106 protein-coding genes and 1 riboswitch (2 of these 107 only partly in view) are annotated in these 115,343 nt (G+C 45.9%); of the genes, 57 read left to right on the top strand and 49 right to left on the bottom strand.

The annotated features are described in order from the left end of the window. From TPET_RS04595 to TPET_RS04555, 9 genes are all read right to left on the bottom strand, one after another. Nucleotides 1-1,078, bottom strand: partial view of a carbohydrate binding domain-containing protein gene (locus tag TPET_RS04595; RefSeq protein ID WP_048810868.1) — the 5' portion only. The gene continues 851 nt to the left of window position 1, outside the view; 1,078 of the gene's 1,929 nt are visible here — the first part of the coding sequence; the start codon lies at nt 1,076-1,078; the stop codon falls past the left edge of the window. Between the two features lie 12 nt (nt 1,079-1,090). Then, nucleotides 1,091-3,256 carry a beta-glucosidase family protein gene (locus TPET_RS04590; RefSeq protein WP_048810915.1) on the bottom strand — a complete coding sequence of 722 codons (2,166 nt, stop codon included), beginning with the start codon at nt 3,254-3,256 and terminating at the stop codon, nt 1,091-1,093. Beyond that, nucleotides 3,240-3,446 carry a TM0026 family membrane protein gene (locus TPET_RS04585; protein ID WP_011943474.1) on the bottom strand — a complete coding sequence of 69 codons (207 nt, stop codon included), beginning with the start codon at nt 3,444-3,446 and terminating at the stop codon, nt 3,240-3,242. Before TPET_RS04585 ends, TPET_RS04590 begins: the two co-directional genes overlap by 17 nt. After that, the gene (locus TPET_RS04580) at nt 3,446-4,252 is read right to left on the bottom strand and encodes an ABC transporter ATP-binding protein (RefSeq protein ID WP_004082480.1); all 807 of its coding nucleotides are present in this window, start codon (nt 4,250-4,252) and stop codon (nt 3,446-3,448) included. The genes TPET_RS04585 and TPET_RS04580 overlap by 1 nt, the downstream gene beginning before the upstream one ends. Then, a complete protein-coding gene (locus TPET_RS04575) occupies nt 4,249-5,241 on the bottom strand; it encodes an ABC transporter ATP-binding protein (RefSeq protein WP_011943473.1) in 993 nt (330 codons plus the stop codon). The genes TPET_RS04580 and TPET_RS04575 overlap by 4 nt, the downstream gene beginning before the upstream one ends. Before the next feature lie 3 nt (nt 5,242-5,244). Next, nucleotides 5,245-6,087, bottom strand: a complete 843-nt coding sequence (locus TPET_RS04570; protein WP_011943472.1) for an ABC transporter permease — start codon at nt 6,085-6,087, stop codon at nt 5,245-5,247. Nucleotides 6,088-6,090: 3 nt separating this feature from the next. Next, a complete protein-coding gene (locus tag TPET_RS04565) occupies nt 6,091-7,107 on the bottom strand; it encodes an ABC transporter permease (RefSeq protein ID WP_011943471.1) in 1,017 nt (338 codons plus the stop codon). A 62-nt stretch (nt 7,108-7,169) separates the two neighbouring features. Beyond that, nucleotides 7,170-8,984 carry an ABC transporter substrate-binding protein gene (locus tag TPET_RS04560; RefSeq protein ID WP_011943470.1) on the bottom strand — a complete coding sequence of 605 codons (1,815 nt, stop codon included), beginning with the start codon at nt 8,982-8,984 and terminating at the stop codon, nt 7,170-7,172. Between the two features lie 30 nt (nt 8,985-9,014). After that, nucleotides 9,015-10,160, bottom strand: coding sequence for an ROK family transcriptional regulator (locus tag TPET_RS04555; protein ID WP_048810867.1), 1,146 nt, complete (start codon nt 10,158-10,160; stop codon nt 9,015-9,017). Nucleotides 10,161-10,577: 417 nt separating this feature from the next. Here TPET_RS04555 and TPET_RS04550 point away from each other — a divergent pair, with 417 nt between their 5' ends. The 9 genes from TPET_RS04550 (at nt 10,578) to folK (ending at nt 18,615) form a co-directional block, all read left to right on the top strand. Next, nucleotides 10,578-11,705, top strand: coding sequence for a carboxylesterase family protein (locus TPET_RS04550; RefSeq protein ID WP_238374322.1), 1,128 nt, complete (start codon nt 10,578-10,580; stop codon nt 11,703-11,705). An 86-nt stretch (nt 11,706-11,791) separates the two neighbouring features. Next, on the top strand, nt 11,792-12,865 hold the full coding sequence (locus TPET_RS04545) for a DUF362 domain-containing protein (RefSeq protein ID WP_011943467.1): 1,074 nt from the start codon (nt 11,792-11,794) through the stop codon (nt 12,863-12,865). Between the two features lie 45 nt (nt 12,866-12,910). Then, nucleotides 12,911-14,410 carry a hypothetical protein gene (locus TPET_RS04540; RefSeq protein WP_011943466.1) on the top strand — a complete coding sequence of 500 codons (1,500 nt, stop codon included), beginning with the start codon at nt 12,911-12,913 and terminating at the stop codon, nt 14,408-14,410. Next, complete coding sequence (locus TPET_RS04535) at nt 14,407-14,946, top strand: NTPase (protein WP_011943465.1); 540 nt, start codon at nt 14,407-14,409, stop codon at nt 14,944-14,946. Before TPET_RS04540 ends, TPET_RS04535 begins: the two co-directional genes overlap by 4 nt. Further along, nucleotides 14,927-16,177: an HD-GYP domain-containing protein gene (locus TPET_RS04530; RefSeq protein ID WP_011943464.1), complete on the top strand. Its 1,251-nt coding sequence runs from the start codon at nt 14,927-14,929 to the stop codon at nt 16,175-16,177. The genes TPET_RS04535 and TPET_RS04530 overlap by 20 nt, the downstream gene beginning before the upstream one ends. Nucleotides 16,178-16,187: 10 nt before the next feature. Continuing rightward, nucleotides 16,188-16,550, top strand: coding sequence for a 6-carboxytetrahydropterin synthase QueD (gene queD / locus TPET_RS04525; RefSeq protein WP_011943463.1), 363 nt, complete (start codon nt 16,188-16,190; stop codon nt 16,548-16,550). Then, nucleotides 16,547-17,326 carry a GTP cyclohydrolase FolE2 gene (folE2, locus tag TPET_RS04520; RefSeq protein WP_011943462.1) on the top strand — a complete coding sequence of 260 codons (780 nt, stop codon included), beginning with the start codon at nt 16,547-16,549 and terminating at the stop codon, nt 17,324-17,326. Before queD ends, folE2 begins: the two co-directional genes overlap by 4 nt. Before the next feature lie 3 nt (nt 17,327-17,329). After that, nucleotides 17,330-18,166, top strand: a complete 837-nt coding sequence (gene folP, locus TPET_RS04515; RefSeq protein ID WP_011943461.1) for a dihydropteroate synthase — start codon at nt 17,330-17,332, stop codon at nt 18,164-18,166. After that, entirely contained in the window at nt 18,151-18,615 is a 465-nt protein-coding gene (gene folK, locus TPET_RS04510; protein WP_024103756.1) for a 2-amino-4-hydroxy-6-hydroxymethyldihydropteridine diphosphokinase, read from the top strand. The genes folP and folK overlap by 16 nt, the downstream gene beginning before the upstream one ends. Here the strand turns inward: folK and TPET_RS04505 are convergent. Then, nucleotides 18,599-19,678, bottom strand: coding sequence for a M24 family metallopeptidase (locus TPET_RS04505; RefSeq protein ID WP_011943460.1), 1,080 nt, complete (start codon nt 19,676-19,678; stop codon nt 18,599-18,601). The genes folK and TPET_RS04505 overlap by 17 nt on opposite strands. Before the next feature lie 12 nt (nt 19,679-19,690). After that, nucleotides 19,691-21,430 (bottom strand): ABC transporter ATP-binding protein, encoded by a 1,740-nt coding sequence (locus TPET_RS04500; RefSeq protein ID WP_011943459.1) that lies wholly within the window; start codon nt 21,428-21,430, stop codon nt 19,691-19,693. A gap of 84 nt (nt 21,431-21,514) precedes the next feature. On the opposite strand from TPET_RS04500, the gene TPET_RS04495 reads away from it, so the two are divergent. Both TPET_RS04495 and TPET_RS04490 read left to right on the top strand, forming a co-directional pair. Next, a complete protein-coding gene (locus TPET_RS04495) occupies nt 21,515-22,063 on the top strand; it encodes an outer membrane beta-barrel protein (protein WP_011943458.1) in 549 nt (182 codons plus the stop codon). A gap of 57 nt (nt 22,064-22,120) precedes the next feature. Further along, nucleotides 22,121-22,339: a hypothetical protein gene (locus tag TPET_RS04490; RefSeq protein ID WP_004082515.1), complete on the top strand. Its 219-nt coding sequence runs from the start codon at nt 22,121-22,123 to the stop codon at nt 22,337-22,339. Between the two features lie 137 nt (nt 22,340-22,476). Here TPET_RS04490 and TPET_RS04485 read toward each other — a convergent pair whose 3' ends face one another. Together TPET_RS04485 and tnpA are read right to left on the bottom strand one after the other, a co-directional pair. After that, nucleotides 22,477-23,694 carry an RNA-guided endonuclease InsQ/TnpB family protein gene (locus TPET_RS04485; protein ID WP_011943456.1) on the bottom strand — a complete coding sequence of 406 codons (1,218 nt, stop codon included), beginning with the start codon at nt 23,692-23,694 and terminating at the stop codon, nt 22,477-22,479. Beyond that, nucleotides 23,679-23,888: an IS200/IS605 family transposase gene (tnpA, locus tag TPET_RS04480; RefSeq protein ID WP_233417792.1), complete on the bottom strand. Its 210-nt coding sequence runs from the start codon at nt 23,886-23,888 to the stop codon at nt 23,679-23,681. The genes TPET_RS04485 and tnpA overlap by 16 nt, the downstream gene beginning before the upstream one ends. 94 nt (nt 23,889-23,982) lie before the next feature. Here tnpA and TPET_RS04475 point away from each other — a divergent pair, with 94 nt between their 5' ends. From TPET_RS04475 to TPET_RS04450, 6 genes are all read left to right on the top strand, one after another. Beyond that, a complete protein-coding gene (locus TPET_RS04475) occupies nt 23,983-24,768 on the top strand; it encodes a DUF362 domain-containing protein (RefSeq protein ID WP_010865039.1) in 786 nt (261 codons plus the stop codon). A gap of 100 nt (nt 24,769-24,868) precedes the next feature. Continuing rightward, the gene (locus TPET_RS04470) at nt 24,869-25,333 is read left to right on the top strand and encodes a FeoA family protein (RefSeq protein WP_004082532.1); all 465 of its coding nucleotides are present in this window, start codon (nt 24,869-24,871) and stop codon (nt 25,331-25,333) included. Continuing rightward, a complete protein-coding gene (feoB, locus tag TPET_RS04465; protein WP_004082534.1) occupies nt 25,302-27,311 on the top strand; it encodes a ferrous iron transport protein B in 2,010 nt (669 codons plus the stop codon). The genes TPET_RS04470 and feoB overlap by 32 nt, the downstream gene beginning before the upstream one ends. Beyond that, on the top strand, nt 27,308-27,640 hold the full coding sequence (locus TPET_RS04460; RefSeq protein WP_004082537.1) for a hypothetical protein: 333 nt from the start codon (nt 27,308-27,310) through the stop codon (nt 27,638-27,640). The genes feoB and TPET_RS04460 overlap by 4 nt, the downstream gene beginning before the upstream one ends. Then, a complete protein-coding gene (locus TPET_RS04455; protein WP_011943454.1) occupies nt 27,637-28,731 on the top strand; it encodes a lipase family alpha/beta hydrolase in 1,095 nt (364 codons plus the stop codon). The genes TPET_RS04460 and TPET_RS04455 overlap by 4 nt, the downstream gene beginning before the upstream one ends. Next, nucleotides 28,728-29,318, top strand: a complete 591-nt coding sequence (locus TPET_RS04450; protein ID WP_011943453.1) for a hypothetical protein — start codon at nt 28,728-28,730, stop codon at nt 29,316-29,318. Before TPET_RS04455 ends, TPET_RS04450 begins: the two co-directional genes overlap by 4 nt. On the opposite strand, the gene aguA is transcribed toward TPET_RS04450, so the two are convergent. Genes aguA through TPET_RS04420 form a run of 6 tightly spaced genes read right to left on the bottom strand, consistent with a single transcriptional unit; the run spans nt 29,319 to nt 37,511 of the window. Next, nucleotides 29,319-31,343 (bottom strand): xylan alpha-(1->2)-glucuronosidase, encoded by a 2,025-nt coding sequence (aguA, locus tag TPET_RS04445; protein WP_011943452.1) that lies wholly within the window; start codon nt 31,341-31,343, stop codon nt 29,319-29,321. A 55-nt stretch (nt 31,344-31,398) separates the two neighbouring features. After that, on the bottom strand, nt 31,399-33,372 hold the full coding sequence (locus TPET_RS04440; RefSeq protein WP_011943451.1) for an ABC transporter substrate-binding protein: 1,974 nt from the start codon (nt 33,370-33,372) through the stop codon (nt 31,399-31,401). Nucleotides 33,373-33,385: 13 nt separating this feature from the next. After that, nucleotides 33,386-34,402: an ABC transporter ATP-binding protein gene (locus tag TPET_RS04435; RefSeq protein ID WP_011943450.1), complete on the bottom strand. Its 1,017-nt coding sequence runs from the start codon at nt 34,400-34,402 to the stop codon at nt 33,386-33,388. Further along, nucleotides 34,399-35,394 carry an ABC transporter ATP-binding protein gene (locus TPET_RS04430; RefSeq protein ID WP_011943449.1) on the bottom strand — a complete coding sequence of 332 codons (996 nt, stop codon included), beginning with the start codon at nt 35,392-35,394 and terminating at the stop codon, nt 34,399-34,401. The genes TPET_RS04435 and TPET_RS04430 overlap by 4 nt, the downstream gene beginning before the upstream one ends. A 13-nt stretch (nt 35,395-35,407) precedes the next feature. After that, complete coding sequence (locus tag TPET_RS04425; RefSeq protein ID WP_048810914.1) at nt 35,408-36,496, bottom strand: ABC transporter permease; 1,089 nt, start codon at nt 36,494-36,496, stop codon at nt 35,408-35,410. Nucleotides 36,497-36,524: 28 nt separating this feature from the next. Next, entirely contained in the window at nt 36,525-37,511 is a 987-nt protein-coding gene (locus tag TPET_RS04420) for an ABC transporter permease (RefSeq protein WP_004082548.1), read from the bottom strand. A gap of 319 nt (nt 37,512-37,830) precedes the next feature. Here TPET_RS04420 and xynA point away from each other — a divergent pair, with 319 nt between their 5' ends. Both xynA and TPET_RS04410 read left to right on the top strand, forming a co-directional pair. After that, nucleotides 37,831-41,010, top strand: coding sequence for an endo-1,4-beta-xylanase XynA (gene xynA / locus TPET_RS04415; protein ID WP_011943447.1), 3,180 nt, complete (start codon nt 37,831-37,833; stop codon nt 41,008-41,010). 53 nt (nt 41,011-41,063) lie between these two features. Continuing rightward, nucleotides 41,064-41,597 (top strand): carbohydrate binding domain-containing protein, encoded by a 534-nt coding sequence (locus tag TPET_RS04410; RefSeq protein WP_011943446.1) that lies wholly within the window; start codon nt 41,064-41,066, stop codon nt 41,595-41,597. 49 nt (nt 41,598-41,646) lie between these two features. On the opposite strand, the gene TPET_RS04405 is transcribed toward TPET_RS04410, so the two are convergent. Further along, nucleotides 41,647-42,093, bottom strand: coding sequence for a hypothetical protein (locus TPET_RS04405; RefSeq protein WP_011943445.1), 447 nt, complete (start codon nt 42,091-42,093; stop codon nt 41,647-41,649). An 11-nt stretch (nt 42,094-42,104) separates the two neighbouring features. After that, entirely contained in the window at nt 42,105-43,460 is a 1,356-nt protein-coding gene (gene uxaC / locus TPET_RS04400) for a glucuronate isomerase (protein ID WP_011943444.1), read from the bottom strand. A 101-nt stretch (nt 43,461-43,561) separates the two neighbouring features. Between uxaC and TPET_RS04395 the strand changes: the two genes are divergently transcribed. The 5 genes from TPET_RS04395 to uxuA all read left to right on the top strand — a co-directional run bounded on the left by TPET_RS04395 (nt 43,562) and on the right by uxuA (nt 48,710). Next, nucleotides 43,562-44,302, top strand: coding sequence for an IclR family transcriptional regulator (locus TPET_RS04395; RefSeq protein WP_011943443.1), 741 nt, complete (start codon nt 43,562-43,564; stop codon nt 44,300-44,302). A 69-nt stretch (nt 44,303-44,371) separates the two neighbouring features. Beyond that, the gene (locus tag TPET_RS04390; RefSeq protein ID WP_011943442.1) at nt 44,372-44,983 is read left to right on the top strand and encodes a bifunctional 4-hydroxy-2-oxoglutarate aldolase/2-dehydro-3-deoxy-phosphogluconate aldolase; all 612 of its coding nucleotides are present in this window, start codon (nt 44,372-44,374) and stop codon (nt 44,981-44,983) included. Further along, nucleotides 44,980-45,999: a sugar kinase gene (locus tag TPET_RS04385; RefSeq protein ID WP_011943441.1), complete on the top strand. Its 1,020-nt coding sequence runs from the start codon at nt 44,980-44,982 to the stop codon at nt 45,997-45,999. Before TPET_RS04390 ends, TPET_RS04385 begins: the two co-directional genes overlap by 4 nt. A gap of 12 nt (nt 46,000-46,011) precedes the next feature. Next, the gene (uxuB, locus tag TPET_RS04380; protein ID WP_011943440.1) at nt 46,012-47,631 is read left to right on the top strand and encodes a D-mannonate dehydrogenase UxuB; all 1,620 of its coding nucleotides are present in this window, start codon (nt 46,012-46,014) and stop codon (nt 47,629-47,631) included. Further along, on the top strand, nt 47,628-48,710 hold the full coding sequence (gene uxuA, locus TPET_RS04375) for a mannonate dehydratase (RefSeq protein ID WP_011943439.1): 1,083 nt from the start codon (nt 47,628-47,630) through the stop codon (nt 48,708-48,710). Before uxuB ends, uxuA begins: the two co-directional genes overlap by 4 nt. Nucleotides 48,711-48,731: 21 nt before the next feature. On the opposite strand, the gene xynB is transcribed toward uxuA, so the two are convergent. Then, the gene (xynB, locus tag TPET_RS04370) at nt 48,732-49,775 is read right to left on the bottom strand and encodes a xyanlase XynB (protein ID WP_011943438.1); all 1,044 of its coding nucleotides are present in this window, start codon (nt 49,773-49,775) and stop codon (nt 48,732-48,734) included. A 220-nt stretch (nt 49,776-49,995) separates the two neighbouring features. On the opposite strand from xynB, the gene TPET_RS04365 reads away from it, so the two are divergent. The 7 genes from TPET_RS04365 (at nt 49,996) to axeA (ending at nt 59,145) form a co-directional block, all read left to right on the top strand. Then, entirely contained in the window at nt 49,996-51,873 is a 1,878-nt protein-coding gene (locus TPET_RS04365; protein ID WP_011943437.1) for an ABC transporter substrate-binding protein, read from the top strand. Between the two features lie 73 nt (nt 51,874-51,946). Continuing rightward, nucleotides 51,947-52,954 carry an ABC transporter permease gene (locus TPET_RS04360; protein ID WP_011943436.1) on the top strand — a complete coding sequence of 336 codons (1,008 nt, stop codon included), beginning with the start codon at nt 51,947-51,949 and terminating at the stop codon, nt 52,952-52,954. 16 nt (nt 52,955-52,970) lie between these two features. Continuing rightward, a complete protein-coding gene (locus TPET_RS04355; RefSeq protein ID WP_004082583.1) occupies nt 52,971-53,825 on the top strand; it encodes an ABC transporter permease in 855 nt (284 codons plus the stop codon). A 1-nt stretch (nt 53,826) separates the two neighbouring features. After that, nucleotides 53,827-54,834 (top strand): ABC transporter ATP-binding protein, encoded by a 1,008-nt coding sequence (locus TPET_RS04350; RefSeq protein ID WP_011943126.1) that lies wholly within the window; start codon nt 53,827-53,829, stop codon nt 54,832-54,834. Then, a complete protein-coding gene (locus TPET_RS04345; protein WP_011943435.1) occupies nt 54,821-55,783 on the top strand; it encodes an ABC transporter ATP-binding protein in 963 nt (320 codons plus the stop codon). The genes TPET_RS04350 and TPET_RS04345 overlap by 14 nt, the downstream gene beginning before the upstream one ends. A 41-nt stretch (nt 55,784-55,824) precedes the next feature. After that, the gene (locus tag TPET_RS04340; RefSeq protein WP_011943434.1) at nt 55,825-58,161 is read left to right on the top strand and encodes a glycoside hydrolase family 3 N-terminal domain-containing protein; all 2,337 of its coding nucleotides are present in this window, start codon (nt 55,825-55,827) and stop codon (nt 58,159-58,161) included. Nucleotides 58,162-58,167: 6 nt separating this feature from the next. Continuing rightward, nucleotides 58,168-59,145 (top strand): cephalosporin-C deacetylase, encoded by a 978-nt coding sequence (gene axeA, locus TPET_RS04335; protein ID WP_011943433.1) that lies wholly within the window; start codon nt 58,168-58,170, stop codon nt 59,143-59,145. Here the strand turns inward: axeA and TPET_RS04330 are convergent. The 8 genes from TPET_RS04330 to flgM form a co-directional block, all read right to left on the bottom strand. Then, nucleotides 59,128-59,898 (bottom strand): ABC transporter ATP-binding protein, encoded by a 771-nt coding sequence (locus TPET_RS04330; RefSeq protein WP_011943432.1) that lies wholly within the window; start codon nt 59,896-59,898, stop codon nt 59,128-59,130. The genes axeA and TPET_RS04330 overlap by 18 nt on opposite strands. A 1-nt stretch (nt 59,899) precedes the next feature. Further along, a complete protein-coding gene (locus tag TPET_RS04325; RefSeq protein ID WP_011943431.1) occupies nt 59,900-60,868 on the bottom strand; it encodes a FecCD family ABC transporter permease in 969 nt (322 codons plus the stop codon). Beyond that, nucleotides 60,865-61,758: a cobalamin-binding protein gene (locus TPET_RS04320; protein ID WP_065212821.1), complete on the bottom strand. Its 894-nt coding sequence runs from the start codon at nt 61,756-61,758 to the stop codon at nt 60,865-60,867. Before TPET_RS04320 ends, TPET_RS04325 begins: the two co-directional genes overlap by 4 nt. Before the next feature lie 53 nt (nt 61,759-61,811). Continuing rightward, nucleotides 61,812-61,996, bottom strand: a riboswitch (cobalamin riboswitch). Nucleotides 61,997-62,006: 10 nt separating this feature from the next. Next, entirely contained in the window at nt 62,007-62,456 is a 450-nt protein-coding gene (gene fliW / locus TPET_RS04315) for a flagellar assembly protein FliW (protein ID WP_011943429.1), read from the bottom strand. A gap of 4 nt (nt 62,457-62,460) precedes the next feature. Continuing rightward, complete coding sequence (gene flgL, locus TPET_RS04310; protein WP_011943428.1) at nt 62,461-63,375, bottom strand: flagellar hook-associated protein FlgL; 915 nt, start codon at nt 63,373-63,375, stop codon at nt 62,461-62,463. 5 nt (nt 63,376-63,380) lie between these two features. Continuing rightward, nucleotides 63,381-65,957: a flagellar hook-associated protein FlgK gene (flgK, locus tag TPET_RS04305; protein WP_011943427.1), complete on the bottom strand. Its 2,577-nt coding sequence runs from the start codon at nt 65,955-65,957 to the stop codon at nt 63,381-63,383. 2 nt (nt 65,958-65,959) lie between these two features. Further along, nucleotides 65,960-66,406 carry a flagellar protein FlgN gene (locus tag TPET_RS04300; RefSeq protein WP_011943426.1) on the bottom strand — a complete coding sequence of 149 codons (447 nt, stop codon included), beginning with the start codon at nt 66,404-66,406 and terminating at the stop codon, nt 65,960-65,962. Then, nucleotides 66,403-66,681 carry a flagellar biosynthesis anti-sigma factor FlgM gene (gene flgM / locus TPET_RS04295; protein WP_011943425.1) on the bottom strand — a complete coding sequence of 93 codons (279 nt, stop codon included), beginning with the start codon at nt 66,679-66,681 and terminating at the stop codon, nt 66,403-66,405. Before flgM ends, TPET_RS04300 begins: the two co-directional genes overlap by 4 nt. A 67-nt stretch (nt 66,682-66,748) precedes the next feature. Here flgM and murJ point away from each other — a divergent pair, with 67 nt between their 5' ends. Then, entirely contained in the window at nt 66,749-68,170 is a 1,422-nt protein-coding gene (gene murJ / locus TPET_RS04290) for a murein biosynthesis integral membrane protein MurJ (protein ID WP_011943424.1), read from the top strand. On the opposite strand, the gene amrB is transcribed toward murJ, so the two are convergent. Genes amrB through ligA form a run of 14 tightly spaced genes read right to left on the bottom strand, consistent with a single transcriptional unit; the run spans nt 68,151 to nt 82,881 of the window. Next, entirely contained in the window at nt 68,151-68,984 is an 834-nt protein-coding gene (gene amrB / locus TPET_RS04285) for an AmmeMemoRadiSam system protein B (protein WP_011943423.1), read from the bottom strand. The two genes, murJ and amrB, sit on opposite strands and share 20 nt — an antisense overlap. Next, on the bottom strand, nt 68,981-72,829 hold the full coding sequence (locus TPET_RS04280; RefSeq protein WP_011943422.1) for a type II secretion system protein GspD: 3,849 nt from the start codon (nt 72,827-72,829) through the stop codon (nt 68,981-68,983). Before TPET_RS04280 ends, amrB begins: the two co-directional genes overlap by 4 nt. 15 nt (nt 72,830-72,844) lie before the next feature. Next, nucleotides 72,845-73,306, bottom strand: a complete 462-nt coding sequence (locus TPET_RS04275; protein WP_011943421.1) for a hypothetical protein — start codon at nt 73,304-73,306, stop codon at nt 72,845-72,847. Further along, complete coding sequence (locus TPET_RS04270) at nt 73,303-73,719, bottom strand: hypothetical protein (RefSeq protein WP_011943420.1); 417 nt, start codon at nt 73,717-73,719, stop codon at nt 73,303-73,305. Before TPET_RS04270 ends, TPET_RS04275 begins: the two co-directional genes overlap by 4 nt. Beyond that, nucleotides 73,716-74,264: a hypothetical protein gene (locus tag TPET_RS04265; RefSeq protein ID WP_011943419.1), complete on the bottom strand. Its 549-nt coding sequence runs from the start codon at nt 74,262-74,264 to the stop codon at nt 73,716-73,718. Before TPET_RS04265 ends, TPET_RS04270 begins: the two co-directional genes overlap by 4 nt. Beyond that, entirely contained in the window at nt 74,236-75,216 is a 981-nt protein-coding gene (locus TPET_RS04260; protein WP_011943418.1) for a hypothetical protein, read from the bottom strand. Before TPET_RS04260 ends, TPET_RS04265 begins: the two co-directional genes overlap by 29 nt. 1 nt (nt 75,217) lies before the next feature. Beyond that, entirely contained in the window at nt 75,218-75,601 is a 384-nt protein-coding gene (locus tag TPET_RS04255) for a hypothetical protein (RefSeq protein ID WP_011943417.1), read from the bottom strand. Then, on the bottom strand, nt 75,598-76,797 hold the full coding sequence (locus tag TPET_RS04250; RefSeq protein WP_011943416.1) for a type II secretion system F family protein: 1,200 nt from the start codon (nt 76,795-76,797) through the stop codon (nt 75,598-75,600). The genes TPET_RS04255 and TPET_RS04250 overlap by 4 nt, the downstream gene beginning before the upstream one ends. Nucleotide 76,798: 1 nt before the next feature. Then, a complete protein-coding gene (locus TPET_RS04245; protein ID WP_011943415.1) occupies nt 76,799-77,269 on the bottom strand; it encodes a ferritin-like domain-containing protein in 471 nt (156 codons plus the stop codon). 2 nt (nt 77,270-77,271) lie between these two features. Further along, the gene (dusB, locus tag TPET_RS04240) at nt 77,272-78,192 is read right to left on the bottom strand and encodes a tRNA dihydrouridine synthase DusB (RefSeq protein WP_011943414.1); all 921 of its coding nucleotides are present in this window, start codon (nt 78,190-78,192) and stop codon (nt 77,272-77,274) included. Continuing rightward, entirely contained in the window at nt 78,182-78,799 is a 618-nt protein-coding gene (gene nadD / locus TPET_RS04235) for a nicotinate (nicotinamide) nucleotide adenylyltransferase (RefSeq protein ID WP_048810866.1), read from the bottom strand. The genes dusB and nadD overlap by 11 nt, the downstream gene beginning before the upstream one ends. Beyond that, the gene (obgE, locus tag TPET_RS04230; RefSeq protein ID WP_011943412.1) at nt 78,756-80,063 is read right to left on the bottom strand and encodes a GTPase ObgE; all 1,308 of its coding nucleotides are present in this window, start codon (nt 80,061-80,063) and stop codon (nt 78,756-78,758) included. Before obgE ends, nadD begins: the two co-directional genes overlap by 44 nt. Next, nucleotides 80,060-80,824 (bottom strand): hypothetical protein, encoded by a 765-nt coding sequence (locus TPET_RS04225; RefSeq protein WP_011943411.1) that lies wholly within the window; start codon nt 80,822-80,824, stop codon nt 80,060-80,062. The genes obgE and TPET_RS04225 overlap by 4 nt, the downstream gene beginning before the upstream one ends. Continuing rightward, complete coding sequence (ligA, locus tag TPET_RS04220) at nt 80,815-82,881, bottom strand: NAD-dependent DNA ligase LigA (protein ID WP_011943410.1); 2,067 nt, start codon at nt 82,879-82,881, stop codon at nt 80,815-80,817. Before ligA ends, TPET_RS04225 begins: the two co-directional genes overlap by 10 nt. Before the next feature lie 50 nt (nt 82,882-82,931). Here ligA and TPET_RS04215 point away from each other — a divergent pair, with 50 nt between their 5' ends. The 5 genes from TPET_RS04215 to TPET_RS04195 are packed head-to-tail and all read left to right on the top strand — an operon-like array spanning nt 82,932 to nt 89,422. Then, complete coding sequence (locus TPET_RS04215; protein ID WP_011943409.1) at nt 82,932-84,800, top strand: hypothetical protein; 1,869 nt, start codon at nt 82,932-82,934, stop codon at nt 84,798-84,800. Beyond that, a complete protein-coding gene (locus tag TPET_RS04210) occupies nt 84,797-85,876 on the top strand; it encodes a BMP family lipoprotein (RefSeq protein WP_011943408.1) in 1,080 nt (359 codons plus the stop codon). Before TPET_RS04215 ends, TPET_RS04210 begins: the two co-directional genes overlap by 4 nt. A 35-nt stretch (nt 85,877-85,911) precedes the next feature. After that, nucleotides 85,912-87,435, top strand: a complete 1,524-nt coding sequence (locus TPET_RS04205) for an ABC transporter ATP-binding protein (RefSeq protein ID WP_011943407.1) — start codon at nt 85,912-85,914, stop codon at nt 87,433-87,435. Next, nucleotides 87,432-88,466: an ABC transporter permease gene (locus tag TPET_RS04200; protein ID WP_011943406.1), complete on the top strand. Its 1,035-nt coding sequence runs from the start codon at nt 87,432-87,434 to the stop codon at nt 88,464-88,466. Before TPET_RS04205 ends, TPET_RS04200 begins: the two co-directional genes overlap by 4 nt. Continuing rightward, nucleotides 88,463-89,422, top strand: a complete 960-nt coding sequence (locus tag TPET_RS04195; protein WP_008194051.1) for an ABC transporter permease — start codon at nt 88,463-88,465, stop codon at nt 89,420-89,422. Before TPET_RS04200 ends, TPET_RS04195 begins: the two co-directional genes overlap by 4 nt. Here the strand turns inward: TPET_RS04195 and TPET_RS04190 are convergent. Beyond that, nucleotides 89,404-90,588, bottom strand: a complete 1,185-nt coding sequence (locus tag TPET_RS04190) for a TM0106 family RecB-like putative nuclease (protein ID WP_011943405.1) — start codon at nt 90,586-90,588, stop codon at nt 89,404-89,406. The genes TPET_RS04195 and TPET_RS04190 overlap by 19 nt on opposite strands. A gap of 76 nt (nt 90,589-90,664) precedes the next feature. On the opposite strand from TPET_RS04190, the gene TPET_RS04185 reads away from it, so the two are divergent. The 10 genes from TPET_RS04185 to xylB all read left to right on the top strand — a co-directional run bounded on the left by TPET_RS04185 (nt 90,665) and on the right by xylB (nt 101,622). Further along, entirely contained in the window at nt 90,665-91,237 is a 573-nt protein-coding gene (locus TPET_RS04185) for a diguanylate cyclase domain-containing protein (RefSeq protein WP_011943404.1), read from the top strand. Then, nucleotides 91,238-92,503, top strand: coding sequence for a UDP-N-acetylglucosamine 1-carboxyvinyltransferase (murA, locus tag TPET_RS04180; RefSeq protein WP_011943403.1), 1,266 nt, complete (start codon nt 91,238-91,240; stop codon nt 92,501-92,503). It abuts the gene before it with no gap. Continuing rightward, entirely contained in the window at nt 92,484-93,446 is a 963-nt protein-coding gene (locus tag TPET_RS04175; protein ID WP_011943402.1) for a radical SAM protein, read from the top strand. The genes murA and TPET_RS04175 overlap by 20 nt, the downstream gene beginning before the upstream one ends. A 107-nt stretch (nt 93,447-93,553) precedes the next feature. After that, entirely contained in the window at nt 93,554-94,693 is a 1,140-nt protein-coding gene (locus tag TPET_RS04170) for an ROK family transcriptional regulator (protein ID WP_011943401.1), read from the top strand. A gap of 13 nt (nt 94,694-94,706) precedes the next feature. After that, nucleotides 94,707-95,870 (top strand): iron-containing alcohol dehydrogenase, encoded by a 1,164-nt coding sequence (locus TPET_RS04165; protein ID WP_011943400.1) that lies wholly within the window; start codon nt 94,707-94,709, stop codon nt 95,868-95,870. Nucleotides 95,871-95,882: 12 nt separating this feature from the next. Then, nucleotides 95,883-96,836, top strand: a complete 954-nt coding sequence (locus TPET_RS04160) for an ABC transporter permease (RefSeq protein ID WP_011943399.1) — start codon at nt 95,883-95,885, stop codon at nt 96,834-96,836. A 14-nt stretch (nt 96,837-96,850) separates the two neighbouring features. Then, on the top strand, nt 96,851-97,570 hold the full coding sequence (locus TPET_RS04155; protein WP_011943398.1) for a polysaccharide deacetylase family protein: 720 nt from the start codon (nt 96,851-96,853) through the stop codon (nt 97,568-97,570). Between the two features lie 24 nt (nt 97,571-97,594). Next, a complete protein-coding gene (locus TPET_RS04150) occupies nt 97,595-98,566 on the top strand; it encodes a sugar-binding protein (protein WP_011943397.1) in 972 nt (323 codons plus the stop codon). A 15-nt stretch (nt 98,567-98,581) separates the two neighbouring features. Next, a complete protein-coding gene (locus tag TPET_RS04145) occupies nt 98,582-100,144 on the top strand; it encodes a sugar ABC transporter ATP-binding protein (RefSeq protein ID WP_128080927.1) in 1,563 nt (520 codons plus the stop codon). Continuing rightward, on the top strand, nt 100,144-101,622 hold the full coding sequence (gene xylB / locus TPET_RS04140; RefSeq protein WP_011943395.1) for a xylulokinase: 1,479 nt from the start codon (nt 100,144-100,146) through the stop codon (nt 101,620-101,622). The genes TPET_RS04145 and xylB overlap by 1 nt, the downstream gene beginning before the upstream one ends. Before the next feature lie 21 nt (nt 101,623-101,643). On the opposite strand, the gene TPET_RS04135 is transcribed toward xylB, so the two are convergent. Beyond that, entirely contained in the window at nt 101,644-102,372 is a 729-nt protein-coding gene (locus tag TPET_RS04135) for an SPL family radical SAM protein (RefSeq protein WP_011943394.1), read from the bottom strand. Between the two features lie 158 nt (nt 102,373-102,530). Here TPET_RS04135 and TPET_RS04130 point away from each other — a divergent pair, with 158 nt between their 5' ends. Genes TPET_RS04130 through TPET_RS04120 form a run of 3 tightly spaced genes read left to right on the top strand, consistent with a single transcriptional unit; the run spans nt 102,531 to nt 106,441 of the window. After that, nucleotides 102,531-105,014, top strand: coding sequence for an adenosylcobalamin-dependent ribonucleoside-diphosphate reductase (locus TPET_RS04130; RefSeq protein ID WP_011943393.1), 2,484 nt, complete (start codon nt 102,531-102,533; stop codon nt 105,012-105,014). Between the two features lie 12 nt (nt 105,015-105,026). Further along, the gene (locus TPET_RS04125; protein ID WP_011943392.1) at nt 105,027-105,884 is read left to right on the top strand and encodes an acetamidase/formamidase family protein; all 858 of its coding nucleotides are present in this window, start codon (nt 105,027-105,029) and stop codon (nt 105,882-105,884) included. A 2-nt stretch (nt 105,885-105,886) separates the two neighbouring features. Further along, complete coding sequence (locus TPET_RS04120) at nt 105,887-106,441, top strand: iodotyrosine deiodinase (protein ID WP_011943391.1); 555 nt, start codon at nt 105,887-105,889, stop codon at nt 106,439-106,441. 16 nt (nt 106,442-106,457) lie between these two features. Here the strand turns inward: TPET_RS04120 and TPET_RS04115 are convergent, their stop codons facing one another. Beyond that, the gene (locus TPET_RS04115) at nt 106,458-107,555 is read right to left on the bottom strand and encodes a KamA family radical SAM protein (protein WP_011943390.1); all 1,098 of its coding nucleotides are present in this window, start codon (nt 107,553-107,555) and stop codon (nt 106,458-106,460) included. A 221-nt stretch (nt 107,556-107,776) separates the two neighbouring features. Here TPET_RS04115 and TPET_RS04110 point away from each other — a divergent pair, with 221 nt between their 5' ends. Genes TPET_RS04110 through TPET_RS04085 form a run of 6 tightly spaced genes read left to right on the top strand, consistent with a single transcriptional unit; the run spans nt 107,777 to nt 111,968 of the window. Next, entirely contained in the window at nt 107,777-108,142 is a 366-nt protein-coding gene (locus tag TPET_RS04110; protein ID WP_011943389.1) for a Fur family transcriptional regulator, read from the top strand. Next, nucleotides 108,139-108,942, top strand: coding sequence for a metal ABC transporter substrate-binding protein (locus TPET_RS04105; RefSeq protein ID WP_011943388.1), 804 nt, complete (start codon nt 108,139-108,141; stop codon nt 108,940-108,942). The genes TPET_RS04110 and TPET_RS04105 overlap by 4 nt, the downstream gene beginning before the upstream one ends. Next, nucleotides 108,939-109,661 (top strand): metal ABC transporter ATP-binding protein, encoded by a 723-nt coding sequence (locus TPET_RS04100; protein WP_011943387.1) that lies wholly within the window; start codon nt 108,939-108,941, stop codon nt 109,659-109,661. Before TPET_RS04105 ends, TPET_RS04100 begins: the two co-directional genes overlap by 4 nt. After that, nucleotides 109,658-110,455, top strand: coding sequence for a metal ABC transporter permease (locus tag TPET_RS04095; RefSeq protein ID WP_011943386.1), 798 nt, complete (start codon nt 109,658-109,660; stop codon nt 110,453-110,455). Before TPET_RS04100 ends, TPET_RS04095 begins: the two co-directional genes overlap by 4 nt. Beyond that, the gene (locus TPET_RS04090) at nt 110,452-111,114 is read left to right on the top strand and encodes a response regulator transcription factor (RefSeq protein WP_011943385.1); all 663 of its coding nucleotides are present in this window, start codon (nt 110,452-110,454) and stop codon (nt 111,112-111,114) included. Before TPET_RS04095 ends, TPET_RS04090 begins: the two co-directional genes overlap by 4 nt. After that, nucleotides 111,111-111,968, top strand: a complete 858-nt coding sequence (locus TPET_RS04085; protein WP_011943384.1) for a sensor histidine kinase — start codon at nt 111,111-111,113, stop codon at nt 111,966-111,968. The genes TPET_RS04090 and TPET_RS04085 overlap by 4 nt, the downstream gene beginning before the upstream one ends. On the opposite strand, the gene TPET_RS04080 is transcribed toward TPET_RS04085, so the two are convergent. Together TPET_RS04080 and TPET_RS04075 are read right to left on the bottom strand one after the other, a co-directional pair. Then, entirely contained in the window at nt 111,914-113,302 is a 1,389-nt protein-coding gene (locus tag TPET_RS04080; protein ID WP_011943383.1) for a pyruvate carboxylase subunit B, read from the bottom strand. The two genes, TPET_RS04085 and TPET_RS04080, sit on opposite strands and share 55 nt — an antisense overlap. Further along, the gene (locus TPET_RS04075; RefSeq protein ID WP_011943382.1) at nt 113,292-114,368 is read right to left on the bottom strand and encodes a M20 family metallopeptidase; all 1,077 of its coding nucleotides are present in this window, start codon (nt 114,366-114,368) and stop codon (nt 113,292-113,294) included. The genes TPET_RS04080 and TPET_RS04075 overlap by 11 nt, the downstream gene beginning before the upstream one ends. Before the next feature lie 60 nt (nt 114,369-114,428). Between TPET_RS04075 and TPET_RS04070 the strand changes: the two genes are divergently transcribed. Continuing rightward, nucleotides 114,429-115,343, top strand: partial view of an MFS transporter gene (locus tag TPET_RS04070; RefSeq protein ID WP_011943381.1) — the 5' portion only. Its footprint extends 240 nt past the window's final position; 915 of the gene's 1,155 nt are visible here — the first part of the coding sequence; the start codon lies at nt 114,429-114,431; the stop codon falls past the right edge of the window.

Genomic DNA, 115,343 nt, shown 5'->3' with positions numbered 1-115,343 from the left:
CACCGGAATATCCCGGACCGTGTGCTGTTCCATAAACGGTTCTGGTGTCGTGGCCAAGCATTTCCATGATGTCTATCTCACCACAGGTGGGCCATCCGACCTCTCCTATGTTGTTTCCGAGCATCCAGAGAGCGGGCCAGATACCTTTTCCTTTTGGAAGTTTTGCCCTTATTTCGATTTTTCCGTACTTTATTTCGAATTTTCCTTCTGTGGTCATCCTGGCTGAGGTGTAGTCGTAGGTTCCGTACTCATCGGAAACCTGTTCTTTTCTCGCCTCAATCACAAGACAGCCGTTCTCAACGAACGCGTTTTCGTCTGTATAGTACTCGAGTTCCCCGTTACCCCAGCCTGGAATACCTTTTGCATGACCGTTTCCTATCTCGAAGTTCCAGATGTTCGGATCGATAACACCGTCATCGAACTCCTGACTCCAAACGAGCTGCCAGTCTTCCACTTTGTCTTCATCCTCCTCGGTGTAGATTTCGTTTTCCTCACCGCTTACCTCGAGAACACCGATGTCCTCCATCACTACGTCGTCTATCCAGACCGTGCCGGTATACCTTCCAAGCTGAAACTCGAAACGAGCATTTTCATCGGTCTCCTGTCTCATGACGAATTCGAACTCGTACGTCTGCCAGTCCGTTCCAAGCTCGAAGACCATGCCGCCGGATTCGTCGGTACCGGGATTGTACGCAGCCCAGCTTCTTCCAGCTGTTCCGCCTATCTTCACTCCAACGTTCCTTTGAGAGGAAGCTCTGGCTCGGAAAGAAACTCTGTACTTGTGGAGTTTCTCAACACGTATGGGAGCCTGTATGATCTGAACCGACCAGGTGTGATCTCCTCCGTTTGTTATCTCAACCACGAGAACGCCGTTTTCAACTCGAGCCGTTCCCTCACCGTTTGAATTGGTGAAGAATACCCAGTTTCCTTCTGTGTTTATGGAACCATCCTCTGCGGGTGGGTCTATATCCATACCTGCGATGAGGATTGGTTCATCGAAAGAAGCGTTGCCAAGGATGTTTTGAGCCAGAATGAAAACAGGAAAGAGAAGCAGAGCGAAAACCAGCCTGCTCATCATATTACCCCCTTTTCATGGTTTGAATCTCTTCTCTCCCTCAACCAGAAAAATATCTCTCAACCTTATATCCCTCGAAGATGCACCGACCCTGACCTCGTATTCTCCTGACTCGACAACCCATTCTTTCCCATCGAAACTCGCAAGATCTCTAAGAGGAATTTCCAGAAAGATCTTTTCGGATTCACCCGGGTTCAAAAGTTTTGTTTTGTGGAACGCTTTCAGCTCCTGGAAGGGTTTGTCTATTTTCCCTTTTGGAGCTTTGACATAAACCTGTGAGACTTCCTTTCCAGCTCTGTCCCCGGTGTTTGTGATCGTGTACGACACTCTGAGTATATCTCCGTCGATAGCGATCTTTAAATCTTTGTATTCAAACTTTGTGTAAGAGAGGCCGTAGCCGAACTCGTAGGCAGGTTCCACACCAAAGGTGTCGTAGTACCTGTATCCCACGTAGATGTCTTCCTCGTACACCACTCTTTGCGGATTGTCCTTTGGCTCTCCTGGGAACGTCCAGGATGGAACGTCCGAGTAATCCTTCGGGAAGGTCGTTGGAAGTTTTCCGGAGGGGTTTACCCTTCCCACAAGAACATCGGCCACTATTCTTCCCATCTCCTGTCCTGCTTGCCAGACGAGAAGGATTCCATCCACAAGATCTCTCCAGCTTGCAACTTCAATGGGACTTCCGATGTTGAGAAGAACCACAACCTTCTTACCCTGTTCGTGGAATTCCCTTGAGACTGTTTTTATGAGCTCCAGCTCGTCATCGGAGAGGTAGAAGTCACCTTTCACCGGCTTTCTGTCGTATCCCTCACCGGAGATCCTACTGATTACAACAACTGCAGCATCGTTTTTCTTCGCAGCCTTCTTTATCTCTTTTTCTGAGAGAAAGTTCTCTGGAAGTTTCGGTTTTATAACCGTTCCCCAGGAGTCAGTTCTGGGTTTATATTCCTCTGTTTCTCTCATCTTTTTGATGTAATCCTCATAGATGGAGGTGAGTTCTTCGTCGAACTTCATGTTTCTTTCTTTTATGCCTTCAAGGATAGAGATCGTGTATCTCGGATGGGTGTCTCCACTTCCCGTTCCTCCCTTTATTGTTTCGATTTGACCGGTGCCAAAGACGGCGACATGGATACTTTCATCGAATGGAAGAACACCGTTGTTCTCAAGAAGGACAACACCCTCCACACCTGCTTCGTAGGCAACTTTCGCGTGAGATTCGAGGTCCGGTTTGTTCGAGTACCTGTACCCTTTAAAGGAAGGCGCGTTCACAAGAACTTTGAGGATGTTTCTCACACATTCGTTCAGGACTTCCTCACTGAGTCTTCCCTCCTTCAACGCCTCCATGATTTCTTCTATTTCATCTCTTCTTTCCGTGTTCACCTGATACGCTTTTCCAGGCATGATCATATCGTTTCCGGCCTTGAGCTGTTCTACAGGGTTGTCTCCCGCGTACCAGTCGCTCATCACGAAACCGTCAAATCCCCATTCTTCCCTGAGAACCTTCTTCAAAAGCCATTCGTTCTGTGAACAGTATTTTCCATTCAGTTTGTTGTAAGCGCTCATCACGGTCCAGGGTCTTGCTTTCTTGACGGCAATTTCAAAACCTTTCAGATATATTTCTCTGAGGGCTCGCTCGGACACGATCGTGTCCACTACCATCCTGTTCGTTTCCTGGTTGTTCGCGACAAAGTGTTTTATGCAGGCTCCCACCCCTTGAGATTGAACTCCCTTGACAAAGGCTGAAGCCATTTCACCGGAAAGGACAGGATCTTCTGAATAATACTCGAAATTCCTTCCACAAAGAGGGTTCCTGTGAATGTTCATCGCAGGTGCAAGAAGCACATCGACACCGTATTCCCTGACTTCTTCTCCCATAGCTTTTCCTACTTCTTCCAGAAGATCTTTGTTCCAGGTGGAAGCGAGCATGATTTCAACAGGAAACGCTGTTGTGTAATAGGTGTTTTCGTCGTTCTCTCTTGTGGGATTTATTCTGAGGCCCGCGGGACCGTCGGCCAGAACGAAAGAAGGAATTCCAAGCCTCGGAACAGGATGCGTTTCTCCAGCTGCACCTGCCACTCTGGAATGTGGATTTCCAAAAAGTCCTGGAAGACCAACCCCCACTACAAGTTTCACTTTTTCTTCAATAGTCAGCTGTGAAAGGATTTCATCGATCTTTCCCATCATCTTCTTCCCTCCTCTTTTTCTTTTCTCTGATGACAAGAAACACAAGGAAAGGTACCGTGAGTCCAAGAAGTCCTAAATTGAGGTAGAACTCCACTGGCCTCAAACCACGCCACAGGTAATAAAACAGAACTATCAACTCAAGAACCAGGGCCCAAGAAAAAATAGAGAGAATCGCCTTCGTAAACATCACAGATCCTCCAGTTTCCTGTAAAGCTTCGGGATGCTACCGACGAGAAGTTTAGTGTATTCGTGGGTCGGCTCGAGAACCACTTTGTCTGGGTGTCCCCTTTCCACGATTTCACCGTTCTTCATAACGAAAATGTTGTCGGAAACGTAATAGGCAAGCCCCAGATCGTGTGTGATGAATATGATGGACGTTCCCTGTTCCTCTCTGAGCTCTTCGAGGAGTTTTATGATACCTCCTCTGGAGGAAGCGTCTATCATGGATGTGGGTTCGTCCGCTACGATCAAAAGAGGCCTCAAGATCCAGCATCTTGCTATCATGATTCTTTGTTTCTGTCCACCAGAAATCTGGTGCGGGTACTTTCCAAGTACATCCTTCGGATCTATCCCCACTCTGAAAAGCGACTCCTTTATGAGTTCGAGCGCTTCTTTCTTGTTTGAAGGCTTGTTCTCGAGAAGACTTATGGCCTGCCAGAGAGTTCTCTCGACTGGATAGAAGGGATTGTAACTCGCAAAAGGATCCTGGAAAACCGCGTGGACCTTCCTTCTGAATTCAACCAGAGATTCCCTGTCCTTTATATCTTTCCAGATATCTTTACCTTCAAAGTAGATTTCACCGGAGGTAGGGGGAAGGAGCCTCAGTATCATCTTTGCGGTGGTTGTTTTTCCGGAACCGCTTTCTCCAACGAGTGAAACGATTTCTTTTTCCTTCACCTCAAAAGAAACATTCTTCACCGCCTCTATACGACGCTTGGAGAAGAATCCAAGTGAAAAGATCTTTGTAAGGTTCTTCACGACGAGCCTGCTCATGCTCTCTCCTCCATGTAAAGCCAGCATGCAACTCTTCTTCCCGGTTCTATTTCCGTTAGTGGTGGTTCTTTTTCTTTACAGACATCCATCGCGTGAGGGCATCTGGGATGGAATCTGCAGCCAGATGGAGGATTTATGAGATTGGGTGGAGCACCAGGAATGGAGGTGATTCCTCTCTTTTTCACCTCTGGTTCTGGAGTGAGAACCGAATTGAAAAGCCCCTGGGTGTAAGGATGAAGCGGTTTTTCCAGGAGACTTTCCACAGGTGCGAACTCAACTATCTTTCCAGCGTACATGATAATCATTCTGTCTGCGATCTGCCTTACAGTCGCTATGTCATGGGTGATGAAGATTATGCTCTTCACGATTCCTTGGCGTTTCATCTGCATCAGGACTTTCAAAAGAACCTTTTGATTCACAACATCCAGAGCGGAAGTTGGCTCGTCAGCTATGAGAAGGCTCGGATTCAATATAGTTGCGATCGCTATCACGGCTCTTTGTCTCATTCCACCACTGAGCTCAAAAGGATATCTTTTAATCCAGAGTGGATCGAGTCCTACCTCTTCGAATCTCCTTCTGGCTTTCTCCAAAAGCTCTTCTTCGTCTATTCTGTGTGATTCTGCAAGGTGTCTCACGTATTTTTCCATTCTGATGGTTGGCATCAGTGCATTCATCGCCGCCTGGGGTATTATCGTTATCTCCTTTCCCCAGAATTTTCTTTTCACTTCGTCTCTTGTCATGGACGAGATTTCTACAAACTCTCCGTTAACTCTCAGAAAAATCTTTCCATCAACGAGTGTCAGAGGTTTTACCATGTTCATGAAAATCACGTTCGAGAGAGTTGTCTTTCCACAACCAGATTCACCGACAACCCCTATAACTTCGTCTTCCAGTATTTCAAAAGACAAACCATCCACAGCTTTGACAGAAACCTTTTCCAGTTTATAGTAGGCCCTCACATTTTCTGCTTTCAAAAGTATTTCTTTCATTCTTCACTCCTCCCTCAAGCGTGGATTGAAGACTTCATCCATTGCAGTACTGATGACCAGCAAAGAAGCAGTGACAGCCACAATGGCGAGTCCTGGTGGCACGAACCACCACCACAGACCTCTTCTCACTGCCTCCATGAGAACTGCCCACTGAAGCATGATTCCAAGGGAGATTCCCTGGGTGGGACCGAGCCCTATCAAGCTCAGACCTGCTTCTCCCATGATTCCTCCGTTTATGAAAAGAACAAAGGACATGAAGGCGTAAGTCGCAATCGTTGGGATGAGGTCTTCTATCACCAGTCTGAGATCGGAATAGCCGGCCATAACAGAAAGGTACACGTACTCCCTCGACATCACACTCATGAGTTGTGCTCTTATCGCTCGCGCAAACCAAGGCCACTGGAATAAGCCCAAGATGACCGCAACCATTTCAACACTTCGTACCTTCAAATAACTCGCTATCAAAATTGCTATGAGTATCGAAGGAGTAGTAAGGACGATGTTTGTTATTCCCATCAATACATCATCCACAATACCCCTTTTCACGGCGGAGAAACTTCCTATGATCGTACCTATCACAAGCGAGATGATTGCAGCCAGAAAACCGATGTAAAGCGAAGAACGAATTCCATGAAGCAGTTGTGCAAGGACGTCTCTACCGTACGTGTCCGTTCCGAGAGGATGCGCGCTGGAAGGAGGTTGCTCGTAATCCCAGGTCATTTCCATAGGATCCACTTTGTAGAACACTGGCCCAAAAATTCCCAGGAAGAGAAAGAAGAGAAAAATCGAAAAACCTATTATGAACTTTTTGTTCTTGAAAAGTGGTCTTATCATCGTTCGAAACATATTTTATGCCTCCTGTCCCAGTCTTATTCTTGGATCTATCAAAGCGTAAAGGAAATCCACAATGAAGTTAGCGAGATAGATAGAGGCAATAAGAATCACAAAGATCCCCTGAATCAATGGATAATCGAGTGTAGTCAAAGCCCTGAAGAGTAGATATCCCGTTCCAGGGTAATTGAACACGATCTCAGTGATGAGGGCTCCTCCTAAAACCCCTCCTAAGCTCAAAGCGAGTCCCGTAATCTGTGGGAGGAGGGAGTTTCTGAAGACATACTTGAAAATTCTCTTGTCTTTCATACCAAGGTATTCAGAAAACATCGCATAATCGCTTCCAAGCTCGTATATCACCATGAGCCTCATTCCTATCGCCCATCCACCCATTGCAGAAACGACAATGGATGCAAAGGGCATTATGTAGTGCTTCAAAACATCAACGAAGAACGACCAGCTCAGATTCGGTATCGTCCCCTGAGAATAAGCTCCCTGAACAGGAAGCCAGCCGAGTTTAACTCCAAAAAAGAAGATGAATATCATTCCAAGCCAGTAATATGGAATCTGAGAAACTATCAGGGAAGTTGTAAGAACTCCCTTGTCAATCCATGTGTTTCTTTTGTAAGCTGCCAAAGCACCGAGGCTGTTACCCAAGATCCAGGCGACTATCGTCGCTGGAAGAAGGAGTGCCAGTGTCCACGGAATGACTGGAATGATCAGGTCAATGACTTTCCTGGGGTAGAAAGTAATGGATGTTCCAAGATCTCCTCGAAGTGCCTTGGTGATGAATTCGAAATACTGAACGTACCAGGGTTTCCCGAGACCAAATTCTTCCATCAAAGTTCTTTCTGCAGCTCTTATGGCTTCTGGATTAGCTTGGGCCACCCTTGAAAGGTTGGAAAGGATTTGAGATAAAGGATTCCCAGGAATCGCTCTTGGAAGTATAAACACAATAGTGGTTGCCACTATGTAGGTAACAAGCAGGAAGATGAAACGTCTCAAAAGATACTTGAACATCGATTTCGATCCCATTCAATTCTCACTCCCCACTCTGTTTTTGTGAAACCCGGCCCCGAAGTGGGGCCGGGGAAAGATCACATGGCCGCTTTCTGGAGATCTTCGAAGATCTTCGCGGTGGGTATCTCGATTCCTCCTTCATCAACCGTTCCAAGCCAGGACGGTACGGGCTGTGGATCGCTCTTCTTGGAGATGATGAAGAGAGTCGGCCAGGTGTCCGCGTGCCATGGAGAAGGTCTGAACCAGGCTGGATTGTCCTCGCTCGGCCAGTTGATCCAGTACTTCGTCGAGTATTCGTACCAGTGAGCCGTGTAAAACGCGGGTATGCTCGGTATATCTCTGTAGATGATCTGCTGGATTCTGAAGTACGCCTGTTTTCTCACCTCAGGATCGAGTGTAGAAACTGCTTTGTCGAGGAGTTCGACTACTTCATCATTATCGTACCTTTCCCAGTCTCCGGCCCACGTGACTTCACCTACAGGAGCAGACAGCCTCTTATCGAGCACAAACCTGTATATGTTGAACGGATGATCGAAGCTCGGACCAACACTCCAGGATATGATGAGGTCGAACGTTCCTTTCGTCATTCTGTCTGCCCATACAGAGTAATCTGGAAATTCAGTTCTTACATCGATACCTATGCTTCTCAGATTCTTTGCGATCATCTCACACATCATCATCCAGTCAGTCCAGCCGTACGGAACAGATATCGTGTACGGACCAAGTTTCGTGCCATCGGGGCCAACCCTTACACCATCAGGTCCTTTTTTGTACCCTGCCTCGTCCAAGATCTTGTTTGCCATATCGAGATCGAACGGGATTCTTCCATCTTCAGTTCCAAAGGTTTTCTTTGCAAGGTCGTAATCGATGTACTGTTTGTACGGCTCGAAGAGATCGATCACCATGGACGGGTGAGCCTGGCTTCCATAACCGAAGTAAGCCTTTTTGAGCATTTCGTTGTACGGAATAGCGTAAGCGATCGCTTTTCTCACAGCTGGGTCGCTCAAACCAGGTTTGGTGTTGTTTGCGTACACGAATCCCACACCGTCGGGAATGAAGTAAGGTTCCTTTTTGTACCATGTTCCAACTGGAAGGCCTTTCTTCTCCCACAGTTCCCAGACACTCGGGATGAAGAGTCCATTCCAGTCGATGTCGCCTCTTTCGAACGCGAGACTGGCGCTCGGATTGTCTTTGTAAATGACATGAGCCAGGTACTTGGGCCTTGGAAGTCCAAAGATGTCCTTGCCCCACCAGTCGTCAACTCTCTGGTACACAACGATGTTCGGGTCGTAATAGTAGAGTTTGTAAGGCCCGGAGACAACTTGCTCTTCGGGTTTGTCGTTGATCCAGTCTTTTATGTTCATCTGTGCCCTGATCCTTTCGTAGACGTGCTTGGGCATCGGCTGGGCACCGAGAGAGTAGGAAAGGAATTGGAAGTAGTTAAGATTCTCTTCCTTCGCCTTGAACTCGACCACTTTCGTATCAACAGCTTTCACGGACTCGATGTAGGTATCCCATCCACCCCCAGGACCTATTCCGAGTTCTTTGGTGAGCTCGAGAGCGTAGACAAAATCCTCCGCGGTGATAGGCACACCATCACTCCATCTCGCTTCAGGCCTAATGTAGATCCTCAGAGTTTTGTCATCCACGAACTCGTATCTTTCCGCGATAACAGGAATCCAGGCGTCTCTTCCGAGGTCGTACTGAAACGCCGGAAGGTACATGAACTGATCGGTGCCCCATGTGGACTGCGGTGCATAGAGGTTCCAGGTGGTTGCAGGACCCCAGAGAGCCCCTCCGATGTAGACTGTGTCTTCACGTGGCAGAGACACCTGTGCCATCAAACTGGAAAGAACCAGAAGAGCCAATAACAGTACAAGTGACTTTCTCATACCCACACCTCCTTCATATATGAATACAGGTTAAATTATTTGCCCCAAAAATTCCTCTATTGCCAGAACATTTCCTCCAACAAGAGACGGTGAAATTTCTTTGAAAATGGTATCTCTTATGAGAACGGCGGAAATTTCTTTGTCTGTTATCTTCTCAAGTTCTCTTTTTATAAAAGATCCGAATGTGTCCCAGAGATCGTTAACAACACCACCAAGTACTATCACGCCAGGATTCAGAAAGTAGACGATGTTCTTCAAAACAACTGCCACATGTTGAAGAAATTCTTCCATTGTTTCTTTTACGTTCTTTTCTCCTGAGAACCATAATCTTTTGACGTATCGGAACTTCTCGTTCAGTGATTCTCCCTGAAGTTCTACAAATTTTTCTATCTTTTCTATGAGTCGTGATATAGAGAGAAACTCCTCCACTTCTTTTCCGCTCTTCACATCAAGGACAACATGACCTATTTCTCCGGCAGCGAAATTTTCTCCTCTAACGATTTTTCCATTTACCGAAATCGCTCCACCGATTCCCTCACCAAAATAGAGAAAGAAGGCAACATCGCTTTCCTTCACATCCTGAGAAAAGAATTCTTCAGCTAACAGTGAAAGATTGGAATCGTTCTCCACTAGAACCTCCAAATCCAGATTTCCAAACTCTTTATGAAAATCAACATCTCTCCATCCGAGGTTTGGCGCGTGGATCAAAAACTTATTTTCTGTGTTCACAATACCCGGAAGAGAGAACACCACTTTCGATATGTTTTCGTTCAGAACGTGGTTTTTGAGAATGTTTTCATAAGAAGAAGCAACTCTTTGTTTGAACTCATCGAAATCCTTTGGAGTAGAGAACCTCTCAATTATTCTCCATGCACCATCCAGAAAACCAACTGCAACCAGTGTTTCAAGTACTTCCACGTTATATATTATGGATGTGATGAAGGATCTTGTTGGGCCGTAAGTTACAGCTTTTCTTCGACGACCAGTCGCTGTTCCCTTTTCCTCTACCAATCCCTCATTCACCAGTTCTTCAATGATCCTCCATATTGCGCTCTGAGCGAGTCCTGTTTTTCTGGCGATTTCCACCCTGCTGTGCGGTCCACTCTCTATCAGATATCTCAGAACCATCTTTTTGTTTTCCGTTTTCATGGATTTTGGATTCAGCTTTTTATGCACTTCATATTCCTCCTGCTTTTTATCTATCTTCCTCAGAAAGAAATTATAACGATATGAATCAAAAAGTACAAACACAAGTAATACCCATTTTTCATGATTATGAGTGAATAATGGGAATTATTTCAAATTATAGTTCAAATTCTAATATTTTCTTTGAGTTACAACTGATTTTACTCCCGATGCTCTTTCTAAAGAGTTCAAGGGCATCATTCTCAAAAATGTACGTAGTAAAAGCTCCGTCGAAACCATAAGTTATTGACTCCATGTAATGATCGGTTGCCGTTATTTTTTATGTTAAAATTACAACATACTCGAAGTGAATTCTGCATCAAAGGGGGTGTAATCACGAGAAGAGGAGCGCTGTTTTTTATTTTCATGGGAATTCTTTCTATACTCTTTGCGCAGGAGGATGTTACTGTGAACGGTGTAACTCTTATTACAAAAGTCTTTCCGGAAGGTGAAAAAGCCTGTGCGGTCGTCATCGAATATCCCGTTGAGATCGATGGTCAGAAACTCTCACCGGATCAGTTCTCGGTGAAAGTGAAAACTAGCGATACCTACTCTTCAAGAACGATTACAAAGGTTTACGCAAACGACAATGGAGATCCCTCTTTCAGCATTTTCAACAACCGTGGGAAGTATGTTGTTCTGGAACTCTCCCCCGAAGATTTCCACTCAAATACTATTGTCTTCGGCCCCAGCTTTCTCAACACCCGTATGGAGCTGGACTACATCGTCTCACAGCTCGTTCCCATTTTTGATGTGAACGGAAACAAAGTAGAACCCTTTACATCGAAGCAGACAGATGAGAAACATCTCATCATCGATGATTTCCTTGCATTCACTTTCAAAGATCCGGAAACAGGTGTTGAGATACCCTACAGATTGTTCGTCCCGAAAGATGTGAATCCTGACAGAAAATACCCGTTAGTTGTCTTCCTGCACGGAGCGGGAGAAAGGGGAACAGACAACTATCTACAGGTCGCCGGAAACCGTGGAGCGGTTGTCTGGGCTCAGCCGAGATACCAGGTGGTTCATCCGTGTTTCGTTCTCGCACCGCAGTGCCCACCAAACAGCAGTTGGTCCACTCTCTTCACAGATAGGGAAAATCCTTTCAATCCAGAAAAGCCCCTTCTTGCGGTGATAAAGATCATTAGGAAACTTCTTGACGAATACAACATAGATGAAAAGCGTGTTTATATCACTGGGCTTTCGATGGGAGGCTACGGCACCTGGAGTGCCATCATGAACTTTCCTGAACTCTTCGCAGCCGCAATACCGATATGCGGTGGAGGAGATGTCAGCAAAGTCGAGAGGATAAAGGACATACCCATCTGGGTCTTCCACGCAGAAGACGACCCCGTTGTCCCGGTGGAGAACTCGCGCGTTCTTGTGAAAAAATTGGCGGAGATTGGAGGAAAAGTCAGATACACTGAATACGAAAAAGGATTCATGGAGAAACACGGCTGGGATCCACATGGATCATGGATACCTGCTTACGAAAGTCAGGAAGTCATAGAGTGGCTGTTTGAACAAAGTAGATAGTTGTGGTAGAATTTAATTGAAAAATCATACACCTCAAGAGAGCCCAGCTGGGCTCTCTTTTTAATTCTCAAAAAGGAGGGTTTCGCATGCCAGCGAAGGTTTATTTCACGGACATGACGACCAACCCGAACATGAACATGCTTCAAAAGTTAGAACTTCTTTTGAAAAAAGTGGAGCTGGAGAAGATCATCGAAAAAGACAAGTTCGTGGCTGTAAAACTCCATTTCGGTGAATACGGGAACCTTGCGTTCATAAGACCTCAGTACGTGAAAATCATTGTAGATCAGATCAAGAAACTGGGTGGAAAACCTTTCCTCACCGACGCGAACACGCTCTACACAGGTCACAGATCGAACGCCGTTGATCACCTGGTAAATGCTTACCTGAACGGTTTTACTTACGAAGTGACGGGAGCCCCTGTGATCATTGCAGACGGTCTCAGAGGTTCCGATGAGATAAAGGTGAAAATAGATGGAAACTACGTAAAAGAAGCGAAAATAGGTGCTGCCATAGCCCTGGCAGATGCGATAGTCGCTGTGACTCACTTCAAAGGACACGAAGCGACAGGTTTTGGAGGAACAATAAAGAACGTTGGAATGGGAAGCGCATCCAGAGCGGGAAAAATGGAACAGCACTCCGAATCCAAACCGTACGTGGTTGAAGAAAAGTGTGTCGCCTGCGGTACGTGTGCAAAGTTCTGTCCGGTCGGTGCGATTACTGTCACAAAAGTGGCAAAAATCGATTACGAAAAGTGTATCGGCTGCGGACAGTGTATCGCCATGTGTTCCTACGGTGCCATGTCCCCAAAATGGGACAGTTCGACTGACTCTCTGAGCAAAAAAATGGCCGAATACGCAAAAGCGGTTCTCAAGGGCAAGAAAGCGGTCTTCATCTCATTCATCATGAACATCTCTCCGGACTGCGATTGCTGGAACATGAACAAACCTCCCGTGGCTCCCGACATAGGAATCGCAGTCAGTACAGATCCGGTCGCCCTGGATCAGGCCTGTATCGATCTTGTCCTTCAAAAAACGGGTAAAGACCCATTCCTTGAGGTTCATCCAGATGTAACCTGGAAGACACAGCTCGAATACGCTGAAGAGATCGGTCTTGGAACGAGAAAATACGAACTTGTGAAGGTGGCTTGTGATTTGAAATGAAAAGTGATTTAATAGAGGTGGAAAACTTTATGAGGAGGTCTTATTGTGAGAAAACTTGCTTTGATCAGTTTGGTTCTTTTAGCGGTCCTTGGAATGCCCCAGGAATGGGTTTCACGATCCTTCGGTCCCATCAGCTGGCAGCAACCGTCGGACTGGCAGGAAACACCTCCACTGGCTTTCAATTCGACCGGAGTTTTCAAGGGAATGGGTGATGGCCAGACGCTCAATCAGGGAGTTGGTGTGTTCTTCATCTACGACACAGGTGTCGAAGTAGCACTCGTTTATGGACTATCCCAAGATGCCTCTCTCGTCGATCAGGGTGAGACAGAGTGGAAAGGATTCAAGGGAAGATACTACAAGTTTGAGGGAAACGACCTTTCTTTCAATGTTCAGACCTTTCCACTCGGAATGAGAGATCTCGCTTTCTGGAGTTTTGTAGTTGGAGAACCCGCAGACGAGGATTTAAAAACTCTGGAGAAGATTCTCTCAAGCATCGACTTGAACGATCGATTCAGATTCAGCAGATGGAGCTCGCAGGATGGAACACTGGAGATATACCAGAACGGTAACCACATCGAAGGAACTTTTGGAGAGAAAACCTTGGAAGGAATAGTGATCGAAAACAGTATTTTTGGATGGTGGAAAAAATCAGACTCAACCGGAAACATGGGACCATCTCAGTTCTGGGATGGTGCCTTCAACGGAAAGTTCGTAGAAGGGAAACTGCAACTGCTGTTCTCCAACTTGGAAGATCCGTTTCACTCACTGGAAGGAACCACTGTGACCTTTGAAAACGTTTCTGGAAAATTCGAAAGTTCCGCAGCAGAAGAAGTTTTCGTCACAGAATCTCTTCTTTGCAGAAGTGTCTACGAAAACGCGCCTTTCGCCACAGACACCGCGTTCACACTTTTTGACGAACGAATCGTCATGTGGAGCACGACAAAGCCATTTGAAAACTCCCATATATTCAAATGGGAATGGTACGATCCAGATGGAAATCTTAGAGAAAACGTCTATTACATCGTTGCCACAACGATAGAAACAGGTTACGATTATTACGACAGCGTGTGGGGCTGGATGACAACCGACAGATTCAGAGAAGATGCGTTCGGTGACTGGAAAGTAGTGGTTTACGCGGACGGAAAGAAACTGGATGAAAGCTCCTTTACACTGGTTCGAGAACCCAAAATGAAAACCATCGAGACAGAAACCTTCAAATTGAACGTTCCTGCTTACACATATTATCAGCTTTCTGAAGGAATCCACTACTTCATTTTTGATATCGCTGATTTGATCTTCGCAGAAGCACATTACGAAACAGAACCACTCAACGGTGAGGTTTACAGAACTTCGAACTATGAGGTTAACTTCGTAGAAACATCCATGCCGGATTATCAGACTGGACAGAATTTCACTTACTGGGTCTTTCAATTTCCAGAGAAAAATGGTCAGTACCTCTACATGAGCTTCTACGCTCCAGAAGAAGACTTCAAGAGACTGGAAGGTCTGTTTGAAAAGATTTTAAACAGCGTTGAGTTAAAATGAAAATCCTGATCACCGGAAGGCCGGGTGTTGGGAAAACCACTTTAATCAAGAAACTATCATGCCTCCTGCAGAACGCAGGGGGCTTTTACACTGAAGAGATAAGAGAGAGCGGAAAAAGAATAGGTTTCAAGATCGTCACCCTGGATGGTGAGGAGGGAATCTTGGCAAGAACAGATCTTCCTTTTCCATACAGAGTCGGTAAATACTACGTGAATCTAAAAGACCTGGAAGAGATCGGTGTAAGATCGCTCGAAGGAGCCCTTCGGGAGAAAAACCTGATCATCGTAGACGAGATAGGAAAGATGGAACTCCTATCCAGTAAATTCCGGGAGGTAGTCGAAAAAATCTTCGATAGCGAGAAAGATGTGATCGCCACGATTAAAAAATCCAGTGACCCGTTTGTAGAAAGAATTAAAAGCAGAGATGGTGTTGTTGTCTTTGAACTGAACGAGAAAAACCGTGATTCCTTGTTGAAAGAGATCCTGTATGTTTTAAAATTCAATCGAGGTGAAAACAATGATACAGGTGCTGATTAATTTATTGGGTACGATACCTTCGTTGGGAAGACACTCTTTTCAGGTTGCTTTTCTCTCAGCTCAGATCGCCGAAAAAATGAATCTTGATTCCTCCTACGCATTTCTGGCTGGATTGATCCACGATCTGGGATTGATCCTGCCCTATGAAGGAAAAACGCTCTTGGATGAAATAGACGACACCTTCGTTATTGTACGGGACACCCCGAGCAAACCTCTTCATCTCCACAGCATTCTTGGAAGCTTCATCACCGATTACGTCGAGAAACTGAAGCCCATATCCCCCATCGTTTTGAAACATCATTTCCCCGCCTCGTACCTGGACAAAACAGAAGAGAATCTGATCTCCAACATCGTCTTCATCTCGGACCAGGTTTCAAGATACACAATGGTAAATTTGGATGCTTCACCCAGAGACATTATTATCGCTCTCGAAGATATGAAAAGCTTTTTCTTCCCGGAGATATTTGAAGCTTGCAAAGAGGTCTTGACCACGGAATTCGTCCAGTGGCAGCTTGAGAACATTCTTGAGGGGTCCAGTGCTACAGATCTGCTACAAGATTACATAAGAAACTGTCCAGACTGTGGTAAAAAAGACTTGATTCAAGCTGGAAAAGTCGTGTCGTTCATCGTCGATACCAAAAGTGAATTCACTACCAGCCACACCTGGAGAGTCGCTGTTTTTTCAGAGAAAATGGCAGAAAAGGCTGGTAAAAACAGCGAAGATCTCTTTATCGCTGGACTGTACCACGACATTGGAAAGATCAGTGTGAGTTACAAAATTCTCGAAAAACCAGCAAAACTCAGCGATGAAGAATACGCTATTATGAAAAAACATGTCTATTTCTCATATCTTATTCTTCTTCCCAAAAAAGACGAGGGCTGGTTTTTCCCTGCGGTGAGACACCATGAAAGACTCGACGGTTCCGGCTATCCCTTTAAACTGAAAGAGGAAGAAATGACCCTTGAAGACAAAATAATCCAGGTTGCCGATGTGTTCAGCGCACTTTTAGAAGAAAGGCCCTACAGACCCGCGACCCCCGTGAAAAAAGCTTTGGACATGGTATACGAAGAAGTGAAGAAAAAAAAGTTATCTCAAGAAGCCTTCGAGCTACTTGAATCATCTCTGAAAGATCTTGATCTCAGCAGCATCGAGGTGGGAAGAGAGATTAGAAAAGAAATCAGAGCGTTTGTGGAGAGAGTGGTCGAAAAATTCGGAAACTATGTTCTTTAGAGGTGAGAATATGATCCTGGTGAAGAAATTTTCTTTCGAGGCCGCACACAACCTGACTAAATACCACGGAAAATGTGAAAAGCTCCACGGTCACACCTACAGACTCGTTGTTAAGATAGAAGGTCCTCTGAACGAAGAAGAGATGGTCATGGATTTTGCCGAGCTGAAAAAAATCGTCGAAGAGCTGGTTATTTCTAAACTCGATCACTCGTATCTCAACGACATGTTCGACCAGCCCACCACGGAAAGAGTAGCGATATGGATATGGGATCAGCTCTCAAAAGAGATGGAAAAACGCGGTGTCAGGCTCCACGAGATAGAACTGTGGGAGACAGAAACGAGCGGTGTTGTGTACAGGGGTGAGAAGGTTTGAAGGATGTTCAGAACGAAAAAGACCCAAGGATGGTCCCTCTAAAAAAGGTGGGAATAAAAGATCTGCACTGGCCTCTCAAGGTGATTCTCAAGGAAGATGGATACCAGTCCACCGTTGCTCAGATTAGCTGTTCAGTGGATCTTCACCGTGAAAAAAGAGGAATACACATGAGCAGATTCATAGAAGTTCTAAACAAACTGGAAGTGATAACTCCTCAAATCTTCGAAGAGATTCTGGATGATCTCATAGAAATCATGGAAGCAAAGAGGGCACACCTGGAGATCCACTTTCCTTACTTCACATGGAAAGAGTCTCCTGTTTCCAGAAAGAAATCGCCGTTGAAAGTGGACTGCTTCGTTGAAGCAGAAAAGGAGAAGAATTTTTCTTTCAAAATTGGGGTCAGAACACCTGTCCACACACTCTGCCCGTGTTCAAAAGAGATCAGCGATTACGGTGCTCACAACCAGAGGGCTTTCGTTGAAATAACGGTGAAAACCAGAAAGTTCATCTGGTTCGAAGATCTGGTAGAAATAGCGGAGAAAAACGCAAGCTCTCCTCTTTACACCCTGCTGAAGAGGCCGGACGAAAAGTTCGTCACGGAAAAGGCTTATGAGAATCCCCGATTCGTAGAGGATGTGGCAAGAGACGTGGCACTGAAACTGGAGAAAGATCCAAGGATCACCTGGTACAGAGTCTACGTGGAAAGTATGGAAAGCATACACAACCACAACGCGTTCGCCTGTGTAGAAAAAGGAGATTTCGTTCTGGAGGGATGAAACGTGGTTTACACAACTCCATGGAACAGAAAGATCGAGTTTGGAAGAACGATGGTTATGGGAATAATAAACGTCACACCGGACTCCTTCTTCGCTGATTCCAGAAAACAGAGCGTACTCGAAGCGGTGGAAACCGCAAAGAAGATGATAGAAGAAGGTGTTGACATAATAGACGTGGGGGGAATGTCCACCCGCCCCGGATCAGATCCCGTCGACGAGGAAGAAGAATTGAACAGAGTGATTCCCGTGATAAGAGCGATCAGATCGATAACCGACGTTCCGATTTCCGTAGATACGTACAGGTGGAGAGTGGCTTTGAAAGCTCTCGAAGCCGGAGCGGACGTTGTAAACGATATCAGCGGGTATCAATTCGAACCGGATATCGTCAAAGTAGTTTCTGAAAACAACTCCCCTTACGTTCTCATGCACATAAAGGGAACACCGAAGACGATGCAGGAAAATCCTCATTACGAGGATGTGGTGAAGGAGATAAAAGAGTACTTCTCAGAAAAAATAGAGCATTTAAAAGAAAAAGGTGTGAACCAGATCGTTCTGGACCCGGGTATCGGGTTTGGAAAAAGATACGAAGACAACCTCGAAATTCTTCGAAGGATCGACGAGTTCAAAGAGTTCAAACTGCCCATCCTCATAGGTGCTTCAAGAAAATCTTTCATAGGAATCACCTTGGGAAACGTGCCCCCCGAAGAAAGACTTGAAGGTACTCTTGCGGTCACCGCGTACTGCACGATGAAAGGAGTAGATATAATTCGGGTACACGATGTCCTCCCTAACAAGAGGGTGATAAGAATGATGGAGGCGATACTCTGGCAAAGGTTGTAATAGCGCTTGGAAGCAACCTCGGTGACAGGCAGAGAAACATAGAAAAAGCCCTTGAGGAAATGAACAAGAGAAATATAAAGGTGGAAAAAGTCTCCTCCGTAATAGAAACAGAACCATACGGCTACGAAGATCAACCGAGGTTCCTGAACGCGGTTTGTATCGCACAAACACCGCTTTCTCCTCACGAACTGCTGAATACACTTCTTCAAATAGAGAGAAACATGGGAAGAGTGAGAACGATACGGTGGGGACCCAGGATCATCGATCTCGACATCGTATTCTATGAAGATCTTGTTCTCAGCGAAGAAGACCTCATAATACCCCATCCCGATGCGCACAACAGAACGTTTGTCCTGGAACCACTGTGCGAGATAGCTCCAGATTTAATCCATCCTGTGATGGGAAAGACAGTGAGAGAACTACTGGAAGATCTCAGACGACGAAGATAGATCTCGGCAGAGTAGTGAGTATTTCACAGCCTTGCTCTTTCAAGACCACGTCTTCTTCTATCCTTATACCGAACTTTCCCTCCAGATAAATTCCGGGTTCTACGGTGAAAACAACGTTTTCTGGAAGTGGAGAATCGTTTCTGAAGCTGATGGCTGGTCCTTCGTGTACTTCGAGGCCTATCCCGTGTCCCAAACTGTGTCCGAAGAACTCACCGTAACCTTTCTCCTGTATAAAATCCCTGGCAACCGAATCGAGTAGTTTTCCCGTCACACCTGCCTTTGCAATTTTGAGAGCCCTTTCCTGTGCTTCGAGAACTATACTGTGAACTTCCTTTACTTCGTCGGATGGTTCTCCTATGGAAACAACACGGGTGATATCAGCACAGTAATTCTCATATGTGGCCCCGAAGTCTATCACAATTACGTCCCCTCTCTCAACTACTTTGTCTGAGGCTTTACCGTGTGGAAGTGCGGATCTACAGCCTGAAGCCACTATGGTGTCAAAAGCTACACCCTCCGCTCCTTCTTTTCTCATCGTGTATTCGAGAAGGGCGGCGATCTCTTTTTCTGTCATTCCAGCTCTGATCTGCTGTACCGTTTCGAGGAAGGCTCTTTCAGAGATCTCTATTGCCTGTTTTATCTTCTCGATTTCTCCTTCGTCTTTCACCATCCTCATCTGCTTGACTTCATCATCTATTCCTATGAACTTTCTATCTCCAAAGGCACTCGAAATCCTCCGGAAAAGTGAAAGAGAAACCCTTTCTTCTTCCAAAGCAATCGTTTTTATTTTCAGATCATTCACCGTTTTTTTGAGAACATCAATGAAATCCCCACCTTTTACTTCCCTCACCTCGAAATCCGTTTCCTGCTTGGCTTGAACTGTGTATCTGGAGTCGGTTATGAGAAGCCTTGTGTTTTCGGAGATGAGAATGATAGAAAAAGATCCGGTGAATCCGGAAAAGTAAACTGAAGATGCCCTGGCAGAGTTTTCTATGTTCATTATCAGAAAAGCGTCTGCTTCTTTTTCGGAGATGAGTTGAATCAATCTTTCTGATCTGTCCATTGTTTTCCCTCCCTACGCATTTTCGAACTGTATCTTGTAAAGGTTGTAGTAAAATCCTCTCTTCTCTAACAGTTCATAGTGATTGCCTTTCTCTACAATCCTACCATTGTGGACTACCACTATCTCATCGACGTCTTTCACAGTAGAGAGTCTGTGTGCGATCATTATCACTGTCCTGTCTTTTGAAAGCTCTTCTAAAGCCTCCTGAATCTTCGTCTCTGTTATAACATCCACGTTGCTCGTCGCTTCATCAAGAATGAAGATCTTCGCGTCAAACAAAACGGCTCTTGCGAGCGCTATGAGTTGCCTTTCGCCTGCTGAGAGAGTGGTTCCTCTTTCGACTATTTCGTAGTAAACACCTCCGGGTAACCTCTCTATTATATCCAGAGCATGGACTCTTTTCAGTGCTTCGAGAACTCGTTCTTCTGGTATGCTCTCATCGAAAAGCCTGATGTTATCGAGGATCGTTCCGCTGAACAACAGAACATCCTGCGGGACAGCTGCTATCTGTTTTCTCACGAGTTTTAAATTGTACTCCAGAAGCGGAATCTCATCGATGAATATATTTCCCTTCTGCGGTATATAAAGACCGTTTATCAGGCTCATGAGAGTGGATTTCCCACCACCTGTTTCTCCCACTATCGCGTACAGTTTCCCTGGTTGAAAATCCAAGTTTATGTCCTTCAGCACCCAGTTCTTTCCGTCGTACGAAAACCACACGTTCTCAAAACGAACACGACCTTTTGAAATCTTATTCGGTCCATTTGGATTTCCTATGACCTCTGGTTCTTCTTTTAAGAGGTTCAAAATTTTCTCGGAGGATGCCATGGAGTTCTGGATTATATCGTACTTCTCAGAAAGGTCTCTGAGAGGCCTGAAGAACATATCGAGGTAAGATACAAAAGCGTACAGAGAACCGAATCCAAGGGTTTTATTCGCGATATACCTGGCACCGTACCACAAAACAAGACTCACTCCCAGAAAGTAAAGAAAATCCATGAGAGGACGAAAGACTCCGAAAACGTAGAGTTGTTCCATCAGAGATCTGTAATACTCTGTGGCCACTGTGGAAAACTCCTTTTCTTTGTGTTTTTCCAGATTCAAGATTTTTATCACGTTGATACCTGCTATGTGCTCTGCCAGGAAGGCGTTGAGGCGGGCGAGGTTGGTTCTGACCTTGCGATAAGCCCTCCTGTCGAAGTATCTGAACAGGAGGATCGAAATGACGATCAAAGGCAAAAGGTAATAGACGTGGCCAAAAAGCTCTCGACTGAGCTGAATGAGAGAAACAACGACCGCTCCCAAAAGGAGAACATCCATAATCACACTGGTCACAACAGAAGAGAAGAACTCCTGGATATTCTGTGTGTCGTTAACGATCCTGGTGGTAACTACTCCGGAAGGTATTCCTGTGAAAAAAGAATACGGAAGTGAAATGACATGGGAAAACACGTCTTTTCTCATCAGAAGGACTATCTTTGAGCCTGCATACCCTGTTACATAAGAACTCGCAAACCCCACCAGAAAGGAAAGGACGCGAATTCCTAAAATTATAAAGGCCGTTATTACAATGCCGTTCAAACGCTCAAACGAAGATAAAGTACTTTCCACAAGAAACTTATCTATCGCCGTTTTCATCAAACGGGGTGGGAGGACTTCCAGCACTGTGAGAATCAGAGATAGCACAGTTCCTGCAAGAAAAAGATACCAGTATTTTTTAGCGTACCTTAGCAGAAACTTCTCCGGACTCAAAATCACCACCTCTGCCTTGATATTTTACCACTTCTGTGTGTTATAATTGAACACGGAAAATTTCATTACAGGGAGGGAGTTTTCATGAAAAAGTTTCTTGTGATTCTTCTCGCGGTAGTGGCAGTGGGAGCTTTCGCTTTCTCGCTGGAGGATCTGAAGGTCAGCGTTTTTGGGAATTATAATTTTGTTGTTTCTGCGACATCTACAACTTCCGATGCTACGGCAGCTAATTACTTGGATTTTGGTCTCGATCTCACATATCCGGTAGCAGAAAATATGGAGCTGGGTCTTGGGCTTGGTTTTGCTTATCTTCTTGGTACTGATGCTACTCCTCTTTTCTCTGTTGATGCTACTCCGAGTCAGAACGCACTCGATCTGTTTGCTGTTTTCAAATACTCCATTGAACTCGACAGAGAATCCAGAGTTGTCATAAGGGGATTCGGTGGACCCAGCTGGCCTATGGCCAAGTTCGATTTTGGTAAATTCGGTTGGGTCTTTGGTGTTGGTGCCAGCTACACAAGAGACTTTGAAGGACTCGTAGTTGGACTCGGTGCAGGTGTTGAAATGAGAATCTACGAGAAAAACAACGTGATCGCAATCCCCGTTGGAGGAAACTTTGAGATCAACTTCTGATGAAATCCATAGAAACGAAGGGGGCATATGCCCCCTTTTTGTTTTGAGGTGATGTGGATGGACAAGGAAAAATACGTGAAAGGAATAGAAAAAGCACTTCAGAAAATAGCGGTCCGTGAGTTAAAAATCGTCGATATCTCCGAAATATGGATCGAAACGGCTCTCCCAAAAGATCTCATAATCGAAATACTCAAAGAAGGAAAGCTCAATATCCCATCCGGTATCGAGACCATAAAAGACGGGAGGGATGTCATCTGGAAAAGGTCTGGTTCCTGAACGTCTCCAACTACGAGGAAGCCAGCACAAGGCTCAGAGAACTCCTTGACAAGTACTTTTCTCACCTGTTTTCACCATCCGATAAGGTTCTTTTGACACTCCCAATCCCCTGAAGGGGATGGGATTCTTGGCAGCTCTTAGGCTGCCTTCCATGGAGCGCTAATCGCTCCATGGCCACAGAGGTGCGGGTTAAACCTCACACCTCTGGCGGGTGCCAAGCCCGCTACTACTTGGGACTTCGTCCCAAGATACCTTTTCCAAATGTTGATTGCTCCCACTCCGTCCCTGTGATACTCAAAACCGCAGCCGGCGCACTTGTAATTTCGTCCAGACGGCCTGTTTTGAGTGCCGCATACAGGACACGTTTTGCTTGTATGCGCTTCAGAAATGCGCACAACCTCGATGCCGAATATTTGCGCTTTGTATTCTATCTGGCTCATGAGCTTTCTGAAGGCCCATTGGTGCAGTTTTTGATTGAAATTATCGTTGCCGTTTGTGCGTTCTCTTATGTTCGTAATGTCTCCGACGACAATGGTGCCTATGTTCTTTTGCACGCATAAACCGATGAAGTAGCTCGTGATTTTGTGGAGCACGTCGTTGATTTGGTTTCTCGTCTTGTACAGCACCCTTCTTTTGGCTCTCGACAGTTTTTTATACCTTCGTGAGCCCTTTTGGCATCGACTCAAAGCCCGCTGAATATCTGCTAGTCTTTTGTTTCGGTATCTGAGTATGCTGTTGAGAACACCACCGTGATATGAAATCACCTCAGAACCATCGAAACAGGTTATCGGGCGGAGTATTCCGACGTCTACGGACATAACTTTCTGGCTTTGGCCTCTCTTGTGCTCACTCTTCACCTCTATCGCAAGGTGAAGATAATACCGGCCGGCTTCGTAAACCAACTTGGCTTGCCTGATTGTTGTACCGGCTGGCAACGTTGTGGGGATTACAAATGGCTCTCGATTGCGTCCCATCGAGAGCTTGACCTTCCCATCTGGCAAAAGCTTGATGGCTTGATTTTTCCAAATGAACGGCAGAAAATTTTTCCTCTTGTATGGCGGTTTTGCATGTGGATTTGTTTTGACTGCAACAAAGTAGCTATTGAGTGCCTGAAAGTACAGCTGGACCATGGCTTGTTTGGAGTGAGTGTGGATATCGATAGCGCTCGACCAGCGAAGGATGTATTTTTGCGCTGTGTTCGGTGAGAGCCAAAAACCTTTCTTGTTTTTGATCTTTTTGACCAGCGACATGGTTTTGTTGTAGATCCGAGCGGCGATCCTGTTCAGCTCGGAACACAAAGGATACAATTCCACCGGCACAGGGACTTTGTAGGTTCTGATCACATATCTTGACACTCTTCAATGTACCTCCTGATGGTTTCTTCTGAAACGGTGCCCACTGAGCCCACATAGTATGTTCTGCTCCACAATCCTTCTCTTGTTCTCAGGTGCGGGAATTTTTCGAGAAGCTTTTTTGAAGACACCCCTTTGAACAGGTTGACTATTTGTGCCGGAGCTAACCGAGGAGGCGCAGAAACAAAAAGATGCACATGATCCGGTTGGATCGATAGCGACAACACCCAATCATAACACGAACATGACCAACAAGCAAGCCTCTTACCCGTTCCCCTGAAGCGGAAGGGCTTGCGAGGCTGTTTTTCTGTCACAGGTGTTGAGGATGTTTGTGAAAGACTGGGCGTTCCATGTGTTCCTTTGGATGATCCTGTGGAAGTCAGCGGAGAAGTGTTTCAGAAGATAAAAATTTCCAGGAAGGTTCTTGAAGCAGACAAGGTGGTTAATCTTCCAAAATTGAAGACCCACTCCCAAATGGTTATGACACTCGGAGTGAAAAACACCTTCGGATGTGTGGTGGGTCTCGAAAAATCTTCCTGGCACATGAGGGCAAAGAATTACGACGATTTCGCGAATCTGTTGATAGACATTCATCGAATCGTGTCTCCAGTTCTCACGATTCTCGACGGTGTGGAGGGTATGGAAGGAAACGGACCCACAAACGGTAAAAAGAAACATTTTGGCCTTGTGGCTGTTTCGAAAAATGCTTTTGCTCTCGACGACGCTGTCTGCAAAGCTTTAGGAATAGATCATGTTGTTTACACGGTTCAGCATGCTCGAAAAAGAAGAGTAGTTCCTGATTATGAAATTGTGGGAACGTTCCACGCTTCTATACAACTTCCTTCCACCGTCTCCACCCTCGATAGACTATCCAGAACCTTTTCAAGGTTCTTTGTGAAGTATCCAAAGATCGACACCAGAAAGTGCGTGAAGTGTCGGCTCTGCGAGGAACGATGCCCCGCCTCGGCCATAGATATCTCCTCTCAGAGAATCGACTACCAGAAGTGCATAAGATGCTACGTCTGCCATGAAGTCTGCCCTCAGGATGCCATAAAGCTTGTCAGAAGACTCGTATAGACAATATATTAGAAATGTATATATTGAAAGCATCCATGTGATGATGATACAATTAATCTGAATTTTTTGAGAATCATTCTCAAAAAAAGGGGGCAGAGCCGTGAAACTTTCAAGACTCGTACCAGGAGTTCCCGCAAGAATAAAAAGACTCGAAGTTTCCGGAGAACTGCATGAAAAACTCGTGGGAATGGGATTCGTTCCAGGTGAAGAAATAGAAATCGTTCAAGTCGCTCCCCTGGGAGATCCCATCGTTTGCAAGATTGGGAATAGGAACATCACATTGAGAAAAAGAGAAGCGGATCTCATAGAAGTGGAAGTCGTGGGAGGAGAATTGCCTTTGATCCTTGCAGACGATGGAACTTACGAGATAACCAAACTAAATGGTGGAAGGAGATTTCTTTTTAGAATGAAGAACCTTGGAATCGAATCAGGTAAGAAAATACAGGTTTCAGGAAGGAGATACTACATAGAAGGAAGGGAAATAGATTTAGGATACGGCGAAGCAACCAAGATATGGGTGAGGAGGGTCAGCGATGCCGGTGAAGAGTCTCACCCGCAGAAGTGAGATTTCTCAAAAAATCGTGAAAGTCGCTCTTGCGGGATGCCCAAACGTTGGAAAGACCAGTCTTTTCAATGCCCTGACCGGCACGAAACAGTACGTCGCCAACTGGCCCGGCGTGACGGTTGAGAAAAAGGAAGGTGTCTTCACATACAAAGGGTACACCATCAATCTGATAGACCTTCCTGGAACTTACTCGCTCGGATATTCCTCGATAGACGAAAAGATAGCCCGTGACTATTTACTGAAAGGTGACGCTGATCTTGTGATACTCGTCGCGGACTCTGTCAATCCAGAGCAGAGTCTGTATCTACTTCTTGAAATACTAGAAATGGAAAAAAAAGTTATCCTTGCCATGACAGCCATAGACGAAGCGAAAAAGACGGGAATGAAAATCGATCGTTATGAACTTCAGAAACATCTGGGAATCCCCGTGGTTTTCACCTCTTCTGTTACTGGAGAGGGTCTGGAGGAACTCAAAGAAAAGATTGTGGAGTACGCACAAAAAAACACGATTCTTCACAGAATGATTCTGGATTACGGAGAAAAAGTAGAATCTGAGATAAAGAAGGTAGAAAATTTTCTCAGAGATAAAAAGTTGAGAATCAACCCGCGGTATTTCGCTTTGAAATACCTCTCGGGGGACCCGGAATTTTACTCAGAGGGCGTGAAGCTTGGTCTTCCAGAGCTGAGCGAAGAAGAAAGGATCGGTTATCGCCTTCTCATAGCGAAAAGAAAGAGAGAATACGTTGAAAACGTTGTTAAAGAAGCCTTTGCAGATGCAGGGTCGAAATCTCTCTCTCTATCCGAAGCCATAGATCATGTCCTGACCCACAAGTTTCTTTCGTTTCCGCTGTTCTTTGCCCTCATGTATCTCGTTTTCAAGTTCACATTCGACATCGCGCAGGTCTTTTCGGACTTGCTGGATCTGCTCTTTTCCCAGTTGGGATCCGCTGTTGTCAACACTTTCGGAGAGAACGCTTTCACATCGCTGATATCCGATGGAATCATTGGTGGAGTGGGAAGTGTTCTGGTGTTCACACCAAACATCTTCGCCATGTTCCTCGCACTCGGTTTTCTGGAAGAAAGCGGTTATCTCCCCAGAGCCGCGTTCGTGATGGACAGAATCATGGAAAAATTCAAACTGAGCGGTAGAGCGTTCATGTCCCTCATACTCGGATTCGGATGTAATGTACCTTCTATCATGGCCACCCGTGCCATAGATGATCCAAGAGAAAGGCTCGTGACCATCCTCATCACTCCCTTTATCAGCTGCAGCGCAAGACTTCCAGTGTACCTTCTCATTCTGAGAATCTTCTTCCCTGAGTCCTCCGCTGCCATGCTCTTTATAATCTACTCTCTGAGTATTCTGATAACCCTCCTTTCATCGGTTGTCATAAACTGGCTGTTCTACAGGGGAAGGACTTCACCACTCATTCTGGAACTGCCGAGGTACAGAATGCCCACACTCAAGAATCTGTACATCTACACCTGGAACAGAGGAAAGCACTTTCTGAAAAAAGCCGGAACGATCATATTCGTTTCTGCCATTCTTATCTGGGTTTTGAGTTATTTCCCAGCAGCCGGGGACATTGAGAACAGCTTCTCCGCGATGATAGGAAAATCCTTGGAGTGGATCTTCAAGCCTTTTGGATACTCCTGGAAGATAGTGACATCGCTCTTCTACGGGGCCGTAGCGAAGGAAGTTGTTGTCTCGACTATGTCGATGCTCTATGGATTCGAGGAAGAAACATTCCTGGGAGCAAAGGAAGCTCTGTCTGCGGAAATGGACCCTGTGTCTGCCATAGCGTTTCTCATTTTCGTCATGGCGTACATACCGTGTTTCGCAACTATCGCAACCATATATTCTGAAACGGGAAGTTTGAAGTGGACCCTTTTCTCAATTGGATATTCCCTTTCAATTGCGTATGTGCTATCCCTGATCGTATTCTATGTTGGAAAACTGGTGGTGATGCTAATATGAACATTTTGATGTTCATATTAACCCTGATTTCTGGTATCCTTTACATGAAGATCGATCTTCTGTTCGGCATCTTCCTGGGAGTCGTCTCGCTTGTTTTTCTTGCTGGACAATTCGAGATCTCTAAAGAAAAGTACCATGCACACATGTTCGTTGGAAGTATCATTGTTTTGTTTTTCGCTGGAATGAGTCTTCTTGAGTACCTGACAGGGTTTTTGAGACCCATTCTTGGAGAAGAAAGAATCACCCTGTCAGCGGGACACTACACCCTCTTTCTAACGGGATTGGTGGCACTTTTCATGATATTCAAGAAAAGGATGAGATCAGAATGAGGTTCTTTCTGGTTGCGATCGTCCTTCTTGGTGTATCAATGTTTGGCTTCAACATCATTCTGGAATCTACACCCACACTCTACGATGTGGTGGAGTACTACGCTGGGGACTGGTGTATATTCAGGATGGTGTACGATGGAACCGTTGATCCGTACAATCCTCCTCTCCTTGAAACCAACGCCACCGTCATTGGAAAAGTGATAAAATGGCAAAAACCAGAGGAAAAACTCGCTGAAATACACAAAGAAGGTTCTTCTCTCAATCTCGTAGTGATACACGGAATGGATCCGAGGGAATACACAGGCGAGATGACCGAGTACAAGAAAGAGATTGAGAAGGTGTTCGAGGAAATAGGAGAAAGACTGAGAATAAACGTCTATCTGTTTATCTACCCAACTCTTCTTGCAGATCCGGAAAAGTCAGCCGAAAGATTCATCGATCTCACAAAAGATATGGAGAACATCATCATATTCGCACACAGCATGGGAGGAATAATAGCAGAGCATATCGCTGCTAAGCACCCTGGAAACGTGAAAGGGATAATCTTCGCGGGAACGCCTCACTTAGGAAGTCCACTTGCCAACGTTCTGTTCACCGATCCAGATCGATACGAAGAGGAGTTTCTCATAGACAAAAAGACCGCAGAAAATCTCAGAGCGGCTCTTCTGATATCCTACGCGGGTTTCAGCGCAACGTACGCTCCAGGATACAGATATCTTCTCTGGCAAAGAAAACCACTGGATTTTTCAAATGTTCCGTTTGTGAACTTGGTCGGAACTATTTCCCTCGATAGTGTAGAAAGTATTCCAGGAATTCTGCTGAACATCATGACAACATCTGCGTGGGACACCCTGGGATTAATTGGTTTGAAACTTCTTGTAAGCAGTGTTTCCACAATGAAAGACGATTTTGAAGAAACGGATGGAATGGTACCATGCAAAAGTGCCTCATACGGAGGAAATGTGCTCGTTTTCGACGCCGATCACGAAGATCTTTACAAAAGAAGAGATATAATTCTCGAAGGGCTTTCATATATTCTTTTCAGAATACTGGAAAACGAGGTGATTTTAAAGAAGGGGGGATCGCAATGAAAGTTCTTTTGATTTCTGCTATTCTGTTCAGTTTTATTCTCGCGGGATGCATGTTGACCACGACTTTCCAAACCCCACCAGGTACTGGAGAGTTTTCAGAGGAGACATTGTTTGAGAACGTTGTCGAAGAAGAATCTCCAGAATCAACAATTACTACTGTTGTGGACAACAGTTTGCCCGAATCCGATCAACACGGAACGGTTCTCTACGTTTCTCCTTCTTCAACAGATGTCACCGGTTTCATCAGCGTGTGGTTCGATCTAAAGAAGCTCCTTGAAGGAAAAGCTTTCAAAGGAGACATCGTTAAGTTTTATATCGACATACTTCAAACCAGAGAAGACCAGGCGACTGTCACTATGAACATCTATGAAGAAACCGGCGGCAGCACCTCACTCACAAAGATAGCCACGGCTCTTTTGGAGAAAAACGAATGGACGACCGTGGAAGGTACCACGACCGTCCCTGATCTTGACAATGTCGAAAGATATCTACTCGGTGTTTGTGCTTCGGAACCCGCCACACTCGACTTCTACATAGACAATTTCGAATGGGAGGTCATATATCAAGAAGAAGGAGGAGCAATCTGATCACGGATATATCTTTCTTCCCTTCTCATCAGGGATACCCGTTCTCCTGTAAAAGTATGTGTTGATTACATCACGCCACTCCTTCGCGTGTTCGAGTTGCATATGAAGACGCTCTTTCACTCTCTCAAAAATGTCTGGTGGTACCCTGTCTTTCAGTTCCTCCCATTTCTTTATGAATTCTTCTACTTCCTCCACCCCTTCAAAGTGGAGATCGTATATCGTCTGGAGGAGTGTCTTTCCGGATTTCAAACGATGATCGTATCGTACCCTGTGGAAGAAAAGAAGAAGATCCTCGGGACACGTGTTGATATCATCGTATATCTCTTTCCACGGTGAATGGTATTGAAGGGTGTAACCAGTGCCTCTGGAAGTTCTATCGACACCGATCGCTTCCCAGTTGGCTCTATGGTAAGTGCCCCATTTCGAATATTCGTATCCCTCCGGATTTGGACCGTAGTGGTGACCAGGATTCACCATCCATCCCAACCCGAACGGAGTGGTGTATTTCTCATACGTCCTGTGGGATTTCATCAACATGTATGAAACATTTTCCAGAACCTTCTCGTCATCGCCGAAAGTGAGTTTTATCCATTCTTCAACTATCCTTTCGATTTCTTCATCGGGATTCCACGCAAGTCTTCCGAACGCGTATAAATTCGCCTGAGCGAGATCGTGGCCCGTCCAGTTCACACTGTCACCAACGTTTGATACTCCGGCAAAACCATTGTTTTTGCGATCAAAGAGAGTTCCATCCACGATTCTCTTCACGTAAGAACCCTCACCCTTCGCAAATGTATCGAATTCCAGTATCTCCTTCCAGAGGTTTCCTAAAAAACACAGATGAATCTGCTGACCCGTGTATTCCTGCGTGATTTGAAGCTCAAGAATTTGATTTGTCCTCTCCATTCCTCCGAAAAGCGGATTGACGGGTTCTCTCACCTGAAAATCCATAGGACCATACTTTATTTGAATGATCACGTTGTCGTCGAACTGCCCATCAAGAGGCTTGAAATTGTCATAAGCCGCCTTTGCTCTGTCCGTTTTGTAATCTCTCCAGTCCTGGAGGCAGTTGTAAACGAAAGCCCTCCATATTACTACCCCACCGAACGGTGCCAGCGCCCTTGCAAGCATGTTTGCGCCTTCTGCGTGTGTTCTGCCAAACATGTGCGGTCCAGGATTGAACTCAGAATCGGCTTTGACAAGAAACCCTCCAAAATCTGGAATATGATCGTATATTTCCCTTGCTTTTTCTCTCCACCAGTGCGCCACTCTTTCGTCGAGGGGATCGGCCGTATCCAGCCCTCTCAGATAAACAGGGGAAGCGAAGTTTATACTTAGATAGATCTTAATTCCATACTCTCTGAAGATATCAGCCAACTTTTTCAATCTTTTAAGGTAGATAGAGTCTATCAAGTAAACTTCTCGCTTTTTGACGTTCACGTTGTTTATAACAACACCGTTTATACCTATTGAGGCTAAGAGTCTGGCGTAGTCTTTCGTTCTCTGATTTATGATAATTCTGTTGTCTTTGAAAAAAATGGAGTTCCCTGCGTATCCTCTCTCGATCGTTCCATCGAGGTTGTCACAGTGGTTAAGCATACGAAATTTCGCTTTCGGCTTCTCCAGGACGTTCATCTTCTCGATATCTTCACCAAGTCTTATTATCTTCATCAAATCAAAAATCCCGTAAACAAGCGCCTTCTTTGTTTCGCCAGTTACAAGCAGGATTTTCGAACCGTTCCACTCGAGCGTTCTCAGCATGAAACCTTCCTCACCAAGATTCTCATCGAACTTGATGGGAAGGGATTCCAAACGCCCCACCATGATGTATTTTTCTTTCTTCAGAGGTCTGGAATAAAATCCGGGAGTGATACCAATCGATCTTTCAGAAAACCTTCTGATCTCATCTTTCAAAACTGAGGAACCGGGTTCCAGAATGGAAACACTTGAAAACCAGTCTTTGAGTTTTTTGGCAACGTCAGCTGGTAGACCTCTGTACTCCAGCCAGCACATCCTGTAGTCCACAGCATCTCCCTCCTTGAAAGTTTTGAAACCCCCGGCGTTTGCCGGGGGCTCTGATTCATTTCTGTTCGATGAAGAACTGCATCGGCATGGCATTCAGAGGCGTTCTCAACACATCGTCCGTTACGAGGAATTCCGGTACGTTTCTGAAGTTGTTCTTCGCTATGGCAGGCGAAAGGTCCTCTCCGACGGTTCCTATCATCCAGAGATTTTCTCTATGGATCTTCGTCGCTTCTGCCATGAGCTCTTTGATTTTATCGGGATTCGGCGTGGAGGCTATCTGGTAGTACAGATCGACAAGTCTGTAGACTACTTCTGGTGGTTCAGATCCTTCGGGTACTTCTTCGGGTTCCACGCCTCTTATGTTCTTGTCGATATAGTATGAGATCCAGTCACTCCATCCTATGTACCAGAAGTCTGCTATGTCCTCGGAACCCGGGAAGATAACCATCGGTGAAGAGAGTGGTTGAGCAGCCCTGTCCATGTTCCACACCATCGCATCGAAGTCACCAGCATCGGCTCTTTCGTAGAAGAGAGACCTTTCAACGTTCTCGATTTCTACCCAGACACCTATTTGCTTCCAGTATTCTTTTACCATCGTCCAGACGTCAACATGGAACTGTCCGGTCACGGTGATTGTGAATCGGAGCGGTCTACCATCCGGTAAGAGTCTGTACTCGTGCTTGTTATCCCACTTCAATCCCATCTCATCGAGAAGTTTGTTCGCCCTGTCTGGATTGTACTCTGCGTACGCTTTTTCCCATTCGGAATCGAAGTACGGGGATCCACTCACGAGAGATGCCTGCCTCGGCTCAGCGAGACCGTTGAAGAGGATCTCGTTGATTTCTTCCCTGTTGATAGCAAGTGAAAGAGCCTGTCTGAACCTCACATCGTTGAAGACTTTCCTCATCACCTCGTCGGAGTGAGCGTAGTTCAGTGAGATTCTGCTGGCAGAACCGTTCGCAGCGATCCATTTCAGCACCCTGTATCCTCCACTCTGGGCGTTCTCCATGAGCAGTGTGAAGTTTCCTGCTCCCGCTCCCAGTCCCCCGATGTGTCTCCATTGCATATCGATTTCACCGGAGATCGCCTTCAGGAGTATGACTTCGTCGTTCTTGACGTATTCGTGCCGCACATAATCGATGTACGGAAGCTGGTTACCTTCGATATCAACCGCCCAGAAGTACGGGTTCCTCTCGAGTATGTAGAACTGCTCCGTTGGATCGGTGATAGGCTTCCACGGTGAGAGTGTTGGAAGCTCGGTGTTTTCAAGGAAGTCGTTTTTATCGTTGAAGAGGTCCACCCAGGTGTTGTGCACGCCCTTTACCATCTTCTTCTCTATTTCTTCCATCGGTGTGTACTTTGGATGGAACTGTTTCAGATAGTGTGCTGGTGCTCCGGTAAATCCACCGTATGGAACTTTCAGAAGGAACAATCCGTAAGGCTTGCTGAATTCAAACTTCACCGTGTAGTCGTCGAGCGCCTCGACTTTCACGCCAATGTTGTACCAGTCGGGTTTCGAAGGTGTGATATCGTCGTTTCCTACGATGTCGTTAACCCAGAACACAATATCGTGGGCCGTGTACGGTGCTCCATCAGACCACTTCACACCCTTTCTCAAATGGAAGATATAAATCCTTCCGTTTTCCAGAACTTCCCAGCTCTTTGCGAGCCCCGGAACGAGCTCTCCACCCTCTTTGTCCCAGAACGCGAGTTTCACTTCGATGAGCTTGGAAATGCCCCACCTGTCAGAAGGCCCTTTCCAGACCCTTCTCCAGGTACCACCGAACTGTCCAACTTTTTCAACAGGCTGAACCACGAGCGGTTCCTCCGGGAGCCTCTGCTCAACGGGTGGAAGTTTTCCTTCTTTGACGAGTTTGGCAAGCATCGGTGATTCGTGGTACTCAGTAATCTTTTTTCCTGTAACCTTGTAGTACTCCTCCGGTGTTGCGTAAAAGACCCATGTGTCGTTGGCAGCAAGAGCAAAAACAACCAAGAGCACAAGCGACAACAAGACAAACAACCTTCTCACAACTAACACCCCCTCACAAAGTGATTTTCACGCCTCTCAATTTCAAACTTTCGGCGAAATGACAGGCCACGTAATGTGGTTTGTCTTCCGTTCCAAGATTTCTGAACTCGGGATACTCTTCCTTACAGATACTTTTTGTATAAGGGCATCTTGGATGGAAGTAACATCCTGATGGAGGATTCGCCGGATTTGGAACCTCCCCTTCTATTGGAACGAGTTCTTCCCTCAAATCCGGATCAGGCTTTGGAACGGACCTCAAAAGCGTCTCCGTGTATGGATGCTTTGGATTTTCGAATATCTCTTCGGTGCTGGCAAGCTCCACGATCTTTCCTAAGTACATCACCGCAACTCTATCAGATATGTGTTCCACAACGCTCAGGTCGTGTGTGATAAAGAGATAGGTGAGAGAAAACTCTTCCTGAAGATCCATCAGAAGGTTCAGTATCTGTGCCCTTATAGAAACATCCAGCGCAGATGTCGGTTCATCACACACCACCAGTTTTGGCCTCAGAGCGATTGCTCTTGCTATAACGATTCTCTGTCTCTGTCCGCCAGAGAAAGCGTGCGGATACCTTATCATATACTCCGGTCTCAATCCAACCGCCTTCAAAAGCTCTGCCACTCGATCTTCCAGTTCTTTTCCTTTCGCTATACCATTCACCAAAAGCGGTTCACCAACGATCTCCTTGACCTTCATTCTTGGATTGAGAGAGGTATAAGGATTCTGAAAGATCATCTGCATATACCTTCTGTAGGGTTTCAGCTCATCTCTGGGGAGCTTCGCTATGTTCACGTCTTTTCCATCCAGATGAAGAATAACATCTCCATCTGTGGGATCTATCGCTCTGAGTATGCTTTTGGCGGTGGTTGTTTTTCCACAGCCACTCTCTCCCACCAGTGCAAGAGTTTCACCCTGTTTTATATCGAAACTGACATCGTCCACTGCTCTGACGTAACCTACCACTTTCTTGAAAAAACCCTTTGTCAGCGGGAAGTACTTCTTCAGTCCTTTCACTTCTAATAATTTCATTTCTTTTCCCCTCCATAAAGGAAACACTTTACTTTGTGACTGGGTGTTACCTCAATCTCGGGAGGTTCTTTCACATCACACAATCCTTTCATGAACTTCTCACATCTGTTGTGGAACCTGCAACCCTTTGGAAGATTGTACGGATCTGGAACCATGCCCTTTATGGTATCGAGTCTTGTCTTCCTTATTCCAATCTTCGGTATGGACCTGAGCAAAGCCTGTGTGTAAGGATGGAGTGGATTCTTGAAAAGTTCAAAGACCTCCGCTGTCTCCACAATGTTTCCGAGGTACATCACAGCCACTCTGTCTGCCATCTGGGCCACAACCCCCATATCGTGCGTGATCAGAAGGATCGAAGAATGGTACTCCTTTTGAAGTTCCTTCATTAGATAAAGAATTTGTGCCTGTATAGTCACATCCAGAGCAGTCGTGGGTTCATCCGCTAAAAGCAACGTGGGATTCAGAGACATAGCCATTGCGATCATACATCTTTGAAGCATTCCACCGGAGAGTTCAAAAGGATACATATCCACTACCTTCTCGGCGTTCGGAATCTTCACCTTTTTGAGCATCTCTACAACACGCTTCCGTGCTTCTTCCTTGGAAACTTTCTCGTGAAGTAATATCGCTTCTATCATCTGCGCACCAACTGTGTACACAGGAGAAAAAGAGGCCATCGGTTCCTGAAAAATCATCGATATATCCTTCCCTCTTATATCTCTCATTTCTTCACCTTCGGGATCGAGTTTTGCGAGATCCAAAGTCTTTCCGTTCCTGTAAAACACGATCTCCCCGCTAACTATACGGGCACTTCCTGGAAGAATTCTCAGGATAGACTGTGCCGTTACACTCTTACCACAACCACTTTCACCGACAAGACCCAGTATTTCTCCCCTTCGAATATCAAACGAAACACCATCAACCGCTTTTACTGTTCCTTCAGTGAGATCGAAATAAACTCTTAAATCTCTTATTTCAAGAACCTTTTCCATGACTCTCCTCCCTTCATGTCTTGTATGGGTCAGCGGCGTCTCTCAGACCATCACCGACGAAGTTGAAGCAGAGGACAGTGACGATCACAAAGAGACCAGGTATCAGAAGCCATGGATAGAGAGCGACAGTTCTTATGTTCTGTGCTTCCTGTAGAAGAACACCCCAGCTGATCGCAGGTGGTCTGAGTCCCAGTCCCAGAAAGCTGAGGCCAGTCTCACCGAGTATCATCCCGGGAATAGCAAGTGTAGCGGACGCTATGAGATGACTCGTCAGAGATGGAAGCATGTGTTTGAAAATGATCCTCCATTCCGAAGCTCCAGCAAGCCTTGCAGCTACAACGAAGTCTTCGTCTTTGAGCGAGAGAAATTTACTTCTCACGACTCTCGCAAGCCCTGTCCAGCCTATCAATGAGAGGATCACGGTGATGGCAAAGTACACCTTTATCTGTGACCAGTACCTTGGAAGCGCCGCAGACAGTGCCATCCAGAGAGGAATGGTTGGAATACTGATCAGAAACTCTATAGTTCTCTGGATGAAGTTATCGATCTTTCCTCCGTAGTATCCAGATATGCCCCCTATGATGATCCCAAGAACCATGCTGAGAAAAACACCTACCAGTCCTATTGTGGTGGAGATCCTGGCACCGTAAAGGATTCTGGAAAAGACATCCCTTCCGAGTCTGTCAGTTCCAAAAAGGAAGATAGTACCTTCTTCTACTCCAAAAAAATGAACGTCGGATTCCCATGTGTTCCAGAGTTTGTATTTGTCACCGTGAACAAAGAGCTTTATTTTATATATCTTCGTCTTATCTTCCTTATAGATTCTTCTGAACGTCTCCGGATCTCTTTCCATCTTGTATCCATAAACAAAGGGACCTATGAATTTTCCTTCGTGGAAGAAGTGAATCTTCTGTGGAGGAGCGTATACGTACCTTGCAAAGATCCTGTTTGGATCGTACGGTGAGAAAAATTCGCAGAAAATACCAAGAACGTAGAGTATTCCGAGGATCACCATTCCAACAACTGCGAGTTTGTTTTTCTTGAACCTCCACCACATCAACTTCCATTCTGAAGCAAGATACAGTTCTTCTGTTTTGTCCATCTTCTTCCTCTTCCACACACCTATCACCTCATTCGAATCTTATTCTGGGATCGAGCCAGGCAAGTAAGATGTCGGATATGAGAGTTCCTATGATCGTGAAGACACTCAGTATCAAAACGAGACTCCCTGCAAGGTACATATCCTGGGAAGTGAGTGCGTCAAGAAGAAGCGTACCAACCGTGGGAAGGTTCAAAACGATACCCGTCACAACTGCACCTGAGACTATCTGAGGAAGTGCCCACCCAGCAGTGGAAGCAAAAGGAATGACGGCAACTCTCAACGGGTACTTCCAGACGAGTTCTCTCTCAGGTACTCCTCTTGCTCTCGCTGCAACCACATAAGGCTTGTTTATTTCATCGAGGAGATTCGCTCTCAAAACCCTTATGAGACCGGCCATGCTTCCCGTTCCCAGGACAACTACTGGAATCCAGATGTGCTTCAAGAGATCAACAAATTTGGCCCACGACCAGGGAGCACCGGCATATTCCGGAGAAAATAGTCCACCTAAACTAACACCGGTCGTTACAAACATGAACCACAAAAGAATCAGAGCGAGGAGGAAGTTAGGTGTAGCGAGTCCTATATAACCAAGCACGGTAAAAACATAATCACCGATAGAATACTGATGCGTTCCAGAATAAACACCTATTAAAAATCCGAAAACCCACGCGAAAGCCGTTGAAAGAACGGATATCAGTATTGTCCACCAGACCCTCTGATTCAACAAATCACTGACAGGTTTTTCCCACATGAAAGAGTATCCGAAGTCACCTTTCGTAATGATGTTGCCGATCCAGTAAAAGTATCGGACTATCACTGGTTTGTCCAGACCATACCTTTTCTTCAGAACTTCCAGAGCCGCCTGATCGATGGTCTCTCCACTCTGCCTGAGCGTCATAACATATGTGGTGAGATAGTCTCCTGGAGGAAGTTCGATGATGATGAAAGAGACAATAGAGATAACGAACAACAAAGGAATGGCGTAGAGAACTCGTTTTGCTATATAAGCGAGCACACAGTACACCTCCTCGAAAATTGTTTTCAAAATCAGAAGTTACAATAACAAGTTGCATCGTTTCTTCTTGGAATGAATTCTACACTATCACATCAAAAGAAATCAAGTGCCATTAACGGTGATTACACCACATTAACTGCGAATAGCAGAAATTATTGCAGAATATTTTCGTTTTTCTAATTTGAAAGTTCCTTTCACAATATATAGTATAATTTCTTATCGAAGAAGGTCAATTTTTTCTTTACAAAAAATAACTTTAGGATGATATAATTTCCCAAAAGAAGGTTGGTTAATTTTATGCAGGGAGGTGTGTGGATCTATGCGAGTCAGGAAGAGACGGGGTCTTCTGGATGTTTCAACCGCCGTACTGGTGGGGATTTTAGCGGGTTTTCTCGGTGTCGTACTGGCAGCATCGGGTGTTCTGAGTTTCGGGAAAGAAACCTCTTCTAAGGGAGATTCTTCTCTCGAAACAGTTCTTGCTTTGAGTTTTGAAGAAACAACAGAAGGTGTGGTCCCATTTGGAAAAGGCGTTGTTCTCACAGCTTCGAAGGATGTAGCAGCAGATGGCGCGTACTCTCTAAAGGTCGAGAACAGAACCTCCCCATGGGATGGGGTAGAAATCGACCTGACCGGAAAGGTGAAATCCGGAGCAGATTACCTTCTTTCCTTCCAGGTCTATCAGTCTTCCGGTGCTCCACAATTGTTCAACGTAGTCGCGAGAACAGAAGATGAGAAGGGAGAGAGGTACGACGTCATACTCGACAAGGTTGTCGTATCAGATCACTGGAAAGAGATCTTAGTACCGTTCTCACCCACGTTCGAAGGCACACCCGCAAAATACTCTCTCATCATCGTAGCGTCTAAAAACACGAATTTCAATTTCTACCTTGACAAGGTTCAGGTACTCGTTCCAAAAGAATCGGGCCCAAAGGCCATCTATGAAACATCCTTTGAAAGCGGTGTTGGAGACTGGCAACCCAGAGGAGACGTGAACATCGAAGTCTCATCTGAAGTAGCACATTCAGGTAAGAGTTCACTCTTTATCTCCAACAGACAGAAGGGCTGGCAGGGTGCCCAGATCAACCTGAAAGGAATTCTGAAAACAGGAAAAACTTACGCCTTTGAAGCCTGGGTCTATCAGAACTCCGGTCAAGATCAAACGATCATCATGACGATGCAGAGAAAGTACTCATCCGACGCGAACACACAGTATGAGTGGATAAAATCAGCTACTGTACCATCTGGTCAGTGGGTACAGCTCTCTGGAACGTACACGATCCCGGCCGGAGTTACCGTGGAAGATCTCACGCTTTACTTCGAATCTCAAAATCCAACCCTTGAGTTCTACGTGGATGACGTGAAGATAGTGGATACAACTTCCGCAGAGATAAAGATTGAAATGGAACCTGAAAAAGAGATACCCGCTCTGAAAGAAGTACTGAAAGATTACTTCAGAGTCGGAGTTGCACTGCCGTCCAAGGTCTTCCTCAACCCGAAGGACATAGAACTCATCACGAAACACTTCAACAGCATCACCGCAGAAAACGAGATGAAACCAGAGAGCCTGCTCGCAGGCATCGAAAACGGTAAGTTGAAGTTCAGGTTTGAAACGGCAGACAAATACGTTCAGTTCGTTGAAGAAAACGGCATGGTCATAAGAGGTCACACTCTTGTGTGGCACAGCCAGACACCCGACTGGTTCTTCAAAGATGAAAACGGGAACCTCCTCTCCAAAGAAGCGATGACGGAAAGACTCAAAGAGTACATCTACACCGTTGTCGGACACTTCAAAGGAAAAGTCTACGCATGGGACGTGGTGAACGAAGCAGTTGATCCGAACCAGCCGGATGGACTGAGAAGATCCACCTGGTACCAGATCATGGGGCCTGACTACATAGAACTCGCCTTCAAGTTCGCAAGAGAAGCAGATCCAGATGCAAAACTCTTCTACAACGACTACAACACATTCGAGCCCAGAAAGAGAGACATCATCTACAACCTCGTGAAAGATCTCAAAGAGAAGGGACTCATCGATGGGATAGGGATGCAGTGTCACATCAGTCTTGCAACAGACATCAAACAGATCGAAGAGGCCATCAAAAAGTTCAGCACCATACCCGGTATAGAAATTCACATCACAGAACTCGATATGAGTGTCTACAGAGATTCCAGTTCCAACTACCCAGAGGCACCGAGGACGGCACTCATCGAACAGGCTCACAAAATGATGCAGCTCTTTGAGATCTTCAAGAAGTACAGCAACGTGATCACGAACGTCACATTCTGGGGTCTCAAGGACGATTACTCCTGGAGAGCAACAAGAAGAAACGACTGGCCGCTCATCTTCGACAAAGATCACCAGGCGAAACTCGCTTACTGGGCGATAGTGGCACCTGAGGTCCTTCCACCACTTCCAAAAGAAAGCAGGATCTCCGAAGGCGAAGCAGTGGTAGTGGGGATGATGGACGACTCGTACCTGATGTCGAAGCCGATAGAGATCCTTGACGAAGAAGGGAACGTGAAGGCAACGATCAGGGCAGTGTGGAAAGACAGCACGATCTACATCTACGGAGAGGTACAGGACAAGACAAAGAAACCAGCAGAAGACGGAGTGGCCATATTCATCAACCCGAACAACGAAAGAACACCCTATCTGCAGCCTGATGATACCTACGTTGTGCTGTGGACGAACTGGAAGACGGAGGTCAACAGAGAAGACGTACAGGTGAAGAAATTCGTTGGGCCTGGCTTTAGAAGATACAGCTTCGAGATGTCGATCACGATACCGGGTGTGGAGTTCAAGAAAGACAGCTACATAGGATTTGACGTTGCGGTGATAGACGACGGGAAGTGGTACAGCTGGAGCGACACGACGAACAGCCAGAAGACGAACACGATGAACTACGGAACGCTGAAGCTCGAAGGAATAATGGTAGCGACAGCAAAATACGGAACACCGGTCATCGATGGAGAGATCGATGAGATCTGGAACACGACAGAGGAGATAGAGACGAAAGCGGTGGCTATGGGATCGCTTGACAAGAATGCGACAGCGAAAGTGAGGGTGCTGTGGGACGAGAACTACCTGTACGTACTTGCGATCGTGAAAGATCCCGTTCTGAACAAAGACAACAGCAACCCGTGGGAGCAGGATTCCGTGGAGATCTTCGTGGATGAGAACAACCACAAGACAGGATACTACGAAGACGACGACGCGCAGTTCAGGGTGAACTACATGAACGAGCAGACCTTTGGAACGGGAGGAAGTCCAGCGAGGTTCAAGACAGCGGTGAAGCTGATCGAAGGAGGATACATAGTTGAGGCAGCGATCAAGTGGAAGACGATCAAGCCAACACCGAACACAGTGATAGGATTCAACATCCAGGTGAACGATGCGAACGAGAAAGGGCAGAGGGTCGGTATCATCTCCTGGAGCGATCCCACAAACAACAGCTGGCAAGATCCTTCAAAGTTCGGTAACCTCAGACTCATCAAGTGAGGGGGTGCTCCCCCTCCTTTTTGATCATCATCTCGAAGGGGGGTAGATAGATCATGAAAAAGTGGTTTTTGTTGAGTGTGCTGGGAGTCTTCGCTTTTCTGATCATCCTTTCAGGATGTGTCTCTGCACCTGGTACGGAAGGAGCATTGAACAAGGTTCTAAAGGTAGAAACGGGTGATCAAGGCTGGAAAACGGCGTGGTTCTACGATATTGAGAACTACATCAACGCAGATGCAACCTACACCTACAGCGTCAGGATCTACCACGAAGAAGCCACATCTGTGAAGTTCAATCTCACGTTGAAGACAACAAAAGATCAATACGAATCCATATTCTATGGAAGTGAAGTTCCACCCGCAACATGGGTGACGATTGAAGCAACCTACACGTTGAACTCCTCTAATGGAAATCCCTCGGACATCTACATCGAACCTCAGACCTCCGGTATTGTCTTCTACTTCGACGACTTTGTGATCAAGGATGAGAGTGGCAAAGTTGTTTTGAAAACTGATTTCGAAGACGGTACAGAACAGGGCTGGTTGGGTAACGGCGCCACCATTTCTGTTGTGTATGACCCTGCCCAGTGAGCCGGAATCCTGTGAAATTAAAACCCCCGCTCGTGCGGGGGTTTATTCTTCATACACTGTGTAGATACTCATTTTTCAAATATCTGGAGGAAACGAAAATAAGAAGAGATCCACCGATGAGCTTCAGGAGGTAGATGATGATTTCCGGTAATCCCAACTTATAACCGACCGAGAAGAAAAATGGAGCCTGAAACCCTGCCCAAACAAACATGAGGATTCCTGAAACTGTGAGAACCGCCCTTAGAAGATCCTTCATACTACTTTCCACTTTTTTCCTGAAGTAACTCTCACTGAATATGAAAAATCCAAGGAACGCGATGCCCAAAACTATCACAACGAATTTGTCCACAGCATTTATGGTCTGAACTCGAGCGTTCGTGAGTCCAAGAACTGTGAAGAAGAACCTTCTTCCCTCAAAGAAGATTACGTAGAATCCAAGAACACTCGTCACCACAAGGAAGAGATAGGCCAAAACGTAATTGAAAAATTTTTTCATAATTTCCCTCCTCATCCAAAGAAGAGAGCCTTCGGACCATCGTAACTAACGTGCTTCACGAGTTCTCTTGCTTCCTTGATAGGAATCTGTCCCCTTTCAACCATCTCTCCCACTACACTCGAAAGAACCCTCCTGAACATCTCCGTTCTGGAGCCGAACGAGAGGAGTTTTCTGGAATCAGTAACCATTCCAGCGAGGTTGTACAGCAGATCGACCGAGGCCAGGTATTTCAGATGCATCTCCATGCCGAACGGGCTGTCGTTGAACCACCAGGGAGCACCAACATAAACATTCGGGAAGGCGCGCGCAATGGTTGCGACCGTTGGCAGGTGTGTGGGGTCGAGTACATAAAGAACGATCTTGAGTTTTCCGTCGAACTCGTTCAGAAAGTACCTCAGTCCTTCTGCGATTCTCAGAAAGTTCGTTGAAATATCTCCTCCCGAATCTGGTCCGAGTGTTTTGAAAAGACTGTCCCTGTAGTCCCTCAGGGCGCCTATGTGGAGCTGGGTCACCCAGTTCGTCTCCTGGTTCATTCTTCCAAACTGCATCATCATGAAGGCCTTGTAATCGTTTATTTCATCCTGAGTGAGTTTCTCTCCACTGAAGGCTTTTTCATGAATTGCCCTCGCTCTGTTTTCGTCTACATAGTATATCGATGGCTCCAGGAGGGCATGGTCACTCGCCACACAACCATGCTCTTTGAAATGTTCGTGGGATTTCCAGAGCGCACTCAGGAAACCCTCCAGCGTGGAGGTATCTTCACCGTAACGCTCCCCCATCTTCTCCACGTACTCTTTCCATCCCTCTTTGTCCACGTTCATTGCTCTGTCCGGCCTCCAGGTGGGAAGGATGGTAACACCTTCCACCACTTCTTTTGCCTTCCTGTGATGTTCCAGAGTGGAAACAGGATCATCTGTCGTGCAAAGGATCTCCACCTTCATGTCTCTGAGAAGTTTCTGAGGTGTCATCTCAGGAAGCTTCTTTTTCGTTTCTTCCCATATCTCTTCTGCCGTCTCTTCTGAAATTACCTTCTTTATGTTGAACCTTCTCCAGAGATCAAGGTGTATCCACTCATAGGTTGGATTCCCCACAAATCTTGGAAACACCTTTGCGAGTGCAAGCCACTTCTCTTTGTTACTTCTCGACCCGGTTATGTACTCTTCTGAAATACCACAGCGTCTCATGAGTTCCCACACATAATGATCTGTTGCACCCTCTACCTCCCAGATATCGCTCCAGGGTTTGTTCTCAACGATGTCTTTCGCATCCAGATGGTTGTGTGGATCCACAATGGGAAGATCCTTGACCTCATTGAACAATCGCACAGCTGCTCTGTTTGTCAGAAGGTAATCCTCTCCAAGAAACATACATCCACCTCCATTTGAAAATGGTTTTCTCAAAAAGAAAATCTTCATGGTATTATTATAATTGATTGTAGACAAAGAAGAAAATCAGGGAGGCAGATAATTTGAATACCCTCAAAAAAGCCTTTGAAATACTGGATTTCATCGTAAAGAATCCTGGCGATGTAAGTGTTTCTGAAATAGCCGAAAAGTTCAATATGAGCGTTTCAAACGCATACAAATACATGATCGTTCTCGAAGAGAAAGGGTTTGTTCTCAGAAAAAAAGACAAGAGATACGTACCGGGGTACAAATTGATAGAGTACGGTTCATTCGTTCTGAGGCGCTTCAACATTAGGGATATAGCTCACGACCATCTCGTGGATATCATGAAAAGAACGGGGGAAACAGTACACCTGATTTTGAAAGATGGCTTCGAGGGAGTTTACATAGACAAGGTGGAGGGTGAGCAGAGCATTCCTATGGTCTCAAGACTTGGTATGAAAGTCGACCTTTACTCCACAGCCTCTGGTAAATCCATTCTCGCCTTCGTTCCCGAAAAAGAATTGAAGGAATACCTGAAAATTGTGGAACTAAAACCAAAAACCCCAAACACCATCACGAATCCCAGAGTACTGAAGAGAGAGCTTGAAAAAATTAGAAAGCGAGGATACGCCGTAGACAACGAAGAAAACGAAATAGGTATCATGTGTGTGGGAGTTCCTATATTTGATCACAACGGATATCCGGTGGCTGGAGTGAGTATTTCCGGGGTTGCACGAAAGTTCACAGAGGAAAAAATAGAAGAATACTCCGATGTACTCAAAGAAAAGGCAGAAGAAATATCCAGAAAACTTGGATATTGAAATCCGTAGATCTATGATTTTTGGTTTTTTCGAAACATTATTAAACATCACATATCAGGAGGGATGAAGATGGAAGAGCTCTTCAAAAAACACAAGATTGTAGCCGTGCTGAGGGCAAACAGTGTGGAAGAAGCGAAAGAAAAGGCGTTGGCTGTTTTTGAAGGAGGAGTTCACCTCATCGAAATCACCTTCACTGTTCCAGACGCTGACACAGTCATCAAAGAACTCTCGTTCCTCAAGGAAAAAGGTGCCATAATAGGTGCAGGTACAGTGACGAGTGTCGAACAGTGCAGAAAAGCTGTAGAAAGTGGAGCAGAGTTCATCGTCAGTCCACACCTTGACGAAGAAATCTCTCAATTCTGCAAAGAAAAAGGTGTCTTCTACATGCCCGGTGTGATGACACCCACCGAACTTGTAAAAGCCATGAAACTCGGTCACACGATTTTGAAACTCTTCCCTGGAGAAGTGGTGGGACCTCAGTTTGTAAAAGCGATGAAAGGACCGTTCCCCAATGTGAAATTCGTGCCCACTGGAGGCGTGAATCTGGACAACGTGTGTGAGTGGTTCAAAGCCGGAGTCCTCGCTGTTGGTGTTGGAAGTGCTCTTGTGAAAGGAACACCAGACGAGGTGAGAGAAAAAGCAAAAGCGCTCGTAGAAAAGATCAGGGGGTGCACAGAATGAAGGTGGTAACTTTTGGAGAGATCATGTTGAGACTCTCACCACCAGATCATAAGAGGATCTTCCAGACAGACAGCTTCGACGTCACCTACGGCGGAGCAGAAGCGAACGTAGCGGCTTTTCTTGCTCAGATGGGACTCGATGCGTACTTTGTGACAAAACTACCAAACAACCCGCTGGGGGACGCTGCAGCAGGACATCTCAGAAAGTTCGGTGTGAAGACAGACTACATAGCAAGAGGTGGAAATCGAATAGGTATTTACTTCCTCGAAATAGGGGCTTCTCAGAGACCGAGTAAAGTTGTCTACGACAGAGCACACTCTGCCATTTCTGAGGCAAAAAGGGAAGACTTCGACTGGGAGAAAATTTTGGATGGTGCCAGATGGTTCCACTTCTCAGGAATTACTCCTCCCCTTGGAAAAGAACTCCCTTTCATCCTTGAAGACGCCTTGAAAGTCGCCAGAGAAAAAGGTGTGACGGTGAGCTGTGATCTCAACTACAGAGCAAGACTCTGGACAAAAGAAGAGGCACAGAAGGTGATGATTCCATTCATGGAATACGTGGATGTTCTGATTGCAAACGAAGAAGACATAGAAAAAGTCCTTGGTATCTCGGTTGAAGGTCTCGATCTTAAGACAGGAAAACTGAACAGAGAATCGTACGCGAAGATAGCAGAAGAAGTCAATAAGAAGTACAACTTCAAGACGGTTGGTATCACTCTCAGAGAAAGCATATCCGCAACTGTGAATTACTGGTCTGTCATGGTTTTTGAAAATGGTCAGCCCCATTTCTCGAACAGATATGAAATACATATCGTGGACAGAGTGGGAGCCGGAGACAGCTTTGCAGGGGCTCTCATCTACGGAAGTTTGATGGAATTTGACCCGCAGAAGAAAGCCGAATTCGCAGCAGCCGCTTCCTGTCTCAAGCACACGATACCTGGGGATTTCGCGGTACTTAGCGTAGAAGAGATAGAGAAACTCGCATCTGGTGCTACCTCCGGTCGAGTGGAAAGATAAGGAGGTGAAAACGTGCGTCTCAACAGGGAAACGATAAAAGATAGAGCAGCTTGGGAAAAGATAGGTGTCAGGCCTCCGTATTTCGATCTCGACGAAGTAGAGAAAAATACAAAAGAACAACCGAAATGGGTTCATTTCGGTGGTGGAAACATATTCAGGGGATTCGTTGCGGCAGTGCTTCAGAATCTCCTCGAAGAGGGAAAGGAAGACACCGGAATCAATGTGATAGAACTCTTCGACTACGAAGTCATAGACAAAGTTTACAAACCGTACGACAATTTATCGATAGCGGTCACAATAAAACCCGACGGAGATTTTGAAAAGAGAATCATAGCGAGCGTGATGGAAGCTCTCAAGGGAGATCCTTCGCATCCAGACTGGGAAAGAGCAAAAGAAATCTTCAGAAATCCTTCTCTTCAGCTCGCTTCTCTCACCATCACAGAAAAAGGCTACAACATAGAAGATCAGGCCGGGAACCTCTTTCCTCAGGTGATGGAGGACATGAAAAACGGTCCTGTCTCACCCCAAACATCGATGGGAAAAGTGGCTGCACTTCTTTACGAAAGATTCAAAGCAGGAAGACTTCCTATCGCTCTTCTCAGCCTCGATAATTTCTCAAGAAATGGCGAAAAACTCTACAGCTCTGTGAAAAGAATTTCCGAGGAGTGGGTTAAAAACGGTCTGGTGGAAAAAGATTTCATTGATTATCTGGAAAAAGACGTTGCTTTCCCATGGAGTATGATAGACAAGATTGTACCGGGTCCTTCAGAATTCATAAAAGAGCACTTAGAAAAACTTGGAATAGGGGGAATGGAAATCTTTGTGACATCCAAGAGGACCCACATCGCTCCTTTCGTAAACATGGAATGGGCTCAGTATCTGGTGATAGAAGACAGCTTTCCGAACGGCCGGCCAAAACTCGAAGGAGCAGATAGGAACGTTTTTCTGACAGACAGAGAAACTGTTGAGAAGGCAGAAAGAATGAAGGTGACAACCTGTCTCAATCCTCTTCACACAGCGCTGGCCATCTTCGGTTGCCTTCTGGGATACAAAAAGATCGCAGACGAAATGAAAGACCCCCTCCTGAAAAAACTTGTAGAAGGTGTGGGAGAAGAGGGAATAAAAGTTGCGGTAGATCCTGGTATCATAAATCCAAGAGAATTCTTGAACGAAGTGATAAACATCAGACTTCCCAATCCGTATCTGCCAGACACACCGCAGAGAATAGCAACGGATACCTCTCAAAAGATGCCTATCAGGTTCGGCGAAACTATAAAGGCATACCACGAAAGACCAGATCTGGATCCAAGGAATCTGAAATACATACCACTTGTGATAGCGGGATGGTGCAGATACCTCATGGGAATAGACGATGAAGGAAAAGAAATGCAGCTCAGTCCAGATCCCCTTCTTGAGAACCTGAGGTCTTACGTTTCAAAGATAAAATTCGGCGATCCCGAATCCACGGATGATCATCTGAAACCGATCCTTTCCAGCCAGCAGCTTTTCAGAGTGAACCTGTACGAAGTAGGACTTGGAGAAAAAATAGAAGAACTGTTCAAGAAAATGATCACAGGGCCGGGAGCTGTGAGGAAAACACTCGAAGAAGTCGTTGGGAGGGAAAATGAATGAAGCTTGTCTTCAGATGGTATGGTGAAAAACACGATACCGTGACACTGGAACAAATACGTCAGATCCCAGGAGTAGAAGGAGTCGTAGGAGCTCTGTTTGACATACCTGTGGGAGAAGTCTGGCCACTTGAGGAAATAATGAAGCTGAAAGAAACCGTTGAAAAAGCGGGATTGAAACTCGAAGTTATCGAGAGTGTGAACGTCCACGAAGACATAAAACTGGGTCTTCCCACAAGGGACAGGTATATAGAGAACTACAAGGAAACGATCAGAAACCTGGCAAAGGCCGGTGTGAAGGTAGTCTGCTACAACTTCATGCCCGTATTCGACTGGATGAGAACGGATCTACACAAAAAACTCCCGGATGGTTCTGAAACGATGGAGTACGATCACCGTCTCATCGAAGGGGTAACACCAGACGAACTCATAAAACGAGTGAAAGAGGGCTCTCAGGGTTTCGTCCTCCCAGGATGGGAATGGGACAGACTGGAGAAACTGAGAGAAACCTTCGAACTCTACAAGAACGTAGATGAAGAAAAACTCTTCGAAAACCTGGTTTATTTTCTCGAAAGAGTTATCCCCGTTTGTGAAGAATGCGATGTGAAACTCGCAATACACCCGGATGATCCACCATGGAGTATTTTTGGCCTGCCAAGGATTATAACAAACAAGGAAAACATAGAGAGAATGTTGAAAGCTGTTGACAGCCCCTACAACGGAATAACGTTCTGCATGGGATCACTCGGAGCAAATCCTGAGAACAACATACCTGAGATGATAAGATACTTCGGAAAGATGGGCAGGATCCACTTTGCACACGTGAGAAACCTGAAGTTCACCGGTGAGAAGAGTTTCTACGAAACTGCACATCCTTCCTTCTGCGGTTCTCACGATCTCTTTGAAGTGATGAAAGCGTTTCATGACATAGGCTACGAAGGGTACATACGTCCTGATCATGGAAGACTGATCTGGGGTGAAAAGGCACGTCCCGGCTATGGACTCTACGACAGGGCACTCGGAGCAACCTACATTCTCGGTCTCTGGGAAGCTATCGACAAAATGAAAAAGAGATACTGCTGAAAATAAGGGGGCATCGCCCCCTCATTTTCTTTCTTCTATCTTTTTCTCCAGCACCTCTTTTATCGCGTAATAACAAGGCTTGGGATTGTAATTCTCGTCGAATAGCAACGCTTTTCCGTACCCTTTGAAAAAGCCGGGAACCCAGGAGTATTTGTCTGTGAATCCCCAGAACTGGATCGCTTTAACCGCAGGGTTGTCCAAGCATATATCGAAGATCTTCGCACAAATTTCGGCCTGTTTTTTCAAGTAATAATCTTCCGAACCACTGAGAGGAATTCTCACATCCATCTCTGTGATGTATATTTGAAGACCGAGTTTCGCAAATCTCTCCAAATTCCTTCTGAAACTGTCATAATTGAGCCCTCTGTAGTCTATGTGCATCTGAAATCCTATTCCATCTACAGGTACTCCCTTTTCTTTCAGCTCTTTTATCATGTTGTAGACGAAGTTCGATTTTGCGTTGATTTCTTCTATGCTGTAGTCGTTGTAGATGAGAATCGCATCTGGATCGGCTTCTTTTGTCCATCTGAACGCTTTTTCAATGTATTCAGGACCGATCGTCTTGTACCACACGCTTTCCCTGTAGGTTCCAGAATCGCTCACCGCTTCGTTCACCACATCCCAGATCTTCACTCTACCTTTGAAATGAGACACCACCGTTTTTATGTGGTCTTCAAGAACGTTCAAAAGTTCTTCCTTTGTCCATTCTCTACCAGTGATCCATCCAGGAAGCTGGTTGTGCCAGACAAGAGTGTGCCCATGCACGATCATGTTGTTTTCTTCTGCAAACTCAACGTGTTTTTCAGCGGGAGTGAAATTGTATCTGTCTCTTTCTGGATGGATCGTATCCCACTTCATCTGGTTCTCGGGAGTCAGGATGTTGAATTCTCTTCTTGCAACTTCCATGTACTTTTCTTCGTCGGAAAGAGACCAAAAGTTGTTGATTGCAGCAAAACCAATATAGATGTTCAGCTTTTCTGCGAGCTCTCTCAGAGATACATTTTGAGAGCTGAAAACCGGAACACATCCCAACAAAAGGATCAGCACAGAAGGTAATATTTTCATAACATGAAACCTCCTTCCCTATGATTTAACGAAAATATGATACCAGAAAGGAAAAAAGAGAAAAAAGAAGAAAAACGACAATATTTTGAAATAATCTTTTACAAACGCAGATAACCTCCATTATTCTAGAAAAACGCACCTTGATTTTCTCGGAGATTTACATTAAAATATTTCCCGAAAGGAAAAAAATATAACATACAATCAAGGGAGGTGAGTTTTCATGAAGAAGTTTCTTGTAGTTTTGTTCGTCGTTTCCATGTTCAGTCTGTTCTTTGCACAGCTTCCACCCAATATTCCGAGGAATGAGACTTTCATTGCGCAGGTTTTGACCGGAAGAGCAGCCAACCCCACCAACTTCAACGTGTGGACAGGATGGGTTTGGCAGGACAGGGGTGTTCAGAACTTGCTTCTGGAACCGCTCTGGTACGTGGATTTCGCAACTGGAGAGATCATAAACGCACTTGCCGAATCTCTCCCGACCTACAATTCTGACTTCACAGAACTCACCATCAAACTCAGAAAAGGTGTATATTGGAGCGATGGAGAACCATTCACAGCGGATGACGTTGTGTTCACAATCGAAACAATCATGAGCACTCCAGCGTTTGGATACCATCAGGAACTGGTCAACGAGGTTGAAAACGTCGAGAAATTGGACGACTACACCGTGAAAATAAAACTCAAGAGACCAAACGCCAGGTTCCACACTTATTTCCTCGACAGATGGGGCGGAATAAGACCTATGCCAAAACACGTTTTTGAAAAGGTTGAAGATCCTGTTAACTTTGAATTCAATCCACCCGTTGGAACCGGCCCATACGTGCTCCATTCTGTCGATCCAGGAGGATACTGGACACTCTGGCAGAGAAGAGAAGACTGGGACAGAACACCGACTGGTATGCTCTTTGGAATGCCACAACCCAAGTACGTACTCTTCATAGATTACGGTTCCCCGGAAAAACAGGTCCTTGCCATGGCACAGCATCAGCTTGACGAAGCAATCCTCACGATAGAAGCGCTCAAAGCGGTTCTCAACAGAGTCAAAACAGCCAGAGCCTGGAGGAAAAACTTCCCGTGGACTGTAAACAACGATCCATGTGTGACAGGATTTGTCTTCAACACAGCGAAAGAGCCATTCAACAACATCGAAGTTAGATGGGCACTCACACTCGCAATTGATATTGTTGAATACGCTGCCAACGCTTTCGATGGTGCCGTAACGCTTTCGCCTATCCACATACCACTTTCAACCGCATACTACAACTGGTATTTCGCAAGGCTTGAAGACTGGCTCAAAAATTACGAAATCGATCTTGGAAACGGAGAGAAATTCAAGCCATACGATCCAGAAGCAGGCCTTAGGTTAGCAGAATATGCAAAGAAGAGAGGCTATTCTGTACCTGATAATCCTGAAATAATTAAGAGAACTTTCGGACCTGGTTGGTGGAAGTATGCCCCCGATGTTGCAGCAAAACTTCTGGAAAAGAACGGATTCTACAGAGATAAGAATGGAAAATGGCATCTGCCGAATGGAGATCTGTGGCAGATAACAATAATTGCCCCCACCAATCCATCTGATCCTGCTTACAGAAACGCATTTGCTCTCTCCCAGGCGTGGAAGAAATTCGGAATAGATGCGGTCGTTCAGACTTCCGAAAATGCAAACTCGTTTGGTTCGGAGGGTAACTTCGATGTTCACACCGCATGGCCAGCCGCAGAACCTTGGGGTGGTCATCCAGACCTTTACAGGACACTCTATCCATTCCATTCTGAGTACGTTGTTCCAATAGGTGAAAATGCAACATGGGGTAATTACTGCAGGTGGTCCGACCCAAGGCTTGACAAAATAATCGAAGAACTCAAGAATACACCATGGGGTAACACTCAAAAACTCATAGAACTCGGTACCGAAGCTCTTAAGATAATCGTTGAAGGACTTCCAAGTGTTCCGACATTCAACTATCCTGGTGTTATCGCATGGGATGAATACTACTGGACGAATTATCCTGGAGCAGAAAATCCATACTCGCAGCCCTACCAGCACTGGCCGAACTTCAAGTACATGCTCCCGAAGCTGAAACCAACCGGTAGAAAATGATGTAAAATACTTTCAAACAGGGGGCCGGGGGGACAACCCCCGGTCCTTTAAAGAGAAGAGGAGGGCAGATACCTTGAGCTTTGTAAGGAGATACCTGCTTCCAAGATTGATAACTTACTTTCTCGTGGTTTTTGTGGGTTTAACGATTGTGTTTTTCTTGCCGAGATTCCTTCCGAGTGATCCTATACAGGCTTACATCGATCGACTCATAACACAGGGAGGAAATTTGAATCCAGAGTACTTCGACAAACTTGTGGAAACGATCAAGGAACTTTATGGTTTGCAGGGAAGCCTGTGGGATCAGTACGTCAACTTCTGGAAAAGACTTTTAAAAGGCGATTTTGGTCCTTCATACTTTCAGTTTCCAACTCCTGTGATGAAATTAATAAGACAATCATTGCCCTGGACTGCCTGGCTCTTGTTTGTAACGACTGTCATTTCCTGGATCATAGGAAACATTCTTGGAGGACTCGCAGGATACTTCTCTGACAGAAAATGGGTGAAGATTCTCGATGGTATTGCGATGGTGATAAGACCGATGCCGTACTACATCCTCGCACTCGGACTTTTGATCCTCCTTGCGTATATACTTCCCATCTTTCCAATCGGCGGAGGTTTTGCAATAGGAATGCAGTTCACCTTCAGCTGGGAAAACCTGCTGATACTCCTAAAACACGCTTTCCTTCCAGCTCTTTCTTTAGTTCTAATAGGTGTGTTTTCCTGGTTTCAAGCCATGAAGCTTGTGGTTCAAAGTGTGAAAACAGAAGACTACGTGAAATACGCAAAGATGGGAGGAATAGAAGAAAGAAGAATCGTTCGAAGATATGTCATAAGAAACGCTATGTTACCACAGATAACGGGTCTTGCTCTCTCTCTGGGACAGATCTTTGGAGGTGCTTTGATCACAGAGATCGTGTTCTCCTATCCCGGTATTGGATCTCTTCTTTACAACGCCATTTTCACGGGTGATTACAATCTCTTAATGGGTATAAGTACCCTCTCCATACTTCTCGTTACAACCAGTATACTTGTGATCGATCTGCTTTATCCACTGTTTGATCCGAGAGTGAGATACAGATGAAAAAGGAGTGGAAAGAATGCAGGTGTTGAAGGATCTGTTGAGAGATACACGTTTCAGATTCGGTTTCATAGTTCTTCTGGTACTTTTGACACTCTCTATCCTGTCTTTCTTTTCACCGTACAACCCGTACCTGTGGAATCAGGTCCCGAGGGATCTTCCACCCCATTGGCCTCACATACTTGGAACCAACTCGATGGGACAGGACATTTTCTGGAAACTCACTTTCGCTGTGAGAAACTCACTTGTCATGTCACTGATCGCGGGACTTGTATCGAGAATCATAGCCATGATCGTTGGTATGATAGCCGGATACAAAGGAGGAGCCGCAGATAGGGTCCTGACATTTCTCAGCGATTCTTTCCTTGTGATACCACTTTTCATAATAATAGTTCTGGTTGCTTCTATTGTAAAGGGACGTTTGAGTCTTCCCATGCTTGGGCTTCTCCTTGGAGTCTTTGGTTGGGCATGGGATGCGAGAGTGATCAGGTCTCAGGTTTTGAGTTTGAGGGAAAGAGATTTCACCTACACTGCTCTTCTCTCTGGATCAAAAGCTCTTTCGATCGTTTTCAAAGAGTATCTACCGTTTCTGATACCGCTCATATTCGCCACTCTCATAGGTAACATGTCCTGGGCTATTGGAATGGAAATCACACTCGCGATACTGGGTGTGTCGAACCTGGACATACCCACACTCGGTACCATGCTTCAATGGTCGATAAACTACCAGGCCCTTCTACTGGGATACTGGTGGTGGGTGCTGACTCCTGTTTTAACGTCTATCTTTTTGTTCATAGCGCTGTACTTGATTTCCATCAGCATCAGTGAGTATCTGGATCCGAGGATGAGGATACAGAGAATAGGACAGGCATGAGGTGATAGCGGTGGAAGTGTTGAGAACAGAAAATCTCAAGTCTTATTACATTCTGGACATATTCGGAAAAAAGAGAGTAGTGAAAGCAGTGGACGAGGTGAACATTTCGATCATGGAGAACGAGATATACGGTATCGCAGGAGAGAGCGGATGTGGAAAGAGCACTCTTTTGAGAGCTCTCTTTGCTGCAATAGAACCACCACAGAGAATAGTGGGAGGAAAGGTCTTGTACAGAGAAAACGGAAAAGAAGTGGATGTTTATTCTCTGAGCGATGAAGAGAGAAGAAAACTCAGATGGAATTTCATTTCCTACGTTCCTCAAGGATCTATGAGTGTTCTCAATCCCGTGGTGAAGATAAAAGAGACCTTCAAGGATTTCATAGAAAGCCACACGACTGGAAAGACGAAAGAAGAAGCGTACGAGATGGCAAAAGAACACATAAGAGAGCTGGGGCTTCCAATAGAAATTCTCAACGCCTATCCACACCAGCTATCTGGTGGAATGAGGCAGAGGGTAACGATCGCCCTTGCAACCGTTCTGTCACCGAAGGTGATCATAGCGGACGAGCCGACGACGGCTCTCGACGTTGTGACTCAGAGAGGTGTGATCCAGCTTCTCAAGGAGATACAATCTTCAAGACAGAACACCATCATCCTTGTCACACACGATATGGGGGTTCATGCGAACGTGACAGACAGGATAGCAATCATGTACGCAGGAAAGATCATAGAAGAAGGGAAAACAGAAGAGATCTTTGAAAACCCCTTGCATCCCTACACGAAGTATCTGATCTACTCGCTTCCAAAGTTTGGAGACAAAGGAAGGAGAGAAAGCGCTCCTGGAAGTCCTCCGTCACTCGCCGATCTTCCACCAGGATGCAGTTTCCATCCAAGATGTCCACATGCGTTCGATAGGTGCAAAAAAGAAGTACCCCCTCTCAAGGAATACCTGCCGGGCCACAGAGTTGCATGCTGGTTAGTAGAGGAGGGAAAGAATGCCGCTTCTTGAGATAAAAAATCTGACGAAGATCTTCACCATAGGGAGCATCTTCTCCAGAACGAGAATAGTGGCTGTGGATAACGTGAACTTCGATATAAAAGAAGCAGAGATCTTCACCCTCGCTGGAGAGAGCGGCTGTGGAAAGACCACGACCGCCAAGATCATCCTCGGCTTTGAAGAACCCACCTCCGGTGAGATCATCTACAAAGGAAGAAAGATCGATCGTGTGCATCAGAACGAAAAGGAAAGAAGAGAGCTTCTAAAAGAAATACAGGCAGTCTTCCAGAATCCGTTCTCCACGTTCAACCCCCTCAGGAAGGTGGACAGGTACTTCTATGAGACACTCTTCAACCTTGGCATAGCGGATACAAAAAAGAAGGCAGAAGAGATCATCAAAGAGAAACTCTCCGCAGTCGGTATCTCCTTTGAAGAATTCTCCGAGAAGTACCCAAGTGAGTTCTCGGGAGGTCAGCTTCAAAGAATTTCCATCGCAAGGGCACTTCTCACGAATCCTTCTCTTCTCGTTGCAGACGAACCTGTCTCGATGGTCGACGCTTCTTTGAGAATGTCGATCGTGAACCTCTTCAAGGATCTCAAAGAACAGTACGGTGTGAGCGTGCTCTACATCACCCACGATCTCACAACGGCCTACTACGTCTCTGACAGAATCGCCGTCATGTTCAGAGGAAACATAGTGGAACTGGGACCCGCAGAGAAAGTTCTCATGGAACCAAAGCATCCATACACCCAGCTTTTGAGGGAATCCGTTCCAGAACCGGATCCGAAGAAAAAGTGGGACATCAGGATAAAACTGTCCGAGACAGAGCAGGCAGAGTATCTGAGACAGGGCTGCAAGTTCGCAGGAAGATGTCCAAAGGTCATGGATATATGCAGAAAGGAGCCTCCTCCGTATTTTGAAGTAGATGGTGTGCAGGTGAAATGCTGGTTGTACAGATGATCCACCTTCATGGTTTCAATAACAGATGAGGAGGGAAAAATATGGAACTGTACAGGGATCCTTCGCAACCCATTGAAGTGAGAGTGAGAGATCTTCTTTCCAGAATGACGCTGGAAGAGAAAGCAGCCCAGCTTGGGTCTGTCTGGGGTTACGAACTGATAGACGAGAGAGGAAAGTTCAGTAGAGAAAAAGCAAAAGAACTCCTCAAAAATGGTATTGGTCAGGTCACGAGGCCCGGTGGATCGACGAACCTTGAACCTCAAGAAGCCGCGGAACTTGTGAACGAAATACAGAGATTTCTCGTGGAAGAAACACGCCTTGGAATTCCTGCGATGATACACGAGGAATGTCTCACCGGTTACATGGGACTTGGAGGAACCAACTTCCCTCAGGCAATAGCAATGGCGAGTACATGGGATCCGGATCTCATAGAAAAAATGACCACCGCCATCAGAGAGGATATGAGAAAGATAGGAGCACATCAGGGTCTCGCACCCGTTCTGGATGTCGCAAGAGACCCGAGGTGGGGAAGAACGGAAGAAACGTTCGGAGAATCTCCCTACCTGGTGGCGAGGATGGGAGTCTCTTACGTAAAAGGCCTCCAAGGTGAGGATATCAAAAAAGGTGTCGTTGCCACAGTGAAACACTTCGCCGGATACAGCGCTTCTGAAGGCGGAAAGAACTGGGCCCCAACGAACATTCCGGAGAGGGAATTCAAAGAGGTCTTTCTCTTTCCGTTCGAAGCGGCTGTTAAAGAAGCGAATGTGCTTTCTGTGATGAACTCCTACAGCGAGATAGACGGTGTCCCATGTGCAGCGAACAGGAAACTCCTCACAGACATTCTCAGAAAAGACTGGGGGTTCAAAGGAATCGTCGTTTCTGACTATTTCGCTGTGAAAGTTCTGGAAGATTATCACAGAATAGCAAGGGATAAGTCAGAAGCCGCAAGACTCGCGCTCGAAGCGGGGATAGATGTTGAACTTCCGAAGACAGAATGTTATCAATATTTGAAAGACCTTGTTGAAAAAGGCATCATCTCCGAAGCTTTGATCGACGAGGCAGTCGCCAGGGTGCTGAGGCTGAAGTTCATGCTCGGACTCTTCGAGAATCCCTACGTTGAGGTGGAAAAAGCGAAAATAGAAAGCCACAAAGACATCGCACTCGATATAGCAAGGAAATCCATTATCCTTCTCAAGAATGATGGAATTTTGCCTCTTCAGAAAAACAAAAAAGTTGCCCTGATCGGACCGAACGCGGGTGAGGTGAGAAATCTCCTCGGAGATTACATGTATCTTGCACACATAAGGGCTCTCCTCGACAACATAGACGATGTCTTTGGAAATCCTCAGATCCCGAGAGAAAACTACGAAAGACTGAAGAAGAGCATAGAAGAACATATGAAGAGTATTCCGAGTGTTCTCGACGCCTTCAAAGAAGAAGGGATCGAATTCGAATACGCAAAGGGCTGTGAAGTGACAGGGGAAGACAGAAGCGGCTTCGAAGAGGCGATAGAAATTGCAAAGAAATCCGACGTTGCCATCGTTGTCGTAGGAGACAAATCTGGACTCACCCTTGATTGCACAACCGGTGAGTCCAGAGACATGGCAAACCTCAAGCTTCCAGGAGTCCAGGAAGAACTCGTCCTCGAAGTCGCAAAGACAGGAAAACCCGTCGTTCTTGTCCTCATCACGGGAAGACCCTACTCACTCAAAAACGTCGTCGACAAGGTGAACGCCATCCTTCAGGTGTGGCTTCCGGGGGAGGCGGGAGGAAGAGCGATCGTTGACATCATCTACGGAAAGGTGAATCCCTCTGGAAAACTCCCGATCAGTTTCCCAAGAAGCGCTGGTCAGATTCCTGTCTTCCACTACGTCAAACCCTCCGGAGGAAGGTCTCACTGGCACGGAGACTACGTAGACGAGAGCACAAAGCCTCTTTTCCCGTTTGGGCACGGTTTGTCTTACACGAAGTTCGAGTACAGCAACCTCCGGATCGAGCCGAAGGAAGTGCCACCGGCCGGTGAGGTGGTGATAAAGGTGGACGTGGAAAACACTGGAGACAGAGACGGAGACGAGGTGGTTCAGCTTTACATCGGTCGTGAGTTTGCGAGCGTCACAAGGCCTGTGAAAGAGCTGAAGGGCTTCAAGAGGGTTTCTTTGAAGGCGAAAGAGAAGAAGACTGTCGTGTTCAGGCTTCACATGGACGTGCTCGCCTACTACGACAGAGACATGAAACTCGTGGTCGAACCGGGTGAATTCAAAGTGATGGTAGGAAGCTCTTCTGAAGACATCAGACTCACTGGTTCCTTCACTGTGGTCGGTGAAAAAAGAGAAGTGGTGGGAATGAGGAAATTCTTCACGGAAGCCTGCGAGGAGTGATAAAAGATGGCCTTTTTCGATTTACCACTCGAAGAACTGAAGAAATATCGTCCAGAGCGGTACGAAGAGAAAGACTTCGATGAGTTCTGGGAAGGGACACTCGCAGAGAACGAAAAGTTCCCCTTAGACCCCGTCTTCGAGAGGATGGAGTCTCACCTCAAAACAGTCGAAGCGTACGATGTAACTTTCTCCGGATACATGGGACAGAGGATCAAGGGGTGGCTCCTTGTTCCAAAACTGGAAGAAGAAAAACTTCCCTGCGTTGTGCAGTACATAGGATACAACGGTGGAAGAGGATTCCCTCACGACTGGCTGTTCTGGCCTTCTATGGGTTACATATGTTTCGTCATGGATACTCGAGGACAGGGAAGCGGCTGGATGAAAGGAGATACACCGGATTACCCTGAGGATCCCGTTGACCCTCAGTATCCAGGATTCATGACAAGAGGAATACTGGATCCCAGAACTTACTACTACAGACGAGTCTTCACGGACGCTGTCAGAGCCGTTGAAGCCGCTGCTTCTTTTCCTCGGGTAGATCACGAAAGAATCGTGATAGCTGGAGGCAGTCAGGGTGGCGGAATAGCCCTTGCGGTGAGCGCTCTCTCAAAGAAAGCAAAGGCTCTTCTGTGCGATGTGCCGTTTCTGTGTCACTTCAGAAGGGCAGTGCAGCTTGTGGATACGCATCCATACGCGGAGATCACGAACTTTCTAAAGACCCACAGGGACAAGGAAGAAATCGTGTTCAGGACTCTTTCCTATTTCGATGGAGTGAACTTCGCAGTCAGAGCGAAGATCCCTGCGCTGTTTTCTGTGGGTCTCATGGACAACATTTGTCCTCCTTCAACGGTTTTTGCTGCCTACAATCACTACGCTGGGCCGAAGGAAATCAGAATCTATCCGTACAACAACCACGAGGGAGGAGGCTCTTTCCAGGCAATTGAACAGGTGAAATTCTTGAAGAGACTATTTGAGAAAGGCTAGCGGTCTTCCTGTGACAGGATGTTCGAGTACCACGAATTCCGTTTCGAACGTATTCCGGAGCACCTCTTCGGTCACCACCTCTGGGGGTGCTCCGGTTTTTATCATCTCACCGTTTTTCATAACGCCTATTCGATCACACAGAGCAGATGCCACGTTTATGTCGTGGAAAACGGAGATGATGGTTTTTCCCGATTCTTTCAACCTTTTCAACACGTTTCCCACAAGACTCACGTTGTTGTAATCCAGATGGGCTGTGAGTTCATCGATGAGCAGGATTTCCGTGTCCTGCGCAATCGCTTTCGATAGCACAACCTTTCTACGCTCTCCAGAGCTCAATGTCCAGAAGTTTCTGTCGACAAATTTCAGTGTTCCGGTTAGCTTCAGACTTTTCAGGACTATCTCCTCATCCTTTCTGGACGTTCCACTCAGAAGACTCAAGTGTGGAAGCCGTCCCATTTCGACTATCTCTTTTACAGTGAAGTCGTAGGAGGGAAAGAAATCCTGAGAAACGAGGGTTACTATCTTCGCCATCTCTTTTCTCGAAGTCTCCCACGGTATCCTACCGAGGAGCTGAACCGTTCCTTTCTGAGGACGAAAAATCCCCACAAGGATCTTTAAAAGAGTAGTCTTTCCGGAGCCGTTCGGTCCGACGATGCCGAAAAACTCCCCTTTTTTCACAGAAAGGTTTATGTTTTTCAGAGAGAATCCGCCTCTGTATTGGAAGAACAAATTTTCAATCCTTACAATCTCCACTTCACACACCTCTTTTCATGAGGAAAGCAAGGAAAGGTGCTCCAATCAACGCCGTTACAACGCCGACTGGAAGCTCCGTGGGAGAAAAGAAGGTTCTGGCTGCCGTGTCGCATAGTGTAAGGAGAACTCCTCCCACAATCAAACTTGAAAGGACGGACTTCAGAAAATTTGGGCCAACAAGGTAGCGAGAGATGTGAGGAACTATGAGACCGACGAAACCGATAACACCGCTTCTGGAGACGAGAAATGCCGTGATGAGATTCCCAAAAAGAAAAGTGACAACTTTCAATCTCTCAACGTTGACTCCGAGAACGAAGGCCTCTTCTTCTCCAAGCGCCATGGCGTTCAGATGTTTGGAGAAGATCAAAGAGTAAAGTAGAAACGGGATGACTACCACCAGGTAGAAGAGAACATCCTCCCACGTGCTCCCTGAAAAGCTTCCAAAGAGCCACATAGAAATGGTGGTCACATTCCTTTTCAAAAGAACGATCGTCATGTAAGTGAGAGAGCTGAACAACGTGCTTACCACCACTCCAGAAAGCACGATGGTTGTTACCGGAAAGCGGCCCTCTTTCCTTGCAATGAGAAGGGTCAAGAGTGACGCTATCATAGAGAAACCAAAGCTGAGAAGTGGAATTCTGTATATCCAGGAGATTCCGAAGATTTCAGCGAGGTAAAACGACACAACGGTACCGAAAGATGCACCCGAGGAGATTCCAAGGAGATACGGATCAACAAGAGGATTCTTCAAAAGATTCTGAAACGAATTTCCCACGATCGAAAGACCGGCTCCAACCAGAAAACTTGCCAGAACCCTTGGAATTCTGAGAGAAAGAATCCTTTCGACCCCGGGGTTTTCTTTCAAACCAAAGAGGACCCCCAGCACTTCAAGGGGGTCCAGAGGCACACTTCCAAAGAAGATTCCAAGAAGAAAACTGAGTATCAGTATCGGAAAAACGAGTTTTCTCACTCACCTTTTCCTCCGTAGAAAAATTCATAGAACAAATCGAGGAGTTCAAACACATCGGGAGAAGGTTGAGAGGCCACGTTTCCATCCACTGCAAAGACCCTTTTGTTCTTCACTGCGTTTATTTCTTTGAAAGGTTCAAAATTGAGTATTTTCTTTATCTCTTCGTTCTCCGTTCCAGAGATGTAAACTCCAACTATTATCACATCAGGATTTTGAGACACAACATACTCAAGAGAAAGCTGTGGCCAGCCGTTCGGCCCTGCGATTCCGGAAGCAATGTTCACCCCGCCCGCCAGAGAGATGATCTCGTTGAGATAGGATCCCATTCCACACGTCCAGATATCCTTCACATCAGGACCGGGAGATGAGATCAGGTAGAGTACCTTGGGACGCTTCGATGGAGGAACGTTGTAGGTCTTCTTTCCTATCTCAAGCATTTTCTCTCTCAGCTTTTCCGATTTCTCCAGGGCAAGGTCTCGACGATCAAAGATCGTTCCAAGAAGGACCACGTCTCTGATGATGTCGTTGAGAGAATTCGGATTCACAACAAGGACCTTTAAACCTGCTTCCTCAAGTTTTGGAACTTCGGGAAGCTGAAATCCGCCGAACATCAGAACGAGATCGGGATTCAGACTCACCACCTTTTCGATGTTCGCAGGAACCATCGCACCGACTCTTTCGGCTTCGTAGCTGTCGTAATCGGTGACTCCAACGATTTTGTCTTCCAGGCCGAGGAACACAAGAAACCTCGTTGCGGCGGGAGACAGACTGACCACCCTTTCGGGTGCGGATGTGATCTCCACCACTCTTCCAGAATCGTCCACAACCGTTACGGCGAGCGCAACAGCGGTGACAAAAAGAAGAATCAAAGAAACCAGTTTTCTGAACACTTCCATCCCTCCCTGAAAAAGAATATTCCCACCTTCCTGGTGCCGAGGAAGGTGGTTTCCCTTCACCGCGGGCGGGTTTCCCGGCTTCCGGATCATCCTACTCCCCGCACCTTCCCAGGGTGATCGCCCCAGTGGCGTTCTGCGGGTTTCGTCCCCGGTCACGGTGGCGGCCCCGCGCCGGATTTCCACCGGCTTCCCCTTTGAACCCCGAAGGGTACCGCACGGTGAGGGAGGCTTCTATTTGAAGATCATACCACAGTCTTTGAACGCTCCATCTCTTCGGAAAGAAGGTGTCTCAACTGGTAATCTTCGTTCTCCAGTATCGTTTGAATTCCCTTCTTTTTCTTTTGATTCAAAATTATCGGTGCCCTGAGATTTATCGTGGTCTTTTCCGGTTTCCCTGGGGGAATCGTTAACACACAGAAGAAAAGGAGCGCTTCCTGATTTTCGGCTTCGATCTCCTCGAGATCCTCACTTAGCACTACAGGGTCGTAATCGGCTCTCACGAGCTTTGGATCCACAACGGGAAGTCCCACTTCCGGATCCTCGAGTGAAAGCAGCCATCCTATGGGAAAGGTTTCCTGAGGAAAAACGAGCGCGAACTTTCGCAGATGTTCGAATCCGGGAATTCCTTTTTCGAACGTGAAGATACTTTCATCCGAAATTTCCATCTCTCCGAGTTTGGTTTTGTAAACCACGTTATCACCTCACGAAGTCTACCAGGGTCGCCTGAAGCACTCGACTGGCCGATTTCAAAGCAGCTTCAAGAACCAACTGCTGCATAGCAAGATCCGTCACGAGTTCTGTGATGTCTGCATCTCTCTCTTTTGAAAGGTACTCGGTGAAGAAGAAATCGAGATCCTGCACCCTCGAGTTCACCATATCGATGAACCTGCTCACACCACCGACCTCTCCTATTGTTCTGGTTATACGCTCTTCGAAGTAGGATAATTCCTTCAAGAAAACGTTCGACACACGCTCCGATATCTGAGTTTCGTTGAGATTGGAACGAAGAGTGGCAGAAACCTCCTCAAGCATCTGGAACACATTCTTTCCGCTGTCCAGTTCAAAAACCTCACTGGCTGTGACACCGTAATCAATGGAATGTCCCAGCACCAGAATAGAGCGACTCTTATCTGAGGCCGGAAGTGTCGAGATCTTCCAGGTGCCGTTTTCGTTTTCGACCGGCTGACTGAAAACATCGTATCCAGAAAAGATGTACTCGTTCCCTATTCTTGTGTTCGCCACTTCCACCAGATTCTCTTTGATTTTATCGATCTCCTCTGCTATAGCCTCTCTCTCTGCTTTCGAAAGAGTCCCATTCGCTGCTCTAACCAGCAGTTCTCTGAGTCTTTGAGTAATGGAGGAAACGGTTTGAAGGGCACTGTCGTACGCGTTCACGTAAGTTTGAACATGATCCACGCTTCTTTGAAACTGCTCGAGTTCCCTCTTTCTCGTCAGAATGTCACTGGCCCTCTTCGCAACGACGGCATCGTCACTCGGATACCTCACCTTGTATCCCGAAGAGAGTTGATCGTGGAGCTTCGCTATTCTTTTCAAACTCGTCTGTATGTTGAACAGCACCCTATCACTGATCATTTTGTTTGTAACCCTCATTCAGATCACCCCACCATGTTGATCACGGTCTGTATCATCTGATCGACAGCGGTGATGACTTTGGCAGCAGCGCTGAACGCGTGCTGATACTTTATCATGTTTGCCATCTCCTCGTCGAGAGAGACTCCCTTCACTTCTTCACGGGCATTGTCGATCTCCTGTCTGAGGATTTCCGTGTTGTTCTTGAGATTGCTGGCAGTCTCCGCCTCCACACCGAGCTCCGAGACCACACCGCCGAAGAACTCGTAGAAACTCTCCTTGCCGTTCGATAATATCTTTCTGGTGTAAAGATTCTGTATGGTTTCAAGAAGCTCTGGATTGGCTCCACCCGAAGGTTTGATACTCGTCGCGTTCCAGTCGGAATTTTCCAGAGCGTATCCCACATCGACCGCGAGGTTTGCCGGGTTCGCAGCGAGAGAAGAACTCACCTCGAACTGATTGACGATGTTCAAGGGTTCATCGTACGGTGCCCTGTCGAAAGTCAGAATGTCCGCAACCTTGAAACGTTCGCTCAACGTTGTGAAATCGTCAGATTTTGAAACCAGGGTGAAGGAAGAGCTCCAGTCAAAAGTATTGGGATCACCGTCTGGATCAACAAATCCGACGGCTTCGAAAAAACCCTGCGGACCTTTTATTTCCATCATTCTGAGATCGAAATCGTAGAGTGACGACGCCCTGAAGACGAGCGAATGATGGGGCGTCAAATCCGCGAGAACTCCCGTGTTCTTTTCGTTGATCTTTTCAACGAGTGTTTCCAGAGTGTCCACAGCTGGATCTATTTCTATATCCGTGGAGTTAATAGTGATCGTGAAAGGCCTTGTTGGGTCAAAACCGGTTTGACCGTAGAAAATGTTTTCCAGAGTGTCTTTGTATTTCAGCACCTCGTAATTTCTCACGAACGCGTTAGACTCCGTGAAGAAGTCATCGTCACTCAACACCTTGACAGCTGAAGGATCGAAATTGAGCTGCTCATCTGGAACGATCACAAGCATGTTTTCTCCAGTGGATGGATCCGCGTAAATCTGCGCCCTCAGATGCGAAGAAGAATTTATGGAAGCTTCTATATTCGAAAGGTTCACCCCGGAAGAAAGATCCACGCTGATTGTTTCTGTCTGCCTTGTGCCATCTTCAAGAGTGTACTCCACGTTTATGTTGTAAACACCGGAAGACAACCCGGAAAGGTCGGATTCTTTTATGGTTATATACCCTTTTGTCTCGGTGTCGAATCCCATCTGCGATAGAGAATCCCCCAGTGAGAGGAAAAGCTTGTTCCTCAAAGAACCGGTGCTGTCCTCCAGGTAAAGTCTGTATCCTCCCGCATGTGAACCCACCCTAAGAGAGGTACCGAGCAGGTTCCACGAACCAACGAGGTCACCAATGGTCGTTCCAGCCGAGACGTTCAAAACGTTCGATGAGCCACCACCGAAAGAGAGAACGATGTCATCAGAGTTGAAGCGTCTTCCTTCTATTTCAACTTGGCTGCTTGCGGAATGAATTCCTGTTACAGTGTGGTAAGGTCCCATCTCGAGCTTTCTACTTCCTTTGATTCTGAAGATGGAAGGATCATCGCTGAAGGCCTCAATTTTCTTGAAGAAGTTGAGGTTCGTTGTCACTCCGTTCGACTCAAAACCATCCCTGTGAACAAGATTCAATGAGTCCGTTATAAAAAGCACGAATTCATCGAGTTTTCTCATGTACTTCACTATGCTGGAATCCCTCAGATCCATCAACGCTTTCAGCTTCCCATCCGAGAGAATCAACTGAGAGTTTCCAACGAAGAGCTCATGGTATCCTTTTCCGTAAGGTCTCTCCAGTGCCCTGAGTTCTCTATAAGTAGAACCGTTCAAAACGATCTGATTTCCTATCCTCAGGGTAATCTGTCCGTCCTCCGCTTCGGTGTAGTTGATATTCGCAAGATTGGAGAGCTCGTCAAGGATCCTGTCTCTTTCATCGAGAAGGTCGTTCGGTGGAGAGTTGAGCATCATGCTGGTTCTGATCTTGTTGTTGAGATCTGCCAGTCTTTTTATCATCTGGTTTATCTCGGACACTCTCTGAACGATCTCATCGTCTATATCTTCTCTGAGCTGCTCCAGTCTTCCGTAGAGATCTTTTATCTGAGAAACCATCTGTTGTGCTCTGGAAACAACCTCCGCCTTCGAGGCTGTGCTACTGGGGTCGGACATGACTTCTTTGAAAGCGTTCCAGAAGTTGTCCACAAGGCTTCTTACACCATCTTCACCTGGCTCTGCCAGAAGCTGCTCTATGAAGTGAAGGTTAGAAAGGACAGTGTCCCAGTAGTTGTATCTGTTGTTCACCTGTCTGTACTGCACGTCGAGGAAGGCATCTCTCAACCTCACAATCGTTTTAACCTTTGCACCGGTTCCCATCTGCAAGGGAAAAGAAGGCTGTGTCAGGGTAGTGAGGGGAATGGGGGGATTCGCCTCTATGACTGGTCTCTGTCTCGAGTAACCGGGTGTGCTGGCATTCGCGATGTTGTGCCCCACAACGTTCATCGCCAGCTTGTGCGCGTGTATTCCTGTGAGCGCCGTGTTGAGTATTCCAAACATGGACATATCAGGCATAATCAGGACCTCCCGGTGAACATAGAAGGACCATCTCTATCGAAGGATCCATTTCGATTGTAGGTGAGTTCATTCCTTTGAAGATTGAACACAAAATCTATGTAATTCAAATGAAAACCTATTGCCTGTTTTAACTTTTCTATCTCGAAGACCAACTTGTTCAGCGTTTCAAAGAAACTCCTTAGCTCTGAAAGCATTTCTTCATCGTCCTTGTAGATTTCCAGAAGATCGATGAGCTTTGTGCCATTTCCGTGTGATTCCAGTGAAGATTTCAATATTTCGTTGCAGGTTTCCATCGAAACGGAAAGCTCCTCAATGTGCGGCAGGATGCTTTCAAGACGTTCGAAGTCCTTATTTACAATCGCTTCCAGTTCTTCTTCCAGAAGATTTCTCATATTCTCCATGAGTCTTATCTTCTCTGTGAGAACCCTCTTCAATTCCTCTCTCATTCGGACAGCTCCTCCAGAATTTTTCGGGCAAGCCTTTCAGTATCGACGAAGTAATTTCCACTCTCTATGGCCTTTTTCAGCTCTTCTACCAGCTGCTCGCGGACAGTTGATATGTTTTTCGCCTCTTCAGCGAATTTTCTGACATCTTCGACGTGCCGAAGCTCAACATTATCGGTGCTTTCCTTTTTCCTCTTCTCCTTTGATTTTTCTACAGAAGGCTTCTTTATTCCTTCGATAGGATTTATATCTCCCGGTCCGTTTATTCTGTCTATCATTCCCTCACCTCCTTCCGTATAATATTATCGGGTGCTTTTCCGCAAACTTAAATCAGGAGGAAGAAGAGTGTCCAGCATAAAGAAAACGCTCGCTTTCTCTCTGGGAACGCTTTTCTCCCGTATCACGGGCCTCGTTCGTGATGTGATTCTCGCAAAAACTTTTGGTGCCTCTTCTACACTCGATGCTTACTACATTTCTATAGTCTTTCCATTCTTCCTTAGAAGGACCTTTGCAGAGGGTGCCATGAGCTCAGCTTTTCTGGCAATCTACAAAAAGTTGGAGAACGAGGAAGAGAAAACACAATTCACTTCGGCCGTACTCACCTCTCTCGGACTCGTCACTCTCGTTATTGTTTTTATTTCCGAAGTTTTTCCTTATTTCATGGCATCTATCTTCGCCACAGGTGCCGATGAAAAAGTGAAATCGCTGGCAGCCAATCTTATACGCCTGACAGCTCCGTTCATAACCATCGTTTTTGTGTGGGCAGTTTTTTATTCGGTACACAACGCCTCACACAGATATTTCCTTCCCGCATTGACTCCGATGTTTTCGAACGTAGGTGTGATGGTGGGATGTCTGTTTGGTGACATAAAATGGGCAGCCGCCGGATTCACGATTGGAGGCCTGGCTGCACTACTGGTTTTACTTCCCTTCGGAAAATTTCGATACAGACCAACATTCAAAGGCCTTGGAGAATTCTACAGACTCTTCTTTGGAACGTTCATGACAATGGCAGTCTCCCAGATAACCACACTGATCGACGTGAACGTTGCATCCTTTTTAGACCCGGGTTCTCTCTCTTTGATCCAACTTTCCAGCCGGCTCTACCAACTTCCACTCGGTATCTTTGGTGTCGCGGTATCCACTGTTGCACTGTCCACCCTCAGCGAAAGTGAAGGGGATTTCCACGAGAATCTGAAAGACTTCATAAGCAAAAGCCTTTTTCTGACACTTCCTTCCTCGATTGGATTGATGGTTCTTTCCGAAAGAATCATTTCCCTACTCTTCGGATATGGAGCGTTCACCTATGAAGACGTGAAAAAATCGGCTCAGATACTCTTCATGTACGCAATTGGATTGTGTTTTGTGTCTCTGTTTAACCTTTTATCCCGCGCCTACCACGCTTCGAAAGAAGTGAAAACCCCCTTCTTTGCCACTCTGCTCGTCTCTGCTGTGAACATAGCACTCGATATGATACTCGGTTTTACCATGGGAGCTTCGGGCATTGCACTTGCGACGAGTGTTTCATACATCACCGGATTCGCTTTTCTCGTTTTAAGGATGAAACCTTCCTTCGATAAAAAGATTTTCAAAATCGGCTTGTCCTCTGCTGTTATGGGAACGATGATCTTTCTACTGAACGATTCGTTCAAAGGAAATCTCGGAACGATCTTTCTGATACTGATCGGTGTGTTCGTTTATGTGTTGCTTTCGAAACTTCTGAAAATAGAAGAACTCGAAGAGATTCTCAGAAGAGGATCGCACTGAGATATCCAACGACTTCCAGTTTATCACCGGATACATCTCCGCTGGTCGCGTGTTTCAAAATCCTGGCGTTTTTGAAATTCATGTTCAAAAGGGTGGCCACTCCACCGTATCCACACATACTTATATCTTCCTTCACAAGATACTCATATAGAAGACGAGGATCTTTATTTCTTATTGCTTCCATGATATAGGAATCTTTCCTCAGGGTTGTTCTTTGATCCTCGTAGTGGTTCAGATCTGTTGAAGCTATTATCAGAACACTTGGGAACTCGGCTACGAGTTTTGTCAAAGCGTTCGCGAGATCTTCAGCAACCGCAGGGCTTTGATCCATCAGACATATGGGGACTATGGAAACGTCCCCAAACACGAACTGAAGAAACGGAATTTGAACCTCAATAGAATGCTCTCTGATATGAGACATGAAGTCTTCCTCAGCGTATCTGGAGCTGTTCAAGATGATCTCTGCTGCACGCTGATTCACCGGAACGGTTCCAAGTGGAGTTTCCCATTCACCCTCTGGCCACACACCCACAGGCCTTCCCAGGCCTGTGTGATTTGGTCCGATAATAACCACGACAGAAGGTTCGCCGAACTTAGCCACCTCGAGGAACCCCCACGCGGCAACAGGCCCACTGTAGATGTAACCAGCATGGGGAGAAACGAAGCCAATGGGACTTTGAAGCTTTGTTTCGGAAGGATCCGGCAACTCACCCGGTCCAATTCTTTTGTCGAGAAAGCAAATTCTGATTTGTTCAACGAGTTCATCTCTCCTGGAGGGATAAAAAAGGCCGGCCACGGCCGGTTTTCTTTTCATGGTTCCACCACCCTTACGGTGAGGAATATGATGAGATCTCGTTTTTCCTTATTTTCGGACTTTGTTCTGAAGAACTGTCCTATCACCGGTAAATCTCCGAGGAAAGGTAGTTTGCTCTCTGTTACATTCGTTACTTCCCTGATCAGACCTCCTATCGTTATGGTACTTCCGTTCTTCACGATGAGGTGTGTCTGAGTCTCTCGTGTTCTCTCTCCAGGCACTTCATTTATGTAGTTTCCAGGTTCGCTAGCCTTCACAAAGAGATCGAGCTCTATAGTGTCGTCACTTCGTACAAACGGTGTGATGTTGAGTTCTATACCGGTCTCGAGGAATTGCACTTCCGGAGTCCCGTCTCCATTGGTGTCCGTAACGTACGGTATTCTGTCACCTATCAGTATTCTCGCCTCTTTTCCACTGGTGGTGACGATTCTGGGACTCGCAAGAATGTCATCGAGGGTGTTTGTCTTTTGATCTGAGAACTGGAGAGAAAGATTGCTGTTCAAAATTCCTCCAAAGATCTTTTCGAAATCAAGGTAGTCGGTCACAGAGAAAGATATCCCTGCACCAGAGGACCCCACATTCACATTCCCTCCCGTCAATTCGAGACCGGCTTCTTTGCTTAGTCTGTCAATCAAAGATCTATCCACTATCTTCGCGGATATCTCTATCTGTTTCGTCGGCTTTTTCAATTTTTCTATGATATTGTCCAGTTCTTTCTTTATCGTCTCAGAAATTCCCGTTACCACCATGAAGTTGTTCAGAGAATCCACATAAACCGTTCCTCCGTAGAATTCGATCAAAGCCTTTATTTGATCGAAATTGTGCGGCACGTCGTAAACGTAACGCCTTGCAAGATCCTGTTTGGGTTTTGAGAGAACGTAAACACCGCTTTTGTTGTCAAACAAATAACCATAGTTCTGAGAGATCAGATCCACGAACTTTTCCCAAGTGATATCATCTGCCTTCATCGTGATCTTTTCCGAAGGAATGGAAACAAACATCACCGAAATTCCAAGTTCACTGGCGATTTCTGCGAGAAGATCGTAAAGCGAAACATCCTCTGCGTTTATAGTCAGCTTACCATCAGAAACCTTTACGTAATCTTTCTTTTCCTTCAAAACGATCTTTTCTTTTTCCGCTTCTACGAGTTCTACAGCTTTTTCCACCTCGTTTTCTGGTCCCTCTACGATCATCTGGCCCATGTTCGGAAAGACCGTGATCTCGACATTTCTGAGGAGTTTCTTCAAGTAAGAAGAAAGTTCGTCAGGGTTCACACCGGAAGGTATGGTGACGCTTTTCACCGCTTTCTTTTCCGATACAGCTTCTTCTTTTTTCAAGAACGTATCGAGTAGACTACTCACTCTTTCCGATTGTGAAACAGGAACTTCCACCAAGAGCAAGTTCAATTTGTCAAGATAGACAACCTGTTTGACTTCTGGAACGAGAACTTCCAGGAAGGTCTTGAATTCCTCGAAGGAAAAACCGCTCGGAACCTCTAGCATGAGTCGATCGAACACGTTTTCTTTCACTATCTTTTGGTATCTCTCGAAGAAAGAACGATACATGTTCGAAAGATCTTCGACCGCTTCTGAAGATCCCTTGAGAACCAGAAGACCCAATTGATCGAGACTGAAACAGGTAGCATCCGGATACAGTTTGCTAGAGAGATTTATAAATTCGTCAACAGGGAAGGAAGAATCCACTTCGAGGAATTCCACTTTCTCTTCTTTGCGTACTTCTCCGAGTTTTTCCACTATGTCTGAGAAGAGTTCCTTTGCCTTTTCGACATTCTCCTTTGTCCCTTCAAAGTAAACTACTCCGTCCAGTATTTCGTAAGTGATCCCGGCGCTGTTTTTCACAACTTCGAGGAGTTTCTCTTGTTCATCAATCCAGCTGGGCAACTTCACAAAGTCACGCGAGATCTCTACTTCGGAAGAGAAAATTTTCTGAAGAAGATCAGCAGCTTTTTCGACTTCTTCTCTTTCACCGATGACGACAAGCTCATTCCCTAACTCTTCTATGGATACACTGTAGAGTTGTGAAACAACGCTTTTCGCTTTATCGATCGGTACATTCTCGGATTTTTTCACGAACCTTATGATCCTTTCCTCCGAAGAAATTAACTGCAATTCTTCAGCAGCTTTCTGAACGCTTTCTTCTTCCTTTCCACTCAGCATTGCCACTTTCAGAGAAGAAAAGTACTCGAATTCAACACCGTACTTTTCCTTCATGAATCTCTTCAAATCTTCCACATTTTCAGCTTTTAAGGTAATTTTCAGAAATTGTGTGTGTTCACTCTGGAGTTTCTCCAGTTGTTCTTCAGCGTTTTCAACGGAACCATTGGCTCCCTCTATGAAGAGGAAGTTTCCTATTTTTTCTATAGAAACCCCGTACATTCTCGTTATCGCGTCTAACATTTCCTGCTGAATCTCCTTTTTCAATTCCACACTTTTCACGATGAAATTCTTTCTCCTGAGTGACAACATTTTTTTCAGAATGGGAGATATTTTCTCATAGACCGCTTTTGGAACTGAGATACCGACTTTTACATTCTCACCGTCGATGTTGAGAAACCTCAGCCTCGAATCTGGTACTCCAAGAAACTGTATCGTTTCTTTGAGAAAGTTTTCCTCACCTTTTTTGATATCCAGATAGAACATCTCACCGAGCTCCAGGTTGTTTTCCGCGATGAAATCAACCAATTCCTGCTCTCTGTCTATCGGCACCTGACATACCACCAGATTCATGTCCTTGAAAGACTGAGCATCTATTCCGAGGAGTAAAGTGATAAGCGAAGCAGCGGATTCTGGATCGTAAGCATAAAAGACGAATTTTTTAGCTGGAATCTGGACCTGTTCTTCTACAGACACCTGCTCGCGAGTTTCCAAAATCTTGATATATCTTTCCACTTTCGAAATCGTCTCAGAATCTCCCACAAGAATCACCCTGGATACCGGCTTTAAGAGGTGATACTCGAACTGATACACACTTTTGAGAGCGGTCAGGAGTTCTTCCACTCTCGCTGAATCTACCGAGAAGGAAACTTCTTTTTGCTGAAGGGGTGGAGAAACAGAAAGAAGGCTCGCCACGAGGTCATGTTCTTCCGAAGTTCCATAGACGAAGAGAACAGATTTTGACGGAAGGTAGTCTATCATGGCTTCCTGAGAAATGAGACTCTTTATCCTGTCGGCAACTGTTTGATTCTCTACTCTGTATATACCCCAGAATCTCTGAAACCTTCCGGATACTTCTTCGTATTTTCCTATGAACATAGTCCCATCCGGAAAATAAGCGTAGGCAACTTCTCCGAATGTAACGAGAAGGTCTCTCAGCGCATCTTCGGGTGTGACATCGTTCAGTTTCAAACTCGTTGTTGCACTTTTGACACTATCTGAAACGATTACGTTGAGATTCAATCTCTCAGAGAGGTACTTTACCATATCTTCAAAAGGCATGTTTTCAAAGGACACATCGATTCTTTCCTTACTTCTTGGAAATTCCATCACTATCGTCTTGTCTTCTAAACGGTAGCTTCCTGGGAATGGAACCAGCAGACTCGCGGACACCATAACTCCATTGCCAACGTTCACCACTCGTACACCTTCAACAGGACCAACACCAACGGGAACCATGAATCTGCTGATCTTCATTTGAACCCCTTTCATGAAAATGGAGAACACAGTCTTTGAAGAATTCATTTCTGCCGAAACATCTTCAACCGGTGAAGAAACCTGAATCTTTATGATCACTCGATCATTCTCTATCTTAGGAAGTACCCCTACGAGCTCTGCAGAGAACAACACACTGAACATCAACATGACAAGAATAAGAAGTATTCTCCTCACAGATACCACCCCTCCTCATCTTATTGAAAAAAATCTACCATTTTCCACGTCGAGAACCAGAACACCGAGACTCGAAACGTAGGTGACCACATAATTTCCAAAAGATGGGCTCTCGCCCGACACCTCAAAGAGTTTTTCCCCATCGGAGAGGAATATTTTTAACCCGTCAACCGTTCTTATGAAACCCAGGAATCGATACTTCAGAGGAGGAAGCGTCACGATCAGAGTGTCGGCTGCCTCTTTCCCAAAGCTGAGCGTCACGGGATTGAAAACCCTGTACGAGAATTCTGGAGGATTTTCCTGAGCCGTTTTCTTGAGCAAGGGGTTGATCTGTATTTTGTTCACCAGCGCCGTAAAATCCGTTGGCCTTTCCACCTGAAGAGTTCCGGACTCCCTGTTGCCAGCGAACAAATAGAAAAGAACAAATGACCACACAACCCCCATAATTACGAGAAGAATCACCGTTCTTCGGTTCATTGTTTCACCCTTTCTAATTCAAGGGTGATCTTCACACTGGGTTGAGATATTGGGGTACCGAAGAAATTGATCGGTATAACTCTTTTCGCATCAATGGTCAAGGTCTTCACTGTCACCCTTCGTGTCTCAGCAAGTTCCTTTAAGAGATCTTCAACTTCTTCAACACTGATTTCTTTTTCGGTGAAATTGTATTGAAACTCAGGTGTACTCATGATCGTCTTTATTATTTCCTCGTATTCCCTTTGCTTCAAGGTGAAAACCTTGAAAGCAGGTGCCAGGTTTTGAAGTTTCTGTTCCAGTTTTTTGGTGTTGGACATGAAGATCACAAAATCTGGCACCACAAGTCCAAAGACCAGCACGAGGAGAGTCAAAACAGCGAACCAGATAGCGAACTTTCTGTTTATTCCCCTCACTTTCCCACCGCCTTGTACTCAAGCCTGTACTTTCTCAGATAAAAACCTTCCGGTAGTTTTTCTTCAAACAGGAGACTTGTACTCACATTCGAGTTTTGAAAAGTACTACTTACAACGTTTTTGGAAACTTCGTAAAACTCAACAATGGCTTTTTCTTGAGAGAAATCAAGATAGCACAGAGTTCGATTTTGATCTTCAAAAATGTTCAGCAAAACCTTCAAAAAATCTTCCCATTTCTTCCTTTTGTCAAGGAAAGCATTCAGTTGATTGACTCTCACTTCCAATGATTTTATTTGGTTCATAAAAACGCTTTCCACACGGGAGATTTCCTCCAGATTTTTGGAAGAATCTTTCGAAAGCTTCACAGAATACGCTCTCAAAACCTCGGAGTAATCACTTTGCAGTCTTTCTATCATTTGCTCTTTCGCATAACTAAAGTAGATATTAAAGGAAACAGGAGGAAGCAACATGACGACCAACAGTACCAGAAAAGTAGATAACTTTACCTTTCGTTTCTTAAACGGATAGATGTTTAACTTTTCCAATTTCCCTGCCCCCCCTTATCATCAAACCAAGGGTTCCTAAGGATACACCAGGTTTAAAAGAAGGAACGATTCCTTGCTTCAACGCTACTCCCTCGAACTTTTCCAGCGTCTGAGAAAGAACTGGTGAAAGGATTGGGGGATCAACGATGTAGAAGAACTGATCGACCCTGCTCAGATTAACTTCATCCAAAGACACTTTGACTTCTCTGTCGAGTTCAATCAGGAAATCACCAAAATATGGTTGTAAAAAGTCAAGATCTACATTCACTGTTCCTTCCATCAATTCCTTGGGCTGAACTCCCGTGTTCTCCACCACAATGTCCATATAGTCCCAGAACATCGAAAAAAGCAACCTGAGAGAACGATAGTGGTTGTTCTCGAGAACAACTATGGAATAATAGTCACTCAAGAAAGAAATCACCGTAAGAACACTGGTTCCTTTCAAACGCTTCCCAAAATAGAATTCGAACACTTCAAGATATTTAACGATATCGGGAATAACCACATCCGTTTCTGGGAACTCTTTTTTCATGAGGTCTGTTACAAAACTCTTCACCTGGTCAACCTTTGAAACAAAAAACAATCCCTCACCACCGTGAATATCCAGAGGAGCAACAACAAGCTGTTCAGGGAGTATACCAAGATTTCTTGATATTTCCATCGTGGCATACTCTACAGCATTTTGCCTGTTCAACGTAGGAGGAACTTTTATATTCATCACCAGCACGTTCTCCATGGACACGTTCGCAACGACTATATCTTCAAGATCTTTTTTCACGTTTCTTGAAAGATTCAGTATAATTTCATCTGATTTCTCCTCATCTGTTATTTCCAGAAGAGATAATTTGTGATCTAACAGCTTCAATTTGGACCCTCTCATTCTCGCACGGGATATCTCCACACAATGTGAACACCAATTCAGGGAAAGGATATCATTGTAGAAAAGCTGCAAGCTATCTCCCCCCGTACAATCTCATTCTGCCAGTGACTGGTTCCACGGTGATCCACCACCCATCTCCATAGACAGTACCTGCTGTGGAGACAAACCCATTTTTGAAAGTGATGTCTTCTCCATCTACAGCCGTTTTGGAGAGAAAAGTGAATGGAAATTCATAGATTTTCTTTTCATTCTTATGAGGATCGTAAGTTACTATTTTCCCATTATCTTCTATTATCAAAAGTCCGTTTCTGGATGTTCTTTCAATCATTCTAATCGCCATGATCTTAAAAGCAACAGCCTGATGATCTTTTCCCAGCTTGAACATCAGAGTCGGTATGAAAAATCCCATTATCATCAATGAAATAGCGATGACTATGAGAACTTCGATAATGTTCATCCACCTATACTCCTCTGAAGCTGAAATACCGTGGTGTATATCGAATACGCGAGGAAAGCCACAAATCCACCAACACCTGCTATCAATAGAGGCTCTACCAGAGAAACAAGCTGCTTCACACTGTTTTTCACTATGTCCTCGTAGAAGTCGGCCACTCTTTCCATCACTTCGTCGACTTTTCCAGTCTCTTCTCCTGTTCCGATCATCTCATAAATCAACTGTGGAAAAACTCCACTTTCTGCAAAAGTATCTCGAAGGGTTTTCCCTTCGGATATCTTCCGAACCATTTCTTCGGTTTTTCTGATAATGGAAGGTGAACTGGAAGCCTGAGCGGCCATCTTTATGGCATCGGTTATTCTGACACCGCTTCCCACAAGAATTCCCAGTGTTCTGGCGAATCGTTCGAGCCCCATGTTCTGTCTGAGCTTCCTGACAGGTGGAAAAATAAAGGATAGATATTCCTTTATGTAAACACCGTATCTTGATTTCATCAAAACGAAAATACCGGCTATGATACCCACCACAAGCACCGAGAACCACGGCCAGTTTTCACTCAAAAATTCGTTGGCTTTTAGAAGAGATTGAATCGTGGGTGAGAGTGGAATAGAAGTTCCAAAAGCCCTGACGAGGTTGGGGAGTATGTAAAAACTGATCACAAGTACGATTACCACTGCAAAGAAGAGAACAAAGAGAGGATAAGCCATGGCGGATTTTACCTCATCCTGAAGCCTTTTCATACTTTCGTAAAAGTCCGCAGCCCTCTTCAGGGTTCTGTCAAGGACTCCACCTTCTTCTCCTGCTTCTAACATACTGATCAAAACACTGTCGAAAACACCTGTTTTTCTGAAAGCTTCTGCTAAAGAATCCCCTGTTTCAACGCTGAGAGCGATTTCCAGTATAACTTTTCTGAAACGCTTTGAAAAAACCGTCTGACGAGCCAGAATGTTCAACGCTTCTTTTATCCTTATACCGGCCGAAATCATTATGGAAAGCTGTCGGCAGAACGTGGCTATTTCGCTGATTGAAATCTGAAAGAACGGCGAACTTTTCTTTGGATTTTTTTTCTCCTCCACACGAACAACCATCAATCCTCTCTCAGAAAGGATCGATATCGCCTTCAACTTGTTCTCTGCCTCTATGACCCCCGTTATCTTCTTACCGCTCCCCTCCACGGCCACGTATTTGTAAAAAGGCATATCAGGCGATCATCCCCTTTATCCTGAGAAGTTTTACCACGTGCTGTTTCTCCTGCTCTATAATACCTTTAACAAGGGATCTTGCTTTTTCATTCTTCAAGAGCTCTAAAATTTCGTAATAAAAGATGATGGTTTCCTTTTCAACCGATATGGAAAAATCTACTGCTTCCTCGACAGACTTCTCTTTCAGATATTTTTCCATAACTTCAGGAGATGGAAAGAATCTTCCCTCCACAAAGCTTTTGAGATACTCTTCGGCATCTTCCATGTCGAGGTAAGTCTCCTCTTCGGCTCCCACTTCTTCTCCGATCTTTTCAAAGGTTCTGGCATGTTCGGCTTCCTGCCTGGACATGTAAGAGAAAAATTCCTTTATGTCCGGCTGAGTGAAACGCTCGGCAATTTTTCTGTAAAACTCTTCTCCCTCTTTCTCTACTCTTACTGCTATGTTCAGCAATTCCTTTGCAGAAAACATGCTCACACCTCCTTGATGAAATTATAAAACATCTCTTTTAAAATTTGAACTTTTTCTATTTTCATAACTTTCTCTCTGAATCTCCTTGCGCCTTTCAAATCTTTTGTATAACCTGCCAGAAACTTTCTCATTTCCACAACTGCTTTTCTTTCACCCTTCGTCTTTATCAACAATTCGAGATGTCTTTCGAACGTTCTAAGAATTTCTTCCCGGGACGGTTCAGAGTACCTTCCGCTTCGGAGGAAATCCTTTATCTGTTTGAAAATCCAAGGCCTTCCTATCGCGCCTCTCGCTACCAGAAGGCCATCACATCCGCTTTCTTCCAGAGCCCTTTTGGCGTCTTCTGGGGTGAAAACATCACCACTCACAAAGGTAGGAACTCTCTTTTCCAGAACACTCAACGCCTTCCATTCAGCCTTCCCAGTGAAACCCTGAACCACCGTTCTCGTGTGAATGAATACCTCATCCACTCCTTCCTCAACGAGTATTCGATATATCTCCTCGACTTCATTTTTCTCCCATCCAAGGCGAGTTTTCACAGAAAATTTGCCAGAAACACTCTTTCTGAGCTCCCTCACAATGTATCGAAAATGTCTCAAATCTTTCAACAAAGCTCCGCCTGCTCCTTTTTTTACAACTTTTCTCACAGGACAACCAGCGTTCAAATCTATCCACTTGTACTTTTCAGAGAGAATCCTCGCTGCCTCAGAAAGTTCGCTCGGTTCGCTTCCAAAGATCTGGACCGCCACGTTTCTTTCATGTGGTTGTGGTAAGAGTTCTTCTGTCTTCTGAGAATTCATGAGAAAACCCTTTGCACTCACCATTTCAGAGAACGCAAAATCCGCACCCCATTCGAAAGCCAGAGTGCGGAATGCCGAATCAGTGTATCCTGCCATCGGCGCAAGACCGACTTTAAGCTCCATAGAAAACCTCCACTTCCTCCCTGATCTCCTCTGGTACGAACCCTTTCAAAGTCTTCCCAATTCTGGCCCTTTCACGAATCTCCGTAGAAGAAATTTGAACGATAGGCATATCCAGAAACACAATCTCGCTCAGATCTCCTAATACTCTCCTGGCGTGCTCATGATAAGGTTTCCCGCAGTACCTCGGATAAACAACCAGGGTGGATTTTTCCAGGATATCGCGGTATCTGTACCATTTCTCAAAGTAAGAAAGCGCATCTTCGCCAACGATAAAGAACGGTTTTGTCTTGTAGATCTCTGAAAAATACTCTATTGTGAAGATAGAGTAAGAAACGCCTCCTCTCCCTTTCTCATAATCACTCACTTCCACCTTTTCCATTCCTTCGAAAACTTTTTTCAACCACTCGAATCTCTTTTCAAAGGGGGCGACCGTTTTCTTGTGCGGCGGATTGAAAACGGGTACAACGATCAACCGATCCAGATCGAGAATTTCAAGCGTATAGACACTCACAAGTACATGACCGGTATGAATGGGATCGAACGAACCTCCAAATATACCTATTCTATTCCCTGTATTCAAACTCGAAGTCTCCGATCCTGACAACATCCCCTTCCTTCACCCCGGCTTCCTTCAACTTATTGTTTAGACCGTTTTTCTCCAGAACCTGTAAAAGCATCAATCTCGCATCCCTCTGATTCAGGTCGAATCTCTCTATCCAGACTCTAAGGTTCTCTCCTTCAACCACCCAGTATCCCTCATCTTCTTTGACAACTTCTAAATGGAACTTCTCAGGAAGCCTCCTCCAGACAGGTGAAGGCTTCACGAATCTTTCTTCTTTTCTCTCTGGTTTCTCCACCTTCATTTCCCTGACGATGGAGGCCAGCTTCGAAACGAGCAGATCTATTCCCTCACCTGTCACAGCAGAGACAGGGATCACCTCTCGGTCGGTAGCATCTCTCAGTCTCTTCAGAATCTTCTCCAATTCTTCTTTACCAATAAGGTCTATCTTGTTTGCAACCACTATCTCGGGTTTCTCCAAAAGGAATGGAGAATACTTCTTCATTTCTTCTCTTATGACGAAGTAATCTCTCACCGGATCTTCCCTCTCATAGCCACTCACATCGATCACATGGGCTATCAAGTAGCACCTTTCAACGTGCCTCAAAAATACGTTTCCGAGACCTACACCCTCACTTGCACCTTCGATGAGACCGGGAATGTCCGCTACCACAAAGCTGAAGTCATCGTATTTCACCACTCCCAGATTAGGTATGAGTGTTGTGAACGGATAATTCGCTATTTTGGGTCTTGCGTTGCTGATGCGCGATATGAGGGAAGACTTTCCCACGTTCGGGTATCCAACGAGTCCAACATCTGCCAGTATCTTCAGTTCAAGTTCGAGCCATCTGGACTCACCTTTCTCGCCGCGTTCTGCTATCAAAGGAGCCTGCTTTGTGGATGTTGCAAAATGGGCGTTCCCTCTTCCGCCCTTTCCACCGCGCGCCACACACACGATTTTTCCCGGTTCGTTCAGATCAGCGATGATCTCTCCGGTAACGGCGTCTTTGACCACAGTTCCTACCGGCACGTCTATGAAAAGATCCTTACCGTTTCTTCCTTTCATTTTCTTTCCCATGCCGTGTTTTCCGTTTTCCGCCACGAATTTTCTTTTGTTCACAAATTCTATCAGTGTGGAAACAGAAGGATTGGCCCTGAGGAAGACGAACCCTCCATCGCCGCCGTCTCCACCATCAGGACCGCCCTTTGGAACGTATTTCTCTCTTCTGAAGCTCACACAACCGTTTCCTCCGTCACCGGCTTTCACGAAGATTTTCACTCTGTCAACAAAATCCGCTCTCTCTATGTTCAACTCGAGACCCTCCTGAACATCTTTTCAATCGCGTCTATCTTTTTCAAAAGATCCAGATTTTCCAGTTCCTCCAATGCATCTCTTATCGAGACCTTTTCCTTTTTGAAAATGTTCAGATTTATAAGGAGATCAACCGTTCCTTCTGTTGTCTCCAGTTGTTTAGCCAGTGAAGCCTTGAATCTGTCCTTGTATTTAGAGATTTCATGGAATGGAGGAAGACGGAAATTCTTTCCATAGTGTATCCTATCCCCGATCGGCGAAAGCTCCAGGAAGACCTCTCCCGCTGTTTCTTTTAGGAAACTATAAAGGAAAATCGTTTCCAACCTGCTCAGGTTAAACGTCTTGAAGAAATTTCTCGGTTTGATATGAACCTTTGGAGCTTTTGAAGGCTTGGGAAATTTCATTCTTTCCAGTTCATTCAACACTTCCGATTTCATAGCACCGGCTGCCACCGAAAAGATCAATCCACCACCAATTTCCAGGAAGATCTGTGGGGGAAGCGCCAGCACTTTATGAACTGCCTCCAGAAGGATTTCCGCTTTGTCAGAGGTTCCCCAGATCTTGAGTTTAGAGAATTCTGCATCAATGTGCTTTGAAACATCGAAGTATTCGGGAAGTTCTTTCTTCAGAATTCCCACAAGGTCATCGAAGGTTCTCAACAGAGAACCTCGTAATTCAGGTGGTTCGTGTCTCCAGCCAATGTTGAAAACCATCGAAAAACAAAAGCTCTTCAGTGGTTTTCCTTCGAATATCAACTCCATTCCTTCCAACTCCTCATTATCTCATCGAAGTTGTACCCTTTCAATTCTGCTCTTTTTCTGACAAACTCGAGGAATTCTTCCTCACTCATCGTTTTTACTTTCAACATCTTCGCTTTTTCGTACTTGGAACCGGGATTTTCACCCACTATGAGATAGTCCGTGTTCCTGCTCACAGAGTTGACGACTTTCGCTCCCAGCTTCTCGAAAAACTCTACTATTTCTTCTCTCGTAAAGTTCTTCAAGGTACCTGTCACGGCGAAAGTCAATCCCTTCAGAATATCGAGTTTCATAACTCTCTCTTCGAGTTTCACTCCAGCTTTTTTGAGTTTTTCAATGATTTCCCTTGTTTTTGGATTTCGGAAGTACTCAACGATGCTCTTTGCGATTTCTGGACCGATTCCCGGTATGTCCTTCAGTGTTTCATAAGAAGCATCTGCGATTGCTTCCAGGGATTTGAAATGTTCCGCGAGGATTTTCGCCGTCTTCTGACCTACCATGGGAATTCCAAGACCCGTTATCAGTTTATGGAGCGGCCTCTTCTTCGCCTCTTCTATCTCTTGGAGAATCTTAGCTATCGTTCGCTGACCGATCCCCGGTCCAAGCTGAGCGAGATCGAAAGGAGTGAGGTAGAAGATATCCGCTATATCCTTTACAAGGCCAGCATCGACCAATCTGTCTATCAACTTCTCCCCGAGTCCTTCAATATCGAGAGCCTCTCTGGAAACCAGAGTCCTCAAAGCCCTCTTCAGTTTGGCAGGACAATGCGGGTTTAGACACCTGAGAGCAACCTCTTCGGGATCCAACTTTCCTACTTTCCCGCCGCAGACAGGACACTTATCGGGTGGTTTTATTTCCTTTTCGCTTCCGGTTCTCAATTCCGGTATCGATTTGACTATTTGAGGAATGATTCCACCGGCTTTTTCCACAAAGACATAGTCTCCTATCCTGATATCTTTTTCTCTTATGTACTCGAAATTGTGCAGCGAAGCTCTCTTCACAATCGTTCCAGCGAGCTGAACGGGTTCGAGCTCGGCAACGGGTGTGAGAACACCTGTTCGTCCAACCTGGATGGTGACATCCAGCACCCTGGTTCTTGCCTGCTCAGCGGGAAATTTGAATGCGATAGCCCATCGCGGTGCTTTCGATGTTTCGCCGAGAATTCTCTGGAAATCGAATCTGTTCACCTTCACCACAACGCCATCAACCCAATAATCCAGCTCCTTCTTTCTTTCTTCCCACTCCCTCCAGTAATCGATCACTTCCTGAATGTTTTTACACAGTTTAGAGTGTGGATTCACCTTGAAACCGAGTTCTTTCAGAAACTGGAGAGCTTCCCATTGTGTCTTCAAACCGTAGTTTTCGGGATGAACCACATAGTAGATGAACGAATCCAGACGCCTTGCCGCAACGAGTGCCGTGTTCAACTGCCGAAGCGTTCCTGCAGCGGCATTCCTCGGATTGGCAAAAGGAGGTAGTCCTTCTTCTTCTCTTTCATCGTTCAACCTTTTGAATTCATCCACAGGCATGTATATTTCCCCTCTCACTTCTACGGTGACGGGCTTTCTCAGACGAAGTGGAATACTGCGTACGGTCTTCACATTCTCAGAGACATCCTCTCCTTCTATCCCATCTCCCCGTGTCGCTCCCAAGACGAACTTTCCGTTCTCATATCTGAGAGCTATGGAAACGCCGTCTATCTTCAGCTCGGCAACGTACTCGACTTCTGCCTCCTGAAGAGTTTTTTTAACACGCCGATCGAATTCGAGAATCTCTTCTTCGTTGTACGTGTTATCCAGACTCAACATAGGAACGGAATGCTTTACCGTTTTAAAACCTTCGAGTACCTTTCCCCCTACCCTCTGAGTTGGCGAATCCGGTGTAACCAGTTCTGGATACATCCTTTCCAGTTCAATGAGCCTTCTCATGAGTTTGTCATATTCCTCGTCCGTAATAACTGGATCGTTCAAAACGTAGTATCTGTAGTTGTGATACTCGATCTCCTCTCTGAGCCTTTCCACTTCTTCAATTACTTCCTTTGGGATCTTTCTCTCACTCATTCTTGATCACCCCTTGTCTATAGTATAATCCCGAATGGGGAGTTGAGACGATGAAAAAATGGATTTTTCTGTTCTTGTTATTTCTGGTTGTACCCGTTCTTTCCCTTGCCATCGATTTAGAAAATGTCACCGCACAGTTTCAAAAGCTGGTGGAAGATTACGAAAGTGGATCCCCGCAGGATCCATTCGTGAGTTATGTAAAAGAAAACATCCCTCAACTTCAAAAGTACAGAATCTTTCGAAGATTTCTTGCAGGAAGTGTGGAAAAAACTGAATTTGCAAAAACACCGGGTGACTACCTTTTCGTGCTCTATCAAAGCTGGAAAGAAACCAACTGGGAAAGAAAACTCTCCAACGTTCTTTTCCTCTCTTACTTTCAGTCCACGATGTCCGGCTCAAAGCCTTCAGAGAGTGTCCTGAAAAATTCTCCTGCCTTCAATTCCTTCTTTGCCGAATACAGAATGTTCGTTCGCTCCAACGCGTTGAACTTGATTAGATGGATCTTAGCCTACTACACAGGAGGAACAAACACTCCCCCACCTGTTGAATTCAACCTTGGCATCAGAAAATTAGGGTTCTCTTTCAATGTGAATCATGATGTTCATCCAGATATTTTGAAACTCCTACCTGAAGATCTGGAAACAAAATTAAAAGAAGCGATCGAGGAAATCGCCTCTTCGAAAAACCAGGCCGAGTACACTCGAAACATAAACAGGCAGGCAAGTCTTCTATGGAAAGAATTCGAAAGTAATATCTCTGCGCTTCAGAACGAAGTAGCGGACGTTTTTGAAAACACCTCACCATCGATCTCCAACTTCTGGTGGATCCGGTTTGTCGTCTACGGAATTCTTCTGGTGATTTTCCTGAGAAAGTATCGAACGATACTGCAGTTCATCATCGCCGCAGAGATTCTGTTCATCTGGGCGACAAAATCGTTGTATCTCAACACCGTTGAAAATATGATCTTTTCAACAGTTGTCGTTTTCATGTTCATCTTTTTCAATTTTATCCTCCTTGTCAGAAGAAGGTATCTTTATCCACTGCTCTCACTGATATTTGTTTTCCTCCTTTTCATTCCGTCGTACATCTCAATCAGGGAGATGGGTATGGATAGTGCTTTTGAGAACTCACCGTATTACGATCAACTGAAAGTTGAGATATTTGAAGATCCTGACTCACACGTAAAAACGGCTATCAGAAGAATGAACACGATCGCTCTTTCAAGCAAAGAACACACAAAGCAAATAGTGGAAACCCTTGGATCTTTACCGGAAGAACTGCTAAAAATCGAAGCTCTAAAATCGATAGAATCCACTAAAAACGGCATTTTCCTTCAGCTGAATGATCGCTCAAAATTCTTCACCACAGCCGGGTTCGAAGACAGATTGAATTTAACCGGTAAAATCGAAGGCGATCTGAGTGATTACCTCTCACAGGAAAAATCCAGGTATAGAAAGTACAAAAGAGAAATCAAATCACTGGACCAATTTGTAGAAAGGATCACCTCGTACACTTCCGAAAAATTCTCACAGGATTTCGAAAGAGAACTGACAAACACCATTGAAAGGTACCCACTCATTGAAGGTGTTTCTTTCTCCTATTCAACGGAGAAAAGGTATCTCTCGCTGAAACCTTATCGCACCGTGAATGGATTGATCGGCATCTTCACTTTCTTTTTGCTTTTCTTCTCCGCTGTTCTTGGAGGAAGATATCTGATCTTTCCCGCAGCAGCGACTCTGTTCACCTCCATCCTTTCGATGATCAAATGGAAACACCTCGAAGTTTTCGTTGAAAGCGGAATTTTCCCTCTGATCATCGAAACTTCGTCCACTCACACCTTCCACATCGAAGTGTTTTTGATATTCGTTTCTCTGTTTCTTCTCTATAAAAACTTCATGAAAAGGAGGGTGAAAGCATGAAAAAGTTTCTCGTGATTTCTTTGATGATTTTCGCGGTTGCTCTGTTTGGTTTCAAAGTCATCATGGTGACGGACGTCGGGGGACTCGGTGACAAATCCTTCAACGATGGAACGTGGGCAGGAGTAAAGCAAGCTGCAGAAGAACTCGGAATAGAAGCGAAAGTGATACAATCTTACGAGCAGTCCGACTACATACCGAACCTCAGCAAAGCAGCGGAAGAAGCTGATCTCGTGTTCGCTGTTGGTTTCATGATGACGGATGCCCTCTTTAAAGTGGCAAAGCAATATCCGGACACGTACTTTGTGGGAATAGACATCACGCCTCCCGAGGGCCAGATTCTCCCGAACGTACTCACATTCACCTTCAAAGAACAGGAAGCCGCCTTCCTGGTAGGTTACGTGGCGGCCGCCATGACGAAGACCGGAACGGTTGGATTCGTCGGAGGAATTCCGATACCTCCTGTGGAAAGGTTCAGATACGGTTACGAGGCCGGTATAAAGACTTACTCGGTTCTCCACAAAAAGAACGTGAAGATCTTGAGAGGCTACACACAGGACTTCGAAGATCCGAAGAAGGGTAAGGACCTCGCCATGTCCCAGTTTGCGGAAGGAGCCGATATTGTGTTCCACGCCTCCGGCGCCTGTGGAAACGGCGTTATAGAAGCTGCCAGGGAGAAATTCTCAGCACTGGCCGGTTCTGACAAACTCGTTGACCTTATAGATTACTACACGACGAACGGAAAAGGATTCTTCGCCATAGGAGTGGACATGGATCAGGATTACATGGCTCCCGGTGCAGTTCTGACGAGTGCCATGAAGAGAGTGGACGTTGCGTCTTATTACGGAGTTGTCTGGGCTTACGAGGGAACGTTCGAAGGTGGACACAGGGTTCTTGGAATCTCCGAAGATGCAGTTGGAATAAGTCCTATGAAGTACACGAAAGGACTCGTTCCCAACAGAGTCATAGCCGAACTCCTTTACCTTGAAAAATTGATGAAAGAAGGCACTCTGAAAGTCCCAGAGACTCAGGAAGAACTCGATGCTTTTGAAGTGCCACAAATCGAATTCCCATTCTGAGGGGGAGTCCTCCCCCTCTTTTCAGGGGTGATCCGGTGGAGTACGCAGTTGTGATGAAGGGAATCGTTAAAAGGTTTCCAGGAGTTCTGGCAAATGATCACGTGGATCTCTTCGTCGAAAAGGGTGAAATCCACGCTATCGTTGGTGAAAACGGCGCTGGAAAAACCACTCTCATGAAACAACTCTACGGCCTCTTAAAGCCCGATGAGGGGGAAATCTACATAAACGGAAAAAGAGTAGAATTTTCCGGTCCCGCTGACGCGATAAAAAATGGTATAGGTATGGTTCACCAGCATTTCATGCTCGTTGACAACCTGACGGCTTACGAGAACGTGATCATCGGGATGGAACCAAGGAAAGGAATTCTTCTGGATAGGAAAAAGGCGAGAAAAGAAGTTAAAAAACTCTCGGAAGAGTACGGATTAACAATAGACGTCGATATGAAAATAGAGGACATGCCCGTGGGGTTGCAGCAGAGAGTAGAGATCATCAAGACACTCTACAGAGGAGCAGAGATTCTCATATTAGATGAACCTACTGCCGTCCTCACTCCACAGGAAACAGAGGAACTCTTCGAAGTCTTGAGACGATTGAAAAAGAGCGGGAAGACGATCATATTCATTTCGCATAAATTGAACGAAGTGATGGAGATCTCCGATAGAATCACCGTTATGAGACAGGGAAGGGTCACAGGAAACCTCATTACTTCACAAACCACACCACAGGAAATAGCGAGATTGATGGTGGGAAGGGAAGTCGTTCTCACGGTTGAGAAAAAGCCAAAAGAAGCCGGTGAAACACTCCTCAAAATAGAAGATCTCTGGGTCAAGGACAACAGGAAACTGGACGTTGTAAAGGGAGTTTCTTTCGAGGTAAAGAGGGGAGAGATAGTAGGGATAGCCGGTGTTGCTGGAAACGGTCAGTCCGAACTGGTAGAAGCGATCACAGGACTTCGCAGAGCGGAACGCGGAAGAGTCCTCTTCAGAGGTGAAGATATAACGGGATACGACCCAAAAAGATTGCGAGATCTCGGAATGTTCCACGTTCCAGAAGATCGACTCAAAAGAGGTTTGATAGTGGATTTTCCGGCATATTTCAACACCATTTTGGGAAGGCACATGATAGAGCCTTTCGTGAAGAGCGGTTTTCTCAACATGAAGGAAATAAAAAGATTTTCAAAACAACTTTTTGAAAAGTTCGATATCAGGCCGAGAAATATAGAACTCCTCGCGGGAAGTTTCTCCGGTGGGAATCAGCAGAAGATCATCGTTGCGCGTGAAATGAGTTTCTCCCCCGAACTTCTCGTTGTGGCTCAACCGACACGTGGTCTGGACGTGGGTGCGATAGAATTCATCCACAAAACACTCGTATCGATGAGAGACGCAGGTGTTGGTATTCTTCTCATATCCATGGAACTGGACGAAATCTTCTCGCTCAGCGACAGAATACTGGTTATGTACGAAGGACAGATAATGGGAGAAGTCAGACCGGAAAAAACCACTCCAGAGGAAGTAGGGCTCATGATGGCAGGTAAAAGACTGGAGGAGATCAGAAGATGAACAACAGGGTGTGGTCATTTCTTGTCCCGTTCTTTTCGGTCATCATAGCACTTCTTATAGCAGCCGTGGTGATCATTCTGATCGGGCAGAACCCCGTGATAGCGTACAAAGCCATGATCGAAGGGGCTTTCGGAAATATCCAGGCTCTGGCCGATACGGTGATAAAAACCACGCCGCTCATCCTAACAGGACTCGCCGTTGGATTTGGTTTCAGAGCAGGGCTATTCAACATAGGAGCGGAAGGACAGATGATCATGGGAGGGATTCTGGCAACTGTCGTTGGAATGCACATGAGAGGAATACCGCCATTACTCGCTATCCCTCTTACGATGATTGCCGGCATGCTGGGAGGTGCCGTCTGGGCCTCTATAGCCGGTTATCTGAAGGCAAAAACGGGAGCACACGAAGTTGTGTCAACCATAATGCTGAACTGGATTGCAACCTACATATCCTCCTACCTCATCACGGGACCACTGGCAGTGGGATCGGGTACCCCAAAAAGCCCAGAAATTGCTCCTTCTGCCAAACTTCCTCCTATTGTTACAGTTGGCGCCTTAGAAATGACCTCCGGTATTCTGATTTCAATCCTTTCAGCGGTGGTTATATACATCGTTCTGGAGAAGACGAAAACTGGCTATGAGGTGAAAGCAGTTGGATTCAATCCGTACGCGGCAGAATATGGAGGAATAAACATCTCAAAGAACATCGTCATGTGTATGGCAATAAGCGGAGCGCTGGCGGGTCTTGCTGGAGCCCTGGAAGTGATGGGGTTACATCACAGGTTCCTAGGAACACTCTCCGGCGGAAAGGGCTTCGATGGAATCTCGATCGCGCTGATCGGACAAAACCATCCCATAGGCATCATCTTCGCCTCATTTCTCATAGCTGCTCTGCGAACTGGATCGAGCAACATGCAGTTCGTTGGGGTACCAAAACACATCGTCACAATCATACAGGGTATCGTCATATTCCTCGTCGCAGCCGACAGGATTGTTAAAACCCTTCTCAGGTTCAGGAAGGTGAAAAGATGAAAATACTGGAAGTGCTCTGGAACATTTTCTCGAATCCCCTCTTTTACAAGCTCACTCTCACAGCTTCCACTCCTCTTCTTTTCGCATCCCTTGGAGGTGTTTTCAGTGAAGTTACAGGGGTTGTGAACATCGCCCTTGAAGGAATAATGCTCCTTGGAGCGTTTTCTTCGGTGGTGATCACATACTACACCGGAAACGTGTGGCTCGGTTTCTTGCTTTCCATCCCCATAGGGATCGGATTTTCCTGGTTCCACGCCTGGGCGAGTATCAAATGGAGAGGTAACCAGATAGTGAGCGCGACGGCGTTGATACTGGTCGCGCAGGGTCTGACAGGTTTTCTCATGGAACCGATATTCGGTCAGCCGGGGCAGACACCTTATGTGGGTCGAATCGAAGAGATCACACTACCTGGAATTTCCTCCATTCCTTTCATCGGAGAAGCCATCGGAACCATCAGTCCAATAGTTCTCATAGCCTTCGCAATGGTCTTTTTTGCGTGGTTTTTGATCTACAAGACCCCACTGGGTCTCAGAATGAGGGCAGTAGGTGAAAATCCCGAGGCCGCCGATACTCTCGGTGTTGACGTCTTCAAAATAAGGTACTTCGGAGTTCTCATGAGCGGTGCTCTGGCGTCCATGGGAGGAGCGTTCCTTTCCATAGGAGAGGTCGGTAACTTCAGGGAACTCATGACGGGAGGAAGGGGCTTCATTGCCCTTGCGGCCATGATCCTTGGAAATTGGAATCCCATAGGTGCCATGTGGGCCTGCCTCATGTTTGGTATGTCAGAAGCTCTGGCCAATCAACTTCAGAGCAGTCCCATTCTCAACGTACCCGCTACGGCAAAACCGTTGTTCAATCTCTTTCCGTTCGTTGTTACCCTCGTTGTCGTGGCTGGCCTGATAGGAAGAACTAGACCACCAGCAGCCGATGGTGTTCCCTATGAAAAAGAAGAGTAAGACCTCATGAAATCCAGGACCAACTTCGTTGCCCTCACATCATCTTCGTTGTACAGGAGCATCTGCTTTAGAAGCTCCTCGTTTCTCGTTTTTTTCCATTTCTCATAAAGCCGCAGTATTTCATAACCATTCAGAGACGTTCTCCAATCGTACCCCAGATACTTAGCGATTCTTTTGAGTGAGTAGGACATAACCGGAAAAACGAAGTGATTCCTCAGAATTGAGAACACATCGAGAAAATTCATCCTTTTGTTTCTGCCGATCAATGAAATCAGCTTTCTCTTCTCTGGTCCATGATAATGGTAGAGAACACTTCCATCATCCAGAGAGTTCAAAAATGCGATCAGATCTTCTTGATCTTCTTCCAGAAAATATCTGTACTCATCACCTATTAAAAACCCATAGAGAAAATCACTCTCTTCCGCTGGATGATACTCTATGTCAACTATTGTTCCTTCTGGAAGATCTTCCGGAGGAGTTATCATTATCACTCTATTCTCGAGAAACGCCCTCGCCGCCATGATGAACCTTTTTCCCTTCTCTTTTCCAAATACCTTTTCCAGGATTCTCTGGTCCGCCCCTGCGAGATCTTCCAGCGTTTCTATACCCATTCCATAGAGAACCCTGTACGTTTCTTCTCCTATCCCGTTCACCAGAAGCAAACTCTTCTCTTCAAGAAGCTTCCCTTCGCAATCTTCGAGAAAATCACAGTATCTACAGTGTTTTCCCACTCTGGGATGAGGATCATCATCTAATGTCAACATTTCTCTCAAAACATCTTCGACGATGGGTATCAGATTTTTCCAGTTTTCCATCTTTCTTGAGAAGCTGTCGGATACGATCTCCACTCCAGAAACCTTCAGACCAGCTTTTGAGAAAACCAGGGCATGATAAGCGCTCTCAAGGATGTATTTGTCTTTAAACCTTTTTGCGTTCTTTCTTAGAATAATTCTCCATCCATCCCTTTCTTTCACAACCAGATCGGGATTTGAAACCAATCCATGACCCTCAAACTCACACACGATCACAGGATTTTCGAGAGGGAATCCAGCCTCCATTAACTCCTCCGAAAAATTCGGAGAAACCTCTTTTGAAATTTTTTTTGAAAGGTAATATCGCCTTGGACACACCAAGAAATTTTCCATATCTTCGTAGCTTATTGTCATCGAATAATCCCTCCACAATTTCGACGTGGTAGAATATTTCTGAAGTTTATTATACTGACAATCGGAGGTGCTCAACATGGATGAACGCACGGAACTTTTGAAAAGAATAGAAGAGCTGGAAGAGAAGCTGCGGCAATGCCAGCAGAGAGAGCAGGAGCTCGAGGCTCTGATAGAAGAATACAACGAAGTCATGAAGAAACAATTCCAGGTGTTCGACGATTTCTTTGAAAAGCTGGGAACTACAAAAATGATCGATCCACTGACAAGAGTGTACGCGAAAGACCATTTCCTGAGACTCCTATCTTATCAACATCAGAGGGCCTTCGAAGAGAACACACCTTACACGATATTCTTTGTGAAAACAAAGGTATCTGAGAATGAAAGAGAAAAAGCGCTGATGAAGATAGGAAAAGTTCTCAAAGAATGCGTGAGGGTACCCTTAGATAGTGTGGGCAGATACTCCGATGATACTTTTGCACTCTTCGTAATCGGTGTTGGAAAAGAAACGGCTCCGAATATAGAAGAGAGAATAAAAAATCACATCGAAAGTATAGGAGACATCGAATACTCGATTGCATACAAAAGCTATCCTGAAGATTTCATGGATCTGGAAAAGGCGATCCTCGATCTTGAAAAGGCGGTGGCTTGATTGGGCAAACTGGTCGTTCAGGGTGGTACCGTTCTCGAAGGAGAAGTGGAGATATCGGGTTCAAAAAACGCTGCTCTTCCAATAATGGCAGCGGCGATTCTATGCGATGAAGAGATAATTCTCAAAAACGTACCGAGACTCCAAGATGTCTTCGTCATGATAGACATCCTGAGATCCATTGGATTCAGAGTGGAATTCGACGAGAACGAACTGAAGATCAAAAGAGAAAACGATATCTCACAGGAAGTACCTTACGAACTTGTCAGGAAGATGAGGGCGTCCTTCAACGTGCTCGGTCCGATCGCTGTGAGAACTGGAAGGGCGAAAGTTGCTCTTCCAGGCGGGTGTTCCATAGGTGTCAGACCTGTGGACTTTCATCTTGAAGGTCTCAAAAAAATGGGATTCTCGATAAAAGTGGAACACGGCTTTGTTGAAGCCACCTTTGAAAGAAGAACCGACCAGGTGACGATTACCCTTCCTTTTCCAAGCGTTGGTGCCACGGAACACCTGATGACCACAGCGGCTCTCCTGGAAGGCACTCGTGTGGTGATAGAAAACGCCGCCATGGAACCTGAAATCGTGGACCTTCAAAATTTCATAAACAGAATGGGTGGACGTATTGAAGGAGCCGGAACCAGCCGAATAGTGATTGAAGGCGTGGAGAAAATGCAGGGAGTTGAATACAGCATCATTCCCGATCGAATAGAAGCTGGAACGTACCTGGTAGCCATCGCAGCAAGTCGAGGAAAAGGTCTGGTGAAGAACGTGAACCCGGATCATCTCACGAACTTTTTTGAGAAACTAGAAGAAACAGGGGTAAAACTTAAAGTTTTTGGAAACGAAGTAGAGATCGAAATGAGAGAAAGACCAGAAGCGGTGGATGTTACAACGAATCCGTACCCTGGTTTTCCCACGGATCTCCAACCTCAGATGATGGCGTATCTATCGATAGCGTCGGGAGTCTCGGTTATAACCGAAAACGTCTTCAAAACGAGGTTCTTACACGTGGACGAGTTGAAAAGAATGGGAGCGGACATAGAAGTTTCTGGAAACGTTGCCATAGTGAAAGGAGTTGAAAAGCTCAGCGGTGCCCCTGTTGAGGGAACGGATCTCAGAGCAACCGCTGCCCTTCTCATAGCGGGAATCATAGCGGATGGTGTTACAGAGATAAGCAACGTTGAACACATATTCAGAGGTTACGAAGATGTCATAGACAAATTCAGCAAACTGGGAGCAAAAATCGAGTATGTCGAAAAAGAAAATTGAGAGAATAAAAGAGATCGAAACCACACTTTGGGACAACCTTGAAAAGTGCGAACTCTGTCCTCGAAAGTGTGGTGTTGATAGATACAGAACCACCGGAATCTGTGGACTGCCCGCCAGAGCGAAGATATCCAACGCGGTTCTTCACTTCGGTGAAGAACCTCCCATCTCTGGAAAAACGGGTGCGGGTACGGTGTTCTTCAGCGGTTGTAACATGAAATGTGTATACTGTCAAAACATGGGATTCAGTCAGAAAGGAATAGGAACAGAGGTTGAAGTGGAAGACCTTGCGGAGATATTCTTGATCCTGCAAAAACACGGTGCGAAGACCCTGAATCTTGTCACCCCCACACCACACCTTCCGTTCATAATCTCAGCCCTGAGAATCGCCATTGAAAATGGATTGAACCTTCCCATCGTCTACAACACCAGCGGATACGAAGACCTCGAGATTCTCAGACTTTTAGAAGGTGCCGTTGATATCTATCTTTCCGATGTGAGATATTCGGACAACGAAGCTTCTAAAAAGTACTCAAAAACCCCGGATTACTGGACAGTTGTTCAGAAGGCCATCATCGAGATGTTCAGACAGGTGGGTGTCTTCGACGAAGAAAAAATGAAAGGCCTCATTGTGAGAATTCTTGTTCTTCCTGGAAACGTGGTGGATTATTCTGAAATTTTTTCTTTCCTTTCAAGCCTGTCCACACGAATTCCTCTCTCCATAATGAATCAGTACATCCCTCACTTTGACGCCCAGAAATTTCCCGAAATAAGCAGAAAACTGAACCAGGACGAGTACGAAAAAATTTTAGAACTGGCTGAAAGATACGGTTTTACCGAAGGATGGTATCAATCTGAAGAAAAAGAGAGAGTGACCGCCAGAGGCCTGAAGGAAATCTCCGAAAAATTACAATTTTTAAGGTTAAAAACCCATAATTCCTATTAAGCAGTCGAAAATGGAGAAAACAACAGATATCCGACCTTGATTTTAAATTATTTCCCGCATATAATTAATGAGAAGATAATATTACGATCCAAAAGGAGGAATCGAAGTTGAAATACAACTCTCCGAGAATAAAAATCCTCAACAAAAAGAGCATCCTCAAGGTGATTCACGAAAACCATCCCATCTCCAGATCAGACATATCGGAGGTCACAGGGCTCACGCCGAGCAGTGTAACAAGACTCACGAAAGAACTCATAGATGAAGGTTATATAAGAGAGATCGGTACGATGGGGAAAAATTCTCCCGGAAGAAGAAGAAGAATTCTCCTCGATCTAAGAAAGAACGCCTTTTTGAGTTTAGTCTTCGATATAGGAGTGAATATAACGACCTACGGTGTTGGATTTTTCGACGGAGAAGTAGAACCGAGGGGAACTTTCAACACACCGAGGGAACCAGTGGAATTCTTCAACATAGTCAAAGAAATCTACGAACGCATCTCAGGTGAATATAGAATTTCAAGAATCTCTCTTTCCGTTCCAGGAATGGTTGATATGGAAGAAAAGAAAATACTTCTCGCCCCAAACCTTGAGTGGGAGAATGTGAGTATAAAAGAACTCCTCAAAGTCGATGTTCCCGTTCTTGCGGACAACGAGGCGAATCTTTCCATGCTCGCCGAAAAGTACCACTCAGAAGATCTGAGAAACGTGAAAGAAGCCGTTTTTATCATCATAAGAGAGGGTGTTGGAGCGGGATTGATGATCGATGGAAAGATCTTCAGAGGTCCTTCTTTTACAGCGGGTGAAGCAGGGCACATGACAGTGAACATGTACTCCGACAGGCAGTGCCACTGTTCCAACTGGGGTTGCTGGGAACTCGTCTCTTCGATCAACTGGGCGATCGAGCAGTACGGGAAAGAACTCCCTGGAAAAAACGCAATAGAGAAATTCCAGGCGCTGAAGCAGAGAAACGATGCAAAAAGAATACTGATGAAATTTGCGGAAAACATAGCGGTCGGCATCGTGAACCTGGTGAACATATTGAATCCTGAACTCGTGATCCTTGGTGGGGAAGTCGTCGATCTTGGTGATAGTTTTCTCGATATTGTAAAAGACTTTGTCCATCAAAGAGCTTTGAAGGCCGCTGTGAAGGATCTGAAAATCAGAACCACAGAATTCAGAAACATCAGTTCCAACCTCGTGGGCGCGGCCGTACTGGCTGTCGAGGACATAATAGAAGAAGTCAAATAAAGGAGGTGACAGTATGTTCAAAATTTCATCCTATCTTCCAACGGAGATCATTTTCAGGGTGGGAGCGGTGGACGAACTGGAAGAAAGGGCAAAAAAGCTCGGAAAAAAAGCATTGATTGTGACAGGGCGCTCCAGCACTAAGAAGACCGGCCTTTTGCAGAGAGTGGTAGATCTTCTCAAGAAAGCAGGAGTGGAAAGTTTCGTCTTCGACAAAATAATTCCCAACCCGATATCGGATCACGTCGATGAGGCTGCAGAAATCGTGAGAAAAGAGAAAATAGATTTCATCATAGGACTTGGTGGAGGAAGTCCAATAGACAGCGCAAAAGCGATTTCTATTACCGCTCCGAATGAAGGAAAATTCTGGGATTACGTTCCCGTAGGTGGTGGAAAGATTCCAGAAAAATCCATCCCCGTTGTTGCTATACCCACCACACACGGAACGGGAACCGAGGCAGATCCATTTGCGGTGATCACAAATCCCCAAACGAAAGAAAAAGTGGGAATAGGCTATAGAAACACCTTTCCCGTTCTCTCCCTTGTGGATCCTGAAGTGATGAAGACATTACCGAAAGACCAGACCGCGTACACCTCTATGGATGCGTTCTATCACGCTATAGAATCCTTCCTCAACGTGAATGCGAATCCTTACTCGGATGTCCTCGCCCTGGACGCCATGAAAAGGATTGTGACATATCTCCCAGTTGCTTACGAGAACGGAGAAGATATGGAAGCCAGAACGAACCTCGCCTGGGCCAGTACTGAAGCAGGAATCACAGAGACTCTGACCGGTGTGATCGCAAACCACGCGCTGGAGCATGGTCTCAGTGGTTTCTATCCAGAAATCACCCATGGTCTTGGTCTGTGCATCACAGGTCCGTACCTGTTCGAATACATCTTCGATCACGCCTACGAGAGACTCGCCATCGTTGGAAGGGAAGTGTTCGGCGTTTACGAAACAGACGATAGAAAAGCTGGAAGGATCGCTATCAAGAAACTGAGAGACTTCCAGGAAATGTTCGGTCTCAACAAGAGACTCAGTGAACTGGGTGTGAAAAAAGAGGATATTCCAAAGATGGCAGAAACCGGCTACAGGATACTGAATGGAGTGGTTGTTGTAACTCCCGGTAACTTAACCGCGAAGGACATGGAAGAAATATTCAACAGGTGTTACTGAGGAGGAGATAGCTTGGCTTCGAAATTTAAGAAGAGAACTTTCAGAGAACTCGGCCCTTTAGTTGCTCTCGTCAGTCTGGCTGTCTTCACGGCTATCCTGAATCCCCGCTTTCTGACGGCATTCAATCTTCAGGCTCTCGGAAGGCAGATAGCGATCTTTGGCCTGTTAGCTATCGGTGAAACCTTTGTCATCATCTCCGGGGGAGGAGCCATCGACCTCTCCCCCGGTTCTATGGTGGCGCTCACAGGGGTAATGGTCGCCTGGCTCATGACTCACAGTGTTCCCGTGTGGATCTCTGTGATTCTCATTCTATTGTTTTCTATAGGAGCAGGTGCGTGGCACGGCTTGTTCGTCACAAAACTCAGGGTTCCCGCCTTTATCATCACCCTTGGAACACTGACAATCGCCCGAGGCATGGCAGCCGTGATCACAAAGGGATGGCCTATAATCGGACTCCCGTCTTCTTTTTTGAAAATCGGGCAGGGTGAATTTTTGAAGATACCGATCCCGGTGTGGATTCTCCTTGCAGTGGCTCTTGTGGCAGATTTCTTCCTCAGAAAGACCGTTTACGGAAAACACCTGAGGGCTTCCGGCGGTAACGAAGTCGCCGCAAGATTTTCCGGGGTGAACGTGGACAGGGTGAGAATGATAGCGTTCATGGTATCAGGGTTCCTTGCCGGTGTGGTGGGGATAATCATTGCGGCAAGGCTTTCTCAAGGGCAACCAGGTGTTGGTAATATGTACGAACTCTATGCCATAGCCTCTACCGTGATCGGTGGAACGAGTCTCACGGGAGGAGAAGGAAGTGTTTTAGGAGCAATCGTAGGCGCGAGTATCATTAGTCTTCTCTGGAACGCTCTCGTTCTTCTCAACGTTTCGACGTACTGGCACAATGTAGTCATCGGAATCGTCATAGTTGTGGCAGTAACTCTCGACATATTGAGAAGGAGACTTGCAAGCAAATAACAGGTGGGTGGGTCATGAAAAGACTTCTGGTTTTTCTTTCGATCTTTTTGACAACAGTTTTGCTTTTTTCAATTGATTCAAAAGTGAACTCCAAGGAGGAAAACGGAGTGAAACTGGTGGCGCTCACTTTCGATGACGGTCCTGATGTAAAACTCACCTCCGCAGTACTGGACACTCTTGAAAAACACGGTGTTGTAGCTACCTTTTTCGTTGTGGGACAGAGGTTGAACGAAAGTACTCGAGCTATCCTCGAAAGAATGATATCCATGGGATGTGAAATAGGAAATCACTCGTGGAATTATGAACCACTTGACAAAAAAGATCCTGAGACGATAAAAGATCACATCGAACGCACGAACGAGCTTATCAAGAAATACGCAGGAAAAGAACCTCGATTCTTCAGGCCACCAAACTTGGCAGTGAGCGGTACCATGTTCGATGTGATAAACATGCCGTTTGTGAGTGGCGTTCTCGGTTACGACTGGGCAGGATGCGATAGAGATCCCCAAAAGATAGTAAACAACGTACTGAAAGGCGTAAGAGATGGTGCAATAATTCTTCTTCACGACGTACAGCCGGAGCCGCATCCGATCGTCGAAGTCCTGGAGATACTGATCCCAGAATTGAAAAAACGTGGATACGAATTCGTCACTCTGAGCGAGCTTTTCAAAAGAAAAGGAGTGAACCCTGAAGATCCGGTGTACAGAAAAAAGATGTGGGTGTATGTGGAATAAACCATCTTTCAAGGGGGTGTTATCATGAGGAAACTTCTGGTTTTTCTTTCGGTTCTCCTGGTTGCTGGTCTGTCGCTGGCTCTCACCATAGGTGTTATCGGAAAATCCGTCCATCCTTACTGGTCACAGGTGGAACAGGGTGTTAAAGCGGCGGGGAAGGCCCTCGGAGTGGATACGAAGTTCTTCGTCCCACAAAAGGAAGATATCAACGCCCAGCTTCAGATGCTCGAATCTTTCATAGCCGAGGGCGTGGACGGTATTGCGATCGCACCGTCCGATCCAACTGCAGTCATCCCCACCATCAAGAAAGCCCTTGAGATGGGTATTCCTGTTGTCACTCTCGATACAGACTCTCCAGACAGCGGAAGGTACGTCTACATCGGAACGGACAACTACCAGGCGGGTTACACAGCCGGTCTCATCATGAAGGAGCTCCTTGGAGGAAAGGGTAAGGTCGTCATAGGAACGGGTTCACTGACGGCTATGAATTCCCTTCAGAGAATCCAGGGGTTCAAAGACGCCATCAAGGATTCAGAGATAGAAATAGTCGACATTCTCAACGATGAAGAAGACGGTGCAAGGGCTGTGTCTCTGGCGGAAGCTGCCCTCAATGCCCATCCAGATCTCGATGCATTTTTCGGTGTGTACGCCTACAACGGACCTTCTCAGGCACTCGTGGTGAAAAATGCTGGAAAAGTTGGGAAAGTGAAGATCGTCTGTTTCGATACAACACCCGATATTCTTCAGTACGTGAAAGAGGGAGTTATTCAGGCAACAATGGGGCAGAGACCTTACATGATGGGATACCTGTCAGTCACAGTTCTTTATCTGATGAACAAGATAGGTGTTCAGAACACTCTGATGATGCTTCCGAAAGTCAAGGTTGATGGAAAGGTTGACTACGTGATCGACACAGGTGTTGACGTGGTCACACCAGAGAACCTCGATGAATATTTGAAGAAGATGGAAGAACTCGGAATTCCAATAAAATTCTGAAAAACACGAGGAGGGGTGTTTCCCCTCCTCGTTTTCAGGGGTGATCGAATGGAGATACTGAAAGCAAAGGGCATAGTGAAAAGATTCCCTGGAGTTGTGGCTGTGGACAACGTCGATTTTGAGGTTTACGAAAACGAGATTGTCTCTCTGATAGGTGAAAATGGTGCTGGTAAATCCACCCTCATAAAAATTCTGACGGGTGTCCTCAAACCTGATGCGGGAGAAATTCTGGTCAACGGCGAAAGGGTAGAATTTCACTCTCCGGTCGACGCGTTCAAAAAGGGTATAAGTGTTATCCATCAGGAACTGAACCTGTGTGACAACATGACTGTGGCGGAAAACATCTTTCTCGCCTATGAAGCTGTCAGAGGACAGAAAAGAACCCTTTCCAGTAGAGTTGATGAGAACTATATGTACACAAGATCTAAAGAACTGCTCGATCTCATCGGCGCCAAATTCTCTCCAGACGCTCTGGTGAGAAATCTCACCACCGCCCAGAGACAGATGGTGGAGATATGTAAGGCACTGGTTAAAGAACCCAGGATCATCTTCATGGATGAACCCACATCATCTCTCACTGTCGAAGAGACAGAAAGACTCTTCGAAATCATAGAAATGTTGAAAAGTAGAGGTATTTCTGTCGTTTTCGTTTCACATAGACTGGACGAAGTTATGAGGATAAGTGACAGGATCGTTGTGATGAGAGACGGAAAAAGAGTCGGCGAGTTGAAAAAAGGAGAATTCGATGTGGACACGATCATAAAAATGATGGTAGGACGTGAAGTGGAGTTTTTCCCACACGGAATTGAGACCAGACCCGGAGAAATTGCACTCGAAGTCAAAAACCTGAGATGGAAGGATAAAGTGAAGAATGTTTCTTTTGAAGTGAGAAAGGGAGAAGTTCTGGGATTCGCGGGACTTGTGGGGGCTGGAAGAACTGAAACGATGCTCTTGGTGTTCGGAGTGAATCAAAAGGAATCTGGAGACATATACGTTAACGGAAGGAAAGTTGAAATAAAAAATCCGGAAGATGCCATAAAGATGGGGATAGGACTCATTCCTGAAGACAGAAAACTTCAGGGACTCGTTTTGAGAATGACTGTGAAGGACAACATCGTGCTCCCATCACTGAAAAAAATCAGCAAATGGAGGCTCGTGCTCGATGAAAGAAAAGAAGAAGAGATCTCAGAAGACTATGTAAAAAGACTCTCCATAAAAACGCCTTCCATTTATCAAATAACAGAAAATCTATCGGGCGGAAACCAGCAGAAAGTGGTCCTTGCCAAATGGCTCGCCACGAATGTGGATATTCTGATCTTCGACGAACCAACACGCGGAATAGACGTTGGTGCAAAGGCAGAAATACACAGAATGATCAGAGAACTCGCCGCACAGGGAAAAGCTGTGATCATGATCTCTTCGGAACTCCCAGAAATACTGAATCTCAGCGATAGAATAATCGTCATGTGGGAAGGTGAAATCACAGCCGTTCTGGACAACAGAGAGAAAAAAGTCACCCAGGAGGAAATAATGTACTACGCATCTGGACAGAAAAAACAGAACGGGAGGGTCGCATAATGAACCTGTACGTGGGACTCGATGTGGGAACGACCGGCGTCAAGGGAATTCTTGTGAACGAGAAGGGAGAGATTCTCGCTACTGCGAACGAAAGACTAATGATGCTCACTCCTCAGCCCGCCTGGGCAGAGCAGGATCCCTTCTCCTGGTGGGAGGCGGTGAGAAAAATACTGAAAAACCTCTCCGACAGATCGAAAGAAATGGGCGGCAAAATAAGAGCGATCTCCACCAGCGGGCAGATGCACAGTCTTGTAGCAATAGATGACAACGGTAAAGTCCTGAGAAATGCCATCCTCTGGTGCGATCAGAGAACATACAAAGAGTGTGAAGAAGCCACCCAGATCCTCGGCGGAGAGGAAAACGTTCTCAAGCTCGTCGGAAATCCTATTTTGCCCGGTTTCACACTCCCAAAAATACTCTGGATCCGAAAGCATGAACCTGAGATCTACGAAAAAATCTCAAAAATCATGCTTCCGAAAGATTTCATAAACTACATGCTCACCGGTGAGGTGAAAACGGAGCATTCCGACGCCTCCGGAACGGTGATGTACAGTGTGTCAAAGATGGAATGGAACAAGGACGTATTGAAAGAACTCAACATACCGGAAAGTGTTCTTCCAGAGATAATACCGTCGAACGGCGTGGTTGGAAATGTGAAACCCGAAGTAGCGTCGGATCTCGGTCTCTCCGAAGACACGCTTGTGATAGGCGGAGGAGCCGACAACGCCTGTGCAGCTCTTGGAATAGCCGTCGTAGAACCGGGTGACGTGATGGTGAGTCTCGGTACTTCAGGAACCGTTCTGGCACCCACAAAAGGGAATCAGCCCGATCCAAAGGGTAGAGTACATTTCTTTGCACACACCGTTCCAGAAACAAGATACCACATGGGTGTGATGCTCTCCGCTACCTATTCACTGGAGTGGTTCAAGGAAAAATTCCTGAGCGAAGATTACGAAACAATCAACGAAGAGGTGGATAAAATTCCTGCAGGATCAAACGGGATAATCTTCCTGCCGTATCTCAACGGTGAAAGGACACCACACAGAGATCCATTCGCGAGGGGTGTTTTCTTCGGTATATCCTCGTACAACACCAAGTGGGATATGGTGAGAGCCATATTCGAAGGCGTTGCCTTCGGTATCAAAGATTCGTTCGATATACTGAGAGAACTCAAGGTGGTTCTCAACAGTGTGAGAATTACAGGAGGAGGTTCAAAGAGCAGGGTATGGAACAAAATGCTCGCAGATATGACAGGATTGAGAATACAAAAACCAGCCGTGGATGAAGGGGCGTCTTACGGTGCAGCGATCCTCGCAGTGTCTGGCTCAATGGGAGAAAATCCCGCGAAAATTTCGAAAGAGTGGTTCCGCGTGAAGAGTTACACTGACCCTGCTGTTGAAAACACAGAAACCTACGAAAAACTACACGAGAAATTCAAAAAACTCTACACATCTCTCAAAGAGATGTTCAGATCTTGAAAAGAGGGCGCTCTGCCCTCTTTATTGAAAGAGTTCAAGTAGTTCTTTTCGAGTTCTTTCGAAGTACTCATTCTCAAGTGCCCAGGAAAACCCTAGTTTTTCGTAAAAATCCTTCACACGCCATCGATAGTGCATGTCGTCGATAAACACGCAATCCACGTGAGGTTTCAACACGCTCGCCAGCTTTTTCGGGTTCATGGGAAGCATGGGACTGATGAAAACACAGGTCCTTATTCCATTTTCTTTCAGCACCTTCAAAACCTCCACTCTCTCCTCTATGGAACTCGCGTTGGGCTCGAACATCTTCCGGATTTCGTCGTCATCAGTTGTGACGCTGAGTCCAACCGAGATTCTTCTCATCTTCTTAAACAGGTCCAGGTCCCTTAAAACGAGTGTGGATTTTGTGAGAATCATCACCTCGATTTCCAGAAGCGGGAACTCCAGAAAGACTTCGAGACATCTTCGAGTGAGCTTGTACTCTTTCTCGATAGGTTGATACGGATCACACATGGTGCTCATGAAAACGTGGTGTGGTTTCTTCTTGATGATATCTTTTCTGAGAACTTCGGCTATGTTTCGTTTCACGATGATTTCTGACTTCCAGTTCATCTCTCTGTATCGCCGTGCGTAATCACTGGCGTAACAGTACACACAGGCATTGGTACAGCCCACGTAAGGGCTGAGAGTGTACCTTCTTTTCGATTCGGAATAAGTCAGTGCGCTCTTAACATTTATCTCTTTTACTCTCATCTTCAAAAGGATACCATGGGAAATTCTTTAGAAATTTTCCGATACTGTTTCAGAATATCCACCGGGATGGTGATGTATAATTTCTCGGGAAACCCTACCAAATGTTGAATCGCTGTGAAAAAATACACAATATGTTGTTAAAAAATAGGAGGGAGAGCATGAAGTTGTCCGATTTGATCTCAAAGTGGATCGATGTTGAACCTTCAAAAAATGCTCAGATAATCCTCAGAGACAGGTATTTCATGAAGGATCTGGATGGGAATTATCTGGAAACGAAATGGGAAGACGTGGCAAGAAGGGTGGCAAGAGTTGTAGCAACGGCAGAGCTTCTGAACCCATCGTACAAGAAGAACGAAAAACTCGACAGAATAAAAGAATGGGAGGATACCTTCTTCAGAGTTTTGAAAGCGAGGATCTTCATTCCAAACAGTCCCACCCTCTTCAACGCAGGACTCGGGGTGAAGCACGATCTCCTGTGGAAGCCCATCGATCAGATGACACTGGAAGATTACGAAGAAATTTACAGATCGAGAAACCATCTTCATATGCTCTCCGCGTGCTTCGTAGTACCCGTTGGCGACAGCATCGAAGAGATCTTTGAAGCGGTGAAAGAGTACGCACTCATAACGAAAGTGGGAGGAGGAGTGGGGAGTAACTTTTCTGAGTTGAGGCCGAAGGGCAGTTTTGTGGCAGGCACACACGGAAAAGCGTCCGGTCCCGTTTCTTTCATGCACGTTTTCAACTCCGCCATCTCCGTTGTGAAACAGGGTTACAGAAGACGCGGGGCACTGATGGGCATCTTGAACATAAACCATCCCGACATAGAAGAATTCATAGACGCAAAGAAAGAAAACACGGGAGAAGCGGTGCTGAACTTCTTCAACCTCTCTGTTGGATTTCCAATGGACAAGAAAGAGATTCTGAAACTCTACGAAGAAGACGGTGAACTCGAGCTTTCTCATCCAAGAAGCACGATCAGGAAGAAGGTTAAGATCAGAGAACTCTTCAGAAAGATCGCTACAAATGCCTGGAAGAGTGGAGACCCGGGACTTGCCTTCCTCGGAGAGATGAACAAATACTATCCACTCTACCCGCACAGAAAGATCAACTCGACCAATCCGTGCGGTGAGATCGGGCTTTCAGATTACGAAGCCTGCAACCTCGGTTCCATCGACGTTGCAAAGTTCTATAACAATGGTTTTGTGGATTTAGAAGCGCTTCAGGAACTCGTCCAGATAGCCGTTCGTTTCCTCGACAACGTCATCGATGTGAACGTGTTTCCAATAGACAAGATCACAAAAGCAGTCAAAGAGAGCAGAAGGCTCGGTCTTGGAATAATGGGATTTGCCGATCTCCTCTACAAGCTCGAAATTCCTTACAATTCTCAGGAAGCTCGTGATTTCGCGGCCAATCTCATGGCTTTCATAGCGCTCCAAGCACACAGAACTTCCTATGAACTCGGAAAAGAAAAAGGGAACTTCCCGCTCCTTGAGATCTCGAGGTACAGAACGGAAGACAACTTCGTGCCTTTCGCTATGGGTATGAGCAACTACGACGATGAAATAAGAGAAGTCATGAAGATGACAAAAGAGTTCAGAAGAAACGTCGCTCTTCTGACGATCGCACCCACCGGTTCGATCTCGAACATAGCAGACACTTCGTCAGGATTGGAACCAAACTTCCTCCTCGCATACACCAGATTCGTGACGAAGGAAGACGGGACGAAAGAGCCTCTTCTCTACGTGAACCAGGTGCTCAGAGAGAAATTGAATCCGGAGATCCTCAAGAAGATAGAGAAAGAACTCATAGAGAAGGGAAGCTTGAAGGATATCCCGGATGTTCCGGAGAAAATAAAGAAAGTCTTTGTGGTCGCACTCGATATAGATCCAATGGATCACCTCCTCATGCAGGATGCCTTCCAGAGGTACGTTGATAACAACATCTCCAAAACGATCAACATGCCTCAGAGCGCAACCGTGGATGATGTTCTCAACGTGTACCTTGAAGCCCTCAGAACAAACGTTAGGGGCATCACCGTGTACAGAGATGGCTCTCTGCAAACGCAAGTGCTGACGAAAGCCTTGAAGACACCGGAGGCTCCAAAGGTCCAGTTCTTCGTCGTCGATGAGAAGCTGAAGCTCCACCCAAGACCAAGAAAAGACACTCTCAGAAGCGTCACGAGAAAGTACAAAAGACCGGACGGGACCACCTACATAACGATATCCTTCGACGACACTGGTGAAGCCGTGGAGATATTCATCTCAAATGGCACCGAAATGGCCGAAGCGATTGGAAGACTCTCCTCCATAGCCCTCAGAGCGGGTGTTTCCATGGACGAAATCATAGAACAGCTCTCGAAGGTGAAGGGAGAATACTGCAAGGGTCTCGCCGAAGAAATCAAGAAAGCGCTTGAAGACTTCGCAAAACTGTGGCTCAGAACGGGTAAAGAGGCACCAGAGAGCGAGGAAGAGCCGATCGAAAGAGAAAAGTTCATAGTGGCACACAACCTCAGATGGCAAAGCGGTTACTACGTGGACGACGAAGGAAACGTGTACTGTCCCGTTTGTCTCTCGAAGAACTCTCTGATAAAGCAAGAAGGATGTGTGAGCTGTAAGAACTGCGGCTGGTCAAAGTGTGAGTGAGGAGATGAGAACATGAAGATTGTACCAGCCCAGAGGTGTGTATACTCGTTTTCTGCGAGCATGGTACCCGTGGAAGAGGTATACCCTGGTGAACAGGTCGTGTTCGAAACACTCGATGCACTTGGTGGTAATTACGATAAAATCGATTTTTCGAAGGTGAATCCAGCGGCGGGACCTGTATTTGTCAACGGTGCAAAGCCCGGAGACACACTGAAGGTTCGGATAAAGAGGATAGAACTTCCTCGAAGAGGAGTGATCGTAACTGGCAAGGGGTTCGGAGTTCTCGGTGACGAAGTGGAGGGTTTTCACACAAAAGAACTGGAAATAGAGAAATGGGCCGTTCTGTTCGATGGTATGAGGATTCCAATTCACCCGATGGTAGGAGTGATCGGTGTCGCACCTCAGGAAGGAGAGTACCCAACAGGAACAGCCCACAGACATGGGGGAAACATGGACACGAAAGAGATAACAGAGAACGTCACGGTGCACCTTCCAGTGTTCCAGGAAGGTGCACTTCTTGCTCTGGGAGACGTCCACGCAACGATGGGAGACGGAGAAGTGTGCGTCTCCGCGTGCGAAGTCCCTGCAAAAGTGGTTGTGGAGATCGATGTATCCAAGGAAGAAATCAAATGGCCCGTGATTGAAACGAACGATGCCTACTACATCATCGTTTCTCTTCCAGATATCGAAGAGGCTCTGAAAGAAGTCACACGCGAAGCGGTGTGGTTCATCCAGAGGAGGAAAACCGTTCCCTTCACAGATGCCTACATGCTTGCCAGTCTCTCCGTCGATGTGGGTATCTCTCATCTCGTGAATCCCGCTAAGACTGTGAAGGCTCGCATTCCAAAATACATCTTCACGGGGGTATGAGGATGCTCTACGACCTTGCAAAACAGCGAAAGACCGTGAGAAAATTCAGAGAAGAAAAGCCTTCCATTGAGAAGTTGATGTACTGTCTGAAGATGGCGAACGAGGCTCCCTCGGGAATGAATGCTCAACCCTGGAGATTTCTCGTCGTAGAAGATGAAGAAATGAAAAGACAAATCAGGGAAACCTGTGAAAAGGCCGAGAAAGACTTCTACGAAAACGTGAGAGGAAAACTTAAAGAATGGCTCAACGAAAACAGTTTCAACTGGAAAAAACCCTTTCTCGAAGAAGCACCATATCTTCTGCTCGTGTTCTCAAAAAAAGACGCACCCTATTCGAGAGAATCTGTCTGGCTCGCGATCGGATATCTTCTCCTCGCATTGGAAGAACAGGGACTTGGAACCGTCCCGTACACACCGCCGAATCCAAATGAAATAGCAAAAATCGTGAACACACCATCAGATTTGAGATTTGAGGTAATACTCCCGGTTGGATACCCGGACGATCCGAAACCCAAGTATCCAAGAGAAGAAGTGAAAGTGAGTTTCAACCACTTTTAATCTCCGGCAGGGGGATTCACACGGTGTATTCTTCCAAAAGTTCACTGTAGTCGTCGAACCAGAGCGCCTGGGAATTCCTCTTGTACACCATGACTTTTCTTCTATTCTTCTCATCGTGTGCTCTATGGTATTTGAAAACGATGAAATTTTTCGTGAGGGCTGCGATTTCTATCTTCCCTGTTCTGTGAGACATAACGTATCTGACCCGCTTGGCGACACCAGATATGTTCGAAATCGCCTTCGTGAAGATCTCGTAACCCTCTTCAATCGGAACGGCGAATTTCCTGTTTCCAGAGACCGGCCTGTTTTGAAACACGTAGTAAGGTGTCACTCCAACAAAGGATAACCTGTCAAGAAGCTCTCCCAGGGTTTCCGGCGAGTCGTTTATCCCTCTCAGAAGAGGTGTCTGATTGCAGAGAACTGCTCCCGCATCCTTCAAAAGATTCACCGCTTCTATTGCCTCTTCTGTCAACTCCTTTGGATGGTTGAACTGCGTCATCACATATATTTTCTTCTCCTTCGTGCTGTACTTTCTGATCATTCTCAAAAGTTCGGGATCATCGATTATCCTGTAGGGATTGAACGCCGGGATCTTGCTTCCAATTCTTATTATCTGAACATGATCAATTTCTCTCAGGGAGCCAATGATCTTCTCCAGTTTCTCCGTGGACAGAAGCAGAGGATCACCACCCGTGAGCAAAACGTTCGTTATCTCTTTATGTGAGCGGATGTAATCGAGTTGAGGTGTGATGTCTCGTATGACTTCGGCTCCAACGTTTATGAAGAGTCTCTTCCTGAAACAAAATCTGCAAAATCCACCACAAACATCGTTCACAAGAAAGAGGGCCGTGTCCGGGTATTTGTGCTGAAGCCCCTTCGCAACGGTGTAAGATTTTTCGTTAGAAGCATCCAGCGTTCCCCACTCCTCAAGTTCATCCTCCTCGGGTACTACGATCTTCCTGATAGGGTCATCAGGGTCTGACCAGTCTATGAGACTCAAGTAATAAGAGTTGGCTCTGAATCGGTACTTTTCCTCTATCCTCTTCAACCTCTCTCTTTCTTCAGGAGACAATTGTTCCACCTGTGTTATGCTGGTGTAGTATTTCACCTTCAATCGAATCACCTCCTGATTTTTGTTTTAACATCGAAGAACTCAGCTTCGACGAATACGACATCTGCCATCCATTTTCATTATACCATAATACGGTATAATCGGAGAGCACGATGAATACTGAGAAATATATCATCAGTACAATGTTTGAATGATATCTTGAAATCAGCGACTGTGTGTAGTACAATATAACTTGCAAATGCTTTGCATTTGCAGGTGAGAGTATGAGGATGACAAAAAACAGGGAAGCCGTTTTCGAAATAATCGAATCTTCCAGAGTTCCTCTCACTGCCGAGGAGATACATCGAAAACTGGATGTGAACCTCTCCACGGTCTACAGGGCTTTGAAGTTTTTAGAGGAAAGAAATCTCGTGGGTTCTTTCAGTGTGGGTGGCCCGAGATACTTCTTCAAGAAGAAAAGACACTATCACTTTTTGATCTGTGAGAAATGCGGGAAGCTCTTTCCTTTCGAAGAATGCGTGGATGAATTTCTTAAAAAACTCCAGGAAAAGTACGATTTTTCTGAAGAAAGTCATCTGTTTTTGATTCACGGAATCTGTAAGGAATGCAAAAAGGAGGTGGAAAAATGAGGAGGATTCTTCTCCTTCTAGTACTCGCTGTCACCGTTTTGAGTTTCGGCAAAACTATCGTGACCACGATAAACCCGTACTACCTCATCGTTTTTCAACTGCTCGGCGATACGGCGAGCGTAAAGCTCCTTGTTCCCCCTGGAGCGAATCCACACTTGTTTTCACTAAAGCCTTCCGACACTAAGACTCTGGAAGAAGCGGATCTGATCGTAGCGAACGGACTCGGATTGGAAACGTATTTGGAAAAATACAAAGAAAAGACAGTTTTCGTTTCAGACTTCATTCCAGCACTTCTTCTCGTCGACGAGAACCCTCACATCTGGCTCGATCCTTTCTTCCTCAAATACTACATTGTTCCTGGACTGTACCAGGTTCTCATCGAGAAATTCCCGGAAAAACAGAGTGAAATAAGACAGAAAGCAGAAGAGATCGTAAGCGGACTGGACACCGTGATCAGAGAATCTTTCGAAACTCTCCTTCCCTACACCGGAAAAACAGTGGTGATGGCTCATCCGAGTTTTACGTACTTCTTCAAGGAATTCGGCCTGGAATTGATACCACTCTCCAGCGGTCATGAACACAGCACGAGTTTTTCCACGATCAAAGAGATCCTCAGGAAAAAAGAACAGATTGCTGCCCTGTTCAGAGAACCACAGCAGCCGGCAGAGATTCTTTCGAGCCTCGAAAAAGAACTGAGAATGAAGAGCTTCGTGCTCGATCCCCTCGGAGTGAACGGAGAAAAGACGATCGTGGAACTCCTGAGAAAGAATCTTTCTGTGATCCAGGAGGCGCTGAAATGAAAATCGTGGAAGTGAAGAATCTGACCTACAGAATAAACGATTTTGAGATCCTGAAGAATGTAACCTTCTCCGTGGAAGAAGGTGAATTCGTTGGAGTAATCGGCCCGAACGGAGCAGGAAAAACCACACTTGTGAGAATTCTGGTGGGGGAGATAAAGAATTACGAAGGCAAGGTAGAAGTCAGAGGGAAGATAGGATACCTTCCACAGCTCCATCAGGTTCAGAGAGAGTTTCCCATCACCGTAAAAGAGTTCGCTGCGATGGGAATGTACGGCAGGTACAGAAAGATAGACTGGGAAAAGGTGAGATCGACCTTGAAAGATGTGGGGATCCTTCACAAAGAAAACGATCCGATAAAGAACCTCTCAGGTGGTGAATTCCAGAGACTCTCACTCGCGAGGGCCCTTCTTTCAGATCCGGATATTCTCGTATTGGACGAACCTGAGGCTGGAGTGGATGAAATGGGAAAGGCTTCCTTTTACGAGCTTCTGAACCGATTGAGGAAAGAAAAAAATATCACAGTCATCATGGTCAGCCACGACATCGGAATGGTGTTCAAAGAATGCAGCACCATCATGTGTCTCAACAGGACCCTTCACTGTCATGGTCCAACTGAAACGATCAACCCTGAAGACCTCAAGAGAATCTTCACAGACTTCGACATATGGATCAGAGGAACAAGACACTACGAGATCTACCATGGGAGGGAGAGAGATTGAGCTTCTTTCACGATCTCGTTGAGTACAGTTTCTTAAGGACAGCTTTCGTTGGGGGAATCCTGGTCGCGTCTTTATCCGGCCTTGTTTCTCCAATAGTGGTTTTTAGAAGGATGGAGTTCATAGGAGATGGAACCGCACACGCAGTCTTTGCCGGGCTTGCTGTAGCCACTCTCATCGGAGCGGATCACAGATTGATTGCCTTTGCCACGGCTCTTCTTTTCGCTTTTGCGGTGAGTCTCTTTTCTCGCTCCAGGATCAGCGAAAGCAGTGCCATAGGCATCCTCCTTCCCTTCTTCATGGCCGTTGGAGTGGTTCTCTTTTCTGTTTCGGGAAGGTATCAGACAGATGTGATGGGGTATCTGTTCGGTGACGTACTTCTTGTGAACAGCACCGACGTCGCGATAACGGCCGTTGTCCTTTCCCTGAGCGTGATCCTCACCGTGGTGTTCAGATGGGACATCAAGTATTTCATAGTAGATGAAAAAATGGCCAGGTTTTATGGCATAAAAACAGATCTCATCCGTTTTCTGATCACCTCGTTCATCGCTATCACCGTGGTGACGACCGTCAAAGTGGTTGGTGTGATTCTCACAGGTGCTCTTCTGATCCTTCCCGGACTCGTCTCGAAAATATTTGGAAAATCCTTCTGGTCACTCACAACAATATCCGTCATCTTCAGCACCGGCGTTTTCTTCGCGGGGTTTCTGACCGCTTACAATCTCGACCTGCCACCAGGTCCGGTCATTGTGATCATCGCTTTCGTTTCTTTCCTTCCAATGCTAAAATTCTCATGATGTGGGAGATAGCCGTTGTGGATGACGACAAAAATATTCTGAAAACGGTGAGTGAAAAACTCCAGCAGTTGGGACAGGTGAAAACCTTCCTCACAGGAGAAGATTTTTTGAACGACGAGGAAGTCTTTCATGTTGTGGTTCTGGACGTCATGCTTCCAGACTACAGTGGTTACGAGATCTGCAGGATGATAAAAGAAACCCGACCCGAAACCTGGGTGATACTCCTAACGCTCCTTTCCGATGATGAAAGCGTTCTGAAAGGATTCGAAGCGGGGGCGGACGACTACGTGACAAAACCGTTCAATCCAGAGATTCTCCTCGTGAGAGTGAAAAGATTTCTGGAGAGGGAAAAGAAGGGACTGTACGACTTCGGGGATCTGAAGATAGATGCCTCTGGTTTTACTGTGTTTTTGAAGGGGAAAAGAATACATCTTCCCAAAAAAGAATTCGAGATACTGCTCTTTCTCGCAGAAAACGCCGGAAAAGTCGTCACGCGAGAGAAACTCCTGGAAACCTTTTGGGAAGACCCTGTCTCACCAAGGGTTGTGGACACAGTCATAAAGAGAATCAGAAAAGCCATAGAGGACGACCCAAACCGTCCTCGATACATAAAGACCATCTGGGGTGTGGGTTACATGTTCACGGGGGGAGAAAGATGATATCTTTGAGAACCTTTCTTATCACCTTTCTTGTGAATATAGCCTTACTTGGAATCTTCTGGGGAAACAGGATGAACTTTGTGGATGTCGTTATTTTCTCTTTCTTTTCAGCGCTCTTTGTTAGTCTCGCTACTCATATTCTGGTGACCAGCAGACTGAGGAAGCTCAGAGAAGCTGTAGCCAGAAAAAGTCGATTCGAAGATTTCCTGAACGATGAGATCACAAAACTTGCCGAAGAGGTGAATTCGATAGTCGAAAATTCGCTGATTCAGGAAAAAGAAACGGAAAAATTGAAAGACATCGTCACCGGTTTTGTGCACGATGTGAAATCGCTCGTATGGAATGAGGTTGAGGACGAAAATTTGCAGAAAATCATAGAAGAATTCTACGAATTCGCCAAGCTCGAAGCTGGTCTTGAAAGGTTGAGAAAAGAGCCGGTTAATCTCGTCGAACTCGTGAACGACGTGGTGGAAAAATTCCCAGGAAAAGTCATTTTCAAGTACGATGACGTCGTGGAAGTCGAAGCTGATCCCATGAAGCTTTTCAGAGCCTTTTACAACGTGATAGAAAACGCTGTGAAGTATTCTGCGGGACCGGTGGAGGTCCACGTGAAAAAAGACAAAGTCATCGTGAAAGGTCCCGGACCAGAGATCCCCTATGAGGTGCGTGCAAATCTTTTCGAGAAAAAGAAAAAAAGCAAAGGTACAGGACTGGGCCTGTACCTCGCAAGAGAATTCTTCGAAATGCATGGCTTCAGAATCGCTTACAGGAGAGAAGGAGATTACAACGTTTTTGAGATTTACACTGGATACACCGGCATGTCATCGGTAAAGTCAGAGAGAGACTCGAGATAGTTGAAGTCCACACCGATCTTCTCCTCGTACTTCTTCCTCAAAAATTTCTTACCAACCTCTCCCAGGATCACAGCAATGAGGAGATCTTCGTCTGTTTCAGCAAGAATTCCCAATTCTTTCCTTGCTTTGTCCAGTTCGGGTTCCAAAAGATCAGCAGGTCTGCAATCTATGGGTTTCTCATCACCAAGAATCTTTCTCATCAGTTCTGGATCAATCAGTGCGGGTGGCCTACCATAGAGTCCTTTCACATAATTCCTCGTTTCGTTGGTTATCCGCTCGTATCTACCATAGACCACGTTGAGAAACGCCTGAACACCCACGATCTGACTCGTTGGTGTAACGAGTGGTGGATAACCGAGGTCTTTTTGGACCCTCGGAACCTCCTCGAGCACCTTATCAAGCAAGTGTTCCATCCTCTGCTCCTTCAACTGCTTGAGAAGGTTGGAGTACATACCACCGGGAATCTGCGAGAATATGATCCTCGAATCTGGATACTTCATCCCCACATCGTACTCGATGTATTTCATTCTCACCTTCGTGAAATGATCCACCAGAAACTTCAGCGCTTCTCTGTCAAAATCCTCTTTTCCGTTTCCTCTGAAAGCGTAATACATGGTTTCAAAAGTTGGCTGAGACGTTCCCATAGAAAACGGAGAAATAGCCGTATCGAAAAAATCCGCCCCTGCTTCGTAAGCCGCTTGATACGCAAGGGGAGCAAAGCCTGTGGTACAGTGAGAGTGGACCTCAACGGGAACACCGAACTTCTCTTTCAAAGCCCTGACGAGTTCGTAAGCCCTTTTTGGAGTGAGAAGCCCCGCCATGTCCTTTATACAAATCGAGTCCACTCCCATATCCAGAAGTTTTCTTGCGAAGTCAAGATAGTAATCGAGAGTGTGGACAGGACTCACCGTGTAACTGATCGCTACCTGAACATGAAGACCGTGCTTTTTTGACTCTTCAATAGATTTCTGCAGGTTTCTTTCATCGTTCAGCGCATCGAAGATACGTATGATATCCAGTCCATACTCCGCCACTTTCTTTATGAAAAGCTCCACAACATCGTCCGCGTAGTGCCTGTAGCCAACGAGATTCTGTCCTCTCAGAAGCATCTGAATCTTCGTGTTCTTCAAACCCTCTCTTATCTTTTTCAACCTCTCCCATGGATTTTCGTTCAGAAATCTAACGGCGACATCGAAGGTTGCTCCTCCCCAGACTTCCATGGAGTGAAAATTCATTCTGTCGAACGCTTCGAGAGCAGGCAGCATATCTTCCGTTCTCATCCTCGTCGCAATCAGAGATTGATGTCCATCTCTTAAGGTTGTATCAACGAACATTTTTTTCACCTCCAAGTTTTCTCAAAAGATGTACAACCAGATTCACCCTATCTTCAAATTGATCGAGTCTCGCGTATTCATCCTCGGAGTGCATCTTACCACCGGGAATACCCAGGCCGTCTATGGAAGGAACGCCGTTCTGCGAGAAAAACGCCACGTCTCCTCCACCAGTTGCCCTCACAAAACTCACAGTCATTCCAATCTCTTCGGCAGACATCTTCACGATGTTCACAAAATCAGGATCTTCTTTCATAGGAAGCCTTCTGAGTTTCAAGCTGTAAGAAACGTTCGCTTCAGGATGTACAGCAGAGAGTCGTTTCAGTGTTTCTTCGAGAAACTCGTACTCTTTGTCATCGTAGTACCTGACATCGAAATAAACCTCCGCTTTGTCCGGTGTCACGTTGCTTTCCGCACCACCCTTTACGATCGTTGGATTCAGAGTAAGGTTTGGAAATCTCCCGTTCAGTGAAGTGAGTTCCATCACTTTGAAAGCCAGTTCAACGATCGCGTTGGCTCCTTCGTCCAGTCTCGAAGCGTGTCCTTTTTTTCCGCGAGCGAACAACCACAGGGAGATGATTCCCTTCCTGGAGGATATGAGCTCTCCGTTTTCTCTTCCCGGCTCGAAGGATAGACAGTGGGAACTCATACCGGCAACTTCTTTGAACAATTCTCCACTGAGCGGTGATCCCAGTTCTTCATCCACATTCAGAACCACACAGAGATCGGTGTCGTTCTGTTGGAGGAATCTTTTCAAAGACTCAAGGAGAATCACAACTCCCCCTTTCATGTCACAAACACCAGGACCCTTGGCGATGTTTCCTTCTATTGTGAAAGGTCTTCTCTTCGATTCACCTTCGGGAAAGACGGTGTCGAGATGTCCTATGAGGGTAATGTAAGGCGGTTTCCCACGGAAGGCCACGTAAGCGGCTTCCCTTTTTTCCACTCTGAAACCAAGGTCTTCGAGGATTTCTGTCAGAAACGACGTTCGCCTCAGCTTCTCTTCGAATGGAAGATCGGGTCCTGTGTCGATGTTCACGAGTTTTTTGTAAATTTCGATCCACTTCATTTTTATCCCTCCAATTACATTATACTATCTTTTGAGAAAACCCTGGTGAGGAGGGATGTTATGTCCAGAAAAAAGGCCTTTCTATTCATCGTGCTTTTGGGGCTGGTCAGTCTCTTCGCGGACGTTACTTACGAAGGGGCAAGGAGCATCATTGGACCGTTCATGAAGACACTGGGAGCGAGCGCCGCCGCTCTTGGATTTGCCGTAGGACTCGGTGAGCTCACAGGATACGCCTTCAGATTGATTTCGGGAATTCTGAGCGATAAGACACGGAAGTACTGGCTTTTCACCATCCTGGGATACGCGATAAATCTCTTTGCGGTACCGGCTCTCGCACTTGCAGGAAACTGGCAGACAGCGCTTGTTCTCATCATCGCCGAAAGATTTGGGAAGGCCCTGAGAACTCCCGCAAGGGATGTCTTGCTCTCTTTCGCTTCTGAAGAAGTTGGAATGGGCAAAGGCTTTGGCATTCATGAGGCACTAGATCAGATCGGTGCCATCTTGGGACCTCTTGCGCTCACATTCGCCCTCGCATTTGGAAAAAGTTACAGATTTTGCTTTTTCATCCTTCTCATACCGGCTCTCGTTGCAATGGTTCTTCTCCTCACGGCACGTATAACTTTCCCAGCTCCTCAGGAAATGAAGAAGAGAAAAGACAATCCAGTGGATCGAAATCTGGGAAAGACTTACTGGTTCTATCTTGCCATCGTTTCGATGGTGGCCTTTGCCTTCGTTGATTTTCCTATCATCGCATACCACATGAAGAGTTTTGAAGTCACGAAAGATTTCTTCGCCCCTGCGACTTACTCACTCGCGATGGCCGTGGATGCGGTGGCTGCGCTGGTTTTCGGTCATTTGTTCGATAAAAAGGGTTTCGTTGCCCTGGCCTACGCGCTTCTTCTCTCTTCTTTCTTTCCCTTGCTTTCTTTTTCGAACAGTTTTCCGCTCATCTTTGCCGGAGTGATTCTCTGGGGA

This window comes from Thermotoga petrophila RKU-1, assembly GCF_000016785.1.
Classification (GTDB): domain Bacteria; phylum Thermotogota; class Thermotogae; order Thermotogales; family Thermotogaceae; genus Thermotoga; species Thermotoga petrophila.
The sequence above is the reverse complement of the archived record's forward strand: the minus strand, read 5'-3'. Positions and strand labels throughout refer to the sequence as shown.

Bases quoted from the DNA above. Each gene is read 5' to 3' on its own strand.
- TPET_RS04590 (WP_048810915.1), bottom strand. From the start codon at position 3,256: ATGGGAAAGATCGATGAAATCCTTTCACAGCTGACTATTGAAGAAAAA.
- TPET_RS04585 (WP_011943474.1), bottom strand. From the start codon at position 3,446: ATGTTTACGAAGGCGATTCTCTCTATTTTTTCTTGGGCCCTGGTTCTT.
- TPET_RS04580 (WP_004082480.1), bottom strand. From the start codon at position 4,252: ATGAGCAGGCTCGTCGTGAAGAACCTTACAAAGATCTTTTCACTTGGA.
- TPET_RS04575 (WP_011943473.1), bottom strand. From the start codon at position 5,241: ATGAAAGAAATACTTTTGAAAGCAGAAAATGTGAGGGCCTACTATAAA.
- TPET_RS04570 (WP_011943472.1), bottom strand. From the start codon at position 6,087: ATGTTTCGAACGATGATAAGACCACTTTTCAAGAACAAAAAGTTCATA.
- TPET_RS04565 (WP_011943471.1), bottom strand. From the start codon at position 7,107: ATGGGATCGAAATCGATGTTCAAGTATCTTTTGAGACGTTTCATCTTC.
- TPET_RS04560 (WP_011943470.1), bottom strand. From the start codon at position 8,984: ATGAGAAAGTCACTTGTACTGTTATTGGCTCTTCTGGTTCTTTCCAGT.
- TPET_RS04545 (WP_011943467.1), top strand. From the start codon at position 11,792: ATGCCAGCGAAGGTTTATTTCACGGACATGACGACCAACCCGAACATG.
- TPET_RS04535 (WP_011943465.1), top strand. From the start codon at position 14,407: ATGAAAATCCTGATCACCGGAAGGCCGGGTGTTGGGAAAACCACTTTA.
- TPET_RS04530 (WP_011943464.1), top strand. From the start codon at position 14,927: ATGATACAGGTGCTGATTAATTTATTGGGTACGATACCTTCGTTGGGA.
- queD (WP_011943463.1), top strand. From the start codon at position 16,188: ATGATCCTGGTGAAGAAATTTTCTTTCGAGGCCGCACACAACCTGACT.
- TPET_RS04505 (WP_011943460.1), bottom strand. From the start codon at position 19,678: ATGGACAGATCAGAAAGATTGATTCAACTCATCTCCGAAAAAGAAGCA.
- TPET_RS04495 (WP_011943458.1), top strand. From the start codon at position 21,515: ATGAAAAAGTTTCTTGTGATTCTTCTCGCGGTAGTGGCAGTGGGAGCT.
- TPET_RS04490 (WP_004082515.1), top strand. From the start codon at position 22,121: ATGGACAAGGAAAAATACGTGAAAGGAATAGAAAAAGCACTTCAGAAA.
- feoB (WP_004082534.1), top strand. From the start codon at position 25,302: ATGCCGGTGAAGAGTCTCACCCGCAGAAGTGAGATTTCTCAAAAAATC.
- TPET_RS04460 (WP_004082537.1), top strand. From the start codon at position 27,308: ATGAACATTTTGATGTTCATATTAACCCTGATTTCTGGTATCCTTTAC.
- TPET_RS04455 (WP_011943454.1), top strand. From the start codon at position 27,637: ATGAGGTTCTTTCTGGTTGCGATCGTCCTTCTTGGTGTATCAATGTTT.
- TPET_RS04450 (WP_011943453.1), top strand. From the start codon at position 28,728: ATGAAAGTTCTTTTGATTTCTGCTATTCTGTTCAGTTTTATTCTCGCG.
- TPET_RS04435 (WP_011943450.1), bottom strand. From the start codon at position 34,402: ATGAAATTATTAGAAGTGAAAGGACTGAAGAAGTACTTCCCGCTGACA.
- TPET_RS04430 (WP_011943449.1), bottom strand. From the start codon at position 35,394: ATGGAAAAGGTTCTTGAAATAAGAGATTTAAGAGTTTATTTCGATCTC.
- TPET_RS04425 (WP_048810914.1), bottom strand. From the start codon at position 36,496: ATGGACAAAACAGAAGAACTGTATCTTGCTTCAGAATGGAAGTTGATG.
- xynA (WP_011943447.1), top strand. From the start codon at position 37,831: ATGCGAGTCAGGAAGAGACGGGGTCTTCTGGATGTTTCAACCGCCGTA.
- TPET_RS04410 (WP_011943446.1), top strand. From the start codon at position 41,064: ATGAAAAAGTGGTTTTTGTTGAGTGTGCTGGGAGTCTTCGCTTTTCTG.
- TPET_RS04405 (WP_011943445.1), bottom strand. From the start codon at position 42,093: ATGAAAAAATTTTTCAATTACGTTTTGGCCTATCTCTTCCTTGTGGTG.
- uxaC (WP_011943444.1), bottom strand. From the start codon at position 43,460: ATGTTTCTTGGAGAGGATTACCTTCTGACAAACAGAGCAGCTGTGCGA.
- TPET_RS04390 (WP_011943442.1), top strand. From the start codon at position 44,372: ATGGAAGAGCTCTTCAAAAAACACAAGATTGTAGCCGTGCTGAGGGCA.
- TPET_RS04385 (WP_011943441.1), top strand. From the start codon at position 44,980: ATGAAGGTGGTAACTTTTGGAGAGATCATGTTGAGACTCTCACCACCA.
- uxuA (WP_011943439.1), top strand. From the start codon at position 47,628: ATGAAGCTTGTCTTCAGATGGTATGGTGAAAAACACGATACCGTGACA.
- xynB (WP_011943438.1), bottom strand. From the start codon at position 49,775: ATGAAAATATTACCTTCTGTGCTGATCCTTTTGTTGGGATGTGTTCCG.
- TPET_RS04365 (WP_011943437.1), top strand. From the start codon at position 49,996: ATGAAGAAGTTTCTTGTAGTTTTGTTCGTCGTTTCCATGTTCAGTCTG.
- TPET_RS04355 (WP_004082583.1), top strand. From the start codon at position 52,971: ATGCAGGTGTTGAAGGATCTGTTGAGAGATACACGTTTCAGATTCGGT.
- TPET_RS04345 (WP_011943435.1), top strand. From the start codon at position 54,821: ATGCCGCTTCTTGAGATAAAAAATCTGACGAAGATCTTCACCATAGGG.
- TPET_RS04340 (WP_011943434.1), top strand. From the start codon at position 55,825: ATGGAACTGTACAGGGATCCTTCGCAACCCATTGAAGTGAGAGTGAGA.
- axeA (WP_011943433.1), top strand. From the start codon at position 58,168: ATGGCCTTTTTCGATTTACCACTCGAAGAACTGAAGAAATATCGTCCA.
- flgL (WP_011943428.1), bottom strand. From the start codon at position 63,375: ATGAGGGTTACAAACAAAATGATCAGTGATAGGGTGCTGTTCAACATA.
- flgK (WP_011943427.1), bottom strand. From the start codon at position 65,957: ATGCCTGATATGTCCATGTTTGGAATACTCAACACGGCGCTCACAGGA.
- TPET_RS04300 (WP_011943426.1), bottom strand. From the start codon at position 66,406: ATGAGAGAGGAATTGAAGAGGGTTCTCACAGAGAAGATAAGACTCATG.
- flgM (WP_011943425.1), bottom strand. From the start codon at position 66,681: ATGATAGACAGAATAAACGGACCGGGAGATATAAATCCTATCGAAGGA.
- amrB (WP_011943423.1), bottom strand. From the start codon at position 68,984: ATGAAAAGAAAACCGGCCGTGGCCGGCCTTTTTTATCCCTCCAGGAGA.
- TPET_RS04275 (WP_011943421.1), bottom strand. From the start codon at position 73,306: ATGAACCGAAGAACGGTGATTCTTCTCGTAATTATGGGGGTTGTGTGG.
- TPET_RS04255 (WP_011943417.1), bottom strand. From the start codon at position 75,601: ATGAACATTATCGAAGTTCTCATAGTCATCGCTATTTCATTGATGATA.
- TPET_RS04250 (WP_011943416.1), bottom strand. From the start codon at position 76,797: ATGCCTTTTTACAAATACGTGGCCGTGGAGGGGAGCGGTAAGAAGATA.
- TPET_RS04245 (WP_011943415.1), bottom strand. From the start codon at position 77,269: ATGTTTTCTGCAAAGGAATTGCTGAACATAGCAGTAAGAGTAGAGAAA.
- dusB (WP_011943414.1), bottom strand. From the start codon at position 78,192: ATGGAGCTTAAAGTCGGTCTTGCGCCGATGGCAGGATACACTGATTCG.
- nadD (WP_048810866.1), bottom strand. From the start codon at position 78,799: ATGTTGTCAGGATCGGAGACTTCGAGTTTGAATACAGGGAATAGAATA.
- TPET_RS04225 (WP_011943411.1), bottom strand. From the start codon at position 80,824: ATGGAGTTGATATTCGAAGGAAAACCACTGAAGAGCTTTTGTTTTTCG.
- ligA (WP_011943410.1), bottom strand. From the start codon at position 82,881: ATGAGTGAGAGAAAGATCCCAAAGGAAGTAATTGAAGAAGTGGAAAGG.
- TPET_RS04215 (WP_011943409.1), top strand. From the start codon at position 82,932: ATGAAAAAATGGATTTTTCTGTTCTTGTTATTTCTGGTTGTACCCGTT.
- TPET_RS04210 (WP_011943408.1), top strand. From the start codon at position 84,797: ATGAAAAAGTTTCTCGTGATTTCTTTGATGATTTTCGCGGTTGCTCTG.
- TPET_RS04200 (WP_011943406.1), top strand. From the start codon at position 87,432: ATGAACAACAGGGTGTGGTCATTTCTTGTCCCGTTCTTTTCGGTCATC.
- TPET_RS04195 (WP_008194051.1), top strand. From the start codon at position 88,463: ATGAAAATACTGGAAGTGCTCTGGAACATTTTCTCGAATCCCCTCTTT.
- TPET_RS04190 (WP_011943405.1), bottom strand. From the start codon at position 90,588: ATGACAATAAGCTACGAAGATATGGAAAATTTCTTGGTGTGTCCAAGG.
- TPET_RS04185 (WP_011943404.1), top strand. From the start codon at position 90,665: ATGGATGAACGCACGGAACTTTTGAAAAGAATAGAAGAGCTGGAAGAG.
- TPET_RS04175 (WP_011943402.1), top strand. From the start codon at position 92,484: ATGTCGAAAAAGAAAATTGAGAGAATAAAAGAGATCGAAACCACACTT.
- TPET_RS04165 (WP_011943400.1), top strand. From the start codon at position 94,707: ATGTTCAAAATTTCATCCTATCTTCCAACGGAGATCATTTTCAGGGTG.
- TPET_RS04155 (WP_011943398.1), top strand. From the start codon at position 96,851: ATGAAAAGACTTCTGGTTTTTCTTTCGATCTTTTTGACAACAGTTTTG.
- TPET_RS04150 (WP_011943397.1), top strand. From the start codon at position 97,595: ATGAGGAAACTTCTGGTTTTTCTTTCGGTTCTCCTGGTTGCTGGTCTG.
- xylB (WP_011943395.1), top strand. From the start codon at position 100,144: ATGAACCTGTACGTGGGACTCGATGTGGGAACGACCGGCGTCAAGGGA.
- TPET_RS04135 (WP_011943394.1), bottom strand. From the start codon at position 102,372: ATGAGAGTAAAAGAGATAAATGTTAAGAGCGCACTGACTTATTCCGAA.
- TPET_RS04130 (WP_011943393.1), top strand. From the start codon at position 102,531: ATGAAGTTGTCCGATTTGATCTCAAAGTGGATCGATGTTGAACCTTCA.
- TPET_RS04125 (WP_011943392.1), top strand. From the start codon at position 105,027: ATGAAGATTGTACCAGCCCAGAGGTGTGTATACTCGTTTTCTGCGAGC.
- TPET_RS04120 (WP_011943391.1), top strand. From the start codon at position 105,887: ATGCTCTACGACCTTGCAAAACAGCGAAAGACCGTGAGAAAATTCAGA.
- TPET_RS04110 (WP_011943389.1), top strand. From the start codon at position 107,777: ATGAGGATGACAAAAAACAGGGAAGCCGTTTTCGAAATAATCGAATCT.
- TPET_RS04105 (WP_011943388.1), top strand. From the start codon at position 108,139: ATGAGGAGGATTCTTCTCCTTCTAGTACTCGCTGTCACCGTTTTGAGT.
- TPET_RS04100 (WP_011943387.1), top strand. From the start codon at position 108,939: ATGAAAATCGTGGAAGTGAAGAATCTGACCTACAGAATAAACGATTTT.
- TPET_RS04090 (WP_011943385.1), top strand. From the start codon at position 110,452: ATGATGTGGGAGATAGCCGTTGTGGATGACGACAAAAATATTCTGAAA.
- TPET_RS04085 (WP_011943384.1), top strand. From the start codon at position 111,111: ATGATATCTTTGAGAACCTTTCTTATCACCTTTCTTGTGAATATAGCC.
- TPET_RS04080 (WP_011943383.1), bottom strand. From the start codon at position 113,302: ATGTTCGTTGATACAACCTTAAGAGATGGACATCAATCTCTGATTGCG.
- TPET_RS04075 (WP_011943382.1), bottom strand. From the start codon at position 114,368: ATGAAGTGGATCGAAATTTACAAAAAACTCGTGAACATCGACACAGGA.